Below are 115,343 nucleotides of genomic sequence, written 5' to 3'. Positions count from 1 at the left end.
ACCCACACCGAGGCCGGTTGAGGCGTTCCCCTGCGGGTCAAGATCGATCAGCAGGACGCGCCGCGTTTCAGCGAGAGCCGCTGCCAGATTGATGGCGGTTGTCGTTTTGCCCACACCGCCTTTTTGATTGGCGACGGCAATCACGTAAGCTTTGTCATCCATCTTTTATTCCGGCTCTTTGAATGTGAGAGACTTTAAGTATGACGCCCTCAGGGCGAGCGGGTTCATTAACAATCTCAACGCGCATATCCCATATTCGTCGCGCATTGTGCAATTCTTCATCGACGTTTTTTCCCTTCAGAAAAAGGGCAACGCCATCAGGCTGAAGAAGCGGAGCAGACCAGCCAATCAAGCGATCCAACGGAGCCAAAGCACGTGCGGTAATGATCGGCGCCGTTGGCAGGGAAATTTTCTCAATACGATCACAGATCACTTTTGCGTTGACCGCACAAGCGCGCGCCGCTTCACGAAGAAAAGCACATTTTCGCTGATCCGACTCAACCAACGTGATGTCGATGTCGCACGCGATGCCGAGGACAAGGCCAGGGAAACCCCCTCCCGATCCGAGGTCGATCACGCGACTCCCTGCGGGAATAAGAGGCATCAGGCGCAGGGAATCCGCGATATGCCGCGTCCATATATTTTGCACGTCGCGCGAACTGACCAGATTGATGCGCGCATTCCATTTTTGCAGCATCGACTCAAAATGCCGCAAGCGGGTCATTTGACCGTCATTCAGTCGCATCAGGCTGCATACCGGACGTGCGCCAAAAGCGCGATCAATGCCGCAGGCGTCACGCCGGGCACGCGCTGCGCCGCAGCGAAACTTGTCGGACGCGCGCGAGAAAGTCGCTCCTGCATTTCCAAACTGAGTCCCCCGATTTTGGCATAATCAAGGTCGTCCGCAAGGACGAGATCTGACTCGGCTTCCAATTGTTTGACCTCGCGCGCCTGTCTCCGCAAATAGCCGCCATAGCGCGCCTCCGTCTGCAAATGGTCGCGAACGCGGCGGGGCAATGCAGTATACCAGGGTGCGATGGCCTTCCAGTCACTCACTGTCTGCCCCAGAGCCAAAATATCCATGACGGACCGCTTGCGGCCATCCTGGGAGACGGTCAGCCCGGCCTGCTTGAGTTGCGCGGGATTCAAAGTGGCGGCAGATCCCTCTTTAATGGCCGCGTCGATGGCGTCACGATCCCGTATGAAGGCTTGAAGGCGCGCCGATCCGACACAGCCATATGTCGCGCCCAGCGCCGTCAGACGCAGATCGGCATTATCCGCCCGCAGCAGCAGGCGATATTCCGCGCGCGAGGTGAACATACGATAAGGTTCAGTCACCCCTTGCAGGGTGAGATCATCAAGCATCACGCCGATATAAGCCTGGTCTCGGCTCAAAATGAGAGGCGGCGCCCCTGAGACAAAGCGCGCCCCATTGAGCCCGGCAATAAGGCCCTGCGCCGCCGCTTCCTCATAACCTGTCGTGCCATTAATCTGTCCGGCGAAATAAAGCCCCTTAATGCCGCGCAGGTTGAGGTCAGGCTGGAGGGCGCGTGGGTCGACATGATCATATTCCACGGCGTAACCCGGCGCGGCGATCTGCGCATGTGACAGGCCAGGAATTGTCGCAATGATCCGCTTCTGAACCTCAAGCGGGAAGCTGGTGGAAATGCCGTTCGGGTAAATGAGATCGCCGCCGGGATGGCCGGGAAGCGCCTCCGGCTCCAGGAAAATCTGATGGCTTTCCCGCTCTCCGAACTTGACGATCTTATCTTCAATCGACGGGCAATAACGCGGGCCCCGCCCCGCAATCGCGCCGCCATAAAGCGCTGACGCGGCAAGATTATCGCGGATAATCTCATGTGTTTCTGACGTCGTATGGGTAATACGGCATGACAGAGTCTTGTTCGCGAGGTGCGACGTCATTCGGCTGAACGGTTCCGGCGTAGGGTCGCTCGGATCCTCCTGCAGGGCCTCCCAGTCGATGGTTGCCCGCAAAAGCCGCGGCGGCGTACCGGTTTTGAGCCGGGACATGGGCAGATCCATGCCCCGAAGACGCGCAGCGAGGCGGATCGCCGGGTTTTCCCCTAGCCTGCCCGCAGGCGTTTGCTCATGCCCGATATGGATAACGCCACCCAGGAAAGTGCCAGTCGTCAACACGACCGCACCCGCCCGATATTCCCTGCCATCCGCACAAATGACACCCGCCACACGACCCGACTCGACGATGAGATCGGCGACCTCCCCACCCACGATTTCAAGATGGGGTGTCTCCTTAAGAAGCCGCCCCACCGCTTTGGCGTAAAGATGACGGTCCGCTTGCGCACGAGGGCCATGGACTGCGGGGCCTTTAGAGCGGTTCAGCAGCTTGAAGTGAATGCCCGCCGCGTCCGCCGCGCGCCCCATCAGGCCATCAAGCGCGTCTATCTCCCGCACGAGATGGCCTTTCCCGATCCCGCCAATCGCCGGATTGCAGGACATGGCGCCAATCGTCTCAGGGCGTTGCGTCAGAAGGGCCGTGTGCGCGCCGAAACGCGCAGACGCGCTTGCAGCCTCACTCCCGGCATGGCCGCCGCCGATGATAATGACGTCAAATTGATACGACATGATGAAGATTATTTCCCGATGCAGAACTGGCCGAATATCACATCCAGCAAAGATTCGACATCTATTTGACCGGTAATCCTCCCTAAAGCGCGCATGGCGAGGCGCAGCGACTCCCCGCGCAGTTCCGGGAACGGCATTTGACGCGCCTCTGTAAGATAAGCACGCGCTTCCTCAATCCCGGCGCGATGGCGGGCCCGCGTCAAGGGCGTGGCCGTCACGTCCTTCAATTTTTTGATGCGCGTCGCCAGCAGATTCAGGAGAGGGTCGATGCCCTGCCCGGTCAACGTGCTGATGGCGAGATCAAAGGTCGGCTCTGCGTCACGATCACATTTGGTGCGGATCATCACGGCATCGCTTGAAATTTTTTCCGGCGGCGAACCTTCGTAGAGATGCAGGACGACGTCCGCGTGTTTCACGTGAAACAGTGCCCGCTTGATACCCTCCGCTTCAATCTCATCTTGCGTCTCCCGCAATCCGGCCGTGTCAAGAAGGCGCAGCTTCATGCCTTCAAAAAGCCATTCGACCGCAATGACGTCGCGTGTCGTCCCGGCACGCGACGTCACGATGGCCGCGTCATAACCTGCGAGTTTATTCAAGAGGCTTGACTTGCCGACATTCGGCGCGCCCGCGATGACGACGGTTAAGCCGCGCTGTATGATTTCACCACGGTGATTTTCGAGGTGCGTTCCCATTTCTTCAAGGAGCGCGCTCAATTGTAACTCGATATGCGCAGTTGACGCCGCCTCACCCACCTCGTCGGGGAAGTCGATGAGGGCCTCCTGCTGTGCCAAGAGGTGACTCAGTTTTTCCCGCCAGCCAACATAGAGGCGTGATAAGGCGCCTTCAGATTGCGCGAGGGCCTGTTGGCGCTGCATTTGGCTTTCCGCCGCCACAAGGTCCGCGATCGCTTCAGCCTGGATGAGGTCAAGGCGTTGATGGAGAACGGCGCGGCGTGTGAACTCTCCGGGCTCGGCCGGGCGGGCGCCATATGTGACGAGTGCCGCGGAAACCGCATCGATCACGGCCGGACCGGCATGGAGGTGCAGTTCAGCACCATCCTCCCCTGTGTAGGAATGCGGTCCAGGCAGCCATAAAATGACAGCCTCATCGAGAATATCGCTTCGGAAGCGAAGACGCCGCAGGCTGGCACGCCGTGGCGCTGGCAATGCGCCGTTGCATAAATTCTGAACGATGAAACGCGATCGGGGGCCGCTGATGCGCATCACGGCAATCGCGCCGCCCAGGCCTGACGCGAGGGCAAAAATCGTTGCATTCTCAGGGGGCGGGGTCGTAAAAACTGTCATTTCATTCTATACGGAGATACGTGTCATGCCTCAACTCTCCTTCCATGCGCCTTTCGGCGCGTTAACGCTCAGTGAGGAAGATGGCGCGCTCGTTTCTCTGGATTGGGGCTGGGGCCGGGATCAGGATGAGACCCCCCTTCTAGCACGGGCGCGAGACCTGCTAGAAGGGTATTTTGACGGCGAGGTCAAGGAATTTAGGCTTCCGATGCAGCCTTTCGGGACACCATATCGCCGTCGAGTCTGGGAGATGCTCCGTCATATCCCTTACGGTGAGACCGTCACTTATGGGCAAATCGCGGCGAAAATCGGTGGAAGTCCACGCGCCGTCGGCGGCGCTGTCGGGGCAAATCCCCTTCCGATCCTCATTCCCTGCCACCGCGTTGTCGGGCATCATGGTCTCGGCGGCTATTCCGGCGGAAATGGGGTGGAAGATAAGATTTTTCTACTTCAGTTGGAGGGTGCCTGGCCCTCCGCCGCGTCAAACCGGATCTTTGACGCCGTTTAAATGTGACGGCGGCAGTGCGCCCGGTAGAATAATGACGAAGCGCGCCCCGATAATGCCACCGTCCTCCCGGAGGCGGTTTTCAGCATAAATCTGGCCGTTTGAAGCCTCAATAATTTGCCGGCTGATCGATAAACCAAGCCCTGAATGCTGTCCAAAAGACTCGCTTTTCGGCCTTTCCGAGTAAAACCGGTCGAAAATCTCCTCCATTCTCAGCGGCGGAATGCCCGGCCCTTCGTCGCTGATCGTGATGCGGATCTTAACGCCCGCCTTTTCACCCTCCAGCGTGATTCTGCCATTCTTCGGTGAGAAAGACAGTGCGTTATTGATGATGTTGCGAAGCACCTGCACCAGCCTATCCTCAACGGCCCAGGCGTAAAGTGGGTGAATTCCGATTATCTGAACAATAATCGTCGGTTCATCAGGTCGCCGGGTCGTCTGATGCATGTCGCGCAACGTCGTCAGAATATGCGCGATATCGGTCGCCGAAGCGCGCATCCGGGAAAGCTCAGCATCAATCCGGCTGGCAATAGCGATATCCGTGATTAGACGGTCGAGCCGCCGCACATCGCTTTCGATAATGCCCAGCAGCCGCTTCTGCTGCGTGTCCGACGTGATGCGGGGCAGGGTTTCGATGGCCGAGCGGATAGAGGATAGCGGGTTTTTCAATTCATGACTGACATCGGCGGCGAAGCGCTCTGTCGCGTCCATTCGCGCCCACAGCCCCGTGATATTTCGTCGAAGCGCGCGTGCCAGGATGCCGATTTCGTCCCGTCTTGCCAGAAGATCCTCCGCAATATCGTCGATCCTTCCAGGCCCTTTCTCAAGATCATTTGAGGCGACAGCCAATCTTAATAAAGGGCGTGCGATCGTCAGGGAAAGGTACCATGACAGAAAAACCGTCACCCCCAAAGCAACCAGAAAAAGTGAAAGAATTGAAGATCGCACCGCCAGCACCGAGCGATCCACCTCCGGCGCGCCACGCGTCAATTGCAGAATGCCGATCGTCTGCCCCTCATGAATAACCGGTTCCGCAACAGTGATGATGAGCTTGTGACCCGCTGTCCTGCGAATGTAAGGCGGCGCATCATCCCCATATTTCCCGGGGACGCGGGCCGGGCGCGCGGGATGATCCGTATTCTCCAGCGTGACAATGCCATGACGCGAGGAAAGCGGAAGAAGCGAGAAAAACCACGAATAAAGCCGTGTCACGAAGTGCTGTGGCACGGGCGGTAAGTCGAGGTCACGGACCAAAGGTGACGCCGCATCGGAATCAGGGAGAAATTCGATATGGCAGCCCGTGTGATTCCCGCGACGCACACAGATAAAGGCGCCGCGACTGGTGGCGACAACACGCCCTGCCGGGCCGTAAAGTCGGGCTTCAACGAGGGGGCTTGGTTCTGTCAGACGAAGGAGGAGCGGCCGGGCCAGCGCCGCGTCCAATATATAGTCATTCGTCATAAAGTTCCGACCGGATCGGCGTGTGACGGCACTCTGGCCGAGAGCCGCGGCGTAGATATGCGCCTGCTCCCGCAAGGCATTTACCTCGGTTTCGAGAAGGGAATTCTGAAAATCCTTCAGAAAAAGAAGTGTCACCGCCAGGAGCGCGAGGGGCAGCGTATTGAGAAGAAGGATACGTCGCATGAGCGGCGATGAGAATTTTCTAAGATCAGGCCGCGCGCGATGCCCCCAGCTTCGGATTTTATCAGTGAAGATGCGCGTTTTTGATCGAGACATCTTCAAGCACCCATTAAACTAGATGGAGACATACCAGTCAGGCCCGCGGCGCAGCGACGTTCAACAGCGTCAGCGCTCCTTATAACGATAGCCAATTCCGTAAAGTGTTTCGATTTGGTTAAATTCTCCGTCCACCTGCCGGAATTTTTTACGCACGCGCTTAATATGGCTGTCGATTGTCCGGTCATCAACATAGACAGCATCGCCGTAAGCGGCGTCGATCAGTTGATCGCGGGATTTAACAATACCGGGCCGCGTGGCCAGCGCTTTAACGAGCAGGAATTCCGTCACTGTCAACAGGATATCCTGCCCGTTCCACAAACATTGATGGCGCATCTCATCCAGTGTCAGCGGCCCGCGCGTCAAAACGCATTGCGCCGCCGGTCCGCCCTCCGCCCGGCTTGCATCCTGTCGGCGCAGTAAGGCCCGTATCCTCTCCAATAGCAGGCGTTGGGAAAAGGGCTTTGTAATGTAGTCATCCGCGCCGAGGCGCAATCCCATGAGCTGATCCAGCTCCTCATCCTTCGAAGACAGGAAGATCACCGGAAGATTGGATCGCGCGCGCAGGCGTTGCAACAGCTCCATCCCATCCATGCGCGGCATTTTTATATCGAGAATGGCCAGGCTGATGGGGTGGGATAACAAGCGTTGAAGCGCGGCTTCACTGTCACTGAACGTTTCGACATCAAAACCTTCAGCCTCCAGCGTCATCTGGACCGAGGTCAGGATGTTGCGATCATCGTCCACGAGGGCGATCACGTGCTTTGCGGAAGTCATTAACTTGAGCCTGACAATAAAATTTAGTGCTGAACCAAGGGTTGGGGTTGGCTTTCAGCCGATGACTGCTACCTATAACGCATCGGCATGCTGTGCCCAAGTAAGGATAGTAAACCGATATGCCGCCTTGCAACGTGTCGTTGAAACGACTCGGGGCACCTTAAAAGTCTCGCGCTTTCAAGGTATGGGGGCAGATGTAAACGCGGCCCGAACCGGGCCAGGCAGTAAGGCTTGATGACGATGACAAAGGAAAACGCGAACCCCGATGAGTTGACCCCTGAGGGCGAAACCCCTCACGAAGGTGTATCATCGGAGAATATTGCGGCCGACACCGCCGAAACAGGTTCAGCCGATGACAATGAGGCGCGCATCCAGGAATTCAAGGATAAATGGATGCGGGCAGAGGCTGAACTTCAGAATTACCGGGCGCGCTCAAAACGCGATATTGACGATGCGCGCCAATATGCCATCCAGAAATTTGCCCGCGATGTCGTGGAAGCCGCTGAAAATCTGCAACGCGGCCTCGCTTCACTCCCGCCGCGGTCAGAAAATGATGACCCGCTCCTCTCGAAACTGCGTGAAGGGCTGGAGAGCACGGAGAGATCGTTCATCAGCATTCTTGAGCGTCATGGAATTGCCTGCGACCACCCGAAAGGCAAGAACTTCGACGCCAATCTGCATCAGGCCATGGCGGAAACTGAGTCGGCTGAGCACGCGCCCGGCACAGTGGTTGAGTCCTGGACACCGACATGGACATTGCATGGAAGGTTGCTGAAACCCGCCATGGTGGTTGTTTCCAAGGGCAAATCCGAGGGTGGTGAAAGCACTTAATTTCGGCGGCGGGGACTTGAAATTCCCCCTTACGGTTCTTAAAATTCGGTATCAGATACGCTCCGGAGCGTAACGTTATACCAAAGGGTCATGATCGGTGCCTTGCAGGGCTGGTGGTGACCGCTGAAAGGAAGCAGAAATGAGCAAAGTTATCGGTATCGACCTCGGCACGACCAATTCCTGCGTCGCGATCCGGGAGGGCGATGAGAGTAAAGTCATCGAGAACAGCGAAGGCGCGCGCACGACGCCATCCATGGTCGCATTTTCCGACAATGGGGAGCGCCTTGTCGGTCAGGCCGCGAAGCGTCAGGCTGTCACCAATCCTTCCAACACGCTTTATGCCGTTAAACGCCTGATCGGGCGCAGCTACAGCGATCCGACCGTTGAAAAAGACAAGGCGATGGTGCCTTACGAGATCGTCAAAGGTGAGAATGGCGATGCGTGGGTCGAGGCGCGCGGTGAGAAATACGCACCGTCACAGATTTCCGCCTTTGTCCTCGGCAAAATGAAGGAAACGGCGGAGGCCTATCTGGGAGAGAAAGTCGCCCAGGCTGTCATCACCGTCCCGGCGTACTTTAATGACGCGCAACGCCAGGCCACGCGCGATGCGGGTCGGATCGCCGGGCTTGAAGTCCTGCGCATCATTAATGAGCCAACAGCGGCCGCCCTGGCTTACGGCCTTGGCAAACGTGATTCCGGCACGGTCGCCGTCTATGACCTTGGCGGTGGCACGTTTGATATTTCGGTGCTCGAGATTTCCGATGGCGTGATTGAGGTCAAATCGACCAATGGCGATACGTTCCTCGGTGGTGAGGACTTTGATAACCGCATCATCGGTTTCCTCGCCGATGAATTCAAACGCGATCAGGGCATTGACCTGCGCGGCGACAAACTTGCGTTGCAGCGCCTGAAGGAAGCCGCTGAAAAAGCGAAGATTGAGCTTTCCTCCTCCAAGGAGACGGAAATCAACCTGCCCTTCATCACGGCAGATGCGTCCGGCCCGAAACATCTCGTCGTCAAATTGTCTCGCGCCAAGCTGGAAAGCCTGGTGGATGATCTGATTGAGCGCACGTTGGGCCCGTGTCGGGCTGCGTTGAAAGATGCCGCGATCAGCGCCAATGAGATTGATGAGGTCATTCTCGTCGGCGGTATGACGCGTATGCCGAAAGTCATCGACACGGTGAAGCAGTTCTTCGGGAAGGACCCGGCCCGTAACGTCAATCCGGATGAGGTTGTCGCGATTGGTGCCGCTATTCAGGGCGCTGTCCTGAAAGGTGACGTCAAGGATGTTCTGCTTCTGGATGTCACGCCGCTCTCACTCGGCATTGAGACGAAGGGCGGTATTTTCACCCGTCTGATCGACCGTAATACGACGATCCCGACAAAGAAGAGCCAGGTCTTCTCCACGGCTGAAGATAATCAGAGTGCTGTCACCATCAAGGTCTTCCAGGGTGAGCGTGAGATGGCCGCGGATAATAAACTGCTCGGCAATTTTGACCTGACCGGCATTACGCCCGCCCCGCGCGGTGTGCCGCAGATTGAAGTGACATTCGATATTGATGCGAATGGTATCGTCAATGTCTCCGCTAAGGATCAGGCAACCGGTAAGGAACAGCAGATCAAAATCCAGGCCTCGGGCGGGCTTTCGGACACAGATATTGACCGCATGGTGAAGGATGCTGAGGCGAATGCGGCGGCAGATAAAGCCAAGCGTGAAATGGTGGAATTGCGCAATAATGCGGAAGCGCTGATCCATCAGACGGAAAAGTCGATTTCCGAAACGGGTGATAAGCTTCCCGAAGCGGATAAAGCAGAAGCGGAAGCCGCGGTCACCGCCGTGCGTGAAGCCGTCGATGGCACAGACCCTGAAGCGTTGAAATCCGCGACAGAGCGCCTCACCCAGGCTGCGATGAAGATCGGTCAGGCAGCTTATGCGGCTTCCCAGTCAGAGGAAGGCGCTGCGGAAAACGCGTCATCAGGTGAGGCAAAGCCGGACGATAATGTTGTCGATGCTGACTTTGAGGATGTTGACGACAGCAAAAAAAGCTGAGCCATCGCGGGAGATCATCCGTGATTTGATTGAAGTGGCGTGCCCGTCTTTCCTGGGAAGGGCGGGCATGCCGCTTCAGGCAGCATTATTTTTACCGTCCCGGGTTGAACGCGACCTGATTGATATCATCCCGGGCTTTGAGACTTCCTGGCGAGACACGATGCCAAGACGCGCCTGACAGAGGATTCCATGGCCACCAAAGTGGATTATTATGAGGTGTTAGAGGTCACCCGCACCGCATCGCAGGCTGAGCTCAAAACAGCCTATCGCAAAATGGCGATGCGCTTTCACCCCGATCGTAATGCGGGGGATGCGGAGGCTGAACATAAATTCAAGCAGGTCAATGAGGCTTACGACGTCCTGAAGGATGAGCAGAAGCGGGCCGCCTATGACCGTTACGGACATGCGGCCTTCGATGGCAGCATGGGCGGTGGCGGCGGGTTTGGCGGTTTCGGCGCAGGCGGGTTTGAAGATATTTTCGATATGTTCGGCGATATGATGGGCGGCGGCCGGCGCCGCACGCGTCAGAGGTCGGGCAATGATGTCCAGACACAGATTCATATCTCTCTGACCGAAGCCTTTTCCGGCGTCAAGAAGACCGTCAAATACGCGACACGCGTCACATGTGAGTCTTGCTCGGGCCGAGGGTCCGCGGACCCGAATAAGGGCAGTGTGCAATGCCCGACATGTCATGGCGCGGGCGCGGTCAGGGCGCAGCAGGGTTTTTTCCTGGTGGAACGCCCCTGCCCGACATGTCACGGCACAGGCAACGTCATTTCCGACCCCTGCAAAAAATGTCAGGGTGCCGGCACGACGCCGACGCAGCGTGAGCTAGAAATTGATATCCCGGCAGGGATTGAAGACGGCACACGCATGCGCGTCACCGGTGAAGGCGAGGCCGGTGGCCGGGGCGGGCAGGCCGGGGATCTGTATCTGCATATTGCGGTCGCCAACCATGCGCTCTTCCATCGTGAGGGGGCGAATATTCATTGTCGACTTCCGCTGCGTATGGCGCAGGCCGCTCTGGGGGCGGAAATTGAGGTGCCCGTCATTGACGGCTCTCGCGCCAAGGTCAAAATCCCGGCAGGTAGTCAGGCGGGCGATCATTTCCGCCTTAAAGGCAAAGGGTTCTCCGTGCTGAGGTCATCGTCGCGCGGGGATATGTATCTTCAGCTTGCTGTTGAGACGCCGCGCCATCTGACGAAACGTCAGCGCGAGCTGCTGGAGGCTTTTGAGGAAGAAGCGGGCGAGAACCAGGCACAGGCCAATCCGGAAAGCACAGGTTTTTTCTCCAAAGTCAAAGAATTTTTCGACGGAAGGTAAAACCATGCGCATCGGTGTTGCAGGCATCACAGGCCGTCTGGGTCGACTTTGCGCAGAGGAAGTGCGGGCGCGAAGCCTGACCCTCTCGGGCGGGACGTCGCGAACGGAGAATGCAGCGGAAAATATCTTCTCCGAGCCTGGCCGCCTCGCCGCGTGTTCGGACGTCATCATCGATGTCAGTCACCATGCATTGATCCCGGATCACGCGCGTGACCTCATCCGCCATCAATGTGCCTGGGTTATCGGCACGACCGGGATGGATGCGGCTGAAGAAGCTGTGATTGCTGACGCTGCAAAACATATCCCCGTCCTACGAGCGGCGAACTTCTCCCCCGGCCTGAACCTGCTGCTCGACATTGCCCGTCAGCTTTCCGCTGCTCTGCCAGCGGATGATTACGATGTGGACGTGACGGACATTCATCACCGGCAGAAAATCGACGCGCCGTCCGGCACGGCGAAAGCGGTGGGCGCGGCTATTGCGTCGGGTCGCGGCGTCAAATTGGAGGATGTCGCCCGTTACGACCCTTCCGGCCCGCGTCAGACAGGCCAGATCGGTTTTGCGGAACTGCGCGCCGGACAAATAGTCGGTGAGCACAGCGTGATTTTTACTTCGGGTGATGAACAGATTACCATCAGCCACCGCGCTTTTGACCGACGGGTTTTTGCCCGCGGCGCCGTCAATGCAGCATTGTGGTTGCACAACCAGTCCGCTGGTCTGTTCAATATGACGGATATATACAAATAAAATAATTTGTCAGAATTACCCTTGACCCGTTCAAGCAATTCCGCCAAGCCAGTCTCTCCATTTTTCGTTGGAGAGATGGCTTTTTGCCGTTTCTCCGTCCATCACTCATTCCCTGCGAGGTCCCTGAGTGCGTAATTACGGCGATTTTCTCTTCACATCAGAATCCGTTTCTGAAGGCCATCCGGACAAGGTCGCGGACAGGATCAGCGATACTGTTCTGGACACTTTCCTCAGCGCTGACCCTGAAGCGCGCGTTGCGTGTGAAACCATGTGCACGACCAATCGCGTCGTCCTGGCGGGCGAGGTCCGTGGCCCGGCATCCGTGACATCTGACATGCTGGTTGAGCGCGCGCGCGACGCCATACGCGATATTGGTTATGATCAGGAGGGTTTCTCCTGGAAAACAGCCGACATCACGTCATTTCTCCACGCGCAATCTGTCGATATTGCCAAAGGCGTGGATAGTGAAGGCAATAAGGATGAGGGTGCTGGAGACCAGGGCATCATGTTCGGTTTCGCCACACGTGAGACGGAACGCCTCATGCCCGCGCCGCTTTTCTACGCGCAATCCATTCTCGAAAAGATCCGTGATTATCGTAAAAACGGCGATGCGCGGGGGGATGGGCTTCTGCCTGATGCCAAAAGCCAGGTGACCCTTCGCTATGTAGAGGGTAAGCCGGTTGCCGCGACATCCGTCGTTATCTCAACGCAACATGTTGAGGGCATGCGCCAGAACACCATTCGTGAAATGCTGCGCACTGTCGTGCGGGAAGTTCTCCCTGAAGGCTGGATGTGCAAGGAAGAGGAATTCTACGTTAACCCGACCGGCAATTTCGTCATTGGGGGCCCGGATGGTGATGCCGGGCTGACCGGTCGTAAAATCATCGTCGACACGTATGGCGGCGCGGCCCCGCATGGCGGCGGTGCCTTCTCCGGAAAAGACCCCACCAAGGTGGATCGCTCCGCCGCTTATGCGGCGCGCTATCTGGCAAAAAATGTCGTCGCAGCTGATCTGGCTGATCGCTGCACGATCCAGCTCAGTTACGCGATCGGCGTGTCCAAGCCACTCTCCGTCTATGTTGATCTGGACGGGACCGGCAAGGATGTCGATGAGGCGCGCCTCGGGGACGTGTTGTATCAGATGGTCAATCTGTCACCACGCGGCATTCGGGAGCATCTGCGCCTTAACCGGCCCATTTACGCGCCAACTTCGGCATACGGCCATTTCGGGCGTATCCCTGACCCGGCGCTGGATAATTTTACGTGGGAGCAGACGGATCTGGTCGATGACCTGCGGCGGGCTTTTAATCGTTGAGGCCCTGTGCTGATCAAATCTCTTTGCAAACCGCAACCTGACAAACTTTATGGTCGGCCGCGAATTTACTCCCTGCGGCCCCGTCAGCAGCGCCTTCTTGATGAGGCGCTGCCGCGTTTCCGCCTGACGGCAGATCAGGCGACAGCGCCGCGTGGCGCCTTCAATGCCGCGCCGACAAACAACATCTTTCTCGAAATCGGGTTTGGCGGTGGTGAGCACGCATTGGCGCAATCCGAAGCCCACCCGGATTGCCTCTATATCGCGTCCGAAGTTTTTGAAAACGGCCTGTGTTCTCTCCTCTCCCGCCTCGTGCCGGAGGGGCAGGAGGCGAAAGCGCCGCCACCTGATCACCTGCGCCTGTGGCCCGAGGATGCGCGCCTGCTTTTGCGCGCTCTGCCTGACGCCTGTCTCGACCGCGTCTACCTGATGTTTCCTGACCCATGGCCGAAGGCGCGTCACGCAAAAAGGCGCTTTGTCCACCCGGACAACATCGCGCTTCTGGCCCGCACCATGCGTCCGGGCGCTGAATGGCGCATCGCAAGCGACCATCCTGTTTATCAGGCATGGGTGCAAGAGGTGATGGCCTCACAAAAAGCCTTTAAGCGCGTCGCTTACGCTGAAGGTGAACGCCCGGACGGGTGGTCCGCAACACGATATGAAAGCAAGGCGTTGCGGGAGGGGCGTGTTCCGTTTTACTGGACTTATCAACGTTGTGAGACAACGTGAAAGGTTGCGCAACCGATGACGACATCTGAAATTGAGCGGGAGGAAATGTCATTTGACGTGCTGATCGTCGGCGCCGGTCCTGCCGGTCTATCCGCCGCGATCCGCCTGAAGCAGCTCAAACCCGAGGCTTCCGTCTGCGTGCTTGAAAAAGGGAGTGAGGTCGGGGCGCACATCGTCTCCGGCGCGGTAATTGAATCACGCAGCCTGGATGAGCTCCTCCCTGATTGGCGCGACCTCGACGCCCCTCTACAGACGCAGGTAAGTTCTGAAAAGTTTTTCTTCCTGACGGAGGAGCGCGCCTTCGCTCTGCCATTCTTCGAGCGACTCATGCCAGCCCTGTCAAATCATGGCAATTACGTCGTCAGTCTTGGCAGTTTCTGCCGCTTTCTGGCCGAACAGGCGGAAGCACTGGGCGTCGAAATCTATCCCGGCTTTGCCGCCGCCACCCCGCTTATTGAAGATGACCGTTTATGCGGCGTCATTGTCGGGATATGGGTGTTGGCCGCGACGGTCAGCCAGGGCCGCAATACGCGCCAGGTATGATCCTTCGCGCGCGACAGACGATCCTTGCGGAAGGCGCGCGCGGGTCGGTCACCAAAGCCATTATGGCGCGATATCATCTGCGAGAGAATGTCGACCCGCAGACGTACGGTCTTGGCGTCAAGGAAGTGTGGGAAGTGCCGCCTGAGCAGCACCGTCCCGGCTTTGTCCAGCATAGTTTCGGCTGGCCCCTTGATGATCAGACCTATGGTGGCGCCTTCCTCTATCATTTCGGCGAAAATCTGGTCTCGTTCGGCTTTGTTGTCGGACTCGATTATCAAAACCCCTATCTTTCCCCTTTTCAGGAAATGCAGCGCGTCAAGACCCATCCCGCTTTTGCCGAACATTTCAAAAATGGGCGTCGATTGATTTACGGTGCACGGGCTTTGTCTGAGGGCGGGTTTCAATCCATCCCACGCCTCTCTTTTCCCGGTGGTATGCTGACCGGCGACACGGCGGGGTTCCTCAACGTGCCTAAAATCAAGGGCACGCACACAGCCATGAAATCCGGCATGCTGGCAGCGGAAGAAGCCGCTTCGGTGCTTGACGCGCCGGGGGGGCGCGTCGCAACGTCTGATCTCAATGCACGTCTGGAAAAGAGCTGGCTCGCTGATGAGCTTTATAAGGCGCGGAATTTCAGGCCCGCTTTCGCGCGGTGGGGCACGCGGCTGGGCGCCATCTATGCCGGGCTTGATACGCTTCTATTCCGTGGACGCGCGCCCTGGACGCTGCATCATCGACATCCCGACAATATTTCACTTCAACCAGCAGCCACCAGCAAGGCCATCCCTTACCCCAAACCGGATGGCTCACTTACTTTTGACCTGACATCCTCCGTCTATCTATCCGGCACAAATCATGAGGAGGGTCAGCCCGTTCACCTCAAACTGCGCGATGAAGCGCTGTGGAAGGCGGTAAATCGCGACTTTTACGATTGTCCCGAAACCCGTTATTGCCCTGCCGGCGTTTATGAAACGATTGAAGTCCCGGAGGGACGCGCTCTTCAAATTAATGCGCAGAACTGTGTTCATTGTAAAAGCTGTGATATTAAAGATCCTGAACAAAACATTGATTGGCGTCCACCTGAAGGTGGTGGCGGCCCCAATTACCCTGCCGGGATGTGACCTCAGACACATTGTCGTCCGTCCTGCGCCGTTATTTATACGAGTGAGAGCGTGATGAAGATTATAGTCCCGGTCAAACGCGTGATCGATTACAACGTCAAGCCGCGGGTCAAGGCCGATCAATCGGGCGTTGACACGCAAGGCGTTAAAATGTCGATCAATCCGTTTGACGAAATTGCGGTTGAAGAAGCCATCCGACTGAAGGAAAAAGGTCAGGCATCCGAGGTGGTGGTGGTTTCCATCGGCCCGGCGGAAAGTCAACCTATTTTGCGCAATGCCATGGCTATGGGCGCGGACCGCGCTGTCCTTGTCCAGACGCAGGATGCGGTTGAGCCTTTGGGCGTCGCCAAGCTTTTGAAGGCGATCATCCTAAAGGAAGCCGCAAATCTGGTCATTATGGGCAAGCAGGCCATTGATGACGATATGAATGCCACAGGCCAGATTCTGGCAGCACAGTTGGACTGGCCGCAGGCGACTTTCGCAAGCCGGGTCGAAATGGCCGATGGCAAAATCGAGGTAGCGCGGGAGATTGATGCTGGCACGGAGCGGCTTCGCCTCTCCCTCCCCGCCATCGTCACGGCGGATCTCCGGCTGAATGAACCGCGATACGCCACCATGCCGAATATCATGAAGGCCAAGAGGAAGCCGCTTGAGACGATTGAAGCCGCATCGCTTGGCGTCGATTTCGCCCCGCGCCTTGATATTATCAAAGTCGTCGAACCGACGGAGCGCCAGGCCGGCATCATCGTATCCTCGGTTGAGGAACTGGTAGAGAAACTTCGCACCGAAGCAAAGGTCGTCTGAGTATGACAGCGCTTGTTATCATTGAAACCGAGGCCGGTAAGGTCAAACCCGCCAGTCGATCCGCGATTACGGCGGCGCGACAATTGGGCGACGTCCATGCAATCCTCTTCGGCGATGGCGATGTAACGCCCCTTCGCCAGTTAGAGGGTGTCTCAAAAATCCTGCACGCACCATCCATCGCTATGATTGCGGAGGATATGGCGGCGTTGATCGCAGAAAAAGCTGGTGATTACACGCATATCATCGGTGCAGCGACAGCGTTGTCAAAAAACGTCCTGCCGCGTCTGGCGGGGTTGTGCGATGTGCAGCCCATCACGGAAGTGATTGAAATTCTGGACGCGTCAAGTTTTGTGCGCCCGATCTACGCGGGCAATGCGCTCGCCACGGTCCGCTCTCGCGATAATCTGAAAATCCTGACGGTGCGCGCCGCGAATTTCGATCCAACGCCGGATCTTGATGCGGGGTCGGCCGACGTCGACGTATTGACCTCGGAGGTTGCCACAGACAAAGCCGAACTTCTGGGCGTTGAGCTGACGCAATCCGACCGTCCGGAGTTGGAGTCAGCGCGCGTCGTGATTTCCGGCGGACGTGGCCTCAAAGATGCGGAAAATTTCAAGCTTCTGGACGGCATCGCGACACAGCTCAACGCGGCCATCGGCGCATCTCGCGCTGCCGTCGACGCCGGGTTCGCCCCGAATGAGATGCAGGTCGGCCAAACGGGTAAAATCGTCGCGCCGGAGCTTTATATCGCTGTCGGCTTATCTGGCGCGATCCAGCATCTTGCGGGCATGAAGGATAGTCGCGTCATCGTCGCGATTAATATGGACCCGGAGGCACCCATCTTTAAAGTGGCGGATTATGGCCTTGTCGGCGATCTCTTTGAGGTGCTGCCGCAACTTGAGAAATCGCTCAACGCCTAGGCGCATTTTTTCGCAATCGGGAGAAGGGCTTATTACGAATATCGCACACCTGCATGAGTCCATCATAAAAACCTTTATCCTTCAGCAACGCCCGCCAACAAGGCGGGAATTATCGACACATTTGCGTTGCGACGACGTGCAGGTCAGGACCGGGCTCCACGCTCTCGCTGATGACCATGGCGTTGTCCTCCACCCTGGTTCCGATGAGATATGGATTGCGCATCCATTTTCCGCTGCGCCGACAACGTGTGTGGTGACATTGGGTGACCGCAAATGGTGGGGCAACTGTATCTGGTGCGCGCTTGGAGTCGTGCATCTCATCGGCGGAACAGGGACAATCGAGACCCGACTGAGCGCTATTGACGCGCCCGTGACCGTCAGGATCGAGAATGGCGTTTTGCTGGATGAAGATTTCGTCGTTCACTTTCCGATAAAGATGAAGCAGGCATGGGAGAATGTTGTCTACACATGCTCGGTGCAATTGCTTTTCCGTGACGCGGCACAAACGGATGAATGGTGCGCGGTCAGAAATATTCCGAGGGGCGACGTGCGTCCTATCAGACAGATCTGGGAATTTGCGAAAATCTGGTACGGGCGCCATGCTGACGCGGATTGGAAGAAATGGACCGTGAAGGAGGCCATCGAGATTTTCGCGCGCCACCATCTTGATGGCCCCACCTGGTCACTTTCTGAAGAGGCGGCACGTTTTTAGTCGGGTCGCGGCACATCAGCTGCGACGTCCCGACGGCGCAGAAGGGTTCTACGCCCGCCGCTATCCCGCGTGTAGATCTGCCACGCATCGCTGAGAGAACATGAATTTCTGACCGCTATTGTCCGGCCTCCCGATGCTGTATCTTCCAGACATGACCAGAGCGGAGTGCACAGGAAATATGCTGATCTCGTCATGGATGGAGGAAAGTGGCGTGGCCTTCGGCACAAGTGGTGCGCGAGGACTCGTCACTGCCATGACGGACCGGCTCTGCTTTGCCTATGTCACAGGATATTTGCAGTGGATGCGCGAGGTGGGCGCCTTTTCACCCGGGATGGAAGTCGCTTTGGCGGGGGATCTGCGTCCCAGCTCGCCTCGGATCCTGCGTGCCTGCCTGGAGGCCGTGCGTAAAGCCGGAGGGCGCCCTCTGTTTTGCGGGTTTGTCCCGACACCCTGCCTCAGTCTCGCCGCTTTCAGGAAAAAAATCCCCTCCCTCATGGTGACGGGTAGCCATATTCCGGCGGATCGAAACGGGATCAAATTCAATCGTGAAAGTCAGGAATTTTCCAAGGAAGATGAGGCAGGCATGCGTCGGCAGCATGTCACCCTCCCGGAAGGATTGTTCGATCATTCAGGCGATCTGATCACCGCGCCGGAACTGCCCGCGCCCATAGACGTGGTCACGGCTTTTCTTGCACGTTACCGTGATTTCTTCGGTGATAATGCCCTCAAGGATATGGTGGTCGGCGTCTATCAACATAGTTCGGTCGCGCGTGACCTGATGGTCGATCTCATCAATGCACTTGGCGGGCGCGCCGTGCCTTTCGGGCGAAAAGCGACGTTTCATCCCATCGATACGGAAGCGCTCACGCGGGAAGATACGGCGTTGCTGCGAGATTGGGCGGCGCGACACCAGGTTTCGGCCATAATCTCTTCAGATGGCGATGCGGACCGACCGCTCCTGACCGATCATCACGGCAATATGATCCGCGGCGATATTATGGGACTGGTCACGGCGCGTCTGTTGAAGGCAGCGTTTGTCGCGACGCCGGTGACAAGCAATACAGGCTTGGAATTAAGTCAGGTTGTGCCCCGCATCGCGCGCACAAAAATCGGTTCACCTTATGTGCTCGCTGCCATGTCCGACCCTGCGCCTGTGCCGGAGGGCGCGATTATCGGTTATGAAGCGAATGGCGGGTTGATTTTGGGACGACGCCTCTTCAACGGCCACCATATCCTGGACGCGTTGCCGACACGGGATTTTGCATTGCCGCTCATCGCCACGCTTATCTCAGCTCGGGATTATGGCGATGATCTGAACCGACTGATCGAGGCCCTTCCCAAGCGCGCAACCGCGTCAACTTGCCTTAAAGACACATCGCGGGATCAGGGCCTGGCGCTGGTCGCGCATTTCAGTGCCTGCGCGGAGACAGATGCATTCCGGGCGGCACTGGGGATCCCTGGCCATCTCGACCATATTGATGAGACGGATGGCACAAGGCTATTCTTTACGTCGGGGGACATCCTGCATATCCGCCCGTCCGGCAACGCGCCGGAATTGCGGCTTTATGTTGAGGCGAATACTCAGGCGGGAGCGGATCGCCTCCTCAAGGCGGCGGAGGCCTACATCCGCACGCTATAGAGATTGCCCCGCAGGCCGATGCAGAACCGCATCCCGGCGCTTCAGCGCCGCGCTTAACTATAGAATTTTGAGAAATGGTGGAGCCAATCGGGATCGAACCGACGACCTCCTGAATGCCATTCAGGCGCTCTACCAACTGAGCTATGGCCCCGCCTTCTGGCGGATATCTCACCGTGGAGCCCCGTATAACGGGCCGTTGAAAGGCTGGCAAGTCCTAACTTGCTGAAACACATCACGCCACCACGCCCAATTGTCGCAAGGCGGAGAAAAGGGGAAGCATGGGGAGGCCGAGAATCTCATCATAAGCGCCTTCGATTTTCTCAAAAAGCTGCACGCCCCGTCCTTCAAGCTGATAACCCCCGACTGAACTGAGAACCGCTTCCCCAGCCTGATGTAGATAATCATCAAGGAAAGCATCACTGAAATGGCGCATCTGAAGGTGTGGGCGCGCGAGATGCGTCCATAGGGGAGCGCCATGCTGGTAGATGACGCAGGCCGTCTGCAAAATATGCGTTCGCCCCCGCAGAAAAATCAGGATGTCACGCAGTGCGGGCAGGTCAGGCGCCTTATCGATCTGCCGGTCTTCACAGGTCAGGATCTGATCCGCGGCGATGACCAATGCGCCTTCTTCAGCATCTGGCCTCAAGCTGTAACAGCGCGCCTTGGCATGGGCGAGTGCAACCGCAATCTCTCCGCCTTCAGCGCCTCGCGCGCGCGCTTCATCTCTTATGATGGCTTCATCCACATCAACAGGACATGCCCGGACAGAAAGGCCCGCTCGGCTCAGAAGATCAAACCTTGTCCGGGAAGCGCTGGCGAGGATGAGCGGCGTGTGTCTCTGTTGAATCGTCATATGAAAATCTTCTCTCACGGAGTCGGGACTCGATGAACGTATTTTCACACAGGCGACGTCACTCTGTTAATCCGGATCGTGAGTACTGGGGTACATGGGGAAAAAACCGCCTCATCGGGAGGCCATGGTGGAGTACCGTGGATAGGGCCCTTCCGGGGGTTTGCAGGTGAATTGTACACAGCCCTTCTGTGGGTAAATCTGGATAGATTCATGCAGCCCTTGGTGACAGCCACGTCCAGAGTTGTACACAGTGTGGGAAACATGTGGTACATTTTTTGAAAGGCGGGTACCCCGTCTTCCACAGGGCTCTACAAAGACAATCACTTTCTTTTCTTTCTTCTTTTATGTTTATTGGCTCGTATGACGTGCAATTCCCCGCCGACTGAAACGATCACTCGCCCCGTCTCAGCTGAAAAACCGCTTTTACGCGCTTTAAGTGGGCATCCTGTCTGGCCGCCCCCTATGTGGCTGATGCGGCAAGCCGGGCGGTACCTGCCTGAATTCCGTGCCTATCGGGAAAAATCGCCGTTTCTGACGCGGTGCCTGACGCCGGATATCGCGACAGAACTGACATTACAACCCATCCGGCGTTTTGGCATGGATGGGGCCATCTTATTCTCCGACATTCTGATCCTCCCCCATGCGATGGGGCAGGCATTGGATTTTGTGGAAAATCTAGGGCCCGTCCTGACGCCGATCCGCGACGATGCGGCGCTTGAAGCGCTGCGACCGGAGGCCGTCACTTCATTCATCTCCCCAGTCCTGGAGACATTGCGCCATTTGCGCCGTGCCTTGCCGCCCACAACAAGTCTGCTGGGATTTGCCGGAAGTCCCTTTACTGTCAGTTGCTACATGGTTGAGGGTCGGAGTTCCCGCGATTACAGCATGACGCGGGAGGCGATGCTGAAAGCGCCCGCATTTTACGACCGGCTGATAACGCTGCTGACAGACGCCACGGCTGAAATGCTGATCGCGCAGATTGATGCCGGGGCGGAAGCGGTGATGTTGTTCGATAGTTGGGCGGGGCTTTTGCCGCCAGGCCTCTTTCAGCGTTATGTCATTGCGCCGACGCGGCAGATTGTCACGGCGATTCGCGCCCAATATCCGTACGTCAAAATCATTGGTTTTCCCCGGCTCGCGGGCGTCATGGCGCCGGTCTACGCGAGGGAGACCGGGATTGACGCCCTTGCCTGTGATACGGGGGCAAGTTTAGAAATCGTGGCGAAAAGCCTACCGGATTCGATGGCTCTGCAAGGAAATCTTGACCCATTGATCCTCAAGGCGGGGGGAGATGCGCTGACCCGGGAAGCACAGAATATTTGCCGTTCCATGTCGCATCGGCCGCATATCTTCAATCTCGGCCACGGTGTCATGCCGGAAACCCCGCCCGAACATGTCGCCATGCTGGTCGAGGCCATACGCACGCAGAAAAGACCCGATATTTCATGACGGAAAATTTTATTCCCGCCGCCCTCAAGCTCATCATTTTCGATTGTGATGGCGTTCTGATCGATAGTGAGGATGCTTCCTCACGCCTGATTGCGGAAGTCGCGTCGTCATGCGGTGTGGAAATGACGCCGGGTCAAGCTCTGGTCCGCTTCTCCGGCACGCAGTTTTCCGTCGTCAAAAAGGCGTTGGAGGCGGATCTGAAGAAATCCCTGCCGGACGATCTTGTGACGCAGATGCAGGCGCGCATGGTCGCGATGATGAAAGATGAAGCCCGGCCCGTTAAAGGCGTGGAAGCGCTCCTGAATGATGTGAAGGCGCTCGGTTACGCTTTTCGCGTGGCCTCAAATTCCTCGCGGGAAGAAATGGATGCCAAATTTGCGCGCGCGGGTTTGACGCCCTTTTTTCCCGATGACCGCATTCATTCAGCGTTCGACGTGCCCCGCGCCAAACCGGCGCCGGATGTCTACCTTGCCGCAGCTGCGGCGGAAAAACGATCCGCGCAGGAATGTCTCGTGGTAGAGGATAGTCTCCCGGGCGCAAAAGCGGCGGAGAAAGCGGGCATGGCCTGTGTTTTTCTTCATGAAGATGGTCAGCGCCCGGCGGATGCGCCCCCGAATCTTACCGTCATCCGGTCGCTTTCCGAGCTGGGACGGGCTTTGAGAAATGCGAGAGGAAGGACGTAATGGATATTTTTATCCCCTACCTGCTTTGGCTGAAAGCTTTTCATATGATTGCCGTCATCGCCTGGATGGCGGGAATGCTCTATTTGCCACGTCTCTATGTCTACCACACGCAGACATCAGTGGGCAGTGTGGAGAGTGCGCGGTTCATTTTGATGGAGCGCCGTCTTTCCCTGGCCATTATTGCGCCTGCCATGACTTTGACGACCCTGCTCGGCATCATCCTTGCTCTGATACCCGGCGTGATTGACTGGCATGCGGGCTGGTGGTGGGCGAAACTCATCGCAGTGGTGGGTCTCTTCGGGTTTCACGGCTGTTGTGCACGATGGCGCCGCCAGTTGCGACATGAGCAGCGCCTTCATTCTGAAACGTTTTTCCGCGTGGTTAATGAGGTTCCGACGCTTCTCATGATCATCATCGTCATTGCAATCGTCGTTCGGCCCTGGGGCTGAAAGAGAGAAGCGTTGATGGTTTTTTTCAGCTGTAAGTGAAGGGATATTGGGCGCCGGTGATCTCGACCGAGCATTGCCACAGGCGCTTCTGGTCGGATTCCTTACGCGCTGAAGCGGGAATGTGAGCCGGGCCGACAGGCCCGTTTCTTTCCCCGAATTTCTGCGGGCCGAAATAAGCGCCGCCCACATCGCCACCGAGCCAGACAGGCGCCAGAAGTGGCTGCACGCCATCGGCGACATCCTGCGCGAAATGATTGAAAATCGCAGCGCCGATCGGTTCAATAACGCGCTGATAGAGTCGCTGTTTAAGAGTTGGAATCGTCTCCTGATGCGGGATGCTGGCGATCATATTTGTGCGTGTCCATCCCGGATGCGCAGCACAAGATTGTACAGGCATGTCATGCTGACGCAGCAATCTGTCCAATGAAAGAGCGAACATCAGATTGGCCAGTTTGCTCTGACGATAAAACGTCATAGAATCATAATGTCGCGCGGCTTTCAGATCCTCAAAATGGATCCGTCCTTTCAAAGCGGCGCGCGAGGCCACGGTGATGACCCGCCCTCTGCCACGGATCAACGCGGGAAGGAGGCACGACGTCAGCAAAAAATGCGCAAGATGGTTGGTGCCGAATTGTAGCTCCTGACCGTATGAAGTCAGGACGCGTTCCTGCGGACCCATGACGCCAGCATTATTAATGAGAATATCGAGCCCTTCGACATCAAGGCTTTGCGCGAAGGGGCTGATCCCTTCAAGTGAGGATAGATCAAGCTGGGAGTAGCTTATATCAGCTTCAGGCATTTGTTTTTTGAGATCATTGACACGACTCTGCCCTCTCTGGGCGTTGCGTCCTGTCATGATGACGCGGACACCGCGCGCGGCGAGTTGACGCGTGGCCTCAAGCCCCAGACCATTGGTGCTGCCCGTTATGACGGCTGTTTTTCTGCCGCCTGTCTTCTGAGTTCTGCCCATTCTCCGTCCTTCGGCAAATGCGGATCATGTTGCGCCGCATTCATCGCGGCGAGCATAAACCTTTTTTCGTTTCTTTTCAGCAGGATGAAGATAATGAGGGCCACAATCAGAAAAACACCACCAATCGTAAGGGCAAAGGGCCCGGAGAGATTGAGAATGCCTTTACCGAGAAAATAAGTCGCCGCCGCATAACCTCCCGCCCATGCAACTCCGCCCAACGCGTTATAGACCAGAAAGAGCCGCCAGTTCATATGATTGGCACCGGCGAGTAAGGCGGAAAACAATCTCAGTATAACGACAAATCGTCCGAAGAAAACAACGATTCCACCATGGCGTTGAAACAAGTATCTTCCGAGTAACAGGCGTTTCGGCGTCAGTCCGATTTTACGGCCATGTTTGATCAATAAGGGAAAACCGACCGCACGTCCGATAAGATACCCGAAATTATCCCCCATGATCGCGCCGATGATTGCCGCCAGGGCAATCCAGTGGATGCCAAGATGATGGGTTGATGCGGCATAGAGAGAAGAGGCAATAATTAGGCTTTCGGCCGGTAAGGGCAGACCCATGCTTTCAAGCATGACGACGCAACCGACAATGCCGTAACCATATTCCCGGATGAGATGTTCAAGAAAGTCTAACAGGTTCGTCATCCTCCGGCGGCTTGATCAAAGGAAACAAAAATCGACATCATCACCCATCATGTCAAAGCCTTTCTGGAGCCGGACCGCATACCGTCATGACAAAAAGACAAACACCCTCACCCGTGAAGCAACATTCTCCCTGGGTCACCGCCGATTTCGTGGCCGGGCGCACCACCCAGCTTGCCGAAATACGCACCTCGGCCGACACGATTTACTGGCTTGAGACGCGCGCCGCTAATGGGGGGAAGACAACCCTCGTCGCGCAGAAAAACGCGTTCCCGCCCCGTGACGTGACAACGCCCGATGTCAATGTCAGATCTTCGGTCAATGAATATGGTGGCGGAGCCTATGCGGTCAGCGCGGAGGGCCGCGTCATCTTCACCAATGCCGTGGATGGCCGCATCTATCACATCCCAGACGGCGTGCAGAAGGTGATGGGCGGCACGGATAATTGTCGTTACGCCGATTTTTCCCCTCTATCAGCGGCGCAGGCGGCATTATGCCCCTCTGCGCCGGAAGCTGTATTCTGCATAAGGGAGGATCATCGCGCCGGCGGGCAGGCCGAGACGAGCATCGTCTGGGTCGCGGCAGGGATCGAGACGGTTCTGGTCAGGGGGCAGGATTTCTACGCGTCACCGCGCCTGTCGCCAAATGGGCAATATCTCGCTTTCGTCAGTTGGGACCACCCCAATATGCCCTGGAACGAAACCCAACTGAAATTGGTGCGACTGGATTGGGCAGCGGGACATCCTGCCATCGCGGGGATAAGAGTCCTGGTAGGGGAGGATGCAGCTTGCAGCGTCATGGAGCCGGTCTGGCAGGATCAGACGACGCTCTTCGCCCTTTCCGACGCGAACGGTACCTGGCAGCCGGTAAAATTTGAGAAGAAAGAAAATTGGGCGGGCGCGTTTCTGCCAGACTCGGGTTTTGAGATCGGCGCGCCACCCTGGGTATTCGGTCATCAATCCCTCATCTGCCTGCGCGATGGCGGGCTTCTGACGCATGGCGTTAAAAATGGGATGCCACACGTCGCGTCTTTTAATGAAGATGGCTGGCGGGACGCGCATTTCGGGTTTTCAGCCGCCGTGCCCCTGCCAATTGGTGATGCGTTCGCCTGGCTTCACACCCCAAGCGATGCCCCGCCTTCAATTCGCATCGGGCGCGATCTTGCCCAAAGCCGGGTTCTGCAAACGGCTTTCACATTCCCGGACGGGATCGGCCCGGATGATTGTGCCCATCCGCGTGCTCTGTCTTTTCCCACGCGCGACGGGGCGACGGCACATGGCTTCTTTTATGCGCCGGTCGATGACACTGCTCTCGCGGATGCGGCGGGGCGTCCGCCGCTTATCGTCACGGCGCATGGCGGCCCCACAGCGGCGGCCAATCCGGCTTTTTCATTCAAGGTGCAGTGGTGGACGACGCGGGGTTTTGCCTTACTGGATGTGAATTATCGCGGGTCCTCAGGGTGGGGGCGCGCTTACCGACAGGCTTTGGAGGGGGAATGGGGCGCGCGTGACGTGACAGACTGTATCGACGCCGTGCGCTACATCTGCGATCAGGGCCTGGCGGATCCGAAGCGATGCGTCATTCGCGGGGGCAGTTCCGGCGGGCTGACCGTGCTGCAATGTCTGGCGCTTTCAGATATATTCTGTGCCGGGACATCGCTTTATGGCGTTGCGGATCTCATGACGCTGGTCGCTGAAACTCACAAATTCGAGTCCCGCTATCTTGACCGCCTCATCGGGCCGCTTCCCGCGACGCGTCATCTCTACACCTCCCGTTCACCCGTTCATCATGCGGCGCAAATCAATGTGCCCGTTCTCTTCCTGCATGGAGATGCAGATCAGGTTGTGCCTCTGGCGCAGGCGGAGGAGATGTATCAGCGTCTGAAGGATCATGGCGTCACCACCGAGATTAAAATCTACCCGGGTGAAGGCCATGGTTTCCGCCAGGCAGAAACATTGCGGGATTCCTTTCAGCGGGAATATGACTTCTATCTGAGTGTTTTTCGCGGCGTGGCGTGATCGAGGTGATTAACAACCCAGAACGCGGTCAACACGGCGACACTGCCGAAGATGATCATCCCCACAGCCTGTCCGTAAAGAATGCCGAAAGGCCCCCAATGTGCGCCGATCCAGACAAGCGGGATGGTGCCAAGTGTGGCGCGCCCCCAATTGAACCCGGTTGAGAAAAGCGGGCGCGAGAGATTGTTGAAAATCGTGTTGGAAACGAAGAGAAGCCCGAGGAAGAAATAGCTCGCGACCAGATAGTCGCAAAACAGGTGCACAATGTCGAGCGCGACACCTTTCGGCGCAAAGATCGTCACGATCTCGTTCTGAAACACATAAAGCGTGATCCAGGTGATGATGACGCAGACCATCGTCATTTTCAGGGAGGCCACCAATGTTTCCCGCACACGATGATAATATTGCGCGCCGTAATTCTGCGAGACGATCGGCCCGACTGAGCCTGTCAAGGCAAAGACAAAGGCGAAGGCGACCGGGATGATCCTGTCAATGGTGGTTTGGCCGGATATGGCTTCCGCACCAAAACGCGCCATGGCATGTGTAACAAAAACCCCCCCGAAAGGCGTTGCGATATTTGTCGCGACGGCGGGCAGGGCGACGGCCCCGACTTCCTTGAGTGAGGCGCTGAAAAATTCCATTCGTGGCCAGGTCAGGATGCGATGGCGGCGCAGGCTGAGATAAGCGGCGGTCACCACCGCGAAGCGGGAAATGATGGTACTGATCGCGGCGCCGACAAGGGCGAGATTGAACCCGAAAATCAGAATGAGGTCGAGCAGGGCGGACACCACCGCCCCGATCAGCGACACCTGCATGGAGCGACGCGCATCGCCCGTCGTGCGGAGAAGGGCGGATTGCGCCATGCCCAGACAAACGAGGGGAAGGCCGAATGATGTGATTCGCAAATAGGTGGTGGCCTGGCGCAACACCTCACCTCGCGCCCCGAGCGCAGCGAGGAGATCATACGCGAAAATCAATGTGACGACGCCAAGCGCCGCGCTGATACAGAACATGAAAGCGATAAAACATGACGCGTAATAACGCGCGCGGACGAGGCGTCCCGCACCCAGGAGGCGGCCGATTGTCGCGCCCAACCCGATCGTCATGCCGATCGACAGGGCAATCTGGATGTAACTGATACTACCGGCAAAGCCGATGGCGGCGGTCAGGTTCGGGTCATGAAGATGGGAAATATAGTAGAAATTGAGGAGGTCAACCGCAAAGACGGCCATCAGGCCGATCGCACCGGTAGAGGCCATCACGAAAACATGGCGCCGAATGTCCCCATGCGTGAAACGCGCCGGGTTGGTTTCCTGGGGGTCAATGACAGGTGCCTGCTCAGATGAGACATCGGCGGCGTCAGCCTGGCGACCAAAACGTTTTTTCGGGGAGAAAATCATGGAAGTTAAAACTGCCACATTACGTCATGGGACGAAAGATTGTTTATGGATGCAAGATTTTACGCAACAGCGTACACACGGTTGTGCCACATATCGCGTGATGCGGCGGTGCCTCCCTTCGGTCCCGCGATCAGGGAAGATGGCACCGCCTTCAATTTGACAAAGTGGATGACGCAGAGAAGGTTCAAGCACCATGACGCAGCAATCCCGGATTTCCGACCGTGAGGCCCTTCACGTCGAGCGTCGCAAAAAATTGATGATCAGGCGGGCCGTGGCAGAGAGCCGTCTCAATATCCGGGATGTCTGCACCTTGATTGTCACGGCCACCATCATGCTGACAATCCTTTACTTCGCGGCGACAATCGTGCTGCCATTTGTCTTCGCGCTAATCATCAGCCTATTAATGATCACGCCCATGCGTTTTCTGCATCGGACTTTGCGCCTGCCGAAGCCTCTCGCGGCGTTGACGCTCATTCTCGTCATGTTTCTGGTGGTAGGGGGTATTGCGACGGCGGTTTCCGTCCCGGCGACATCCTGGCTTGAACATACGTCGCAGAATATCGCCCTGCTGCAGGAGAAACTGGTTTTTCTGAATGGGCCGATCGATTTCCTGCAGCGCGCTTATAACCGCATCATCTCATTTTTCATGACGTCCCAACAATTTGCGCCATCAGCAAACGTCTCCGGCCCTCATGAAGTTACCTCACCCGCTTTTTTCGGAAGTTGGGGGGTCACCGTCCTTTATGGGACGCGCACCATTCTGGTCGAATTTTTCACCACAATTCTTCTGCTGTTTTTCTTCCTGTCGTCCGGGGATGTTCTGCTGCGGCGCATTATCGAGGTCATGCCCCATCATGCAGGGCGCAAGCGCGTTCAGCAGATGATGGCCAAAATTGAACGTAACGTATCGATTTATCTTGCGACAATCACGGTCATGAACGGTCTCGTCGGATTGCTGAATTACCTTCAATGCTGGCTGCTGGACATGCCCAACCCGCTCCTCTGGGGCGTGCTGGCTTTTCTGCTGAATTATATTCCGATCATCGGCCCGCTGACCGGTGTCGTCATCTATCTTTTCGTCGCATTATCGAGCTTCCACGCGGTCATCTGGGCTTTCGCGCCGCCGCTCATCTACCTCCTCATCCACCTCATTGAAGGGGAGACGATCACCCCGCTTCTGCTGGCCAAACGCTTCACGCTCAACCCGGTGCTCGTCATATCCTCCCTCGTTTTCTGGGACTGGATGTGGGGCATTGGCGGGGCCTTCCTCTCCGTGCCCATGTTGGCCGTGCTGAAGATCGTCTGTGACCATATTGATCGCCTGACGCCGTTAGGGCACCTCCTTGGCAGTTCAGACCCTGTATCGATCCGGGGGCTGGAGGATGAGGAACGTCGGAAATGACGGCATCGCCGGAAAACCGGGAGGCCAAAGCTCGAATGGAAAACTTAATTTAATTCCATCTTGATAATGATAACGACTCGCATTAATCTGCGCTCTCAGAGGAATGTGACCTCTGGCGCCCGAGATTGAGTGTCAGGAGGCCGTCCCGTCTGAAGGATCAAAGATTATGGGCGTGAGTCTCTCTCCATGGCAGATGTTCCTGACGGCTGAACCGGTCGTAAAATTTGTCATGACCCTTCTGGCGCTCGGCTTTGTGACGGTGTGGGTCATCCTTATTTCCAAAACAATCGAATTATCACGCCTCAGGCGACGCCTCATGGCGGAGGACAAAATCCTTAATGCATCGCACAATATGGATGATGCTTTCCAACATCTTGAGGATGAAGATTATCTTGGTCACGGCATGATCCTCGCTGTGAAAGCAGAACAGGAACGCTCTCGCGATATCACGGCGGATCGGGACGGCGTCAAGGAACGTGTCATTCTGCATCTGGAACGGATCGAGGCGGCCGAGGCCCGCGCCCTGAATAAAGGGACGGGCATACTCGCGACAATCGGGGCAACGGCGCCGTTCATCGGTCTTTTCGGCACGGTCTGGGGGATTATGCGGTCCTTCACCGGCATTGCGGCCAGTCACGCGACCAGCCTCGCTGTGGTGGCGCCCGGTATTGCCGAGGCCCTGCTGGCGACGGCGATGGGATTAGTGGCCGCGATCCCGGCCGTCATTGTCTATAATCATCTTTCACGTGAAACAATGCAGTGCCGCGCCCATGTGGCCGACCTGACATCGGGCCTGATGCGGATCGTCTCGCGTGATCTTTCCCGCCAGGCCTTGAATGCCCCCGCGCCCGTCCTGCAGCTCCGCAGCGCAGCTGACGCTTAGGCAGGCGATGATGAGCCTCCGAATCCGACATGCTGACGAAACAAATCAGGAAGCCCATGAAATCAACGTCACGCCGTTTATCGATGTGATGCTGGTGCTGCTGATTATCTTCATGGTGACAGCCCCGCTTTCAACCGTCAGCGTGCCGGTGGATCTCCCAGCTTCCACCCAGCAGGCCAGACCTCGACCTGAAAAGCCCATTTATCTCACCGTGCAGGCGGATCGTTCGATTTCCCTGGGGGAAGAGAAGATACCCGCGACCGGGCTCATTGCGGCGATTGCTGCGGCGACAAAGGGCAATAAGGATGAACGCATCTTTCTGCGCGCCGATAAGGCGGTCGATTACGGAAGCCTGATGCAGGTGATGGATCAACTCGTCACCGCAGGTTACGCCAAAGTCGCCCTCGTCCTCCTGAAGAGGGAATGAGTTTTGCCGCGTTTCGATGAAACGTGTTTCTCAACTTGGCATATGCGCCATGTGGCGAATGCGCGGCGTCATGGGCAACGCCGGTGGCTCTCAAGCTTACTCATGACGGGCGCCGCCATCGCCCTCGCCTTGTTGTTGAGCCTGATTGTCGTGAGAGAGTTGGCCGAAACAAAAGGTGACGCCAGCGAGGCGCAGCAATCCATTCAGATCTCCCTCATTCACGCGCCTGCGCCCCCGCGCCTTCTCGACCCGGGGCCCCTCACGCAACCCAATCTGGCGGCATCTACACCCATCTCGCCGCCCCGTATTCCGGCCCCGGAGACATCGTTGCAAACGCCGCCTTTGGCTGTTCCTAAATTTCGGAAGTTGCGCAGAAATCTCCATCGCGACCTGGTGAGCAAATCGACGGCCCGGGAGCGTACGCCAGCACCCCCGGCTGAGAAAGCGACCGCACCGCCTGCGTCGGAAAATGCGATGGACCATCATGATCTGAAGCAGGCTGCCGCCTCAAATGGCGCGCAGGATAACTGGATGGGACGTGTTTATGCGCGTCTGAAGGCCTATCGACGCTACCCGAATGAAGCTAAAAGCGCCGGCATTGAGGGCAAGGTCGGCATCTGGTTCTCCTTTGACCGCTCGGGCCATGTCGTCGACAGCGGATTGGCGAAGTCCAGCGGGAATGAGGCGCTCGATGAAGCCGCTATCGCGCTCCCAAAAGATGCTGAACCCATTCCCCTTCCACCGGATCCCGATCGGCTGACATATCCTTATCGTCTGACGATACGCATCGGCTATAAGCTGCGCTGAAGCCAAATTTCCATGCCTCTCGTCAAGCTTGGAAGGACAAAACGCGACGGGGCGTCCCGCATGGTGATGCAAACGGAGCCGGATTTTCGCGTTCTCCTTTTCAAGTTACGCTTTTTGTTAATAATCTTGCGGTGGGCGCACCGTATCGGCTAACCGCCTTTCTGACCATATCACCAGGGTGGGAATCACAGGAATGCGCCAGATCACGGGTTCCCGACGCGTCATTGCCGTTTTCATTCTGATTTTTATCGTCCTGACGCTTTGGACGCTCCACAGTTATTTGCACCGGTCAAAAATGACGGACCATTCCACCCCTATCCGGGTGGAAAAAGGGGTTGTCATTCTTGATGACAGCGACACCGTGCGCGATCAGATCAAAACAGGCCCGGTCGAAGCCGCCTCCCGCCTTCATGAGCACGACGTCCCGGCTTTTATCCGGTCCGATGAGCGCACGACAGTTGAAGTTTTCCCGCCCGTCACAGGGCGTATTGTTGAGACAAGCCTGCTGGCGGGACAGCCTGTCAGTCGCGGCCAGGTTCTCGCCGTCATGGAATCCAGTGATTTCAATCAGGCCCTTGCGGATTACCGCTCCGCCATCGCGCAGGAAACTTATCAGGAACGCGTCGTGACACGCGCCCGCAACGTGCTCAAGGTCGGCGGGAATGCCGCGAAAGATCTTGATGGCGCCCTGAACGCCCTCGCGCAGGCCCAGGCGGAACGTCAAAGGGCGGAGCGCCGGCTCAAGGCATTGAATATCGGCCCGGACCAGGTGACGTCGGGACAGGTCAAAATCCTGTCACCGATCGACGGTAATGTGCAGCGCACCATCCTCGCCCAAGGCAAAAACATCACGGATGCGACAATCAGTCAGGCGACATTGGAGGATCTGTCGTTGGTCCAGATTGAGGCTTACGTGCCGGAGGATGCCGTGGCCACCATCAGAACGGGCCTGCCCATGCATGTCACTTTCGATGATCTGCCGGGGCGCGTCTGTGATGGGACGGTTGAGCGGATCGACCCTGAATTGCGCGATGAAATTCGTCGGATCATCGCGCGCATGACCTGCCCCAATCCTGACAGGGTCCTGCGCCCGAACATGTTTGCCCATGCCCGCATTGATATTCCGATGCCGCCCATGCTTTTGATTCCGAAATCATCCGTCGTGATGAATAATGATCAATTGATCGTTTTCGTCAAAGTGGCGGAAGGTCGCTATGCGCGCCGTTTTATTGAGGCCAGTTTTGATGAGACGGATCATGTCCGCGTCAGGAAAGGGCTGAAGCCCGATGATATCATCGTCACGCAGGGCGCTATTCTTTTGAATGACGCGGTGTGATGCACGACGCTTCTCCGCTCCCCGATCCTTTGAAGAGTGAAAGCCGGATCGGGCGGATCATGACGGTGTGCTTCCATGGTCGTTTTGTCTGCTTCGCCGCCGCGATTATCATGGCGCTCGCAGGACTTTTCGCGTGGGAGACAATCACCGTTACCGCGTATCCCGATTTGAGTCCGGTAACGGTGCAGGTCATCACGCAGGTGCCCGGTCTGGCGGCGGAGGAAATCGAGCAACAAGTGACCCGCCCGCTGGAACGCGCCCTCAGCGCCGTGCCACGCCGCGCTGCCATGCGGTCAAGCAGCACGTTCGGACTCTCCATCATCACACTTATTTTTGAGGAAAACACGGATATTTATCTGGCGCGGCAACTGGTCTCGCAGGATTTTGCGGAAGTCGCACTCCCTGGTGGGGCCGCGCCGCAATTGGGGCCGATTACAGGCCCTGCCGGTGAAATCTATCGTTACACGCTGGAATCGACGCAAAAGAACCTGATGCAATTGACGGATCTTCAGACATGGGTCGTCACCCCGAAACTGAGATCCGTCAAAGGTGTTGTCGATGTCGATAATTTCGGCGGCATCACGAAGGAATATCAACTCGTCCTCAACCCCGACGCCCTTTATCGCTATAATCTGGGCGTTGATGACGTGGTGGCGGCGATTCAGCGCAATACAGGCAATGCGGCGGGTGGCAGGGTGACACGCGGGGAGCAATCCTACGTGATACGCGGCGTCGGCATCATTCATAGTCTTGATGACATCCGGCTGATCGGCATTAAGCAGCAGGGCGGCACGGCCATCCGCGTCAAGGATCTCGGCCAGGTGCAATTCGGCCATCGGATCCGGGAGGGTATACTCGGTAAGGACGGCAATCCTGACGCGATTGGCGGGATCGTCACGATGCTGACCGGCACGAATCCCAGCGAGGTTTTGAAGGGCGTGCATCACTGCGTCGCTGAATTGCAGAAGCAGCTCGTACCCATGGGCGTTCGTCTTGTTCCCTATATAGACCGGAAAGATCTCGTCGATGCCACGACCCATAAGGTCGGGGAAACGATGACCGCGGGCATTCTGCTCGTCATATTGATCCTCTCGCTTTTCCTCGGCTCACCGCGCAGCGCGCTTGTCTCCGCCGTGACCATCCCCCTGGCGCTCGCGACCGTCTTCGTGCTGATGAAAATTGTGGGGCTGACGGCCAATCTCTTCTCCCTTGGTGCCGTGGATTTCGGCGTGGTGGTTGATGGCGCCATTGTCGTGACGGAGGCCGTCCTTCGCTTGCGGGAGCATCATCCCGACAGGCAGCTGACAGCGGATGAGGTCATCCAGGTCGCCCGCCAGTCCGGGCCCTCCATTTTCGCGTCGACCTTGATCATTATCGCCGCGTACAGCCCGCTTTTCGCCTTTCAGGGGGCGGAGGGCAAATTATTCCGCCCGATGGCTTTCACCGTCGGTTTCGCACTTCTCGGCGCGCTGATCTGCGCCTTATGTCTCGTCCCGGCCCTCGCTTATTATGCGCTGCGACAGCCGCGCCGCATCATCTCCGTCAGGCCAGTGATCTGGCTGACATCCGCCTACCGACATCTGCTTGAGCGCGCTCTCGACAAGTTCAATATGATCTTCATCGGGGCGGTCTGTGCGCTGGTCGCGGTATTGTTACTGGGGGCCAATATCGGCCGTGCCTTCCTGCCGCAACTCGATGAGGGGACGCTCTGGATACAGGTGCAGCTGCCCTCCGGCATTTCGCTGGAAAAAAGCTCGGAAATCGCGACCCAGCTGCGCCGTGCTGTCAGAACCTTGCCGGAAACGACCTATGCCATCACGCAATTGGGGCGGAATGACTCCGGCACGGACCCATGGACTTTCTCTCACATCGAAATGCCGGTCGGCCTTAAACCTTACGCGTCCTGGCCCGCGGGCGATACGAAGGCGGATTTCCTCAACCGTCTCCGACAAAAATTATCCGCCATACCGGGTATTGGTTTCGGGATCAGCCAGCCGATTCAGGATGGGCTCGATGATGTTGCCGGGGGCGCGCATAGTCCGCTCGTCCTGCGCGTTTACGGCCATGACTTTTCAAAATTGCGCGCGCTGACGGGGCGCATCGTCGCCGCTCTCAAGACGGTGCCGGGCACGCGGGATGCTTCCGTGTTTCAAGGGCCTAAAATCCCGCAGATTGTCATCCATGCCGATCGGCGGAAAATGGCGCGTTACGGTATCGATATGTCGGGCTTCATTGCTCTGGTCGGCAATGCCATGGGGCGCGGTGTCGTGACACAGGTTTATGTGGAAGATCGGGTCCATGATGTCACACTGAAATTGCCGGATACGGCGACGGCGACGATGGAAACGCTCAAATCCCTCCCGGTACGCGCCACAGGCGGCGCGCTGATCCCGCTTTCCCTTATTGCTGATATCTCGCTGGATATGGGCGAGGATAATATCACCCATGAGTTTGGCGAGCGGCAATTGACGATCCGCGTGGATAATGGTGACCGCGCACTCTCTAAATATCTTGCAGATGCCCAGGAGGCCATCGCGCGGGATGTCTCTTTCAATGCTGACCAGTTCCACCTCGAATGGGCCGGGAATTTTGAGCAGGCGGCACGCGCTCAGGCCCGCTTATCTGTCGCTCTTATCGCGATGCTTGGCTTGATGCTCCTCCTGCTGTTTCTGGAGTTCAGGGCCTTCCGGTTTGCCGCCCTCGTTCTGGGAATTGTCCCCCTTGCCACATTAGGGGGGCTCATCGCTGTCTTTATGCGGGGGGAGACGCTCAATATCGCGACTGCGGTCGGGTTCATCGCGCTTTTCGGTGTGGCGGTGCAGAATGGGATCATCATGGTGGCCGCGATCAGAAGGCGCCTCGCCGAGGGGGAGGCGATACGTGATGCTGTGCTGGATGGTGCGGTTGAGCGCTTCCGGCCGATCATCATGACGGCAACCGTCGCCACGGCGGGGATGCTGCCTGCGGCCTGCGCGACGGGCGTCGGGACCGATGTTCAACGTGGCCTGGCAACCGTTATTGTGGGCGGGCTCGGTATCGCGACGCTTCTGACGCTTTTTGTCCTGCCTGTTTTCCTGTGCCGAATGGAAGCCGCATGGTCCCGGCGGATCGCGCGCAGAGAGGTGCGCGGGACATGACACGTTACCGCGTTCTTCCCCTTATCATCTTACTGTCGATGGTGGATGGCTGTGCCGTCGGGCCGGATTATTCACGCCCTGAAATGGACAAAAACGCCGGCTATCGACCCGGCTCTATGTCAAAGACAATCCACGGCACGCCGGGTGCGGGACCGTCCGGGGCCGTGCAGACGCTACTGGAAGGGGAGGACGTCTCGGGTCAATGGTGGCGGGCTTTCGGGTCATCGAAGTTGGATGCCCTCATTGCGCGCGCCTGTGCCGGCAGCCCCAATCTCGCGGCGCTGAAGGCACGTCTCAGATCCGCCTATGAACAGACGGACGCGCAGGGGAGCAGCTTATTACCGACAATCGCGGCATCTTTTAACCCGACCAAAAACAAGACGTCACGCGCTTACTCGCCTGTGCCTGGCAATAATCGTTACCTTTATGGCTTGCAGACGGCGCAGTTGGCCATCACCTACCAGCCAGATATATGGGGCGGTAATCGGCGGGCCGTTGAGTCGCAGGCGGCCCAGGCCGAGGCGCAGCGCTTCGAGCTGATTGCCGCAACGAATACCCTCATCAATAACGTGCTCGTCGCCGTTATTACGCAGGCGCGCCTGCGGGCCCAGTTGATCGCGACCGGGCAGATCACAGCCGTGCAGCAGCGCGTCTATGATGTGATGGAAAAGCAATTTGCGTTGGGGGATGTGTCAAAGGCACAATTACTTGCGCAACGCGCGGCGCTCTCCCACGCGCAGTCGCTCATGCCGGATCTGAGGCTACAACTCGCCAAAACGCATGATCTCATCGCAGCCCTTATCGGGACCACGCCGAATGAGGATCTGCCGGCGTTTGATCTTGAGGACTTCCAGCTTCCCGCCAATTTACCTGTCACATTGCCCTCGGGCCTGCTGGATCAACGCCCCGATATAAGACAGGCCGAAGCCCGCTTGCACGCGGCGACGGCCGATCTGGGCGTTGCCACTGCCGATCGGCTGCCAAATGTGCAGCTCTCCGCTTTCCCGGGGCAGGCAGTGAATGCGATGAATCAGTTCTTTGCACCGGGAATGGGGAACTGGTCCATCGCCGCGATGGTAACGCAGCCTATTTTCCAGGGCGGTGCTCTGCTTCATACGCAGCGCGCCCGCCGTGCGGAGGTGACTGCCGCCGTCGCCACGTATCGGGACACGGTTCTCTCAGCCATTCAGGATGTTGCGGATTGTCTCCATGCCTTACAGCAGGATGCAGATGCCCTTAGCATCAGCGCCGCTAATGAGAAAGCCGCTGTCGAAAGCTTCAGTATTTCACGCAGTCAGGCTGATATCGGCGATATCAGCCCTGTCCTGCTTCAGGCCAGCGTCCAGATTGAGCTTGAAGCACGCCTTAATCTGATCAGCGCACGCGCTGACCGTTATCTCGATAGCGTGGCGTTGTTTCAAGCCGTAGGCGGCGGTTGGTGGCATCGACAGGATGCCGACATGCCCGACCCTGGAACAAGTTGGAAAGCGGCCTTCCAACAACGCGATTATTAACGCGTGCTTTTGCAACCTTGAGATGTATTGCGCCGCATTTAGACGGGTATTTGCGCCATATCAAGAGGTAAATCGTCATTTATCAATGCCCTATAAGCGCATCAACGGGCTATTTTTCTCTAAGAATCAATTAAATAGAATGGTTCGGTAAGAATTAGAAGTAATTATCACGAATTGATCAGATATCTGGACCGACCCTATGGCAATCCGTATAAAAAACGGAGTTAATATTCGGTTTCAAACAATAGAATCAGGCTGCGGGCAGGTCATTTGCTTATCGCCCCAGCGGAGTCGAAATAATGGCAATTCCTCAAGAGGGCACTTACAAGCTGAATGTCGCGCAACTCAGAAACCCACGCACTGATAATAACATGCCTGGGCGTTGGAAATTCACTATTGGCGAGAAACGGGGAGCCAAGTCGAACGACCTCGCGCCCGACATCGACGTGACTTTCAACGGCGATAAGATTTCCCTCACCATGCCGAATGGCAAGAGTTATGTCATTGATCCCGCAAGTATCGCCGTGAGCGATGAAGATCCTGGCACGATTTTTGTTCAGGATCTTGAAAGTGGCTCCTGGTGGGTCTTCTCGGTTTCGGATCTGCCAACGTTGGAATTGGGAATGACTTTTGACTACGCCCCGCCGGTCGGAACAACGGAGCCGATGAGAGGTGAGGCGACCATGGGTGAGTGGCGCCCCAACGGAAGTTACATTAATTACATCAACGGCAAGGACTCATCCCATGTGAATTTTGGTCCGCCGGAATGTTTCTTGCCCGGAACGTTGATTGAGACGGAGGAGGGGCTCAAGCCCGTTGAACAGATTCGCCTCGGGGATCGTGTCCTGACCCTATGGGGCCGATATCGTCAGTTTCTTCCCGTGATCTGGGTTGGTTCAAAGTCAGTGAGAGTGCATCCGGATTTATCACCTGATATGGCAGGGTATCCCGTCATTATCAAAGCCGGAGCAATTTCGGATCACGTCCCCCAGCGGGATCTTCGCGTGACGTCTGAACACTGCATCGCGCTGGAAAACCGCCTTATCCCCGTGCGCATGTTGGTCAATGGGGTTTCAATTTTCTACGATATGACCGTGACCTCCTATGAGGTTTATCATGTCGAGACAGCGCGCCACGCCATTATCCTGGCGGAGGGGCTGGGCGTGGAAACTTATCTCGATACGGGCAACCGAAATCGGTTCGAGAAACATGTGGGCATTACGCCTGTTCTCGATAGAACTCCTGAAACAATTTATATGCCGGTTTTGCCGATCGGGATGGCATTACAGGAAATGAAGCGTCTCTGGACACGCATCGCGCAGCGTGCCGCTACCCGATCTTCAAAGCCCCGACGCGCGGTTAAGCCCGGAAAGCGCCGGCCATCACCTCGACTCAAAATTCTGTCCGAAAGTGGGGCCGCTTACCGATTGACGCAAGTCGCGCCCAATATCTTCAAGGCGCGGCTCCCCGCTTCGGAGACAAAAATCGCCTTCGAGTCGCCGTCTTTTCGTTTCTGCGATTTAAACGGGCCTTATCACGATGATCGGCGTCGCCTCGGTGTGCTTGTTGAGGGGATCGACATCACCACCGACGCGAAAACGGACGGTAAAGCGCGGGATGTGGCTTTCAAACGCGGAGCAGGATGGATTGAGCCTCATGCGTCATGGCCTTGTTGGACGAATGGCCACGGAGAGCTTCATCTCGCACCACCGGAAAAGAGTGGTCAAATGCATATGGTCGTGCGGGTTAATGCGGACGTTTTGAAGCCCGTCTGACAGAAATTCCTGTCAGAAGCGGGGCGGGACGCGCGGTGGCTTATTGCGGAGGTTTCGCCCAGCGCCAGAAGCTTCTTCCCTGCCGTGCCAATTCCCGATGGGAAACAGTGACCGGCCCATCCTGACTTAAACCGGGATGGGTGTGATCGGCTAACTTCTCCGCGATATCCTCAATCATCGTGACTGAACGGTGCTGCCCACCAGAGCATCCGACAGCGATTGTTGCGTGACGTTTCCCTTCACTCACAAATCGCGGAAGAACCAGACCCAGCATATCGAGGATCTGATGGAGAAATCGATCATAATCCGGATCGGCGCGCACATAGGCCTGCACTTCCGGGTCCAGACCGGTTTTGGGTCGCAAAGTCTCATCATAATGCGGATTACGGAGGAACCGCGCATCGAAAACAACATCTGCCTCTCGCGGCAGACCGGCGGGAAAAGCAAAGGACATCAGTGACAATGTCAGCGCACCGCCATCCGCTCGCGATCCGAACCGAGCTTCAACCATCTGTCTAAATTCGGGGAGGGAAAGGCCTGACGTGTCGATAACAAGGTCAGCATACGCGCGGAGCGGCGCCATCACCTCAATTTCCCGCGCGATATTCTGCGCGAGGCTGAAGCCGGCATTCGGGTCATTATCATAAGGGTGTCGCCGCCGCGTGGCGGTGAAGCGTTTCAGCAGCGCATCCGTATCCGCCGTCGCAAAAATCAGCTCACTGCGTAATCCTGCCCGGGTCCTGAGTCTTGCAACGAGATCGGCAACGGCGTCAATGTTGAAACCGCGCGTGCGTTGATCAATACCAATGGCAAGATGATGGTCCGCGCGTGAAACGAGTTGTTCTACGAGGTTGAGCGGCGGATTATCGACGACTTCATAGCCGAGATCCTCCAATACGCGCAGCATTGAGGATTTGCCCGCACCTGAAACGCCCGTTACCAACAGGACACGTTGAGGATCATTCAGATTCAGAACTGACCTCCCGACTCCAAACCCATTTTCAGACCTCATCTTGCCAGGCCATGAGTCGATCATACCCTGCGAAGCGTCATCACGTGCAAATTTACCATGGCACGCGTACGTTAAGCAATGTAATGAACGTTATGTGTAAGATGTGGAGAAATCAGGCCATGACGATGCCATGAGGGTGGAGGCAGGCAAACGCACGTTATCCTTTGATTGTGGCATCGATAAGGCGGGAAGGATTTAAAATCAGAGCATGTCGGACTACAGCGAAATCAATGGTGCCGATGCTGATGGCGTCATACCCGAGTCCATCATCGCTGAATGTCGTAACGCCCTGACGACGATGAATAATCATCTCACCCGCGATGAGATCGGGCTGAACGACATTCGTCGCATTGTTTTTGCCGTGCGGGACGGGGACGCTCTGCTGGCATGTCAAACTGTTCTGGCAGGCTGGTTTGATGGAATCAGCCCCATTATGACACTACGCGTTCAACCCCGGTTTCGCCTGAAAGGCCAACGGCTCTCTCTATCCGTCACGCTTGAGGCGGCGGATGCGCCGATGTCGGTTTATGATGATGAGGAACTGTAAATAACGCGATATTGCCGGGTAGCGGCGGGAGGGGCCCGCCGCACCATGGTTTAGAAGCCGCGCCTTATGACGTGAGTGACATCAGCGCGACGTCACCCCCCAGGGCGGCGGTGTTATCCGTCACGACTTTTTCCCCCACCAGCCACTCCGGGCGTGCCGATTTAATATCAAAGATCGGTACAATCAGCCCCTCACGCGACGTGAGGGTTGAGGCGGCCTGTGCAGCCATAACGGAACCATCTTCCACCAGCGCTATATCACATTCCGGTAAAGCGCCCGGGTCAACCCGCAGGATTGATCCGGCGAGGAGGCGCGGCATATGGCGTGCCCATTCCATCGCGGAGTCCGGGGCAAGAACGAGGGCAAGATTGCCCGTGCTCAAAGCAAGTCCGATCGCGTAAATAATGTTTGGCCAGCTTTCCGCCACGCACAGAACACGCCCCCGCGGTGTCAGCATGTGAATATTCGTCTCGCCGACAGGGCTCGGCAGGTCCTTTGAGGCGCCACATAAAGTGGTCATGATCAAAGGGCGGATCCGCCGTGCGGAAGGCTGATCCCGGGATTCCAGATGTGTCAGGAAGGCGCGGGCGGCGGCGGGCGCGGCCCCACCAGGCCATGTGAGCGGCGTGTCACCGGACAGGCCGAGCCGTGGCACGAGGAGCGGCCCCCCCGCCTTCGGCCCCGTGCCGGAAAGGCCCTTCCCCCCGAAAGGCTGGGAGCCGACCGTGGCGCCGATAATATTGCGATTGACGTAGATATTGCCAGCATGACTGCGCGATGTTGCGTGCTGAATTGTCGATTTGACACGGCTTTGAATACCGAAAGTCAACGCGTATCCCGTCGCATTGACGGCGTCAATGACGCTCGATAATTCCTGACGCTCAAACCGACGCACATGGAGGACCGGTCCGAAGACCTCCTGACCGATATCCGCAACGCGACCAACTTCAATAATTGTGGGAGGGACAAACCAGCCCGCCTGCTGAACCAGCCCGTTTTTAGGCTGCCAGATGACACGTCCGGCGTCACGCATGGCGGCGATATGGTCTTCAATGCGTGACTTGGCCTCCTCCGATATGACGGGGCCAATGTCGGTGCTGAGCTGGCTCGGATCGCCGACCGAGATCTCATCCAGGGCGCCTTTCAGCATGTCGATCACGTGTTCTGCGCAATCATCCTGAACCAGCAGCACGCGAAGGGCGGAGCAACGTTGGCCGGCACTGTCGAAAGCCGAGGCGATGATGTCCGTGACAGCCTGCTCAGGTAATGAGGAGCTGTCGACCAGCATGGCATTCTGACCGCCTGTTTCAGCGATGAAGGAGACGGGCTGGCCCGTGCGCCCGCGCCGCCCCAGAAGGACACCACTGATCAGCTTTCCGACTTTTGTTGAGCCCGTGAACATTACGCCGTCAATGCGTTTATCGGCCACAAGTGCGGCGCCGACATCGCCATCTCCGGGCAGAAGCTGCAAAGCCGGGAGGGGAACGCCACTTTCGTGAAAGAGACGGACAGCCATGGCGGCGATAAGAGGTGTTTCCTCAGCGGGCTTGGCAATGACGGCATTACCGGCAGCCAATGAGGCCGCGATCTGCCCGGTAAAGATGGCGAGCGGGAAATTCCACGGGGAAATGCAGAGGATGATACCTAACGGGGTGATCGTCGCTTCTGAATCCTTCGTGGCGACCTGCGCACCGTAATAACGCAGGAAATCCACCGCTTCCCGGACTTCACCGACGGCATTGGCGTAAGTCTTGCCGGCTTCCCGCACCAGAAGGGCGATCAGTTCGATCATATGCGCTTCGAGGGCGTCGGCGCATTTATCAAGAATATCACGCCGTGCCGCTGGCGTCATTTTGCTCCAAGTAGCTTCCTGATCCGCATTCCCGAGCGCCTTCTCGATCGCGGCGTCTGAGGCATAAGTGACCTGCCCCACAATGTCGCGGTGATCAGCGGGGTTGATCACGGGGCGCGTTGCATCCCCTGACGCATCATAATGTGCGATGAGGGGGCGGCTGATATAAGTGTGATCCGTCTCGCGCAAAGATTTATCGAGTGTTTCCAGCATACACTCATCCGTCAGGTCCAGCCCTTGGGAATTCCGGCGCGACGGGCCGAAGATCTTTTCAGGGAGGCGGATGTCAGCATGCGGCGCGCCGAGCGGTGACACTTTCCGGGCGAGCGAAACAGGGTCACGGATCAGCTCATCGAGCGATATTTCGGGGTTGGCGGCCTGATTGACGAAGGACGAATTCGCGCCATTTTCAAGCAAGCGCCGTACGAGATAGCACAGGAGTGCGCGGTGCGCGCCGACAGGGGCATAGATGCGGCAGGGCGTCGCCAATCCAGCCGGGTCAATCACCGGGCCGTAAACAGCCTGGCCCATGCCATGCAGGCACTGAAACTCATATTTGCCGGGCTGATGCGGGCCTGCCATGGCGTGGATGGCCGCGATCGTGTGGGCATTATGCGTCGCAAATTGCGGATAAATTTCCTCTTTCGCCGCTAGAAGCCGCCGAGCACAGGCGAGGTAACTGACATCTGTGTGGCACTTCCGGGTGAAAACGGGGAAGTCATCGACGCCTTCCACCTGGGTGCGCTTGATTTCCGTATCCCAGTAAGCGCCTTTCACAAGGCGCACCATCAGGCGATGCTTTGTCTGCCGCGCGAGTTCGATCAAATAATCGACGACATGGCTGGCGCGTTTGCCGTAGGCCTGTACCACGAAGCCAATGCCGTTCCATCGCGCGAGTTCAGGCATGTGGCACAGGGCTTCGAGGAGGTCGAGAGACAAGTCGAGGCGGTCACTCTCCTCCGCATCAATATTCAGGCCGATATCGTGATGTCGCGCCTGTGCGGCGAGCGATTTAAGGCGTGGGAGCAGTTCCCCCATCACCCGGGCTTTCTGCGCGCGCGCATAACGGGGATGCAACGCGGAAAGTTTGATGGATATTCCCGGCCGGGCATAGAGTGAGGCGCCCTGGGCCTGATTGCCGATGGCGTCGATCGCGGCGCTGTAATCGTCAAAATAGCGCGCAGCATCCTCAGCTGTTAACGCCGCTTCACCCAACATGTCGTAGGAGTAAGTGTAGCCGCGCGTCTCTGGCTCACGACTGCTCTGCAGAGCCTGAGCAATGGTCTGGCCCAGCACGAACTGCCCGCCCATACGGCCGATCGCGCGCTCAATGCCCAGACGTATAAAAGGGGCGCTGCCCCGCGCGAGAAGGCCCGTCGGGTCTCGGTGCAGGCGTGCCGCGGCCGTCATCGCCAAAGCGGCGGCATTGACCGTTAATGGTTGCTCCCGCCCCACAAAGCTTTGCCAGTCATTATCGCCGACCTGGTCCCGGATCAGCGCATCTTTCGTGGCCGCATCCGGGATACGCAATATCGCCTCCGCAAGGCGCATCAGGGCCAGGCCTTCCGGGGATGAAAGGGAGAAACGCTGCATGATGGCTTCGACACCGCTACTGCCTGCACGTTTACGCTGCTGGCTCGCGAGGAAACGCGCCGTTTTTGTGGCCTGAGCGGAAAGCTCGGGGGCGAGAGTGGCCTCATCAATAAGAGCTGCAACGCAATCCGTTTCGGGGCGCCGCTTTGCCTCGGCAATAGCGCGCCGTAACGAGCTGAGTTCGATGTGCTCTTCCAGGAAGCTGCTGAATGGTGTCATAGGGTCTCATCACGATCAGAGGGGCGCCAAACAGACGGAACGGTGTCAGGTTCGCTTGAAACGCAGTATGGCATTGAACCCCGCCCTCCGCGAGACTGTAGAGCGCCTACAGATACGAAAAAGGTGCAGTATCGCCGTATAAAAAATTTTTGTGAAAATTCCGCTTGCCACTGACAAGACTGACTAATCTCTCGCCTTTGACCGCATTGGACCGAATTTCGCAACATTTTGAGAAAAGCAGACGCCCAAAAAAGTCTTTTTAAGAAACTTGTTACGAAGTCTTAGTACTTCGATAAGAAACATTGTCGGCCAACCAAGCCCACTTCGACAAGGTGAAGCTGCCGGTAAAAATTTGCGAGAAAAAGGTTTTTTAAGGCCAAAGCAAAACGGCCCGTCATAAAATATGACAGGCCGTCAGCGTCTCAACGGTTCGGCGTTAACCGGCGATTGAGCGCCCTTTGGAGCCGAGATCCTGGAAGCTTTCATTGAGGCGGGCGATGATCGCCTTTTCACCCTCTCTCAGCCATTTACGAGGGTCGTAAAACTTTTTGTAAGGCGCGTCCGTCTCAGGGTCGATCTGGTAGCGAAAAGCTTCATCATGAGAGAAAACAAAATCGCCGATACCATGCGCAAACGCGAATTGCACATCCGTATCGATGTTCATTTTAAAGACACCGTAGGAGACGGCCGCCGCGATCTTATCTTTCTCGGAGCCGGAACCCCCATGGAAGACGAGGCTGAGCGGCTTGTCGGGCAGGCCCTTTGCCTTCGCCACATATTGCTGGGAATGCAGCAGGATTTCAGGGCGCAATTGTACATTGCCCGGCTTATAAACGCCGTGCACATTGCCGAAAGAGGCCGCGATGGTGACGTGACCCAAGGGTGAAAGCATGTCCCAGGCTTTTAGGACATCCTCGGGCTGCGTATAAAGATGCGCGTTATCGGCGTGATCCTCAAGATCATGGCCAACGCCATCTTCCTCTCCGCCTGTCACTCCGAGCTCGAACTCCAGGCTGATGCCGAGGCGCGCCATATATGGCAAAAGCCGCGCGCATTCACGCAGATTATCTTCAAGCGGTTCAGCGGAGAGGTCAATCATATGGGATGAGAAGAGGGGCGGGCGTCCGGCAGCGACTTCCTGCTCACTGACATCCAGCAGGCCCTCCACCCATGGAATGAGCTTCCGGTTGGCGTGGTCCGTGTGCAAAATGACACAGATGCCATATTCTTTCGCGAGACTGTGGACATGGCGCGCCATGGAAGCCGCCCCCAGGATGCGGGCCTTCTCGGCATCCGCCAGTCCTTCCCCCGCGAAAAAACGCGCACCGCCATTGGAACATTGAATGATGATGTCGGAGCGATTGGCGGCGGCGGCTTCGAGAACGGCGTTGACACTATTCGTGCCGACAACATTGACGGCAGGCAGGGCGTAACCGCCCGCTTTGCACGCTTCAACGAGTGCGCGGTAATCTTCGCCCGTGACGACGCCCGGCTTTAACGTCCGGGACTGATGAGTTGTGGAAGGCGAGATATCGGAAACCATAGTTGAACTCTATAAATCTGTGATGAACTGGAATGGAATATAACAAAATTTATGATGATTTTGCTACCCCACGTGATGGTTTTACATTGTGACGCCGCGCGAAAGCCCATCACATTTGATGTGAGCGTTCGTCCTAAAACGCCATAACCATGCAGTTTCTTGGTTGGTAAAAGCTGAATACAGGGATGGGATAAATTTTTGTCGGACGCGCGTCGATATGCAGAAATATCGCGTCAAGCCGAGTCTTATTCTGGTCAGTCGCGGAGGGGGATGATGATCATCCGCGCGGGCCCAACTGGCGACGCGCAGCTGTTGCCGTGCGAAAATCGCATGTCGGACGCGTCAGAAAACGGGAAATTTTCAGGAGGAGATGGCTGTCAGAGCGGTGCCGTGCGCAGCGATCATTCTCTCTGCGCGTAATCTTCGGGCGGGGACGCGACCTCCCGATAGGTCAGCTGCTCGTAATACGAGTAGATTTCCTCGATCAGTCTTTCCGCCTCATTACGGTGACCCTCCTTCGCGAGGCGATTGGCCGATGCGATCAACGTTTTGATCTCTACTGTCATTGCGAAAAGGCTCCTTTGTCAGCCCGTCCGTTTACAAACCTGGCAAGCAAATCCGGTGGAATACCGCTTTAAACATTACACCCGGTGTGCGCCATTGGAAGATTGCTTTTGTCAAAAATTTGAAACGTGTAGCCACCTGAAGTCAATTTATACATTAAAAGCAATCAATAAACCTTAATAAACGGGCCGCGTCACGCAGATTTCTGCGTAAAAACCCTTCCCTCTCACGGATAAGCGCGTTTCAGGACCGAACGTCGTCCCTGAAACCAATCCAACCGTCAGAGCGCCGATATCATCATGCATCTGAGGATGAGGCCGCCAACAGTCAACACTGCCCGGACCAATCTCAAATTATTTGGGTTTTGAGAAGGCTGAAAAACTTAGCAAATATTGCATCGGAAAGAAACCCTCTCTCTCCATCTGCTCCCGACTGACGGGTCGAAACTCCCCGGCGCTCCGCCATGATGGGTGTCCGGTGACAAGGGGCCGCTGACAATCAGCGGGATAAAGTTTTAACGTACAGCGCGGATTTTCTATTATCCCCAGCGCGACAAAGATCGACGATGCGAAAACCCCTCACGAATTTTTGTCAAAAAGGATTCGTGAGGGGCGACGACATTCAGTGGCGAATATATCAGAGAGCAGGCTGCATAACCCTGTCCGCTTTCGCCAGACTTTCCAGGATAGATTCCGGCATGACATCCGCCGGATGCGGAGGAAGGCGATGCAATCCCGTTGACAAAATTTTGATCGCAAGCACGTTGTCGTGCGTGTCTGTCGCATCATCCAGGATGATTTCTGCGCGACCACTTGTCCAGCGGGATGGATGGTTTTCGATTGAGGACCAGCCTTGAAGACTCTCATTCGTCAAATGGTCCATCATCTCAATGTGCCCCGTCGGTTTTTCCAGAACAATCTCCCCAACCAGCACCCCGAGAAGGCGGCGATCATCAATGTAAGGACCCTGCGCATCACAGGGTCGCGTGACGCGTGACGTCAGGTAAAATCGTGAGTGCCCTGTCGGGAGGCTGAACGCGTAAAACCCATCCGAGACGCTCCGTAAAGGAAGGCGCGCGCCATCGACCGTCTCAAGATGTAGGTCCGCGTCCTCCGTGACGTCGAATCCCTCTTCCGCGGCGGACGCGCTGGAAGGATCAACCTGTTCGGCTCGGTCCCTGAGCGCCTGATAGATATTTCGGACAAAATCCGGCGTGACGCAAAGGGGGGCGGCACTATCAAGCCCCCATTGCTTCGCGCCGTCGGATGCCGTCACACCCTCTGCCCAGTTCTGCTCCAGAAACTGATCCCGCAAGCCGTTATTGAGATAAGTTTCCGATGCGGCACCATTGACGCGGACGATGCCATGCCGGGCTGTCTCGAAATGGAAATAATCATATTCTGCAATGCTGCGATCATAGGAGATGGTGCGACCATTGACCAACATGCGCGCAGGATTGAAATGCCCTTCGAGAAAGACAGCATGTTCCGATGTGATGAGGAGATCCTGATGCGGCACGTCATCCGCCAGCGCACCGGCCTTGATGCGGATGGGAAAGCCCGACCTGTCGTCGCTGAGAGTTGGATTTGCTTTGAGGCGTGATTTGCCGGTCCAGATGACAGGCTGCGTCGAAACGATGCCGGAGGCGTCACGCGTAACCACTTCATCACCGACCTGGAGATCCTGAACCGGTTTTTCACCGGTCACCGTCTCTACCATGGTGTCAGCGAGGTAGCACACGGGATCAAAACCGCCTGTGACGGGAAGCGTCGTGATATCAGGGTTGGGGGACGCACTGATGAAGAGATTTTTGCCGTCCGTCTTTTGGAAAAGATTACTGTTTTTGACGTCATCAGTATAATCGCCGGACAATAAAATCGACAAGCCATTGTCAAACGTGATCTTGGTGAAAAAGATGAGGGATTTCTCTACGTTCGTCACGGAGGTTGCGCCGTCGATCTCAATCACCGCATTCGGTTGATCGAAGCCTTCAATGGCGTTGAATTCGATTTTATCGGCACCATCCTGCCCGACTCCAAGTCGAAGTGTGCCGCCTCCGTCTCCGAACGACATTTTAGAGTTTTCGAGGGCGCTGACGATTGTCGACCCATGAATGGCGGTGATGTTGAGAGAGCCGCCATTCTCGACAACATATTTGGCTTGCGTAAATGCACCGATCGAGTTGCCATTCACATTTAGAGTGCCGCCATCAGCAATCAATGTGCTGCCGGCAACGACCGAGAGAGCACTGTTCTGCGGGTCACCCATTGTGACGGTCGCGCCGTTCTGGGCCGTAACTTTATAGGAGACAATCAGGTTCGCAGCCAATTTGGGCGTTGAAATGGTCGCCACCACGTTTGGCCCCGTAACAACCGCTTCTGCGGGACCCGATGCTGTCGGGCTGGGCGGGATGTAGACTGCAGGATAAAGAGTGTAAGTCCCGCTTTGAGTAATGACGTTTCCTTTACCTTGGAAACCATTTTTATCAAACCATACAGACATAATAATTTCGTGGCCGCCAAATCACTGACGACGTCCATCCAACATTCAAAAGAAACGGGTTATCAACCGCGTAAAAAACTCTCAAATCAGACGGGCTGCGGAAAGCGGTCCACGTCCCTTTCTTATCGTAAATACTAAATTAATTGTCGATGCGTGTATCGTTGATCCACCGAGACCCGCGCCGCGCTTTAATAGCTGTTTGACTAATTATAACAAAATATTTCAATTTCAATACGTCTTACGTGCTCAAGTTTGAGTGACCGGACTTTTACGCAGGCGCTGCTGTCATGTCGCGGGCTTGCGTGCGGGAAGACAGGCTGTATGCTCAGCGCGGCAAAAGGGAGTGATTGATGTCAGCGAAGGATCACCTTACGTCCGGAGAAAACCCACAGCTCGGCCCGGTCAAAGGCGTCATTTTCGACATGGACGGCCTGTTGCTGGACAGTGAAAACCTGGCGATGGAGGCGCTGGTCGCGTCGGCTCATGCGCTGGGCTACGACATGTCCATGGCGTTCTGCCGCCGGATGATCGGCGTGCCTGCCGATGGATGCCGCGCCCTGGTGCGGGAGGTGTTTGGGGAAAGCTTCCCGAGTGACGCGTTTTTCAACGGGCAGGAAATTGCCCTGCGGCAAATGGTCGATGCCGGAAAGCTGACATTGAAGGAGGGCGTCGTCCCTCTGCTCGATCTTCTCGACACGCTGCATTTACCGCGCGCGATTGCGACCTCCTCAAGCCATGTTCGCGCGGATCATCACCTGAAGCTCGTCGGGCTTTTCGACAGATTTGATGCGATCGTGACGCGTGACGATGTTCATCGCGGCAAACCTGACCCTGAACCTTATCTTAAAGCGGCGGAAGCCATCAAAGTCCCACCCTCTCTCTGCCTTGCGCTGGAGGATTCTCACACCGGCGCCCGCGCGGCCCATGCTGCCAGCATCCGCGTTATCGTGGTACCCGACCTGCTTCAACCTACAGATGACGTGCGTGCAAAAGCCTGGGCCGTCGTCGAAAGCCTTCACGACGTGGCGGCATTTATCCGCCGGAGTGCCTCGGAAGCCTGATGTCTGACAGGTGCCCGTCTGACGCGGGCGCGCTTTCAGGAGACGGCGACGCTTTCGCCCTTAAGCGTGGCCCGCAAAACATCGTGCATGTTCTGCTCGGTGATGCGCCTGAGCATCCCGGCAATATCGGCAACATATTTGTCATGATCGGGAAGGCTGGGGCCGAAAACCTCTTCCATCGCCAGAAAAGCCTCCGCCTGCGCCGCATGATGATCCCGGCATTCCGCGCAGATCCTCTTCAGCGCGGCCGCGCGCGGGTCTTCCAGTGAGATTTCCAGCGCTTCCTTTTCATGCAGGGCAAACCAGCGAATCCAACTGGCGATCAGAAGGACCGCGCCGGTCACATCGCGCCCCGCCGAGATATTCTCCCGCATGGGGCGAATGACGCGGGCCGCCATTTTGGCCGAACCATTGCGACCGATACGCTCGGCCTCATGTACGATGGCGGGGTTTTTCAGGCGGGACATCAGCTCATCCGTGTAATCATCGAGTTCCGTCTCCGGAAGATCGAGCCCGGCCGTTTGCTCGAAGCGCATAAAGCGCCGCGCCAGCGGTCCGAGCGTGGGATCGGACGCGGCCTCGGCGATCGTTTCCAACCCGGAGAGCTGCCCGACATAGGCCAGTAACATATGGCTGCCATTCAGCATCTGGAGTTTGGCGCGCTCAAACATGTCAACGTCATGGACGAAGCGCGTGCCGTGATGCGCCTCCCACAAGGGCCGCGGCCCGTCGAAATGCTGGATGATCCACTGAAACCAGGGTTCGGCCGAAACTGGGATCTCATCATCAATGCCGCCCAGTAAGCGTCTGGCGTCGGCAATGTCCCCTTCATGCGGCGTGGGCACGATACGATCCACCATCGTGTCCGGAAACTGAACATGTGCTGCGATCCATCGAGCGAGCGCGCCCTGCCCCTCCGCCTCAGCGAAAGCTGTGACGGCCGCGCGTAATGTCACGCCATTATGGCTGAGATTGTCACAGCATATGATAACGGGCGGGGTTGTGCCTCTTTGTCTGACCCTCTCAAGGCCCCGTGTCAGGAAGGCGACGGCCGATATGGGAGTGGGACTATTGAAATCGTTCCGTATAAGCGGATCCGTGACATCGAGCTGACCATCAGCGGAAAGATGATAGCCCGTGGCTGTGATCGTCAGGGTCACGATTTTCGTGGTGGGAGATGCGATGCGTTCAATCAGGCGGTCAGGCCGATCCGCGGCGCAGAACACCTTATGCAGGCTGCCAATGACGGAAGCGGTCGTGCCCGTGCGCTCCCGCGTGAGGAGGGTGTAGAGATGGTCCTGCTGCGCCAGCTGCGCCACGAGGCCCGGCCGGCGCATGGTCGCGGACGCAATGCCCCAATGCTGACCCTCTTCACCCATTTCATTGAGGGCGGCCTGGGTTGCGACGGCCTGATGTGCCCGATGGAAGTTGCCGCAACCAAGGTGAACGATGCCGGACCTGAGCAACTTCACGTCATAATGCGGGCGATAGACAGAATGCGGAAGCGTGCTCAATAGCTCGCGGGACAACCTCAATGCCGAACCTCCTTTTTAAAATAGACGCCGGACCACGAAAGCCGACGCGTTCAAATCCGCCATCATGCTTGGTGAGAGGTCGCAAATATCTCCAGGGAACGAACGAAAATTCTGCTTATCAGTAAAATTTGGAGTGCGACGGAAAATTATTTAAGCCCGGATCATACGGGTGATGAGAATAAATTGCAATTCATACTGAAAGCGCAAATTAGTGGCGTAAAAAACGGAAGGCGCAACCAGATATATGCGTAAATTCAAATATTTGAGCCGTAATCCGCCGCCATTTACTTGATTTGCGGATTTTTACGATGGCCGGGCACAAATCTGCAAGGCAATCAGCCCGATACTTAAAACGTGCATTCCATATCGCCTGCGGAGATCGGGACGGAGCCGGCAAAAAAAAACCCGGCGCCAGGGCCGGGTTTCGCGAAGCTTTATACGGAGTAATACATCTCAAACTCGATCGGATGGGGCGCATGTTCGAATTTGTGAACCTCGTTCCATTTCAGCGCGATATAGCTGTCGATCTGATCTCTCGAGAAGACATCACCTTGAAGGAGGAATTCATGGTCGCTTTCCAGTGACTCGAGAGCTTCTCGAAGAGAGCCGCAAACGGTCGGGATCTGCGCAAGTTCTTCCTTCGGAAGCTCGTAGAGATCTTTGTCATTGGCTTCACCCGGGTGAATCTTGTTACGGATGCCATCGAGCCCCGCCATCAACATGGCGGCGAAAGCCAGGTAGGGATTGGCCGTCGGATCAGGGAAACGCACTTCGACGCGCTTGGCTTTCGGCCCGACACTGTAAGGGATGCGGCAGGAGGCGGAACGATTGGCAGCGGAATAAGCCAGAAGCACCGGCGCCTCAAAACCCGGGATCAGACGCTTGTAAGAGTTGGTCGACGGATTGGTGAAAGCGTTGAGCGCTTTGGCATGTTTGATAATACCGCCAATGTAATAAAGCGCCTCCTTCGACAAATCCGCATATTCCTGCCCGGCGAAAAGCGGCTTCCCATCCTTCCAGACAGATTGATGGACATGCATCCCTGAGCCATTATCGCCCGCGATCGGCTTCGGCATGAAGGTCGCCGTTTTTCCGTAGGAATGGGCGACATTATGCACGCAATATTTATAGATCTGCATATAGTCCGCCGCCCGGACCAATGTCGCGAACTTCGTGCCGAGTTCATGTTGGGACTGGGCAACCTCGTGATGGTGCTTTTCAACCGACAGCCCCATCTCACTCATGGTGGAGAGCATCTCGGCACGCAGGTCGCACTCACTATCTACCGGGGCGACCGGGAAGTAGCCGCCTTTAACACCCGGGCGATGCCCCATATTCCCTTCCGGGAAGTCCTTCATCGATGCGTCCGGTCCCTCAATACTATCGAGGCGATAGGACGCGTAATTCGGGCCGGTGCCGAATTTGACATTGTCGAAGATGAAGAATTCAGCCTCCGGGCCGAAGCTAGCGGAGTCACCCAGACCGGATGACTTCAGATAAGCTTCCGCCGCCTTCGCGATGGAGCGTGGATCTCGATTGTAAAATTCCTTCGTGCCGGGATCGACAACGTCACAAATAAGGATCAATTGCGGCTTGGCGGAAAACGGGTCCAGGACCGCGGTCGTGGGGTCCGGCAACAAAACCATGTCGGATTTGTTGATGGTCTTCCATCCCGCGATGGATGAGCCATCAAACATGAAGCCATCGATAAAGGCGCTTTCATCGATCGTCGTGTGCCACTGCGTTGTGTGCTGCCACTTGCCTTTCGGGTCCGTGAAGCGCAGATCAACCAATTCAATCGAATGATCGCGTATCAAATCAAAAACGTGTTCGACGGCGGCTTTATCCGGGGAAGCGGGCTTGCGCCGCATCTGACTTGCGGAAGCAACCGTTTTGGATGCCGTCGAAGAAGCTTTCTTTGCCATGGATCGATACCTGTCCCTGCCTATAAATCCGAGCTTGCCAATAAAAATTTTGATTAGGCCCTTCATCCCCTGATGTCGAGGCTTCACAGGGTTTTAAGCATCAATAATTTGGGAAATCCGGGATAAGTCATTGTTATATAATATATTTTCCTTTCCGAGGCCAAAATGAACAATCGCGTTTTTCGGCGCCTCATTTCAATCACGGGGCGTTGGGCACCGGATTCATGCAGGGCGCGGCCTAACTTGGTTTCAGGATGAGACCCGCTTATATCGTGAGAACAGCATGACATGGCGCCCGGCCCATTAGATTGGAAACCGATTAAGTTACGATGAAGGTCGCACGGCGCGGCGGCGCAAAGGACAGGATGAAGATGACGGACGCTCTCTTAACAACGGACTCGCTGTTTTTCAGCAGTGGCGCGCATCTTGATACTGCGATGGCGGGACGCTGCGTGCGTGATCTTCTCAATCATTTCGATGATGGCGAGTTATTTCTCGAATACCGCGAGAGTGAATCCATCGTTCTGGATGATGGCGTTATCCGCGCTGCGGGCTTTGATGTGTCAAGCGGCTTCGGGCTGCGCGGCGTTATCGGCGCGGAAGTCGGGTTTGCCCATTCTGACGAGATCAGCCTCACGGCGCTTCGGGAAGCCTGCGAAGCGGTCAAAACAACGCAGCCTGATGTCGGGAAAGCGGGGAAGGGGGGCGTGAAGGTGTCAACGTCCGGTCGACCGCCTCACCCTCTTTACCAGGGCGACCGGCCCTTCCATGAAGCCGCATTTCCGGTGCGTGTTGCCGTCCTCCGTGCGATTGACGATTATGCGCGCGGGGCCGACCCGGCCATCAAGCAGGTCAGCGCGCATCTTTCAGCGGAGTGGCAGGCCGTGCAGATCATGCGTCACCAGGATGACCGTGTGGCCGATCTCCGTCCCCTTGTGCGGATGAATGTCACAGTCATCATGGAAAGAGACGGGAAGAGGGAAAGTGGTTCTGTCGGGGCGGGCGGGCGCTACGCCCTTGACCGGCTTCTGGATGAGTCTGTCTGGAAAAACGCCGTCGATGAAGCGATCCGCCGGGCGCGCGTCGCGCTCGGGTCCGTCGCGGCGCCATCAGGTGAAATGGACGTTATTATGGGGCCCGGTTGGCCGGGTATTCTGCTCCATGAGGCTGTCGGGCACGGTCTGGAAGCTGACTTCAACCGGAAAGAGACATCAAGTTTCACCGGTCGCATCGGCCAGAAAGTCGCTGCGGATGGGGTGACCGTTATAGACGATGGCACACTGCCTGATCGCCGCGGCTCAATCACGATTGATGATGAGGGGACGCCCGGACAGCGCACTGTGCTGATCGAAGATGGCGTCCTTCTTGCTTACATGAATGACCGCCTCAACGCTCGATTGATGGGCGATGCACCCACAGGTAATGGGCGGCGACAATCTTACGCACATCAGCCCATCCCGAGAATGACAAATACGGTCATGACCGGCGGCAGCGCCACGCTTGCAGATATGCTTTCCGGCACGCGAAGGGGCTTGTACGCTGTGGATTTTGGTGGCGGGCAGGTCGATATCACCTCGGGCGAGTTCGTTTTTTCCATGTCGGAGGCTTATCTGATTGAAAATGGTGAGATCACCCGCCCTGTCAAAGGCGCTACGCTGATTGGAAATGGGGCCGACGCCATGAAGAGAATTTCGATGCTGGGCCACGATGTCGCGCTTGATCCGGGGATCGGAACCTGCGGCAAAGCCGGCCAGGGCGTGCCGGTGGGGGTTGGGCAGCCCTCCTTGAAGCTGTCCGGCTTGACGATCGGGGGAACAGGCTGATGGGTCATAATTATGCCAAGCCCTTCCGCGCCGAGGGGCGCCTGGCGCAACTTATTTCCCGGTTGCCGGATGAATGGGGCGTCGAAATTGAGCGCCCGCCGAATGGCGGTTGGATGATCAGCGTGCAGAAATCGGATGGAGAAGTGATCTCCGGCCCGCCCGAGTCCTCGCTTCTTGCGGCATGGGAGGCTATGTGGCGCCTTCTCGGCCCGCCTGAAAAAAGGGCGCGTCACACGCTGTGACCGGCTGAAATAAGAGAATGACCTCGTGAGAGATGGAAATTTTATGAAACGCAAATGGGATAAAAAGTTAATAACGCGTTTAAAAAACTGACATCACGAAAATGTTACCTCAAATAATGTGAGCGCGATATTTTCGAGCTTCACAGAAAAAAAAGCAGGCGCCTTATAAAATGCAAATCATCACGCGTGAATTCGGAATAAAAATTCTTTTTTAAACTTCATGTGGAAATTTTTAAATCAGGTAAATAAATTTTTAAGACAATGAGGTCTTCAAATATTGTTTTCCGGACCAAAGTTTTACCGCCTTGATTGATGCGAAACGCGCTAAGTCCGGATGAGAATTCTCATTTGAGAGGCGTTATCAACATTTTTGCTTGGCCGACTGTAAAGCTCGCGCTTTCGCGTCTGTAAACCCCTGCAAAAAAAGGTATATCCCCCGGCGATCGCGACGTTATCCATTTTGGAGCGTTCGATCGGCGCTCGGATTTTGGTCAGGTAAGGTGTTGAATGTGATGAGAGCGAACCGCGTTGCAGCTTCCGGGCTGACGAGACGCTTCCTCCTGAAATGTGCTGCGGTGATCCCCGCCGTCTCTCTGGGACGTCGGGCCTTTGCGGCGCAACCTTCGACGGACATTTCCAGTCAGGATTTTCTGCGATTATCTGAATTTCTGGTGGGGCGCGCGCATCTTGATGAAATCGTCGCGGGTCGCGCCTTGAGCGGTCTCACGACGAATGACCCCGACTTTCCACAAAAAGCCTCCGCTTCATGGGCCGCGTTGCGCGCGGAAAACCTCGCCGACATGACGCGTTTTGATGAATTCTCCTCGCGACATCCGGAAATGCGGGCGACATCCATCGCCATCATCTCGGCCTGGTACCTCGGTTATTGCGGCAAATATGATGGGCATGCCGTTCCGGCTGTCGGTCACCCTGTTGATAATGCGCAATATGTCGCGTACGCGGCGGCCCTTATGTATGCCCCGACGATCGATGCCACGGTGATCCCGAGCTATTCCCGCGGTCGCACGAATTACTGGTTCTACCCGCCGAAGACCATTGCGCGTGATTAAGGTGTGGATGTGCAGCGAAAGACTTTGAAATGACGCAACATTATGATGCCGATGTCATTATTGTCGGCTCCGGCGCCTCGGGCTCAAACGCCGCTTTTGAATTGGCCAGGAAGGGCAAGTCCGTCATTATTCTCGAATCCGGCGTCTGGATTCCGCGCTGGAAAATCGTGGAAAATTTCCGCTCATCCCCGCGTAAGGGCAATCATAACGACCCTTACCCCAACCAGCCTTGGGCGCCTTCATCTTTCAGCCCGGGATACATCGAAAATACGGGAAGTTTCGAGTATCTGCCCGGCATGTTACGTCTCGTCGGCGGCACGACGTGGCATTGGGCGGCGGCGACGTGGCGTTATATTCCCAATGACATGAAGCTCAAGACGCTTTACGGCGTAGGGCGTGACTGGCCTGTTTCCTATGACACGCTTGAGCCTTATTACGGCCGGGCCGAATATAATCTCGGTGTTTGCGGCAGTGACTCCGAGGATCAATCGGGGCAGATGGGGGGGCTCTTCCCACCCAGATCCACGCCTTATCCCATCCCGCCGGAAGCCGAAACCTACTATTTTCAGCGCCTGAAAGCCCGCCTCTCGCCAGCAGGCTTCAATTTTCTGCACGAGCCCAATGCGCGCACTAATCAGCCGTGGGATGGCCGCCCCGGCTGCTCGGGTAATAATAACTGCATGCCCGTCTGTCCGATCGGGGCCATGTATTCCGGCGATGTCCATGCGCGCCACACGGAAAAAGCGGGTGGTAAGGTCATCACCGATGCCACGGTCTTTAAAATCGAAAAAGGTGAAGGCAATAAGATTGCCGCCGTCCATTATCGCACTTCCAAGCATGAAGAAGTCCGGTTAACGGCGCGCGCCTTTATCCTTGCGGCCAATGGTCTCGAAATTCCCAAACTCATGCTGATGTCTGATATTGGCAATTCGTCGGATCAGGTCGGCCGCAATCTGATGGATCATACGGGCATCGGATTGCAGTTTCTCGCCGATGAGCCGCTATGGCCCGGCCGCGGCCAGGTGCAGCAGGGCGGTATCTTCAATTGGCGGGACGGGGCGTTCCGCCGGGAACATGCCGCCATCAAGCATGCTTTGACCAATGTCGTCCCCAATCGTGCAATCACGGAGCGCCTGCTTTCCCAAGGGGTTGTCGGGCCGGAGCTTGACAGGCAGATCCGTCACATGGCTGCGCGCTGGGTCGATTTCTCAACCACGTTTGAGATGCTGCCGATCCCGACGAACCGCATCCAACCTTCAACGACGCGGCGCGATGCGCTGGGCATTCCGACGATGGTCGTGAATTACGACACGGATGACTATATCGCGAAAGGCGCTGCCGTCGCACGGACTCAATTTGCCGAGATCGTCAAAATCATGAACGGCACGGTCATTGAGGATAATACGGGCTGGCAGAATCGCGACCATATCATGGGAACGACGATTATGGGGGATGATCCCAAAGACTCCGTCGTCAACCATGAATGCCGAAGCTGGGATCATGACAATCTCTTCCTCGCGACGACAGGCGTCATCCCCGCAAGTGGTGTGGTCAACCCGACATTGACCGCAATCGCTTTCGCCATACGTATCGCGGATATTCTGGAAAAGGAGGTCTGATCATGGCGTCCTTCCTTAAACGCCTCGCGATGGGATATGCCGTCATTCTGGCATGTGCCCTGTCACCTGGCACGGCTCGCGCGGAGCATGATCAAAAACTTATCGATCGCGGCGCCTATCTGGCGCGATCAGGCGACTGCATGGCGTGCCACACAAATCCGGGCCATCCCAGTTACGGTGGTGGCTATAAAATCACGTCCCCTTTCGGCGATATCATTGTCCCCAATATTTCCTCTTCAAAAAGATTCGGCATCGGGAGTTGGACGGAGAAGCAGTTTGATCGCGCCTTACGCCAGGGCATAGCGCCACGCGGCTATCTCTATCCCGCCATGCCCTATACGCAATATGCTCATCTTTCCGACGCGGATACGCACGCCTTATATATTTATTTTTCTCAGGCTGTAGAGCCGGTTGAATATCCTCCGGTCGATAAAACGCACCTGCCTTTCCCCTTCAATATCCGCCAGTTGATGTTTGGCTGGAACCTCCTCTTCACCGGCAGGACGGTCATCCCCACCGGGGAAGATAAACCCGGCTCGGTTGAGCGCGGCCGCTATCTGGTGCGGGCGCTTGCTCACTGCTCCGCCTGCCATACGCCACGCAATATTTTCATGGCGGAGAAAACCAGCAAGCCTCTCGCGGGCGGCCGTGTTGGCGGCTGGATCGCGCCAAATATCACCTCGGACCCGGTCAGCGGCATTGGTGGCTGGACGGAGGAGGAGATCATCACCTACCTTCGTCAGGGTGCGGTTGAAGGCAAGGCGCAGGCGGCGGGCAGTATGGCGGAGGCCGTACAACATAGTTTCCGCTTCATGCAGAAAAGTGACCTGCGCGCCATCGCACGGTATCTCAAAACAGTGCCCCCGGTCCGAAACCCCGGGCAGAATAAACCGGATTATGCGTTCCGGAACCCGCGCCGCGTCGATATCGGCATACTGGACCGCGCGGAGAACCGGTCACCCGGCGCAATGGAAAATGGCAAAATCGTGATTGGTGAACGGCTTTACGTGGGTGCCTGCGCCGCCTGCCATCAATTACAAGGCCAGGGCACAGAAGACCAGTTTTATCCTTCTCTGACGTCCAATACGGCGACGGGCAGCCTGTATCCGAACAATCTTGTCCTCGCCATTCTCAAAGGTGTTCATCGTCGGACAAATACGGGCATGGTGTTCATGCCTGCTTTTGAGGACCAGTTGGATGATGCCCAGATTGCCGCTGTTGCGGATTACGTTCTGGCGCATTTCGGCAATCCGTCAGCGCGCGTGACGCCTGCCGATGTCAAACGCCTGCGCCACGCCGATGTCGGCTTCTGGACGGTGAGGCTGATCTCCAACATCATCCTCGGAACGGTCATCATTGTCGGGCTGGTTATTCTAGTACTTCTGATTTCCCTGTTCCTTCGGCGTCAGCGTCGCCAGCGGTAAAAATCCTTCCGGGCACGGGGGGCGGCAGCATCATCGGGCTGCCACCCCGCCGCTGCGGTCTCCACGCCTCAAACTCTGCATCTGAATTTCCGGCCCGTGCCAGCCCCTTGCTGCTTCTGCAAAAAAATAACATCCTGTCGCGATCATGATCCGACCTGACCCATTCCTGCTCGCGCTCATCGCCGCGATCCTTCTCGCCACATTTGTCCCCAGCGCGGGCCATGCGGCGGCGATCCTTAATGTGATCGTGACCATCATGATCGGCGTCATGTTCTTCCTGCAGGGGGCGCGACTGGAGCCTGCTTCCGTCATCGCGAATGTCAGGGACTGGCGGCTGCAGGGCACTATGTTGGCCTGCACCTTCATCCTCTTCCCGATTCTGGGACTGGGTGCATGGACCCTGATGCCGCATTTTTTCAGCGACGACTTATGGCGCGGCATGATGTTTCTCTGCTGCCTGCCATCAACCGTTCAGTCTTCCATCGCGCTCACATCCATCGCCCGCGGCAACGTGGCCGCCGCCATTTGCGGCGCGACCTTATCAAACATCGTAGGCATTTTTGTCACGCCGATCCTGGTTGGGCTACTTGTCCGAAAGGGGCAGATATTTTCCCTCCATGCCATGATCGGCGTGGCGACACAGCTTCTGCTCCCGTTTCTTATCGGGCAGTTACTGCATCATCGGATCGGCGGGTGGGCGTTGCGCCATAAGCGCCTTCTCTCCTTTACCGATCGCGGCTCCGTGATTCTTGTTGTTTATACCGCCTTCAGCCATGCGGTTGTTGAAGGCATATGGCACCGCATTTCCCTGGCCGATATGGTCGTGATCGCCATCGCGTGCTTCTTGTTACTGGTGCTAGTGCTGTTGCTGACATGGGGAGTGGGGCGCAAGATGCATCTGACATTTGAGAGCACCATCGCCCTCATGTTTTGCGGCTCCAAAAAGTCGCTGGCGTCCGGGGTGCCTATGGCCAATATTCTGTTTACACCGGCCCACGTGGGTATCGTTGTACTGCCCCTGATGCTCTTCCACCAGATCCAGCTTTTCACCTGCACGCTTTTGGCCCGCAAATTTGCCCGGCGCAGCCAGGCCGGTTAAATCTCAGCGACCATCAACACTGCTTTTTGCACCTTGATGCACGGCTTCGGAGATTGATTTCAATTGCTGGAGGATGGCGGGAAGTGTCCGCGCCGTCGCACGTCCATCCTGCAATGAATCTTCTAAAGTTGTGATGAGAGAGGACGCGACAACAGCCGCATCGCCTGTCTGCACAGCAATCGCCGCTTGGGCCGGTATGCGGATGCCGAACCCGATCGCGATCGGCAGGGGGCTCACAGCACGAATGCGCGGCAGGGCGGCCGCCAACTCTTCATGAGATGCTGTGCGTGTGCCCGTAACGCCTGTGATGCTGACATAATAGAGAAAGCCGGAGGCCTGCGCCGTCAGGAAATGCAGGCGCGAATCCGGCGTATTGGGCGCGATCAGGCGGATGATATCCAGCCCGTCACGCTGCGCATAGGGCATGATGAAATCTGCCTCTTCCGCCGGCAGATCGACGATGATGAGTCCATCGACCCCAGAGGCCGAAGCGTCACGACAGAAAGCTTCCGCGCCATAAGTGTCGATGGGGTTGAGATAACCCATGAGGATAATCGGCGTCTCATTATCTTCCTCCCGGAAGATCCGCACCATCTCAAGCACGCCGCGTAGGGTGGCACCCGCTTTCAGGCCGCGCAAAGCAGCTTTCTGAATGGTGGGTCCATCCGCGGATGGGTCAGAGAATGGGACCCCGATCTCAATCAGGTCCGCACCGTGAGACGGCATGGCTTTCAAAAGCGCCAGGGACGTCTCACGATCCGGGTCATAAGCCTCAAGGTAGGGGATCAGCGCGCCCCGCCCCGCGGCTTTAAGCTGCGCAAAGCGTTTTTCTATGCGGCTCACAATTTCGTCCCCAGATGATGTGCCACCGTGTCAATATCCTTATCGCCGCGCCCGGAAAGATTAAGCACGATAATATCCTTTTCCGACATTTTCGGCGCGATCTGCGCAACGTAAGCGAGGCCATGGGCACATTCGAGGGCCGGGATGATGCCCTCCGTGCGTGTCAGAAGCTGGAAGGCCTCAAGGGCCTGTGCATCCGTCACACTCACATATTCCGCGCGTCCCACCTCATGGAGCCAGGCATGTTCCGGCCCGATGCCCGGGTAGTCCAGCCCCGCACTGATGGAATGAGCTTCCAGAATCTGCCCGTCTTCATCCTGAAGCAGGTAGGTCCGATTGCCATGCAAAACGCCGGCGCGCCCGCGGGAGATGGAAGCCGCAGTCTCACCACTATCGAGGCCGCGCCCTGCCGCTTCGACACCGATGAGGCGCACATCCTTGTCATCCAGAAACGGATGGAAGATGCCCATGGCGTTTGACCCGCCGCCAATCGCCGCGACGATAACATCCGGCAGGCGATCTTCCGCCTCTAAAATCTGTTCCCTGGTTTCAACGCCGATAACGGCCTGGAAATCACGCACCATGGCGGGGTAGGGGTGCGGCCCTGCGACCGTCCCGACCAGAAAATACGTGTCCGCAACATGCGCGACCCAATCGCGCATGGCTTCATTCATCGCATCCTTCAGCGTGCCCGCCCCTGCCGTTACTGGCCGCACCTCCGCACCCAGGAGCTTCATGCGGAAGACATTGGGCTGCTGACGCGCCACATCCGTCGCGCCCATGTAAATCGTGCAGGACATGCCAAAGAGCGCACAGACGGTCGCCGTCGCCACACCATGTTGTCCCGCGCCCGTTTCCGCGACAATCCGCTTCTTGCCCATGCGCCGGGCCAATAAGATCTGCCCCATCACATTATTGAGCTTGTGGGAGCCCGTGTGATTCAGCTCCTCCCGCTTCAGATAAATTCTTGCGCCACCCAGCTCTTCTGAGAGACGTTTCGCGTGCCAGAGAGGGCTGGGGCGCCCGATATAATGTTTGAAATAATAATGCAGCTCTTCCCAGAATGTCGGATCATTTTTTGCGGCCTGATAGGTCGCGTCCAACGCCTGCACGAGGGGCATGAGGGTTTCAGCGACAAACTGCCCGCCAAACGTCCCGAACCGACCGCGATCATCGGGGCCGTTTTTCAAGCTGTTCATGGAGGCGGCAGGCGCTTGCATTGATCGGTCCTTAAAAAATCTTGCACCATGATGGGCAGCTTACCAAAGGCAAGCTGGGCCTTTATCGGCCCAACTTCACCACCCTGCAAGGCTCGTCTGGTAAGAAGTTGGAGAGGAGAACCCCTCCATTTTTTCAAATTGATGGTTTCAGGCGGAGGCCGAAACCAGCATCGTCGTCAATTTACGGATAAACGCCGAGGCATCCCCCAGAGGCTCCCCCTCATTGACGCGCGCCATATCAAGGAGGACGGCGGCGAAATCCTCAACAGACTCGTCGCGATCCGCACGCGCCGCGAGGTTGCGGATCAGGGCGTGATGGGGGTTGATCTCCAAAATCGGCAATGTGGCAGGCATGGGCTGGCCTGATTGCCGCATCAGGCGCTGCATCATCACATCCGGGCCGCCCTCACTGGTGATGACGACGGCACTATCAACCAGTCGGTTCGTGCTTTTGACGTCCTTCACCCGGCCTTCAAGCGCCGCCTTCAGCGCGGGAAGGAGTTTTTCCAGCGAAGCGGCCTCACCCTCCGGCGTCGGGGCCGCGAACTTATCGAGATCCCCATGGGTCTGGCTGATCGCGCGGAGGGTTTTTTCTTTATAACTGCCGAGACGCTCGGGCCAGAAACCATCCACCTGGTCAGAGAGGAGCAGGACCTCGATGCCGCGGGCGCGGAAACCCTCAAGCTGCGCTGAGTGGACAAGACTATCCACATTATCGCCCGTCAGAAAGTAAATATGCTCCTGCCCATCCTTCATCCGCGCGACATAATCATCCAATGTGGTTGCATCGTCTGAATATGTTGATCGGAACAGGGAGAGAGACGCGATCTCCTGACGATATTCGGCGTCTTCCCAGATTCCCTCTTTCAAAACCGGGCCAAAATTTTCCCAGAAATTCTTGAAGCCCTCTTTATCTTCCGGCTTGGTGGCACGATGCCGGATTTCATTCAGCACGCGTTTGGTTACGGCTTTACGGATGCGCGTCAGGACAGGTGTGGCCTGCAACATCTCGCGCGAGACATTGAGCGGGAGATCCTCCGTATCCACGACCCCTTTGACAAAGCGCAGCCAGGCTGGCAGGAGCCCCGCTTCATCCGTGATGAACATGCGTTTGACATGCAGGTTCACTTTGCTCTCACGCGATGATTCCATGAAATCGAAAGGCCGTGCGCCGGGGATGAAGAGAAGCGCGGTAAATTCTGTCGCCCCTTCTGCCGACCAGTGTAACGTCGCATAAGGCGCGTCAAACTGATGGGCGACGTGCCGGTAAAACTCGGTATATTGCTCTTCCGTGATGTCGGATTTCGACTTGCGCCAAAGGGCCGTTCCTTCATTCGCGTCGGAGGTTTCCTCCCCATCCTGAAGCTTGATCGGCCAGGTAATGTGGTCGGCCCATTTGCGAATGATGCTTTTCAAACGCCATGCATCGAGAAATTCCGCGGCGTCTTCCTTCATATGTAGCACGATATCCGTGCCTGCCGCCTCACGCGTGGCGGGGGAAATTTCGAAGCTGCCCTTCCCGTCCGAAGACCATTGAAAGGCGTCCGCCTCACCAGCTTTGCGGGAAATCACATCAACATGGTCCGCGACCATGAACGCAGCGTAGAAACCGACGCCGAACTGCCCGATCAGACTGGGCCGATCTTCCGGTTTCGCCGCGCTGAGTTTCTCACCGAAGGCGCGCGTGCCTGAACGTGCAATGGTGCCGAGATTTTGAGCGAGTTCATCATGACTCATCCCCGCACCGACGTCACTGATCGTCAGGAGACGCTTCTCCTTATCCGGGACGATGCGGATAGACGCGCCATCCGGCAGGGCTTCTGATGGCGTCGTCAGCGCTTCAAAGCGGCGTTTATCGAGGGCGTCCGCCGCATTCGCCACCAACTCCCGCAGGAATATCTCCCGTTCGGAATAAAGGGCGTGGACGACGAGGTCGAGAAGCCGGCCCACTTCAGCACTGAAAGCGTGCTTCTCAACTCCGGATTTTGTGTCTTGCGGCGTGTCGGTCATGATGTCCTCTTTTAATCGCGTGGCTATACACCAGCTTTCATGCGTTATTCTCGCGTCAGGTGGCGTGGCGCAAAGGTTTTTTCAAGGTCTGGACAGCGACGTAAACGCGGTTGAAGGGGTTTTTCCGCAGGATGACGACACTTTACCCATGATGCAGGACGCGCCAACCGTCCTGATCATTCCCGTCTATTGCAATGTCGCGATAATGCATCAGGATTTTATGGCAGGTCTGCATGGGTGTTTCGTGCGTGGCTCCGATAACGACAACATCTGCGCCACTGGCCTCCGCCGCCTGAATTCCCGCGGGCGCATCCTCGAAAATCAGGCAGTCGCTGATCCTGACGCCTAATTTCCCGGCACCGAGCAGGAAGCAATCCGGCGCCGGTTTGCCACGTTTGACGTCTTCCGCCGCTATCAGTATCTCGGGCAGGGGCAGGCCGGCGACTTCAATACGTCTGAGGGCGAGGCGACGCGGCGCCGAGGTGACCACGGCCCAGGCATGGCGCGGCAGGCTTTCGATGAATTTCCTGACCCCGGCAATGGCCTCAACACCCTCTGTGTCCTTCAATTCCTGCGCCGTAATCCAATCAGCTTCCTGCTGCGGGTCAATGCCGGGCAGGTTCAGTTCCCGGATGGTTTCACAGGTGCGTTTTCCGTGGATCGTGGGCAGAAATGCCGCCTCATCCAACCCGTGACGCGCCGCCCATTGTCCCCAGACGCGTTCGGCCGCGATAATTGACGTCAGGAGCGTGCCATCCATATCGAATAGAAATCCTCGATAAGGTTTCGGCCCATATAAATTCTCGGCGTTCATCTCTCTCTCCCCAAAGCCGGTGCGACGCGATCAGCGTTCGCCGCACCCGCCTGCCATGCGGCCATGTTTGCCGGATATTTATCCTTTCTTTTTGCTGAAGTTTCAAATCGACCTCGTGCACAACGTTAAAATTTCATTTTGATATTGCATCGAATCGCGGGAAATGCATTTTATGAAATTGCCGCGATGATCATCGGGCGCGGTTTCCCGGCCAGGTGAAGGACCAGTTTCTATGAAGTTTTCGGGCGGCCTTAAATATTGCGTTATCGTAACAATATCTCTTCTCAGTTCGTTCTCCTTAACACCGGCTTCCCATGCCGACATCCATGTTTTTGCGCATGCGCCTCGTGCTTGGCTACAGGATGTGACACTTCAGGGCCTAATGGAAGGGGGGATCATGGCCAACCCGGCGCGTCCCGCTAGCGGCATTAATTTTGGCGATTTCCTCGCGGATCACGCCAATCAGGGGCAATTGAACCAGGTCAGTCTCACCCTGTCCCGCGCATTGGATGACGCGGTGCAGAAATATCAGATCGGCTTTGTCATCCAGGGCCTTTATGGGTCGGATGCACGATACTACCATTTACTCGGCGTGTCGGATCACCTGACGTCGGACCGCTATCAGCTGATCCCGGCTCAGGCCCATTTGGATGTCCATCTTCCATGGGCGACGCCGCACGGGGTCGATCTCAAACTCGGCATTCTTCAGGCCCCGATGGGGGTCGAAGTTCTGGATCCTTCGGCGCGGCCTTTTTACACGCTCGCTTACACGTCGCAATATTCGGTGCCGTTTGAACATCTGGGGGCGATGGCGCATTGGCATGCCACCGCCGATCTCGATATTCACTTCGGAATTGATACGGGCAATCAGTCGACCTGGGGGCGCAATGCCAGCAACACCAGTATGGCGGGATATTTAGGGTTTACGCGCACAGGTCTCGCCCACGGTAAAATAACCGTCAACGCGTTGTCGCGCCTCGGGCCGGAGGACTCCGTCAATGCGCTAGGAATCCGGGCCGATAGTGCGCAGCGTTATTGGAACGACCTTTCCCTGCGTTATGACGTCAATGACCGCCTCTCCCTCACGGGGGAAGTAAATTTCCTGCACGATGTCGGTCTGCGGGCGGAGGCTTATAGCTTCGTTTCCTTCCTGAGTTACAGAATATCGCCGGATTTCACCTTCAATTACCGCGGTGAAATCTATCGCGATAATGGCGGGGCGTTTGTCGTGAGTTTCCTGAATAATCGCGCCTACATGAATGCTTTCCTTAATAAATATGCGCCTGCTGAAACGGCCCCGCCGACAACTTATGGTGCGATGACCCTCGGCCTGACTTACCGCCCCCCTGTCCTGAAAAATCTGCGCGTCTTCGCCCTGCGGCCGGAGATCAGGTTTGACCGCTCCCTGAACGGGACGACACCCTTTAATGCCGGGCGGAATGCCGGGATGTTCACGTTCGGCGGCGATGCCATGATCGGGTTTTGATATGACGGGATGGTGGCGCCGCGCATGGCAAGTTCGCCACAGTGCATTTCATTAAACGATATAGGTGAGTTGATCACGTTAAAGCACTTCTTCATAAGTTGGAAACTGATGATCCACTGAACAGAGTCGTGCAATGACCTTCACCGCTTTCCAACGCTCACAAATGCTCTGGCCCATCATCGTTGTTCTGGTTTGCGGTGATCTCGCCCATGCTGAGGGGCGGCCCGCTCCGCGGCACCGCCACCGGGATGTGCCGCACCGTCATCAGACCGAAGATAAAGCAGCGCCAGCCGCGCCGCCCTCCGGGAAAATATCGGCGCTGGAAGCCAGGGGGGAAGAGCGGGTGCAGGTCCGGGCGCGGGCATCGCTTGTCGATAATGGTGCGCTCGGTAACCGGCGCATTCTGGATCTGCCTTATTCCGTCACGGTCATTAATGAGGCCAGTCTACGGAACCGACAGGTCAAATCACTGGGGCGCGTTTTTGAAGATGATGGGTCGGTCGTCCGTCTGGGCGACACTTATTCCATGAACGCCTATTCCCTCAATGTGCGCGGCATCCCGCTTGACGATTATAATGGTTATAAAATCAATGGCACACCGTTTTTCATGACGACGGTTGAACTCCCTGTGGAAAGTTTTGAATCGATACAGCTCCTTAAAGGGGCTTCAGGGTTCATGTACGGGTTCAATGCACCTGGCGGGATCGCCAATTTTGTGATGAAGAAGCCGACGGAACGCCGCACCCTGTCCGTTGATATCGGCTATAGCGCCAACGCCGTCATGTTGCAGCATCTCGATATGGGAGGCCGTTTCCTCAAAAATAATATCGTGGGTTACCGTCTCAATCTCACCCATGAGGCGGGGCCGACCTATAACGGGTCCCGTCTAAAACGTTATTCCGGCTCTTTCTCCACCGATGTCAGGTTGACGCGGGACCTTATCTGGACAGCAGATGCGCTTTATCAGAGCCGCGTTATTGATCAGGGTGTCCAGAATTTTTATATCGCCGATCCGCCATCTTTCGGCAAAGGTCCGCTTCCCCCCGCGATCAGTGGACATAAGAATTTGACGGTCAATCCCGGAACGTTTTTCACGTCTCACACGATTTTCCTCGGCACGGGACTGAAATGGCATATTCGTAACAGTTGGAATCTGCGCGCCGATTACAGCCATAGTCGGGATTATCGCCGCTATAAAGGGGAATGGATGACGCTTCAGGACCGGAGCGGCGATTACAACGCGCTCCTGCGCACCAATCCCGGCAGTTGGGCCGCCTATAATCAGGCTCAGATGATTTTGACGGGGCAGGTCGCGACCGGCCTCTGGCGCCATCATGTAACCGCAGGGATTGCCTGGCAGGGGTTGGAGAAATTCCTGCCCTATGACTTTAAGACGATCAATCTTGGCATGCAGAATTTATATCGCCCCATCCGGCCCCAAAGCTGGCAAGGATCGTTCAACACGGCGACATACCGCACCTACCATTCGGATCAGACCGGGTTTTTCCTCAGTGACACATTGGATTTCAATACGCAATGGTCCCTGCTTGCCGGGTTGCGATACACGATTTTCAGCCAGAAAAGCTGGGATGCGCAGCAGATCCCAAGTTCCGAGCGCGCCCATCCGCTGACCCCAACTGTCGCCCTGCTCTATCATCCGTGGCAGAACACGACCTTTTATGTGAGTTACGTTCAGGCATTGGAGAGTGGTGGCACGGTCGCGACAAACTACGCCAACGCCTTCGCCAATCTGCCCCCGATCCGGTCGGATCAAGTGGAGCTCGGGGCGAAAATCGACCGGAAGACATGGTCAATGACGGCGGCCCTCTATCAGATCACGCGAGGGGCCCAATATGCCAATGTACAGAATGTCTTCGTATTCGACGGATCGACGACTTATCGCGGCGCGGAGTGGGCGGGCAAATGGCGCCTCCCCGCGGGTTTCGTGCTGTCAGACAGTATCGGGTTGGAATACGGGCGATACACAAAGGCCGATCCTGACATTATCGGAAACGCGATTGAAGGTGTCCCGTCCGTGCAGAATATGTTCACGCTCCATAAAGGGTTTGCACATCTCCCCGGATTTTCGATCGAGGCTGAGGTGCATCACACGGCGTCAATGTGGGGGGACAGCCGCAATCTTTACAAAGTGCCGCATTATACCCTTCTCAACCTTCGCGCACGCTATGACATGGATGTCGCGCGCCACCATGTGACGTTACAGGCGGAAATGGATAACGTGCAAAACCTGCAATATTGGGGGTTTCTCCAGACCGATTATCTTTTCGTCGGGATGCCACGCACGATCTTCCTGAATGCGCGCTTTTCATTGTAAGCTCGACCCTGCTGTCATCAACAAAAGAGGAAGGGATCAAGATGGGTATCCTCCACCCGCGCCACGTGGCCGGTGCATTCGCGGTTCTCGCGCTTATGGGGAGTAGTGCCCTGGCGCGCACGAATCCTCTTCTTCAGCCCAGCACTCTTCCCTATGAGGCACCGCGTTTTGACCTGATTACCGATGCGGATTTCGCGCCGGCTTTTGAGCAGGGGATGCTGGCGCAGAATAATGAGATCCACGCCATCACCGTCAACCCGGACCGCCCGGATTTTGTGAATACAATTGAAGCGCTGGAGCGGGCCGGGCGCACGCTGCACCGTGTCGATATGACGTTCGATAATCTCTACAGCGCCAACAGCAACCCGCGCCTCGACGCTATCAAGACGAAGTTCGCGCCGCTTCTCACGCAGCATGAGGACGAGATTTATCTCAATACGGCGCTTTTCAATCGCGTGGCGACTGTCTACCAGAAACGCAACAGCCTGGACCTGACGCAGGAGCAGATGCACGTCCTGACGGAGTGGTATCAGCGTTTCCTCCATGCGGGTGCCTCACTGTCATCGCGGGAAAAGACGCGCCTGAAGGATCTGAACAGTAAGCTCTCCGTCCTTGAATCATCATTCCAGCAGAAGCTGGTGGCCGCCACGAAAGCGGCGGGACTCGTCGTCGATGTTGAGAAAAAACTGAGCGGCCTGGATGCAAATGCGCTGAACACGGCCTTCGGGGCGGCAGAGGCGGCGGGGCAGAAGGGGCGGTGGCTCGTACCGCTTCAAAATACGACGCAGCAGCCTTCGCTGGCCGTCCTGAAAGATCGTGAGACGCGCCAGGCGTTATTTCAAAAAAGCTGGACGCGTGCGGAGCAGGGCGATGGCAATGACACGCGCGCGCTGATCGTGCGCATTGCCCATCTCAGGGCGGAGAAGGCGCGGCTGCTTGGTTTCAGGAATTATGCAGCCTATCAACTGGAAAACCAGATGGCCAAAACGCCGGAAGCGGCGAACGACTTTATGAACCAGCTTGTCGCGCCGACCCGCGCCGCGCAGGATGAGGAAGAGCAGGCCCTCACGCAGCTGATTCAGGCTGAAGGCAGCACGTTCAGCCTTGCGCCGTGGGACTGGGATTTTTATGCGGACAAATTACGCCGGAAAACGCTGGGCTATAGTGAGGATGATCTCAAGCCTTATTTTGAGCTGAAGACCGTGCTTGAGGACGGGGTTTTCTACGCCGCGACATCTCTATACGGCATCACCTTCAATCAACGTCATGACATTCCGGTCTATCAATCCGACGTGGTGGTTTATGAGGTGCGCGATAAAGATGATGCGCCTCTAGGGCTGATGTATTTCGATTATTTTGCGCGCGACAACAAATTCGGTGGCGCCTGGATGTCGAATTTCGTGGAGCAATCGAAGCTCCTGAACCAGAAACCCGTCATTTATAATGTCGGCAATTTCGTCAAGGCGGCGCCGGGCCAGCCGCAGTTAATCACGTTCGATGATGTCATCACGATGTTCCATGAGTTCGGGCACGCTTTGCACGGACTCTTTGCCGATCAGGTTTACCCTTCCGTCTCCGGCACAAACGTCGCGCGCGACTTCGTGGAATTTCCGTCGCAATTCAATGAAAACTGGGCGCTTTACCCGAAAGTCTTCGCCCACTACGCGCGCCATTATCAGACCGGCGCGACCATGCCCGAGACATTGCAGAAAAAACTATTCGACGCGCGTCATTTCAATGCCGGTTATCGCCTTGGTGAAGTTGTTTCCGCCGCCATGCTGGACATGAAATGGCACACCATGTCGCCTCTTCGAAAAATCAAGGATGTTGATCGTTTCGAAAGCACCACATTGGAGAAAAGCGGACTCGACACGGCCCACGTGCCACCGCGCTATCGCAGTTCCTACTTTCTGCATATCTGGGGCAATGGATATCAGGCTGGATACTACGCCTATCTCTGGACTCAGATGCTGGACCATGACGCTTTCGACTGGTTCAAAAAGCATGGCGGTTTGACGCGGGCAAATGGTCAGCGCTTCCGGGACCTCGTGCTGTCACGCGGTCATACGGAGGATTACGACGCGATGTTTGAAGCCTTTACGGGTCACGCGCCCGACATCAAGCCCATGCTTGATTTCTATGGGTTGAAAACGGATTGATCATCCAGATGCGATCTGCAAGGGGTGCGCTGCGCGGATGCGATGCAGATGACGTAGCGCCGCCGCTCTGCCCGCAATCCATCACGTGCATCCGGAGGGAAAGCCCGGGAAGAGGGTTTAAATTGCAGTTTACCTCCTTATTTATGACGAGAGAGTTCAAACAGGCGCGTCACGCCAAGGACGATGAGGTTCGGAAAGAAGGTTGAGTTTGAGGTGTCATACCCGGTCCGAAGCGGCCACGGCACGGCGTAAGCCGGGCCTCACGCAGAAGGAGGCGGCCGCGATGATCTTCTCATCCTGTCAGAACGGACAGAATGGGGAAAGCGGGATGCGGCGTACGCACCTCGCCTTCTGAATGTTGTTTCGTTTGAAAACCGGGCGAACCGCGCCGGACTCTCTCCAATCAGCATGCTTGCCGAGCCGGGATGCGGCGCGCGTGTCTCACGCGTCTGAACATTTCCGCGCCGACAGGCACGAGATTTCACATGACTTGTAAAAGACGACAAGGAGGCTTTTATGCCGAAACCTGATCCAACCATCCAGCGTGCAAATGCGCCGGATTTCACCCTCAAAATGCTTGACGGAAAAGCCATCCCGCAACTTGGCCTCGGTGTCTATAAAACGCCAGCGGATGAAACGGCGGAGATTGTCGATTTCGCAGCCGGGGTCGGGTATAAAATGGTCGATACCGCCGCATTCTACCATAATGAGGAAGGCGTTGGTCAGGCAGTCAAACGCCATCATGACCTTTTCGTCACGACCAAATTATGGAATACGGGCCACGGCTATGATGTGGCCCGCCGCGCCTTTGATGAGAGCATGAAGAAGCTCGGCCTTGACGTGCTGGACCTCTACCTCATCCACTGGCCTGCGCCGAAAAACAACCTTTATGTTGAGACCTGGAAGGCGCTCATCGAGCTGAAAAAGGAAGGTCGCATCAAGTCAATCGGCGTTTCAAACTTCAATGTCGATCACCTTGAGCGGATCATCCATGAAACGGGTGAAGTGCCGGTCATTAATCAGATAGAGCTGCACCCGGCTTTTCAGCAGCGTCACTTGCGCGCCTTTCATGACAAACATGGGATCATCACAGAATCGTGGAGTCCTTTAGGTCGAGGCGCCAATCTCGACAATGATGTTATTCAAAAGCTCGCGAAGAAGCATGGGAAGTCACCGGCGCAAATCGTGATTCGCTGGCATCTTGATCAGGGCCTCGTCGTCATCCCGAAATCATCAAACCACCAGCGTCTCCAGGAAAATATCGACGTGTTCGATTTCCATCTTGATGCGGCGGATCTCGCTGACATTGAAAAAATGGACCGTGCTGATGGGCGCGTCGGGCCTGACCCGATGACAGCGGATTTCTGAGCCGGCCCTTACGCCAACTGGCGGCACTCATTGTCCAAAAGGGTGCCGCTACACCTCGTGATGCGTGTCAAGATCAGCAAAGCGCGTGAACTCCCCTTCAAAATAGAGGGGGATGGTGCCGGTCGGCCCGTGACGCTGTTTTTCCAGGATCAGTTCGGCCTTATTATGGACAAGGTCCATTTTGCGGTGCCAGTCATCCAAAGCCGCCTGATATTTTTCCGCGCCCTCATAAGTCGTCTCTTTGGGCATACGCTGTTTAAGGTAATATTCCTCGCGATAGACGAACATGACGGCGTCGGCATCCTGCTCAATCGAGCCGGACTCGCGCAGGTCCGACAACATCGGCCTCTTATCCTCCCGCGATTCCACCTGACGGGAAAGCTGAGACAGCGCGATGACGGGGACGGATAACTCCTTCGCGATGGCTTTCAGCCCCTGCGTGATCAACGAGATTTCCAGCACCCGGCTTTCCGGCCTTGTCCCGACGGCGGGGCGCATCAGTTGCAGATAATCCACGACGACAAGGCTCAACCCTTTTGTACGGGCCAGGCGGCGGCAGCGCGTCCGCATCGCGGAAAGGCTGATGGCGGGCGTCTCATCAATGAAAAGTGGCAATTCCTGAAGCTCACGCGTCACACGGACGAAGCGGTCAAATTCCTTCTGACCAATATCCCCGCGACGAATACGCTCACTCGAAATTTCCGCCTGCTCAGACAGGATACGTGTCGCAAGCTGCTCCGATGACATCTCAAGCGAGAAAATCGCGACGGAGCCGCGTGGCTGCGTGTTACTGTCCGCGGCTTCCTGCATCAAGGCGCGCGCGGCGGAAAAAGCGATCTTCGTGGCCAGGGCGGTTTTGCCCATCGCGGGTCGCCCGGCGATAATCAACAAGTCCGAAGGGTGTAGTCCGCCGGTTTTCTTGTCGAAATCCCGCAAGCCGGATGTCAGGCCGCTAACGTCACCGGTGCGTAGAAATGCATGTTCCGCCACCTCCAACGCTGTTGCGAGCGCGCGATCAAACGCGACGAACCCGCCATCCTGGCCTTTGTCCGTCGCGAGTTTGAAAAGCGTTTCCTCCGCCGCCTCGATCTGCTCGGAGCCTGCGAGCTCCGTCATGGCACCATAGGCGTTATTGACGACATTCTCTCCAATATCGATGAGTTGCCGTCTGATCCAGGCATCATGAATGGCGCGGCCATACTCCCCCGCATTGACGATGCCGACCATGGAGGCGAGCAATTTCCCCAGATAGGCGGTGCCACCCACCGGCTCCAACATCCCGGAATGTTCGAAATCCGCGCGCATTGTAATCGGGTCTGCCAGCATCCCGCGATCAATCCGCCGGGCAATCGCACCGTAGATCTTGCCGTGCACCGCATTCGCGAAATGCTCCGCCGCCAGAAAGTCCGAGACGTGCTCATAGGCTTTGTTATTCGTCAGAAGGGCCCCCAGCAACGCCATCTCCGCCTCCAGATTGGCGGGCGGGGCGCGGCGGACAAGCTCTTCAAGCAGCGTGTCAGATGCGATATTTTCAGTCATGGGCAGCTTCATCTCGGCATGTCGCGGGGTCGTCCGGGAAGGGCATATGGTTCCCTTTCACCTGTCCATTCGTTATAACGTCGCGAGAGGCCAAGTGGGTAGCCCTTCGCATCGTTAAACAGAAAAACCAGGGAGGCGCGGCCCTTGATATCAATTTGGCCCGTCGGGCAGAATAGTGGTGATGGGTGGATGCAGGTGATGGAACTGATCCTTGCCTTCATCCTGTCCGCGATTATCGGGCTTGAGCGGGAATACCGCCAGAAGAGCGCGGGTTTCCGCACCTATACGCTTGTGGGTGTCGCGGCCGCACTCTTCATGATCGTCTCCAAATATGGTTTCACCGACGTGCTCCTCGCCGGTCGTGTCGTTTTGGACCCATCACGCGTTGCGGCGCAGATCGTATCAGGACTGGGCTTCATCGGCGGTGGTGTCATCTTTATGCGGCGCGATACGGTGCGCGGCCTGACGACAGCGGCTTCCGTCTGGTTGACGGCGGCGCTCGGTATGGCGGCGGGCGCCGGGATGATCGTCATCGCGATTTTCACCACAATCTGTTACCTCATCGTCATGCTTCTGACGCACAAATTTGTCAGCCGCATCATGCGTAAACGTGTCAATGATGGCGTCATCGTCGTCAGAGGGGATGATGAATCCAGTTTGAGTGGCCGCGTTCAGGACGTTATTCAACGCGCGGGTTATGAGGTCCTGCATGTGCGTCAGGACAGAAATAACAATAAGAATTATCTCGCTCTCTCGTTTCTGCTCCGTGGTCGGAGTGACTACGCTGTTCTGATCAATCATCTCATGCAGGTCAGCGGCGTCCGAACGGCCTGGAGCGAGGAGCCGAGCAAAAGATGGGTTTAAATGTTGCGCCGGGTATTGACCGGGGAGGGATAGGGTCATGACCGATGCAATCAGAAGGCGCGGTGTGTGTCTGGTTATCTCCGCGCCATCCGGGGCGGGTAAATCGACGATCGCCAATGCTTTGCGCGCGTCGGAATCGCGTCTCATGCATTCCGTCTCCTTGACGACCCGATTGCCACGCCCAGGCGAAAAAGAGGGCGTGCATTACCATTTCAGGGACCGGGAAGCCTACAATAGGATGATCGCGCAAGGCGAATTGCTGGAATGGGCGGAAGTGTTCGGCCACGGTTATGGCACGCCGCGCCTTCCGGTCGAGAAGGCGCTTGCGGACGGTTATGATATGGTTTTCGACATTGATTGGCAGGGACACCGGCTGATGCGGGCCGCCTTGCCCGAAGATGTCTTAAGCATCTTCATCCTCCCGCCTTCGATTGAGGAGCTGGAACGTCGCCTCCGCGGACGTCAATCCGATTCTGACGAGACGATTGAAAACCGCATGCGCGCCGCACAGAACGAGTTATCGCATTGGGCGGAATTTGATCACAATATTGTCAATGACGATCTCGACCATGCCATTCGTCAGACGAAAGCGGTGTTGAGGGCAGCGCGGTTGCGCACGGCACGGCAAATTGGTTTGCAGGCATTTACGAAGCGGTTTTTTCCGTCCTGACACATGCGGCTGTCGACGTCAGGAGTGGCGGCGCTTCAGCGCGATGTCACCATCGGCGAGTGCGGATAGAGCCTCAATATCCTGTATCAGAACGTTGCGCGTATGGGGGATGTGAATCAGCCCTTGACGCTGAAATGCCGAGAAGGTGCGGCTGACGGTTTCGATGGTCAGGCCAAGATAATCGGCGATATCCATCCGCGTCATCGGCAAGGCAAGGTGGCCGAGAGCCGACTTACTGAGGTGAAAGCGCTCTCTCAAGAAACTGGCGAGGCGTTCACTGGCGGTTTTGCGACCCAGCAAAAGCATTCGCTTCTGGGCACGGACAAGCTCGCGCGAGGCTTCCTCGAGCAGGCGTTTTTCAAGCGCCGGGAAATGGCGCCGAAGGAAACTCATTTCAGAGACGGAAAACTGGCAGGCTCGCAGGGGAGTCAGCGCCTCCGCACTGAACGCAAAATTTTTGCAGCTGACCAGGCCGATAAAATCACTTGCGGTTGCAAAACCGGTGATCTGCCGACGCCCGTCCGGCATGGAATTGAATAAGCGCACATGCCCTTGCGTCACCACGTAAAAGCGGTCTGCCGCGCGCCCCTCCTCGATAAACACTTTCCCTGCGGGGAATGCGACGCGCTGAAGATGTTTCTCAAGCTCGGGCAGCTGGGTTGGCTCAAAAATCGCACAGATACTGCGCTCCCGCGCGGGGCAGACGGTGCATTCCCCACTGTCATGGGGAAGTATCGGCGTTTCGGATTCGGGTTTTAGCTTACAAGGGGAAAAATTCATCATTCAGCGCCTGCGCCACGTATGTGGTATTACTGCAACGGTTTGAAATTAAGGATAGCCCATTGATCCTGATCAAGGAAGCCTTTTACTTTCTGTCAAATAACTGCGCCGTTGAAATTGCTTAATCAGGGTGCGATATGACCTTCTCCATCAAAAGCTGCCTGGCCGCCATGACAGGCTCTCTCCTCTCGGCGGCGACGTTTCAGGTCGCCCACGCGCAACAGGCAGCGTCATCGGCCAGTCAATCCTACGTCAATGCACCATTGACGACATCGCAGGTCATGGCGCCGAAGGCCGCGATGTCGGACCATGCCTGCGGGATCTTCAAAACCTGTTCCTCAACCAAGATCGGTTTTGGCAAAGGTGATTTCATCGTTCGCCTTTCCGCGTTGGGTGTCCTGCCGCAGGATATGGATAGTAAGGTCTGGCTCGCGAACAAACCGATCTCCGGCCATATTTCGACAACAAATCAGGTCATGCCGGAACTGACCTTCATGTATTTCCTGACGGATAATCTCTCGGTCGATCTGATCGCGGCCAGCACGCGTCATGAGGTGGCGGCGCAAGGGACACCGTTGGGGAAGATCGACGTGGGCAGCGCATGGGTCCTTCCGCCGACAATCACGTTCGCGTGGCATTTCCGTCCGCACAAGCGCTTCAACCCCTATATCGGCGTCGGCGGCACACTGGCCTGGTTTCATAATATGAGCCCTGCTGGCGGCGTTGTGCAGAAGCTCAATGTCGGCTTCACAGGTGGCCCATCCGTCAATGCCGGGTTCGATTATCAACTTGTCGGAAACTGGTTCTTCAATTTCGACGTCAAGCAGATCTTCATGCGTATGCATGCATGGGCGAATGATAATGGAAGTCCGACTTTCATCAAGGCGCATAACGCGCTCAACCCGACTCTCGTCGCTGCCGGTATCGAATATCGGTTCTGATCGTAAAATCGCCAAGCTTAACGCGATCGCATTTGGAATTTGAAAGAGCGGCCCGTTTTTTCCGGGCCGTTTTCACGCTGAACGAGTCACGCCGGCGCTGCATGGTGCAGCGTCATCCTTGCCTGACCCCTCGCGCTTATGGCATGAGCTGAAATCTGAAAAATAGGTGCGCGATAAATGGGTTGGCGTGCCCATGAAGCGCCATAATTTCGAGGAACCGAATTTTTTCGGTCAAACCTCATCAGATCAGATAGCGCATAAAGGAAGGATGGGGCGTGTCAACGCTTTTGACGTTACCGCGGGATACCCTCCCTGTTGGTGAACTTATTGCGCTCGCGATGGCGGGGTTTCTGGCCATTATCACCGAAACAATGCCCGCGGGCCTCATGCCGATGATCGCATCGGACCTCGACATTTCGAACGCCATGACGGGCCAGATGGTGACGATTTACGCATTCGGCTCGACAATCGCGGCTTTGCCCCTCACGGCCTTGACGCAGGGTTTCCGCCGTAAACCCTTACTCCTCCTCGGCATTATTGGCTTTCTGGCCATGAACACCATCACGGCTATAACGCACCATTTTGGCCTTATCCTCTCGGCGCGCTTTCTCGCCGGTTTGTGCGCCGGGCTGGTCTGGGGGCTTCAGGCAGGATATGCCAAGCGACTGGTGACATCGCGCCTACAGGGCAGGGCCCTGGCCATCGCGATGGCGGGCGCGCCGCTGGCTTTTTCCATCGGGACGCCGACCGGCGTCGCGGTGGGGAACCTGATTGGCTGGCGGGAGGCGTTTCTTTTCATCTCCGGTGTGGCCTTCCTGCTGGCTCTCTGGGTGGCACATCGCCTGCCCGACCTCGCCGGACAATGTGCCGACAAACGTTTGTCCCCCCTGCGCGTCCTAAAAATCCCCGGCATCATCACCGTTTTGTCCCTGACGATGGCCTGGGTCGGGGCGCATAATATTCTTTACACTTACGTCGCGCCTTTTACGGCAATGTCCGGCCTTCAGACGCATGTCAGCGCGTTACTGCTTTTATTCGGCGTGTCGTCTCTGGCAGGGGTTTGGCTCGCAGGTGTTTTGACGGAAAAACCTCTGAAAACCGTCATCCTGCTGGCACTCTCCACGTTTCTGCTGATGACGGTCGCGGTTTCACTCTTCACGCAGCACCCTTATGTCATCGTCGCGATGATGGTGCTTTGGGGCCTATCCTATGGCGGGGCCGGGACGCTCATCCAATTGGCGTCAGCTTCCGTCGCGGGGGAAGGGATTGACCTTGCCAGTGCGATGATCTCCACCGTTTGGAACAGCGCGATCACATTGGCAGGTTTACTCGGCGGGATGGCGCTGACGCATGGCGGCCCGAAAGCTATCAGCCTGTCGATGATCCCGATCATCTGCGCGGGAATCATGATTGTCCTGCGGGCAAGAACGGGGGCATTTGCGCCGCGTCGCGTTGAAGCGCGCTGACATGTTTACGGAAGAGGGCGTTAAGGGGCGGCGCCTCAAAATGAGGCAAATGGTGCCCAAGGGCGGGATCGAACCACCGACACTGCGATTTTCAGTCGCATGCTCTACCAACTGAGCTACTTGGGCACAGCGCCCTGATGACGCTGCGCACGGTTTAGTGGATGTGGGAAGGTTGATCAAGTGGCATATTGATCTTTTTCACCCTCACTTTCCTCGTGAGACGGGATTTCATCTTCCCGCGCCGAAGGAACGCGATAATTCCCGCGAAACCAGTTGCCGAGATCGAGATCGGCACAGCGTTTACTACAAAAGGGACGAAAGAGGGCGACACTGTCTTTACGACAGATCGGGCATTGCGACATCAGGAAAAACTCCAATGCGCGGGAGGGTAATCTGGAATGGCCATAAGGGGAAGTTCATATCCCAGGAGTCGTGACACATCCTCCAAAGCTGCGACATCCTTTTGCAAAGCGTCGATTATGGCGAAGGACGCTTTCAGACATAATTTCCGGTTGGCGGGCATGCCCGACAAGGTGCGCACCGCCTGCCGCAGGGCGGCGAGCCCGATCCCGTGTGGCGATGAAAGAAGCTCATGCAAAGGGAGCCGACGCCGGGGCCGAGTTAATTCCAACAAGCCGGACGGTGTCGCGCCGAAATCATGCGGTCTGAGCGGATCATCCCGGAAAGCATTTTGCAGAAAGGGGATCAATGCGGCGCGCTTGCGCGTGGGTACGCCCGCCGGGTCGATCAATATGACGCCATTGATATTGCGCAGGCGGATCTCTCGGGCAAGCGCCGGGAAGATCGCGACATTCCGGTCAAATTGCGTGCGTGGAGAGGCGGCGGCGGTGTCCGCGTCATCAAGATCAATCGCGCAAAGCGCCGCGCTGGGTGTCACGCGCGCGCTTATATTGTCGGGGAGTACAATGTCGCCGTGCGTGAGGGCGCTGCATTGGTCCTTTATATCCTCATCAAAGGCGCAGGCGACCCGTTCCAATCGAGGGCGCAGGTTCGGCGGTATGCGGGCCGCGAGGGATGGCGTATCGACGAGGATCCGGGCTTCAGGGTAGCGCGCTGCCATTTCCTCCAACGGGCTTGGCCCCTGTTGAAGGCAGGCCGGCGCGTCACATGTGGCGTCAGACTGGAGCGGCTGGAGGCGCGCGCCCTTGCCGCCCTGCGCGGCGCGGGTGACGCGGGCTGTCACCAAGGCACCTTCCGGAAAAACGCCGGTGACAAAAACATCCTCGCCTGACGCTATCCGGCCGAAAGCGCCCTTCATAATGGGGGCGGGGCGCATGATTCGCACGCAGTGAATATCGCCGAAACCATCCGGTTTACCAGGGCGCCACAATGAGAAATCAATGAGCATGTTATCAAGGAGGGCGGCGATGCGCGCCTCACCGGGGCTCCAATCCACCGCGATTTTCATCATGACCGCCATTCTTCCCATCGACACGCTGAGATTGTCAAACCGCTTTTCTCTTCCGGTTCTGTCAGGTGCGGTGAGATGTCGCAGACTCCGTCGCACCCGGTTGAAACCACGGGTGAGGCTGACCCTGCAAAAGCTGAGACGTTTCAAAGAGGGGCAGCCCGATCACGGCAGATGGACTCCCAGAAATAAAGCGTATAAAGCGCGCGGCCATTCCCTGCAAAGCGTAGCCACCTGCTTTCCCTTGCCAGTCTCCGGCCGTGATCAGCGCCTCAATATGGTGCGGCGTCAGGCAGGAGAAGGCGACTTTTGACGCCACGACACGCGAGGCGCAGCGTCCTTCCGCCAGGGCTTTCGAGGGGCGGATGGAAATGGCTGTATAAACTGTGTGACGTCGCCCGGAGAGCAAGGCCAAATATGCCCGAGCCTGTTGCGGGTTCTCAGCTTTCTGCAGAATGCGGCGCCCGACGGCCACAATCGTATCCGCTGCCAGGACCAGCGCGGGTCGGTCAAGCTGGTCCGCGATAACCCGAGCTTTCGCGTCGGCGAGCCGGATGGCGCAGGCACGTGGAAGCTCACCTTTTAACGGTGTCTCGTCAAGTTCCGCCGGAAGGATCTCTTCCGGCTCCAGGCCGATCTGCCGCAGCAATGCGACACGCCGCGGCGAGGCGGAGGCGAGAATCAGCGCAGGTTGGGGGAGGTCGCCACGCGTCACTTAAAGCGGAACGTAATCCGACCTTTGGAAAGATCATAAGGCGTCATTTCAACATTGACGCGGTCACCTGCCAGGACGCGGATGCGATTTTTGCGCATTTTGCCGCTTGTATGGGCCAGGATCGTGTGCTCATTGTCTAACGTGACGCGGAACATGGCATTCGGTAGAAGTTCAGTGACCGTCCCACTGAACTCGATCATATCTTCCTTCGACATTGTGTCCCTTGATACTCCATTCATATTCTGTTCGGATGTCGCTCATTGCGACAGGCTGCTCAAGCGTATGTGCGAGTCCGCACGGCGCCGTCAAGCAAAACGGCCCGTTCTTATAAATTTTGTCATGCCTCAAAGTTTGCCTGCGTCACTTTTGCAGGCGCAAGGCGATACTCTGTGCATGGGCGTCAAGCCCCTCTGCCTGCGCAAGGATTTCAGCAGCAGGGCCGATCTCCTTCAAACCGTCCTGCGCGGCGCCAATCGTGGTGGTGCGCTTCAGAAAATCATAGACGGAAAGCCCTGAAGCGAACCGCGCGGTGCGGTTCGTTGGCAGAACATGGTTGGGACCGCCGACATAATCGCCAATCGCTTCGGGACAGTGCCGCCCGATAAACATGGCCCCGGCATGACGCACTTTGCGGGAAAACCCGTCCGCATCCGCACACATGATTTCCAGATGCTCCGGCGCGATATCATTGACAAGATCCGCGGCCTCATCCCAATCCGAGACGGTGATGATCGCGCCGAAATCCGCCCATGAGGATCCCGCAATCTGACGCCGCGGTAGCGTCTTTAAGGCTTCTGCGACGGCGGCCTCGACACCCGCGGCAAATCGGGCGTCATTTGTGATGAGGATGGCCTGGGCGCGCTCATCATGTTCCGCCTGCGCCAGAAGGTCCATGGCGATGATCTCGGGACGGTTCTCTTTATCCGCGACAATGACGACTTCTGAAGGCCCGGCGATGGAGTCGATACCGACATGGCCGAATACCTGACGTTTGGCCTCCGCAACATAAGCATTACCCGGCCCGACAATGCGATCAACGGGGGGGATACGCTTTGTGCCGTAAGCGAGGGCGGCCACCGCCTGCGCCCCGCCAATGCCGTAAATTTCCTGCACGCCGCAAATATCGGCGGCGGCGAGGACGAGAGGGTTCAGATGGCCGTTCGGCATCGGGACACACATGGCAATGCGTTTCACCCCGGCGACCCAGGCGGGCAAGGCGTTCATGAGGACGGAAGACGGATAGGCCGCCTTGCCACCCGGGACATACAGCCCGACTGCGTCCAGGGGCGTCCAGCGCAGGCCCAGTTCCAGTCCGGCCTCATCCGTGTAAAGGATGTCCTGCGGCATCTGGCGCTTATGAAATGAAATGATCCGCTCTTTCGCCAAAACCAGGGCATCGCGCAAAGCGGCAGGCACTTGCGCGATGGCGTCGCGCCGCTGCTGATCCGTCAGGGCGATCGCGTCCGCACGCAGTTCATGGCCATCAAACTGCGCGGTATAGGCGATGACGGCCTCATCCCCGCGGGCGCGGACATTATTGATGATTTTGCGCACGGGCGCGGACACATCCTGCGCATCACTTTGCCGGACAGAAATCAACATATCGAATTGCGAGCGGAATTGCATATCCCGCGTGGAGAGTTTTTTCACTGGGTCTTATTCCGTAAAGCATCCCGGAAACGGTCAATAAGTGCGGTCACTTCTTGCGGGCGCGTTTTCATGGCGACGCGGTTGACGATAAGACGCGATGAGATGTGCGCGATCACCTCTGTCTCCTCAAGCCCATTCGCCCGCAATGTGGCACCCGTATCAACAAGGTCAACAATGGCGTGCGCCATGTTAAGGGACGGGGCAAGCTCCATCGCGCCATGGAGATGCACAATCTCGGCATTCATGCCGCGTTGCGCGAAATGCTGGCGGGCGATGGCAGGGTATTTCGTGGCGATGCGGATTTTGGAGCTGGGGGCTTCTGCCGCCGTCGCATGATTTGCGTGCCGCGCAACGCTGATGCGACATTGCCCGATCTCGAGATCAAGCGGCGCGTAGATCTCAGGATAATCAAACTCCATGAGAACATCGGAGCCGCAAATACCGATATCGGCCCCGCCATGCGCCACGAATGTCGCGACATCGAAGGAGCGGACGCGGACAATGTCAATCTGCTTCTCCGTCGTGGGGAAACGCAGGGCACGCGTGGCCTCATCCGTCGGACAGGGTGCTGCCAGCAGCCCTGAGTGATGGAGGAGCGGTCTAAGCGCCTTGAGGATGCGTCCTTTGGGCAAGGCGAGAATCATGCCCTTGCCATGCCGTCCCGATATAGCTGACGCCAGAATTCTGTGATCATTCACCATTGCCGGCGGACGTTAACATTTTTCGGCCGTCAGACAAACAGATGCATCCCTCAGATACATAAAAGATGTCTCTCGGAGATGCATAAAAATGCCGCTTGCGGGGGTGCGTTAATTCCCGTGCAACCATCGATGAGACGGAGCGCTTGAATCTCCGCCTGCTCGTCAGGACGTTCCATTCATCCAGAATAGTTCTTATCCAAAATGACTTCTACGTACGAACAGCTTCTTAAATCAGACCGTATTTCCGCGCGCACAAGGGACGTGCTGGAAGCCCGTGCGGCATTTATAGATCATCCCTACCAACCCCGACATCTCAGCGACCGCGCTTTCACCATTTTAGAGGCTTTAACGGCAGTTGTACTGCCGCAACAGCCTTTATTGGGACGCAAGGCACTTAATCTCGCCGCCCGAATCGATGCGCGACTCGGTGGGCCTGGCGATGGGTGGCGTTTCGCGCATCTGCCGCCGGACAGGCAAGCTTATGAATTGGCCCTTTGCGGCCTGGATGATGTTTGTCAGAAGAAACTCGGTGTGCGCCTGCAGGATGCGGATATAGAGACGATCCAGGTTCTTTTGAACGAAGTTGAAGCCGCCGCCATTGCCACGGAGGATCTCTCAGAGGATCATCTTCGACAATGGTTTTCCGATTTATGCGCGGATTGCGTGCAGATCTTTATTTCTCACCCGTCTGTTCAGGCGCAGCTTGGCATTGACGCCGTCTTTAACGGTGGTGACGGGCCGTTTCAGGGCTTTGAGGTCATGGGTGCAGTGGGGTCCGCCCCGTGGGAGCCCCCGATACTCAAGGCCCCGGAGACGGGCGTATGAGGCGTTACCCGACCACGGAAACGGTTGATGCGGTCATCATTGGAACTGGCGCCGGAGGCGCCCCGATGATGGCCGTCCTCGCCGAGGCCGGATTGTCCGTCGTCGCGCTTGAAGCGGGCAAATGGCACGCCCCCGCTACCCACACACCGGATGAGGAACAGGCCGGGGATATTTACTGGCTGGAAGAACGTCTTTCTGACGGCAAAAACCCGCAACCTTTCGGCGGAAATAACAGTGGCACCGGGGTGGGCGGCTCAACCCTGCATTTCGGTGCGTTTATGCCGCGCCTGGATGCCCGGGACATGACATTGCACACGGAGACAGGTCAGGGGCGGGACTGGCCGATCCGTTATGAGGCGCTGCTGCCTTATCTGATCAAGGTAGAAGAGGATATCGGCGTTTCCGGCCCCACCGCCTACCCATGGGACCCGACGCGGCGCTACGCCTTTCCGCCGCCGCAACGCAACGAAGCGGCCCTGGCCATGATGCGTGGATGTGAGGCGATCGGTTTAAAATCGGCAGATGGACCTGTTGCTCTCATCACGGCAAAACAAGGCGCGCGCGAGGCCTGTGTCGGGTGCGGCGCATGTCACCAGGGTTGTCGCAACCAGGCGAAATCCAGTGCGGATGTGACTTATATTCCGCGCGCTCTCGCGGCGGGCGCTGAAATTCGGGCGGAATGTCTTGCCCATGACTTTGAACGTGACTCGCAGGGGCGCATTACGGGCGTGATTTACCGACAGGGCGGCAAGGACGTCATGCAACGCTGTCAGCGCGTGATCCTCTGTGCCGGCGCGGTGGAGACGGCGCGCCTTCTTCTGCATACGGGCCTGGCGAATCGGAGTGATCAGGTGGGCCGCAACTACATGGCCCATGTCTCCACGCAGGTATGGGGCACGGTGGATCACGTGACACGGCCAAATAAGGGCTATCCCTCCCTCGCTATCTCAGAGGATATGATCCGCCCGAAAGACGCGGATTTTGTCGGGGGCTATCTGATTCAGTCGCTCGGCATGATGCCTATGACATGGGCGACGAACGTTGTGCGCGGGCGTGGTTATTGGGGGGAAAAACTGACGCGTTATTTGCGGGATTATAATTACGCCATCGGCCTGGGGGCGCATGGCGAGTGCCTGCCGTCACAGGAAAACCGCGTGATATTAAGTCACGAGACCGGTCGGGCAGGAATGCCCAAGCCACTGATCACCCTCTCGTATGGATGCAACGAGAAAGCGCTTCATCGTCATGCCGGCTTATGGATGACGCGCATTGCTGAAGCTGCGGGCGCGCGGGATATCTGGACGAGTGAGCGCTCGGCTCACATGATGGGCACCTGCCGCATGGGGACGGACCCTGATGATGCCGTCGTGGATGAATGGGGGCGCAGCTTTGATATTGAAAATCTCTGGATTTCAGATCACTCGATTTTTCCGAGCGCGACGTGCGCCAACCCGGCCGCACCGATCATGGCATTGAGCTTGCGGGCGGCGGATAAAATTCTGGGGCGCGCGCCTCTCACCTGACGCCAGCCTCAGCCCCGACGTGGCGGCGATGCGCCGCCGCTGCCGCCGTTACGGATCACCGGTGATCCTGGCGATATCCGCACCGATCGCGGCGAGTTTCTCATCGACTTTTTCATAACCGCGATCAAGATGATAGACGCGACTGACCGACGTTTCTCCCTCTGCCGCAAGACCCGCCAGAATGAGAGAGAAAGAAGCACGCAGATCCGTCGCCATGACGGGCGCCCCGGACAGGCGTGAGACGCCACGGATAATGGCGGAGGATTTGTGCACATTGATATGCGCACCCATCCGGTTGAGCTCAGGCACGTGCATAAAGCGATTTTCAAAAATCGTTTCGGTAATCAAGGACGCACCTTCAGCAATACTCAACATCGCCATGAATTGCGCCTGCATATCCGTCGGAAAGCCAGGGAAGGGCTCCGTCATGATATCGACGCCCCGCAAAGGCCGGTCACGGCGGACCCTGATGCCACCGGGCGCGGCGCTGACTTCAACGCCGCATTCTTCAAAGCTTTGGATGGCGGCGCCGAAATCCTGCAATTGCCCGCCCACCAGCAGCACGTCACCGCCCGTGATCCCTGCGGCGCAGGCATAGGTGCCACATTCAATGCGATCCGGCATGATCGCATGTTCCGCCCCCCGAAGTGCTTCGACACCGTCAATCATCAGAGTCCCCGTACCAAGGCCGGAAATCCGCGCGCCCATCCGGTTGAGGCAGGTGGCGAGGTCACTGATTTCCGGCTCACGCGCGGCATTGATGATTTCAGTCCGGCCTTTCGCGAGTGTGGCGGCCATGAGGAGATTTTCAGTTGCTCCAACGGATGCAAAGGGCAGAACAATTTTGTCGCCCTGCAGACCTTTCGGGGCTGATGCATGGATATAGCCATTTTCGAGCGAGATTTTTGCCCCCATCGCCTCAAGGCCACGCAAATGCATGTCGACAGGCCGCGTCCCTATGGCGCACCCGCCTGGAAGCGACACGCGGGCCTTGCGCATACGGGCCAGAAGCGGGCCGAGAACGAGAATCGAGGCCCGCATTTTGGACACAATGTCATAGGGCGCTTCGATAGATGTGACCTCACCCCCGATGGCGAGGACGCGCCCTGTACTATCCTGCGGTGTGACGTCAATGCCATGCTGTTTCAGCAATTGCGCCATCAGGCGGATGTCAGCGATTTGCGGGACGTTGGACAGTATCAGACGTTCCGTCGTCAATAAGCCGGCCGCCATCAATTTCAGCCCCGCATTTTTGGCGCCGCTGATATGAATCTCGCCGGACAGGCGTTGGCCGCCCCGAATGATAAACCGATCCAACGAACTTTCCCCCGCACTTAAAAACAAATGGCGATGCTGACCTGGTAGCACGCCCGGCGCAATGTTATTCAGGCGCGCGGGAGCGAAACATCACTTTCTGACGACCCGTCCTTGCGTTAAACCGGTCATTTCTGACGTGAGTATGACAGACCCAAAGATATTCCGGCCCTATAATTTTGGGGTTGTAACGCCTTTTTGCCCCATATATTTGCCAGCGCGATCCGCATAACTCGTTTCACAGGGCGATGCACCCTGGAAAAACAGGAACTGGCATATCCCCTCATTCGCATAGATGCGCGCGGGCAGTTTGGTGGTGTTGCTGATTTCAATTGTCACCTGCCCCTCCCATTCCGGCTCAAGCGGTGTGACATTGACGATAATGCCGCACCGCGCGTAGGTCGATTTGCCAAGGCAGACGACGAGCACGTCGCGCGGAATGCGGAAATGCTCAACTGTATGGGCAAGGGCGAAACTGTTGGGCGGGATGGTGATGTTGCCGCGTCGCGTGACGAAACTATTTTCCGTAAAGTTTTTCGGGTCGACCACGGCGTTATCAACATCCGTGAAAATCTTGAAATCCTCGCCGACACGCGCATCATAACCGTAAGATGACAGGCCGTAGGAAATCACCCCATCACGCTTTTGCGCCTCAACGAAAGGCGAAATCATGCCTTTCGTATTCGCCATTTCCCGAATCCAGCTATCAGGCATGATGGACATTGGGGCGATCCTTTCCAGAGGCAGACAGGGCCGGGCCCTCCATGCAGGGGTAAATGAAAACGTAAAATCATGATGGCCTATTTCGACCCGCGTCGCAATTCTTACGCTGTGACGACGCCTCGACTGTTCAAATCAAGGGGAACTGGCAAGAGCGGGCGGACACGAAATTCACGACTCCGCCCGATGCGGGTCTCGCATTGACGCGGGGCGGGGCACGTCGCCGCCCTCCTCATCCTCAGGCGCTTTGGTGGCGCGGGCCCTTACTTGTTGCTTGCGTTTGTGGAGGTTGGCGCGCAGGGCCGCGGCCTCTCGCGCAAGGCGGGCCTCACGGTCAGAAGAAGCTTTCTGTGACAGGTTAGGCGATGATTTTACCGGTCGGGTCATGGCGTCTAGGTCGCGGCAAGAGATGAAAGCGGCGCGGACGGTGCGCGGCGGGGCGGCCAGGTTTCTTCGGGCGTCATCAGAGACTGAAGCAACATGGGCGCGAGCTCGGTATGAAGCAGCTCATCATAAACCGCAAGCGTCTGCGACTGCATGAGAGTCATTGTGTAATGCTGCATCACGTTCTGCCGCGCCGTCGTCCGAATATAAGCGCGACTATCCGCATCAATTTCAAGAAGGACATCGATCGCCTGTGCAAGGGCGATTTTATCATTCGGCGGGATAACAAGCCCCGTCTGCTCATCCAGCACGGTTTCCATCGCGCCGCCCTGACCTGAGACAATAACCGGACAGCCCATGGCCTGCGCTTCCACAATGACGCGTCCAAAGGGTTCTGGCCGGAGAGACGGCACGACCACCACATCCGCCATGGCGTAAACGGCGGGCATATCGTCCTGCGTGCCGACGAACCGGATGTCCTCCTGAAGCCCGTGCGCATGGATACGGCTCTCAAGTTCCTTGACAAAAGGGCTGGTGGGTTCAGCAGGCCCGACAAAAACGCATTTCCATGGCAGGGCGGTCTTCAGCTTGGCGAGCGCTTCCACCAGCAGGAGCTGACCTTTCCACCGCGTGAGCCGACCCGGCATCAGGATGATTTTTGCGTCCGGTGGCAGATCGAACCGGATCGCGAGGTTCTGCACGCGCTGTCCGAGGAACTGATCCGGATCAAATCGCGCCACATCCACGCCGCGATAAATCGTCCGCAATTTGTCATCACCAATTTTGAATTCCTGCCGCATACGTCTTGCAATGTAATCACTAATGGCAATGACGCGGTCACCACGGGTCAGGACGGCGTTATAACGCTTCTTCCCCGGGAAACCGGCCTTGTGGACACCGTGCCAGGTGGTGACGAAGGGGATTTTGCATTTTCTCGCAGCGCCAAGCGCGGCCCAGCTCGGCGCGCGGGAGCGGGAATGGATGAGGTCCACCCCCTCCCTCCGTATGAGGGCTGTCAGGGCACGCCGGTTGCGCCAGATCGCAAGGGGAGATTTGCGGCTGAGCGGCAGGGTGACATGCGTGATGTTGAGGCGCTGCAATCGCGGGACGAGTCGCCCGCCTTCACTCGCGACGATCGGCCGCGCCCCGGCTTTCTGGATGGCGATGGCCATTTCGATCGCCCCACGTTCAACGCCGCCCGTATCGAGGGCAGGCAGAACCTGAAGGATGGTCGGCTGAACGGTCGTCATGATGACGAGGTTAAACCGCGAATGGATGAGGATCGCAAGATAGAGATGTGACAGGCTTCATGCGGGACGGTTGGCTCATTTGACTCTGACCTTGGCTAAGAGATTTCATGCGCGTTACCTGAAGAGACGGCGCGCATTGTCAGGATATCACCGCACCTGCCCGCCCGGAACTTGCAATGTCCATCAATTATTCTGTCATCTCCAGTTTTCTTTTTGACGTGTAGCGTTTCAAAGGGTTCCGCATTCAGGACAGGACGATGGCGCATCCTGCGTTGTCATCGCCTCTGCCCATCACTCTTCCGGGGCGCGTCCTCCCTAATTTGCCGGGATCGTGATAATCGCGCCCGTGCCATGGGAGGTGGCTGCCAACGCCGCGAGGATCTGGACGATCGTGAAGCTGAGCTTGCTTCGGAAATCATTTTCCTCAATCCAGAAATGCCGCCCACGATATTTCACGTCGTCATAAACATCCTCAGGCAGTTTCTCACCGGAGTGGATAACCACGTCAGGCCGCGTCTCAATGCCGACCGGGTTGATCGTTTCCAATGTCCGGCCCTTCTCGACATCGCTCTGAGGCACGTCCATCTCATAGGCAATCTGGGACAGGATCGCGAACATGGAGCGCGTGAGGATCGCAATCTGACCCGGATGTTTTGGATAGGGGCCGTAAACAATTTCGGCCTCTTCCGCGTTCGGGGCGAGATGCAGCAGGCGGCGCACTTCATTCTGGATCGTGATCAGATGAGGGTCGGACGTGCCGGTGAGAACAAGAAAAGCATGTTCGATCCGCTGTTTATCGCCTTTCGGCGGCGTCTGCGCGCCGACGGCGGTTTGATCTTTCTGCCCCTTCCCATCATCCGCCGCGATGCGGATCGTCATCGCGCCCGCAATCTGAAGCTGCCGCAGATCATGCAACAACAGATAGAACCGCACGGACCCCCCGCCGGTCGGCCCCGCACCCAGGGCGCGGATATTGGAGAGCCCATCGATTGACTGTGCCGTCAGGCGCAGCAACGTATCCACGGGAAGCCCGCCCAGACTAAGCGGCATGATCACGACAGGGGAGATCGGCCGAATGATGTTTTCAGCATATTGCTGCCCGGTGATCGGCTGATAGGTGAAGGTTGGGTTCTCCTGCAGGAAACCTGAGCCTGTCCCGAACAGATAACTGCCGACGGAAGAGGGATAGGCATGAAATCCGCCCGACAACGAGCGATTCATTTGATAGCCGGAGATGACCTGCGTCGTTTCGAGGAAGGTTGGCGGGTCGGCATATCGCAGACGCACGATATTCAGTAACATCGCGTGTTTTTCAGCTTCACCGAGGGCGCGCGCATAATTAAGATGATCGCGATTGAGAAAGCGCGGGCCGAATGAGACGCAAGCTGTGAGGCTCATTGAGAGCGCACAGCACGTGCCGAGGCGCGCTGCGATTATGAAATATTTTCTTGAAATCGCGGACACGCTTCCGAATTTCTGCCGGGGCAGAAATCGTTGGCGAATGCTTGTCCGGTTCATGCTGCTCAAAATCAGAGTCAATTTATCATCCCGACTTGCAGAAGCTGAACGCGTCGCCAACGCGTAAAATACCTGTCTTGAAACCCCTCAATCTCTCACTTCGGCGTAAATTGTCGCATTTATTGCAAAATCCTGTCAATCTTGCGTTGGACCTCTCCGGATTTTTTAACCTTGCGCAAGGCGCTGCCCTCTTGAAGGTGGGCGGGGCGCCACTCCAGTGTGATTTCCCGACGAAATCGGCACGGTGATCATAGGGTGCGCGGGTGAGGAAGTGCGTGCTCCCGACAGAGTACTAGGGACGCATCGCGTCAGGCTTATTTCCATGCACGGGGCGTGAGGAGAGGCGGAGACGCCCTGATAAGGTCGATAAGACCATCATCCAGCATGTAAGCGCCGAAACGGCGTTATCTTCGGAGCGCGGAGGTCGGGAAATAAACAGGGTCCAGCACGTCAGGTCGGCCTTCAGGCGTCGCGCCTGTGCGCCCATATATCCGCGAGACCCTCGCGATAACTGGGGAATTTCCACGCTCGATTGATCAACCGGCACGTCAATTCGCTTCTGACAATGCGCCGCTCTGACCAGAAGCTTCGCGCCATCGGGTTCATCTCCCGAAGGGCCTGGTCAAGTGGTGTTGGTGTGGGGAGGGGCCATTGTGCGATGCGCGCGGCCTCCTCAATGACGACATGTTGCGGTGATGGCGTGGTGTCCACGAAATTAAGCACCCTCTCGCCTGAAGCTGTCTCCATCGCCGCCATGGTGCCACCGGCAATATCATCTCGATGGATGCGGCTGAAAGCGTGGTCCGGCGCGATGACGAGGCGCGGATGGTCAGAAAGGAGCATTTCAAAGGGCGAGCGTCCGGGGCCGTAAATGCCGCCGATCCGGATGCGGTCAAAAGCGATGTTTTTTGTCGAAGCGATGCGCGCCCAACCATTTTCGGCAACGACCCGCGCCTGTGCCCGCGGCTGGGTGGGGTTGACCGGGGTCGTTTCATCGACGGCGCCGCCCTGGCGATCACCATAAACGCCGGTGGTGGAGTAGTAGCCAATCCATGAGAGCTTCGCGGCCGCGCCGATTACTTTCTCATAATCTCTGATCACCGGGTCAACGCCATTTTCCGGCGGCGCGCTGATCAGCAGATGCGTGGCGTTTTTAATGGCTTCCGCTGCGTCCGCATAGGCGATGACGTTGGGCTGACCATCCGGGACGCGCTTTGTACCCGTCACATCCCAGGACTGCGCAACCGCCTGCGCCGCGACGCGGGAGGCTGAGTAGCCTATGCCGATAATGACAAGATGCCGCCGCATGATGATCACCCTTTAACCGCAAAATCGTGACGTAGGCACCGCCACACGATGGAAAACCCTGACCTTGCCTTTGTCCCCGCATCGAAGCAAGCGGACGTTTACCGCAAGCGGCGCGCGCCTATCTGTAGCGATGACGCTGCACAACTGAAGGCAACTCGCGCAGAATGATAGGCGAGATCGCTCCAAATTTGTATAATCCTGCCATGAACCGTATCCTCATCATCAAACTCGGTGCGCTGGGCGATTTTATACAGGCCTTCCCCTGCTTCCAGGCCATTCGCACAGCCTTCCTGAAAGCGGAGATTTCGCTGCTCACCACTGCGCCCTTTGCGTCATTGGGGCAGGCGGCACCCTGGTTTGACAATGTCATGATCGATGCAAGACCGCGTTGGACCGATTTGCGCGGCCTCGCCCATCTGCGCACGCAACTTCGGGGTTTTGACCTCGTGATCGATTTGCAGACCTCCGGGCGCAGCACACGCTATCATGCGCTTGCGGGTTCGCCACGCTGGTCAGGGTTGGTGCGGGATGATCCTTTTTTCCATGCCAATCCATGGCGTGATGAGATGCATACTTTGGCCCGTCAGGCAGATCAGCTTCGTTATGCCGGTATCCCAGCCTGCGACTCGGCTGATATTTCCTGGCTCACGTCGACGCCTTTACAGGCGCGAGCTGCCAGCCCCTACATAATCATTGTGCCCGGCGCGGCGCGTCACAGGCCCGAGAAACGCTGGCCCATCGAAAAATACGCCGCTTTGGCGTGTGCCTTGAAGCAACAGGGTCTGCAGATTCTCATCATCGGCACGGCGACGGAGAAGCCTTTGGCGCGGGAAATTCTGCGTCATTGCCCCGCCGCCCGCGATATGACCGGTGAAACCCGTCTGACTGAGCTTGCAACTCTGATGAAGGGTGCCCGCCACGTTGTCGGCAATGATACGGGCCCGATGCACCTCGCCGCGATGGCCGGAACGCCGGCGACGGTGTTATTCTCGTCTGACAGTAATCCCGCTCTGACAGCGCCTGTCGGACGACGCTTCGGGCAGGTGACTGTGCTGCGCGCGGCGGATATTTCCGCCATTCCGGTCGAAACTATTCTGGCAAGCTGCGGCAAAACTCTCTAAGACAACCGGGATTTCCGCCTGACTCATGGCCCTTGCGCGTCACTTAAGGGAGCTCGCTTAACATGCCTTCGATTACTCTGCCTGATGGTTCCTCAAAGGAGTTTGATGGAGCTGTGACCGGCACGACGCTCGCTGCCGCGATCGGGCCAGGGCTGGAGCGGGCAGCCCTGTTTATGGTTGTGAACGGGCAGGATATGGATATGAGCGCGCCCATCACCGATGATGCGGACGTGCGTTTCGTGACGCGTAAGGATGATGCCGCGCTTGAATTGATCCGGCACGATGCAGCGCACGTCATGGCGCAGGCTGTGCAGGATCTCTACCCCGGCACGCAGGTGACAATCGGGCCCGCCGTTAAAGACGGATTCTATTATGATTTCTTCCGTGACAAACCCTTCACGCCGGAAGATTTCGAAGCCATTGAAAAGCGAATGCGCGAGATCGTCGCGGCCAACCTGCCGTTCGAGAGGGAAGTCTGGCCGCGTGAAAAGGCCATCGCTTTCTTTGAGGAAAAAGGCGAGGCATTTAAAGCGGAACTGATCCGTGACCTGCCGGAAGACGTGCCCATTTCCATCTATCGTCAGGGTGACTGGCTGGATCTTTGCCGCGGGCCCCATTTGCGCACGACCGGAGATGTCGGGACGGCTTTCAAGCTGATGAAAGTCGCGGGCGCTTACTGGCGCGGGGACCATCGCAACCCGATGCTGACCCGCATCTACGCCACCGCCTGGCGCAATCAGAAGGAACTGGATGCGCACCTCCTTCAGATTGAGGAGGCGGAAAAACGCGACCATCGGCGTATCGGGCGGGAGATGGATCTCTTCCACATCCAGGAGGAGGCTGTCGGCCAGATCTTCTGGCATATAAAAGGGTGGCGGCTTTATAATGTCCTTCAGGATTATATGCGCCGCATCCAGACGGCACACGGCTATGGCGAGGTGCGCACGCCGCAGCTTGTCGATCGCAGCCTCTGGGAGGCGTCAGGCCATTGGGATAAATATCGTGAGCATATGTTTATCGCGACGGTTGAGGATGAAGATAAAACCCTCGCTCTAAAGCCGATGAACTGCCCGTGCCACGTCCAGATTTTCCGCCATGGCATCCGATCCTACCGTGAACTGCCCCTTCGCATGGCGGAGTTCGGCGCGTGCCATCGTTACGAACCCTCCGGCGCTCTACATGGCATTATGCGCGTCCGCGGGTTTACGCAGGATGATGCGCATATTTTCTGCACGGAGGCGCAGATCGCGGCGGAGACGGCGCGCTTCATGTCCATGTTGTCCGAAGTTTATCGGGATCTGGGCTTCAGCGATTTTCGCGTCAAACTTTCGGACCGTCCTGAAGCCAGGGCGGGCGATGACGCGATTTGGGACCGATCAGAAGGCGCGCTGAAGGAAGCCTGCGCGCTCGCCGGAGTCGCATATGACCTCAACCCCGGCGAAGGCGCTTTTTACGGACCGAAACTGGAGTTCGTCCTGACAGATGCGATCGGGCGTGACTGGCAATGCGGCACGCTTCAGGTCGATTTCATCCTGCCGGAGCGCCTTGATGCCTCCTATATCGGCGAGGATGGGGCCCGCCATCGTCCCGTTATGTTGCATCGCGCGATTTTGGGTAGTTTCGAGCGATTTATCGGCATTTTGATCGAGCAATATGCGGGTAAATTCCCGCTCTGGCTCGCGCCGGTGCAGGTGGCGGTCGCCAGCATCGTATCGGATGCTGAGCCCTACGCCCAGAATGTTGCAGAGGCGCTGCGGAAGGCCGGTCTGCAGGTCGAACTTGATATTCGTAACGTCAAGATCAACGCGAAAGTGCGAGATCACTCCGTGGCGCGTGTCCCTGTCATTCTAGTGGTGGGCCGCCGTGAGGCGGAGCAGGGCCAGGTGGCAATCAGGCGGCTTGGCGCGACGGAACAGCAGACCCTGCCCCTCGCCGAAGCCGTTGCTTTGCTGGCTGACGAGGCGCGTCCGCCCGATTTAAGACATAATGCCACTTTATGACGGGGCTTGCGTTTTCCCCCGGCGTTAATTATCCCAAAGGCGCAGGACTCGCAGAAATTCCCGGGTAGATGCGGGTTTTAATAGTTTTTATCGGTAAACACAGTTTATTCTGTCGTAAACTTTTACAGGAGAGAGCCATATCTAGACCCCCTATGCCAAGTGCACCCACGCGCGACGGACCGCGCGTTAATGAGGAAATCCGCGTCCCTCAGGTGCGTTTGATCGATCTTGATGGTGAAATGGTTGGCGTGTTGCCAACGCGCGAGGCTTTAGGACGCGCCTATGCGGCAGGGTTGGACCTGCTGGAGATCAGCCCGACAGCTGACCCGCCAGTTGTCAAAATCCTCGATTACGGCAAGTTCAAATATGAGCAGCAGAAAAAGCGTAACGAGGCGCGCAAAAAGCAGAAAGTCATTGAGATCAAAGAGGTCAAGGTGCGACCGAGCACGAATGAAAATGATTATCAGGTCAAGCTTCGTGCCATGCAGTCTTTCCTGAAGGAAGGCGATAAGGTCAAGGTCTCTCTCCGCTTTAAGGGGCGTGAAATGGCGCATCAGGAGCTCGGCTTTAAAATGCTTGAGCGTATCCGGAGTGAGATGGAAGATAAGGCGAAGGTCGAGCAAATGCCCAAGCTTGAAAATCGTCAGATGATTATGGTTCTCGCACCGCGTTAAGCCAGCACCCTGACGACATTTCAAGGCGGCCCTCCCCGGTGGAGGGCCGTTTTTTTTCAGGGCGTCAGATAGATCTCCGCCGTGACCTGCACGGTGACTTCCTGCGCGTCATCGTCGCTGCGCTGCGGCATATTGGGTGCCGTCATGCGCATCATGGACACGCCGACATAAGGTGGCGTGAAGCGGCCACCGATATTGATGGTGTGAAAAGGGCCGACATGCATGCCGACCGTCTCGGCAATATGTTGAGCATCACTTTTGATGATGTTCAGCGCCTGGCTCTGCGCTTCCTGCTCCAGTCTGTGGCGTGTCGCCGGGTCGAGGGACCAGTTCAGGGCATCGAGCGGGAGGCCGTCATGCTGCAATTCACCGGTCAGGGTCAGAAGCGCCTCGCTATGTGACTCCTGTCCTGTCAGCACCAGCTTCTGGCGTGCGCCCCACTCCTTGTGCCCATCTTTCTTCTCTTGCTGCCAGGTGTCGTAATCCTGGAAGCTAAATGAGACATTCGCCGCGTTTTTGGCGAGTTTACTCACCCGCGCGGTGCGATCATTCAGTAAAGACTGCGCTTCGGCAGGCGATGCGCCCGTATCCTGCATTGCGAAAATCGCCGTCATGATGGTCGGCTTTGCCCGTGCATGGCCCGTGGCGGAGAGTGTCAGCATTGTTTTCTCCGGAGCGGCCTGGACGGTGAGCGGCGTTGCCAAAGCAGCCAGGGCACAGAAGCGTCTGAAAAACAACATGATGGATTTCCTTCAGGTCAGTCCGGCGCGCGTCGGATGTCGCGCCAGTGTCGTCGCCGGCCGCACCTTGCGGCGACATAGTTATCAGTCAGCTTCCGGCGTTGCCGGCTATTTGGCAAGGGAGGCGCAGCATGATTTTCAAACCCTTTTCCCGCGATGTCATCTCAAGCTCACCTTCATGAAGTTGCGCGACAGCATGGACCAGCGTAAGGCCGAGCCCCGTGCCCGGCGTATGCCGCGCCGCCTCTGCCCGATAGAAACGCTCAGCGGCGCGTTTCAAATCTTCCGGTGTCATGCCGACGCCCTGATCTTCAACGTAGATCACGAGGGCCTCTCCCTGAAATTCCGCACCGAGGGTGATCGTCGTGTCATTGGGGGAGAATTTTACGGCGTTATCCAGCAGATTGGCCACTGCCTGTTGGATGAGGAGCGCATCGCCGTAAAATGGAAGGGTCGCGGGGAGGGTCTCCAGCAGCGCGATCTGACGCGCTTCCGCCGAGGGGCGATACAGGTCCGCGATATCCTCCAGCAAAGGGCGCAAATCACGATTAGTGAAAGCCGATCTCTGCGCGCCCGACTCAATCTGGGCAATCCTGAGAAGCGCCTCAAACACAGCCGAGACGCCGTCAAGCTCCTTCACGGCAATTTCAACCGCCACTCTCAATGTTTCAACCGACGGCGCGTAATGGACGGCGTCTTCAAGCGTGTTGCGCGCGCGCGTAATCGGCGTGCGCAGATCATGCGCGATGGCGTTGGAGACCTGGCGAATGCCTTCCATCAGGCGGGTGATGCGGTCGAGCATCGTGTTGATGGTGCGGGAGACGCCGTCAATTTCATTCCCGCTTAAAGGCAGGCGCTGGGTGAGATCACCTCGCGCAATCGCAACCGTTGTTTCAGCAATGGTGTTGATGATGTTCCTGAACAGGCGCCGCACCACCAGAGCCCCGCCCACGGCAAGGGCGATCGACATCAGGGAGGCCCATAATAACCCCTCCGTCAGGACGCTGCGCAAAAGGGTGGTGCTGCGTATGTCCCGACCCACGAGAAGCCGCGACCCATCCGGAAAAGCGCGCCACGTCATTTCAATCGTGCGTGGATCGCAGGTTTCACTGCCCGTCAGCGTGTAAAACATATTGGGCTGCACCGCTTTTTCCGGCCAGCACGTGATATTGCCTTCAAGGCGATTTCGGTCACGATTGACGAGCAGGTAAACATTTTCCCGGTTCAAATCCTCAGCGATACGTTCTCGCAATTTGTCGCGAAGATTCTGTAAACCGCCTTTGAGCCACGCGCTGCGCAATTCGGCAGCGTCGGTGGAAATCGCGGCGATGTGGGATTTCTGCATGGATTCAATGGCGTGAAACCAGACGAAACTGAGAAAGATTGCGCCGGAGAGGATGAAGATGAGGGCGTAAGCGAGGGCAAAAGTCACGCCGGCAGAGCGGAGAAGGCGTGTCTTCCTCAGCGATATGAATAATTTCATCCGCCCCGTCATCCTTCGCGCTTATAACGTTATTCGCTTCTTAACACGTAACCCGCATTGCGCACGGTATGGATCAGGCTGGTTGCGAAAGGCTTATCAAGTTTCTGTCGCAGGCGTGACACATGCACATCAATCACATTTGTCTGCGGGTCAAAGTGATAATCCCACACACGTTCCAGCAACATGGTGCGGGTCACGATCTGCCCGACATGCCGCATGAGAAATTCCAGAAGGCGGAACTCCCGCGGTTGAAGATCAATCTTCTGGTCACCGCGCCGCACGCTTCGGCTGAGGAGGTCCATTTCAAGATCGCCGACAGAGAGGCGTGTCTGAATATTATCCTGCGCATAAGAACGTCGGATAAGGGCTTCAGCGCGGGCCATCAGTTCGGAGAAAGCGAAAGGCTTGGCCATATAGTCATCACTGCCGGCATTGAGCCCGACAACACGCTCATCCACCTCTGTCAGGGCAGAGAGGATCAGGACCGGGGTCGTGACATTCCGGGCGCGGATCTGCTCCAGCAATTGCACGCCATCGACGCCGCCCGGAAGCATACGGTCGAGAATGATCAGGTCGAACCCTGGCTTAAGGGCGAGTTCCAACCCGGTTTGCCCGTCCGCAGCGTCTGTCACGGTATGATCATGGTCGCGCATACCGCGGACGATAAAATCTCTGACTTTCAAATCATCTTCAACGAGAAGAATATGCATCTCTCTATCCCTTGCCCGGACGGGGCCTGGCAGTCCCTAACTCCCCGGATCACCTCCCACTTTATGCCCGTTACGGCTGTGATTCATCAAAAAATTTAGTCATTGATCCGTATCGGGAGGGCGTGGACCGGTCAGAACATCAAGATCGAGATGCTGACCACGACGCAATAATTGCAGATGCAGTATGGTGCCGGGCTTATTCGCCGCGACCAGCCGCAGGAAACTGCGCGCGCTCTCCATCTTCTCTCCATTGACGGAGAGGATGACGTCGCGCTTCCGCAATCCGCCTTTACCCGCCGGGCCGCGACGCACAAGGCTGACGATATCCAGCTGCCCATCCCCATCATCAATTGTGACGCCCAGCCAGCCATGCTCAACATGCCCGTCACGCAGGATCTCCGCCACAATCGGGCGGACAAGGTTGGATGGAATGCCGAACCCGATCCCGACTGAACCGCCCGCGGGTGAGACCATCGCGGCATTGACCGCAACCACCTCACCTTTGAGATTGAAAGAGGGCCCGCCGGAATTGCCCGGGTTGATCGGGGCGTCAATCTGGAAAAAATCATCCAATGAGCCCGCGCCGAGGTCACGCCCCCGCGCGGAGACAATGCCCGCCGTGAAGGAGGAGCCGAACCCGAAAGGATTGCCCGCGACGAGTATCCAGTCCCCGACATCCACTTTCTGGCTGTCGCCCCAGGTGACATAAGGGAGAGGCTTGTCGGAATTAACCTTGATGACCGCAATATCCGTCATCGGGTCCGCGCCGATCAGGCGGGCAGGGCGCTCCCTCCCATCTGAGAATGAGACGGTCACATCATCCGCATCGCCCACAACGTGGTCATTCGTGACGATGACGCCGGAAGCATCAATGACGAAGCCGGACCCGGCTCCGAGGATTTCCTCCTGCTTGGCACGAAGTTTCTCCCTGTAACGCTTCTCAAGCGGCGTCCCCCGAATTTGCGGGGGGATTTTCGTCAAACCGCTCTCACTATCCTGCGTGATGGCGATATTCACGACAGCCGGAAGTACTTTTTTGATGATGGGTGAGAAGGAAAGGGGGCCCATGCGCACGAGGGGGGCCTCCTGAAGTCTCTTCTCTGTCGGGCCCTGCATCGAGAGGACGCCGTGCCCCCCTTTTGGCGCAACGCCCGGCACGATACGGGGCGCTGTCGGCTTTGTCGGGGGGCGGGAGTGGAGCGCCCATCCCAACGCGACACCGACAGCACCACAGATGAGCAGAGAAAAAACCGCTAAAGAACGTTTTGTCACTGCTTTTTCGCTCTCACTTGCCATTTCATCCTGACAGAATAGCGCATGTTAAGCGGAAAAGAAGCATATTTGTCACGGACGGTGTTGTACTGAGTCCCGGCTCTGGACAGTGTCATGCGCTATAATGACCCGTTACGTCCGGTTTTTACTTGTTATTCCGTCGCGTTACCGTCTTGAGCGCGGGGTCGGAGGGGTCTTCCGGCCAATCATGTTTCGGGTAGCGTCCCCGCATGTCCCGTCTCATCTCCGCCCAACCTGTCTTCCAGAAACGGGCGAGGTCCGCTGTGATGGCCTGCACACGCCCTGCGGGGGAAAGCAGGGCAAATTGTAGCTTGATCGACCCCGCAGCAATGCGAGGTGTCTCCGCGCATCCATAAAATAAGGACGCCCGTGCCGAGATTGTCGGGTTCGGGGCCGTGTAATCAATCTCCACCATCCCCCGTGGAAGGCGTAGGCGTTGTGGCAGATTTGCATCGAGCCAATTTTGCTGCTCCCAACTCAGGCGGGTTTTCAGAATGTTGATGAGGTCGAGCGCTGCAAGATGGGTGCGGGATCGGCAATCGGTGATCCACGGCGAGAGCCAGTCTTCCAATGTTTCCGATAGATGCGCATCATCCATTCGTGGCAGATCGGACCGCAACTGGCGACCGAGCCTGACCCGCGCCTGAAATTGATCGCACGCGTCCGTCCAGTTCAACGCGCTGCGCATATGGTGGCGCACATCGTCCAGCAGCAAGGCTGCGAGATCCGCGCCCGAAACATCCACGTCTCTTTCCGAGAGCAGTAATCGACCCAGGCGGCGCTTCTCCCGGCTGATGACGCGACCCGTTACAGGATCAAGCGCCGTCTCTCGCGTCACTTTGATGGTGCCGGCAATGGCAGAGGGCAGATTTTCAATCGCAATCGGTGCTGCGAGAGCGATCCGGGCCGCGCGCATCTGTTGAAGGCGCGGCACGACCAGAAATTTATGTTTTGCCAACGGGTCCGTCGCCGGAAGATGCGCGCTGCCCCCGCCCGCCAGCCGATACCGCCCGGTTCCATCCATATCCATAGCTAGACGGTCGGGGAAACCGGCGGCGAGCAGGGGGCCAACATAATCGAGATCAATTTCCGTTCTGGTGCTGACGCGCGCGGCGGCGCGATATCGCGCCGCGACATTTCTGATCCGCCGGAGAATATGGCGGTCGCCTCCCTGTGTCGGACCACCATGAAGCGCATCAAGGCGCCAGGCAACGTCAGAGGATGCGACCTCCAATTTCCTGCCTCCTTCGGCGGAAGGGCGGCGCAGCGGGTCTCTCTCCTCTAGCAGAGCGCCGAGATCACTGGCCGTGGCGCGGGCGGCAGGGGTTTCCGCGCTGGCAAGCATGGCGGCGAGGCGGGGATGCGCCCCGTAGCGTGCCATGGATCGCCCGAAATCCGTCAGGCCGGACGCCTCCATTGCGCCGAGAGCTTCCAAAAGGCGGGTGGCGGCTTCAACACCGCCCTGAGGAAGTGCCTGCAAAAGGAATGCGGTGGCGTCATCCAATCCTGTCACGTCACGCCAGAGCACGACATGCATCATGAGGGGGCTGAGATCAGCCGTGAGAATTTCCGGCGGGTCAAAAGCGGTCAAACCGCGATGCATCGCTTCTGTCCACAGCCGCACCGCTGTGCCGGGACCCTCCCGCCCCGCGCGCCCGGCCCGCTGCTGCGCCGCTGCACGGGAAATACGCACGGTCTCAAGCCGTGTCAGGCCCGTGGCCGCGTCAAAGCGTGGCGCCCGTCGAAACCCGCCATCAATCACCACGCGCGTATCAGGCAAAGTCAGGGACGTTTCCGCAATGGATGTGGCGAGGACGACCTGCCGCTTCTCCGTCGGGGTGAAAATAAGGTCTTGCGTCTCAATCGGCAGATCACCATGCAAGGCCAGAACCCGCGCGTCGATATTTTCAAGGAGGGATTGCGTCTCCCGAATTTCCCGCATCCCCGGCAGGAAAACAAGGATATTGCCGCCCGGGCTTTCGGACAGCGCCCGCCGCACCTGAAGGGAAGCCGCTTTCGGCAGGTCACCTGGTGACTGTATGTCGCGCGCAACATGTTGAAGGGTCAGCGGAAATTCCCGCCTCCCGCAGGTGATCTGCGCAGCTTGCATCAACTGGCTGAAAGCATCACTCTCAAGCGTGGCGGACATCGCGATGATCCGCAGGGTCTCACGGAGGTTTCGCTGCGCAGAGAGGGCCAGAGCGAGGCCCGTATCAAGCTCTAAACTGCGCTCATGGACTTCATCGAAGATGACGGTGGAAACGCCCTCAAGAAACGGGTCGGTCAGCACACGGCGGAGGAAGAGCCCCTCCGTCATGACTTCAATTTCTGTCTGCGGCGAGATGACGCGTTCAAGGCGCGTCGTAAAGCCGATTTTGCCGCCGACAGCCTCGCCGCAAAGCGCGGCCATTCGTTGCGCGGCCCCGCGTACGGCAACCCGACGCGGCGCAATCAACCAGATTTTTCCTTCCCGCCAGGACGCGTTAAGCAGGCTCAGCGGCACAAGGGAGGTCTTGCCGGAACCGGGCGGTGCCGACACGACGAGATTCAGCTGTCGAACCAGTACCGCGTTAATCTCGGGCAGGACATCCCGGATGGGAAGAGATGCGGTTGCGGTCAGATTGGCGAAATCGGGAAATATGTACATAATATCGACGTTGTTTTACGGTGCTGGGTCCGGAGCGGAAAGATGGTCAAGTCCATAAAAATATTCAAATGCTGGCTTCCGCTTATCGTGCTGGGCCTGATTTTGACAGGTCAATTACAAATCCAGCCTGCGTGTGCGGCGGTCAGTAGGCCCCTCCAATCGGCACACGACACCGCGACGTTGATCACGGATCATGATGCACTTGGCCCGGATCAAACGCTCAACGCCGCCATTCGGCTTCAGCTTCAGCCCGGTTGGCACACTTATTGGAAAAACCCGGGTGATGCGGGCGAAGCGACAACGCTTTCCGTGTCCCTGAGCGGTGATCGTGAGGGCCGGTCGGACCAGATTGCGTGGCCGACCCCATCAAAGATACCTGAGAGTGGCCTCATGGCCTATGGCTATGAGGGCGATGTCGTCCTGCCCGTAACATTGCGCGCGTCGGGCGTCGGCCCGGCGACAGTTCAAGCCCATGCGGAATGGCTGGTCTGCGCCAATACATGTGTCCCGGAGAAAGGTGATTTCACCCTGACATTGCCCGCGGCGACATCGGAGACGCCGGAGGGCCAGGAGGCACCGCTCTTCCATCACGCTGCCGCGCAGATGCCGCGCCCCTCCCCCTTCGAAGCAGGGTTTGACAAGAGTGGCAGACTGATGCTTCGGGGTAAGGGGCTCGATGCCTTACATGTGGCTTCAGCCTGGTTCATGCCGGATCGCCCAGGCGTCATTGACCAACTGGTCGATCAACCCGTCAAGACGTCCGAAGACAGTCTCACCATCCATCTCAAATGGGCGAAGCCCGATGCCCTTCCTGCAAATTTGGGCGGCGTGATTGTCCTAAAGGGACAGGATGGACGGCAACGCGCATTTGCGCTTGAACATCTGCACCTCTCCACCAGTCTGTCGGAAGGTGCGCCCGCCGCTGCTGGTGATGCGACGCCCTGGTTGCGGGCCATGATTTTTGCCTTCATCGCGGGGCTGATCCTCAATCTCATGCCCTGCGTTTTTCCTGTGCTCGCAATGAAGGCCCTCTCTCTCGTTAAGATGGCGGGGGCCGCGCGTCATGCGCAACGTCGATCCGCATTATATTATGCGGTTGGGGTGGTCGGGGCTTTTCTCGCTCTGGCGGCTTTGACGCTTATCCTGCGGGCGGGTGGCACGCAGGTCGGGTGGGGTTTTCAATTTCAATCGCCGCTTTTCGTCATCATGACGATGTGGCTTCTCTTCCTCCTCGCGCTCAATCTTTTCAGCGTGTTTGAGATTACCCCCGGCGCAATTGATGTCGGCGCGATGACGCGTCTCGGCGCTTCCGGTGATATTATCACCGGCGTGCTCGCTGTTATCCTCGCGACACCCTGCACTGCACCCTTTATGGGGACGGCGCTGGCGGTGGCGCTGACAGCGCCCTTTATGATTTCCGTCGTGATTTTTGTCGCGATGGGGGTTGGTCTTGCCTGCCCCTATGTCTCAATCGCTTGTTTCCCCGTTCTGGGGCGGTTTTTGCCACGCCCGGGGCCATGGATGGCCATCCTCAAGCAGTTACTGGCTTTTCCGCTTCTGGCTTCCTGCGTCTGGCTGCTTTGGGTCGCGACCGTGCAGGGGGGCGCTTTTATGACGTTGCTGGCGGCTTCCGGCGTTGTCTCGCTCGGTCTCGCGGCCTGGCTCTACGGGATATCCCAACGACAGAAGATTCGGGGTGCGCGGGGCCGCCGGCGCGCCAACCTGTTCTGCGCCCTCACACTTGTGCTCGCCTCGATCCTGAGCGCTATTTGGATCATTCCATCACAAAATCAGGCTTCAGATGCGCATGACGTCATGGCAAACCAACAATCGGACGATGCGGATTTTGCGCGTCAGAAATGGTCGCCGGAAGTGCTGGCGGAGAAACGCGCGGCGCAAAAGCCGGTCTTTGTCGATATGACAGCTTCCTGGTGCATTACCTGCCTTGTAAATGATCGTGTGGCGCTGTCCACTTCTTCCGTGCGGAAGGCCTTCGCGGCGCGTGGTGTCACGATGCTGGTTGGGGATTGGACAAACAAGGATGACCGCATCACAGCCTATCTGCGTCAATTCGGGCGCGATGGGGTGCCGCTCTATGTTTATTACAAGCCGGGTGGAGAGGGGGTTGTGCTGCCGCAAATTCTGACGCCGGGTATCGTCATCAAAGCCCTCTCGGATGCGCAGCACCCCTGAAACGTGCTGGGTTTAAGCGGCAACCTCGTAACGGTCCATCTCCCGCCCCTCGATAAAGAGGGAGATGTCGTCGCCCTCCGCAAGGGGACCGACGCCGGACGGCGTCCCTGTATAAATCAGGTCACCCGCACGCAGGGCGCAATATTGGCTGATGAGAGAGATCAGGTATGGGATCGCGTAAATCATGTCGAGCAAATGGCCAGTTTGACGGACTTCACCATTGACCGTCATCGCGAAGGAAATATCCTCCGGTAAGTTTGCGCGTTTGATGAAATCTGAGCAGGTGGCCGCGCCTTTAAAGCCCTTCGATAACAGCCAGGGAAACTTCCTCTCCTTAAGTTCCGTCTGCAGGTCACGCGCCGTTAAATCCAACCCGATGGCGATCTCGTCGAAGCAGGAGAGAGCCTTTGCTTCGCTGACTTGATAAGCGTCTTTTTTGAGTCGGATGATCAGCTCCGTCTCATAATGAAGTGACGTCGTGAATGGCGGGATGACAATCCGGCCATCGGTCACAAGGGATGAGCAGGGCTTCATGAAAATGGCGGGTTGATCATAAGGCCTGTTGCCCAATTCTTTGATATGGTCCGCGTAATTCCGCCCGACGCAATAAATTGCAAAACTCATGGGATCCTCTTTTGAGGTGGGAAAGGCGAGGCATTGGGATGTGACGTCACTCACCCTCGACCCATCATGACCGATTATTTTTCGTTGCCCCTGGCGCGTCTGACCCGCTTCGGCTTTGCCGACGGGGCAACTTTGCCCGCGGAAGCCTTTCCCGTCCGTGTCTTGAGAAGTGGCTTCAGGAATTGCCCGGTATAACTCACGGGTGTTGCGGCGATGTCCTCCGGCGTGCCTTCCGCAACAATGTCACCGCCACCTTCTCCGCCTTCCGGGCCGATATCGATGACCCAGTCCGCGGTTTTGATGAGGTCGAGATTATGCTCAATCACAATCACCGTGTTACCCTGCGCGACGAGCCGGTGCAGGACTTCGAGCAGCTTCCGCACATCCTCCGTATGTAGACCCGTTGTGGGTTCATCAAGGATATAGATGGTTTTGCCCGTAGCGCGTTTGGCGAGTTCCTTCGATAATTTGACGCGCTGCGCCTCACCGCCGGAGAGGGTGGTGGCCTGCTGGCCGAGGGCGACATAGCCAAGCCCGACCTCCTGCAGGATGGCGAGGCGGTCCCTGATTCGCGGCACGGCGCTGAAAAAGGGCAGGGCCTCATCGACCGTCATATCCAGCACATCCGCGATGGATTTCCCACGAAATTTCACTTCCAGCGTCTCGCGATTATAGCGTTTGCCCTTACAAACGTCGCATGTGACAAACACATCGGAGAGGAAGTGCATTTCAATTTTGAGGACGCCATCCCCCTGACATGCCTCACAGCGCCCGCCTTTGACGTTGAAGGAAAACCGTCCCGGCTTATATCCCCGCGCCTTCGACTCCGGAAGTTCCGTGAACCAATCGCGGATCGGCGCGAATAGATCCGTATAAGTGGCCGGGTTGGAGCGCGGTGTGCGCCCGATCGGGGACTGGTCGATTTCAATGATTTTATCGAGCTGATCCAACCCTTCAATGTCGCGAAAAGGAAGCGGCATTTCATGCGCGCCGGAAAGGTCGCGCGCCAGAGCTTTATAAAGTGTTTCGATGATGAGGGATGATTTGCCACCCCCCGACACACCCGTCACAGCAATGAAACACCCAAGCGGAAAATGCGCTGAGACATCCTTAAGATTATTGCCGGTCGCGCCCTCGAGGGTGAGCATACGTTTTTTATCGATGGTGCGACGCGCCGGAATGGGAATGCTGCGCCGACCGGAGAGATAGTCCCCCGTGATCGAATGCGGGTTCGCCGCCACCTCCGTCGGCGTGCCCTCCGCCACGACATTGCCGCCGAGGCGGCCCGCGCCGGGGCCCATATCGACAAGCCAGTCCGCCGTGCGGATTGCATCCTCATCATGTTCCACGACGATGACGGTATTGCCGAGGGATTTGAGGCGGGTCAGCGTCTTCAGCAGACGCTCATTATCGCGTTGATGCAGCCCGATCGAGGGTTCATCCAGCACGTAAAGCACCCCGCTCAACCCGGAGCCGATCTGGCTGGCCAGGCGGATACGTTGACTTTCCCCCCCTGAGAGCGTGCCCGACATACGCGACAAAGTGAGGTAATCGAGCCCGACATCCATCAGAAAGTGCAGGCGGCTCGTAATCTCCCGCAAGATACGGCGCGCGATCTCCGCTTTTTGCGGCGTCAATGTGGGCTCGACGGATGAAAACCAGTCGAGCGCGCGATGAATCGTCATCTCCGCCGCATCCGCGATGGTGGCCTTGTTGATTTTGACGCTCAATGCTTCCGGACGTAGCCGGGCGCCTCGGCAGGCTTGGCATGGCGCATCCGATTGATAGCGGGCAATTTCCTCCCGCACCCAGACACTTTCCGACTCATTAAGGCGACGCGTAAGGTTTTTGATGACGCCATCAAAGGGTTTGACCAGGTTATAGTCGCGTCGATCATCCTTGTAGGTGAAGGTGACGTTGTCATCCGTGCCGTAAAGCAGCGCATGGCGGGTCTCTTCTTTCAACCGGGACCAAGGCGTGGTCATCTTCTCACGGAAATGCGCGGCGACGGCCTCCAGTGTCTGCTGATACCAGGGGGCCTTAGCGTCGCGCCACGGTGCAATCGCCCCTTTTAGAAGGGAGCGTGACTCATCCGGCACGATCAGACGCGTGTCAAAATGGCGCTCAATCCCGATCCCTGCGCAGACGGGACATGCGCCCGTGGGGGCGTTGAAGGAGAAGAGGCGCGGCTCAATTTCCTCAATCGTGAAGCCGCTGACCGGGCAGGCGAAACGCGCGGAGAATGTGATGCGCTCCGGCTTTTTGCCCACATCCTCCTTGGGCACGGGCAGGGCGTAGGCAATCCCGTCCGCGAGGGACAGAGCTGTTTCCAGACTATCGGCGAGGCGTGTTTCAATGCCAGGTTTGACGATAATGCGGTCGATGACGACTTCAATCGTGTGGCGTAATTTGCGATTGAGCTGCGGCGCCGCGGCAATCTCGTGAAGGTCACCATTGACCATGACACGGGTAAAGCCCTTGCGCTGAAGTTCGGCCAGTTCCTTCCGATATTCCCCCTTTCGCTCACGGATGACGGGCGCCAGCAGCATGAAGCGCGTGCCCTCCGGCAGCTCCATGATCCGGTCAACCATCTGGCTGACCGTCTGTGCTTCAATCGGCAGACCGGTCACGGGGGAATAGGGCACGCCGACACGCGCCCATAAAAGGCGCATATAATCGTAGATTTCGGTGATGGTGCCGACGGTTGAGCGCGGATTTTTGGACGTGGTCTTCTGCTCGATCGAGATAGCGGGGGACAGGCCTTCAATCGAGTCCACATCCGGTTTGCCCACGAGTTCAAGAAATTGCCGCGCATAGGCTGAGAGGCTTTCAACATAGCGGCGCTGTCCCTCCGCATAAATCGTGTCGAAAGCCAGTGACGATTTGCCCGAGCCTGACAGGCCCGTAATGACCGTCAGGCGGTCGCGCGGAATGTCAATATTGACCGCACGCAAATTATGTACACGGGCCCCGCGAACGCGAATGGCCTGAAGCGGTTTAATGTCAGTCATCGAATGCGGTATTCCACCCGGAGAAGCTCTGTATGAAACATTAAAAACGCCCATTTCCTCAGGAGGATCAATAAATCTCTTATGCCCGCAATGTCGCGGCGGAGACGCGTGACTGTAACGGCGATGTGCGGTAAGCTGCGCCAGAATTTTTCAGACAAGGATCACGGTTCATGGCAGGAAGCGTCAATAAGGTTATTCTCATCGGCAATTTGGGGCGTGATCCGGAAATACGCAACTCTCAATCCGGCACCAAGATCGTCAATCTGACTGTCGCCACCTCTGAGAGTTGGAATGATCGCGCATCCGGTGAGCGGCGTGAGCGTACGGAATGGCATCGGGTCGTGATTTTCAATGAGCGCCTTGCGGATGTTGCGGAGAGATTCCTCCGCAAGGGGCGTAAGGTCTATCTGGAAGGCCAGCTACAGACGCGGAAATGGACGGACCAATCCAATATGGAGCGTTACACGACGGAGATCGTGCTTGACCGCTTCCGGGGGGAGCTTGTCCTGCTCGATGGCCGAAATGACGGGGGCGGCGCCGCGCCATCCTATGACGATAACGAAATTGGCGGTGTGCCGCCGCGCCCGTCTCCTGCGCCCGTCGCGCGCCCTCAGGAGAGTCAGGGCGGGTGGGACAGCCAGTCCGGCAATCTGGATGATGAAATCCCGTTTTAATGCGTCGATGATCATGCTGGCCTCCCCCGGCGGGCCGCATGGACAGAATTTAAAGACACTTTGCGCCTTGGCCGCTAATCAAATGGATCTCACTTGACTGACACGTTGACGCCCCCCGCCCCACTCAATCAGATGCCGGTGACGATTGAGGAGGAGATGCGCACCTCCTACCTCGCTTACGCAATGTCGGTCATTGTTGCGCGCGCCCTGCCGGATGTGCGTGACGGCCTCAAGCCTGTGCACCGCCGTATCCTTTACGGGATGCGTGAGAGTGGCTTCACCGCGGACAAACCCTACCGAAAATCGGCACGCCCGGTCGGCGACGTCATGGGTAAATATCACCCGCATGGTGACAGCTCGATTTACGATGCTATGGTGCGGATGGCGCAGCCCTGGTCCATGCGTGTGCCCCTTATTGACGGGCAGGGCAATTTCGGCTCGATCGATGGCGACAGCCCCGCGGCCATGCGTTACACCGAAGCGCGACTGGCGCGCTCCGCCTCGTTTTTCCTCGATGATATTGATCGTGACACGGTGGATTTCCAGCCGAATTACGATGAGAGTGAGGTGGAGCCCAAGGTCCTCCCGGCGACCTTCCCCAATCTGCTGGTCAATGGTGCATCCGGCATCGCCGTGGGTATGGCGACAAATATCCCGACCCATAATCCCGGCGAGGTGATCGATGCCACGTTGGCCATGGTGGAAGACCCGGAAGTCACGCTGGACACGTTGATGGAGCTGATTCCGGGGCCGGATTTCCCCACAGGGGGGATCATCATGGGGCGGCGCGGCATCCGTCAGGCTTTTGAAACGGGCCGTGGTTCCATCCCCGTCCGCGCCCGCGCGGAAATTGAGGAGATCCGCAAGGACCGCAAAGCCATTGTGGTGTCGGAAATCCCTTATCAGGTTAATAAAGCCAGCTTGCAGGAAAAAATCGCTGATCTCACCCGCGCGAAGGAAATAGAGGGCGTCGCGGACATAAGGGATGAGAGTGATCGTTCCGGGATGCGCATCGTCATTGAACTGAAACGCGATGCAACGCCCGAAGTCGTCCTGAACCAACTTTATCGCTTCACGCAATTACAAACGTCTTTCAGTGTCAATTGCCTCGCGCTCGATGGCGGCAAGCCACGCACGATGGGTTTGATTGACGTTCTGAAAGCTTTCATCTCCTTTCGGGAAGATGTCATCCTTCGCCGGGCGCGGTTTGATCTGAATAAAACGCGTGATCGCGGGCATTTGCTGGTCGGGCTTGTCATTGCCGTGGCCAATATTGATGCTGTCATCGCCCTGATCCGCGCAGCGCCGGATGCGGCGACAGCGCGGGAACGCCTCATGTCGCAATCATGGGATGCTGCCGACGTCGCCGAATTGATCGCGCTGATCCATGATGAAGGCAATGTCGTCCGCGATGGTAAAGTCAACCTGACCGAGGCGCAGGCGCGTGGCATTCTTGATTTGCGACTACAGCGCCTCACCGGTCTGGAAAGTGAAAAGATCCACGCCGAGCTTGCCGATGTCGCTGAAAAAATCGGTGAGTTGCTCGAAATCATCGGCAGTCACATCCGCCGTATGGAAGTCATGCGGGAAGAACTCCACGCCGCGCGCGCTGCGATCGTCTCGCCCCGTATGACGGAGATTTCCGACGCGTTAGGCGACCAGTCTGATGAAAGTCTGGTTGAGCCTGGCCAGATGGTGGTGACCATCACACGGGATGGCTTTATCAAGCGCACGCCGCTGGAGATTTTCCGCGCGCAGAATCGTGGTGGCCGTGGGCGCACGGCGGCGGGCCGACGTGGGGATGATGTCATTATCCGCAGTTTCAATGCGCATACGCATCAGTGGGTCATGTTCTTCTCCTCCGGCGGAAAGGCTTATCGGGAGAAAGTCTGGCGCCTGCCGGAGGCGAGCCCGACGGCGAAAGGGCGTGCGCTCGTCAATCTTCTGCCCGATCTGGGAAGTGACAGCATCACGGCGGTCCTCCCCCTCCCGCAGGAGGAGGAACTCTGGACGGACCTGCACCTCGTTTTCGCGACCGCCAGTGGTGGCGTGCGGCGTAACCGCCTCAGTGATTTCAAGAACATCCGCGCATCGGGCCTGATCGCCATGAAGCTGGATGAAGGTGACTCGCTGATCGGGGTGGCGACCTGTCATGAGGGTCAGGATGTCTTCCTCGCCACGAAAAAAGCGCGTTGCATTCGCTTCCAGATCACTGACGAGATTTTGCGCGTCTTTGCCGGGCGCGGCAGTTCCGGCGTGCGGGGCATCCGCCTGGCACCTGGGGATGAGGTCAACTCCCTTTGTATCCTCGACCATGTGGATGCGTCTGTGGAAGAGCGCGCCATCTATCTACGTATGGCGAATGCGAAACGTCGTCTGGAAGCGCAGGTGGCGGAGGGGCCGGGTGAGGAGGATACCGCGCCCGAAACCGATATCGGCGCGGATGAAGACGACGATATCAGTGTCAGCCCGACGCATGACCTCTCCGCAGAACGATTTGATGAACTTGAAGCGCAGGAGCAGATCCTGTTGACCGTCAGCGATGCCGGTTTCGGGCGGCGTTCCTCCGCTTATGATTATCGTGTGTCCGGACGTGGCGGGCAGGGCATCGCGAATATGACGTTCAACAGCAGCCGACGCGGGCGGGAAGTGGTTGCGACCCTCCCGATATTGCCGGGTATGGATGTCATGCTTGTAACGGATCTCGGCCGCCTCATCCGCCTGCCTGTTAAACAGGTGCGCATTATGGCGCGCCAGGCAGGCGGCGTGACGCTCTTCCGCATCGGGAAGGATGAGCAGGTGATGAGTGTCTTCCCCGTTATGGATGACGGTGATGACGGTCACGACCCTGATGAGGAGGCGGAAGGTGACGCATTGCACCCCGTTGAGGCTGCATCGTCAGCAGAGCCGCCTGAAAATGGCGCGTCCGGCGAGGAAAATCCGGGCAAGGATGATGATGTCAATGGGTAACCGCATCGGATTTTACCCCGGCACGTTTGACCCGATCACGCTCGGGCATCTCGACATTATTCATCGTGCCCTGACCTTTCTGGATAAGGTCATTATTGGTGTGGCGCCCAATTCGGGCAAAAACCCGCTTTTACCGTTGCAGATGCGCCTCGACCTCGCATCTCAGGCCATCGCGGCTGCGGAGATCGATGCGGGGCGTGTGGAGATCGTCACATTTGACGGGCTGCTCGTTGATGCCGTTGCGCGACATGGCGCTGGCACAATCCTGCGGGGATTGCGATCCAACGCGGATTTCGATTATGAAGCGCAACTGGCTGAGGCAAATCGGAAATTGCTGCCGACAGTGGAGACAGTTTTCATCTTATCCGCTCCGGAAACACGCCTGACCGCGTCGCGCATCGTGCGGGAGATTGCGCGGCTCAAGGGGATATCCACCCTTTCGTCCCTAATATTGTGGCGGACGCGGTGGCGGAATTTCTGAAGGCGTAGAGCCGCCAAAGCGGTCACGCCGGTCTGAAACACCCATTAAAAGGAAGAATTATGTCTGAACACGACAACATGCTTGAAATGTCGCTGAAATCGGGAAAGGTGATGATCCGGCTGCGGCCTGATCTGGCCCCGCTCGCGGCCGCGCGGCTGAAGGAGTTGGCGAGCCAGGGATTTTATGACGGTGTCAAATTTCACCGCGTCATTGAGGGTTTTATGGCGCAGGGGGGCGACCCGACAGGCACCGGCTCGGGCGGGAGCGATCTGCCGGACCTGAAGGCGGAATTTACGCAGGAAGCAAAATTTGAACGCGGCACGATCGGCATGGCGCGCACCATGAACCCGAATTCCGCCAATAGCCAGTTCTTCATTATGTTCGAACCATCACCCTCGCTTGACGGGCAATATACCATTGTGGGTGAAGTCACGTCTGGCATGGAGCATGTTGACCAGATCAAACGAGGCGGCGGCGCGTCCGGGATGGTGACCGATCCCGACATCATCGTCTCAATGCGACCTGTTTCCTCAAGCACTTAAATGATGCCCAAGCCCGCTACAGCAGCTTGACGCGAAGGCGCGAGTGCTGTAGCGAGGCACCACCAAAGCGAACCGGTAGCTCAGTCGGTAGAGCATTCGACTTTTAATCGAATGGTCGTGGGTTCGAATCCCACCCGGTTCACCAATTTTCCTGAAATCGTCAGAAGATCATCACCTTAACTGGAAGGTTAGACACTTTTCCAACAGGGTTAGACATTTCTGATGCGCGTGACGATTTTTTTCCCGAGCTTTCTGACTCATGGCGCAAGTTGACGCTGCACGTTGGCGAAGCACGTATGGTCGGTGTCGAGTGGCGCCATGACGGCCCGCCGTTGCTCGTGCTTAGAAGCTCTCCAAGATAGCACGGTGTGGCGACGATTTGGTGAGCGTTGATCATGGCACGGTTTAGTGAATTTTGATGATGTGCTATTATTCAAGGCGCTTGCTTCGACAAAAAATGAAAAAAGTTGCAACCGGTTTCACGAATATCTAGTTTGAAAGTCGTAGCAGTTTGAGAAATCTCATGCATGCTTCGGTGCGAACTGAAGGAGCACGATAATGCCTATGAAACCCCTCACAGCAGCGAGACTGGTTTGTGAACGGAGCGGCTGGACAATAACCAACTTGAAACTGCAAAAAATTCTGTACCTTGCTCACATGTTTTACACTGGGAAACATGATGGTCAGGCTCTGATAGATGGCTCGTTTGAAGCATGGGATTACGGTCCCGTATCTCCCGACGTATACAAAGCTATTGCACATTTTGGCCGTGATCCTATTCAAAACGTTTTCGCAGACCATGATTCTGTTGACGAATATGCAAGGACTTATTTAAACTTGTTCAACGACCAATTGATGAAGTTCAGTGCTGCAGAGCTTGTCGGAATTACCCATTGGAAAGGTGGAGCTTGGTACAAAAATTACACCCCAGGTGAAAAGAACGTTTTGATTCCGCCTGAAGACATCCGAACGGAGTATGAAGCTCGTGTGGCCCAGTCAAAAAAAGGAAAAGGCCCCTCAGACACCCCAAGAGCTCGTCTCATCTAGTGTAGAGCTCATTGAAGCTGTATTGGAAAAGCTTCGGAAAGAAAAAACCGACTTTCTTATAAGTCAGTTGGAAGATCGGAACGTTGGTTTAACGGAAGAAAATAACGTTCTAAGCAAGGATATTGGAAGACTTGCGAAAAGAGTTAAAGAGTTAGAGGATAAAAATCAAAACTTAAGCGAATTTCATCGTAAAATTCATTTCGCTTCTGGCTTCGCGCCAGTCACTTTCTTACTTTATGAGATTTCTCGACTTTCAGGATACGTC

At 57.1% G+C, this 115,343-nt stretch carries 94 protein-coding genes, 3 tRNA genes and 1 pseudogene (2 of these 98 only partly in view); 54 read left to right on the top strand and 44 right to left on the bottom strand.

All coding sequences use genetic code 11. The features are described 5' to 3' along the window. The 4 genes in view from CGLAMM_RS05135 to mnmE are tightly spaced (at most 8 nt apart) and all read right to left on the bottom strand, a layout consistent with a single transcriptional unit that may run on beyond the window. Positions 1 to 162, bottom strand: the start of a protein-coding gene (locus CGLAMM_RS05135) for a ParA family protein (protein WP_394818969.1). The gene continues 633 nt to the left of window position 1, outside the view; only the first 162 of its 795 coding nucleotides appear in the window; it begins with the start codon at positions 160 to 162; the stop codon falls past the left edge of the window. Further along, positions 155 to 745, bottom strand: a complete 591-nt coding sequence (gene rsmG / locus CGLAMM_RS05130) for a 16S rRNA (guanine(527)-N(7))-methyltransferase RsmG (RefSeq protein WP_394818968.1) — start codon at positions 743 to 745, stop codon at positions 155 to 157. Before rsmG ends, CGLAMM_RS05135 begins: the two co-directional genes overlap by 8 nt. Further along, positions 745 to 2,604, bottom strand: coding sequence for a tRNA uridine-5-carboxymethylaminomethyl(34) synthesis enzyme MnmG (mnmG, locus tag CGLAMM_RS05125; protein WP_394818967.1), 1,860 nt, complete (start codon positions 2,602 to 2,604; stop codon positions 745 to 747). Before mnmG ends, rsmG begins: the two co-directional genes overlap by 1 nt. Positions 2,605 to 2,612: 8 nt before the next feature. Beyond that, a complete protein-coding gene (gene mnmE / locus CGLAMM_RS05120; RefSeq protein ID WP_394818966.1) occupies positions 2,613 to 3,908 on the bottom strand; it encodes a tRNA uridine-5-carboxymethylaminomethyl(34) synthesis GTPase MnmE in 1,296 nt (431 codons plus the stop codon). Between the two features lie 25 nt (positions 3,909 to 3,933). On the opposite strand from mnmE, the gene CGLAMM_RS05115 reads away from it, so the two are divergent. After that, positions 3,934 to 4,413: a methylated-DNA--[protein]-cysteine S-methyltransferase gene (locus CGLAMM_RS05115; RefSeq protein WP_394818965.1), complete on the top strand. Its 480-nt coding sequence runs from the start codon at positions 3,934 to 3,936 to the stop codon at positions 4,411 to 4,413. Here CGLAMM_RS05115 and CGLAMM_RS05110 read toward each other — a convergent pair. Further along, the gene (locus CGLAMM_RS05110) at positions 4,387 to 6,147 is read right to left on the bottom strand and encodes a sensor histidine kinase (protein ID WP_394818964.1); all 1,761 of its coding nucleotides are present in this window, start codon (positions 6,145 to 6,147) and stop codon (positions 4,387 to 4,389) included. The two genes, CGLAMM_RS05115 and CGLAMM_RS05110, sit on opposite strands and share 27 nt — an antisense overlap. A 69-nt stretch (positions 6,148 to 6,216) precedes the next feature. Beyond that, complete coding sequence (locus CGLAMM_RS05105; protein ID WP_394818963.1) at positions 6,217 to 6,924, bottom strand: response regulator transcription factor; 708 nt, start codon at positions 6,922 to 6,924, stop codon at positions 6,217 to 6,219. Between the two features lie 240 nt (positions 6,925 to 7,164). Here CGLAMM_RS05105 and CGLAMM_RS05100 point away from each other — a divergent pair, with 240 nt between their 5' ends. The 11 genes and pseudogenes from CGLAMM_RS05100 (at position 7,165) to CGLAMM_RS05050 (ending at position 19,653) form a co-directional block, all read left to right on the top strand. Further along, the gene (locus CGLAMM_RS05100; RefSeq protein ID WP_394819089.1) at positions 7,165 to 7,755 is read left to right on the top strand and encodes a nucleotide exchange factor GrpE; all 591 of its coding nucleotides are present in this window, start codon (positions 7,165 to 7,167) and stop codon (positions 7,753 to 7,755) included. 139 nt (positions 7,756 to 7,894) lie between these two features. Next, entirely contained in the window at positions 7,895 to 9,805 is a 1,911-nt protein-coding gene (dnaK, locus tag CGLAMM_RS05095; protein ID WP_394818962.1) for a molecular chaperone DnaK, read from the top strand. A 189-nt stretch (positions 9,806 to 9,994) separates the two neighbouring features. Further along, complete coding sequence (gene dnaJ, locus CGLAMM_RS05090) at positions 9,995 to 11,128, top strand: molecular chaperone DnaJ (protein WP_394818961.1); 1,134 nt, start codon at positions 9,995 to 9,997, stop codon at positions 11,126 to 11,128. Positions 11,129 to 11,132: 4 nt separating this feature from the next. Then, positions 11,133 to 11,873, top strand: coding sequence for a 4-hydroxy-tetrahydrodipicolinate reductase (dapB, locus tag CGLAMM_RS05085; RefSeq protein ID WP_394818960.1), 741 nt, complete (start codon positions 11,133 to 11,135; stop codon positions 11,871 to 11,873). Positions 11,874 to 12,000: 127 nt separating this feature from the next. Continuing rightward, a complete protein-coding gene (gene metK, locus CGLAMM_RS05080) occupies positions 12,001 to 13,188 on the top strand; it encodes a methionine adenosyltransferase (RefSeq protein WP_394818959.1) in 1,188 nt (395 codons plus the stop codon). 6 nt (positions 13,189 to 13,194) lie between these two features. Beyond that, on the top strand, positions 13,195 to 13,914 hold the full coding sequence (trmB, locus tag CGLAMM_RS05075) for a tRNA (guanine(46)-N(7))-methyltransferase TrmB (RefSeq protein ID WP_394818958.1): 720 nt from the start codon (positions 13,195 to 13,197) through the stop codon (positions 13,912 to 13,914). A gap of 45 nt (positions 13,915 to 13,959) precedes the next feature. Next, a pseudogene (locus CGLAMM_RS05070) lies at positions 13,960 to 15,578 on the top strand (electron transfer flavoprotein-ubiquinone oxidoreductase). A gap of 54 nt (positions 15,579 to 15,632) precedes the next feature. Next, positions 15,633 to 16,382 carry an electron transfer flavoprotein subunit beta/FixA family protein gene (locus tag CGLAMM_RS05065; protein WP_394818957.1) on the top strand — a complete coding sequence of 250 codons (750 nt, stop codon included), beginning with the start codon at positions 15,633 to 15,635 and terminating at the stop codon, positions 16,380 to 16,382. 2 nt (positions 16,383 to 16,384) lie between these two features. Continuing rightward, on the top strand, positions 16,385 to 17,302 hold the full coding sequence (locus CGLAMM_RS05060) for an FAD-binding protein (RefSeq protein WP_394818956.1): 918 nt from the start codon (positions 16,385 to 16,387) through the stop codon (positions 17,300 to 17,302). A gap of 121 nt (positions 17,303 to 17,423) precedes the next feature. Further along, positions 17,424 to 18,014: an alkylmercury lyase family protein gene (locus tag CGLAMM_RS05055; RefSeq protein WP_394818955.1), complete on the top strand. Its 591-nt coding sequence runs from the start codon at positions 17,424 to 17,426 to the stop codon at positions 18,012 to 18,014. A gap of 178 nt (positions 18,015 to 18,192) precedes the next feature. Next, positions 18,193 to 19,653 (top strand): phosphohexomutase domain-containing protein, encoded by a 1,461-nt coding sequence (locus CGLAMM_RS05050; RefSeq protein WP_394818954.1) that lies wholly within the window; start codon positions 18,193 to 18,195, stop codon positions 19,651 to 19,653. 75 nt (positions 19,654 to 19,728) lie between these two features. On the opposite strand, the gene CGLAMM_RS05045 is transcribed toward CGLAMM_RS05050, so the two are convergent. Both CGLAMM_RS05045 and CGLAMM_RS05040 read right to left on the bottom strand, forming a co-directional pair. Beyond that, positions 19,729 to 19,804, bottom strand: a tRNA-Ala gene (locus CGLAMM_RS05045). An 81-nt stretch (positions 19,805 to 19,885) separates the two neighbouring features. Beyond that, entirely contained in the window at positions 19,886 to 20,506 is a 621-nt protein-coding gene (locus CGLAMM_RS05040; protein WP_394818953.1) for a Maf family protein, read from the bottom strand. Positions 20,507 to 20,866: 360 nt separating this feature from the next. On the opposite strand from CGLAMM_RS05040, the gene hemE reads away from it, so the two are divergent. From hemE to hemJ, 3 genes are read left to right on the top strand one after another with little or no spacing between them, the layout of a single operon-like run. Next, positions 20,867 to 21,955, top strand: a complete 1,089-nt coding sequence (hemE, locus tag CGLAMM_RS05035; protein WP_418115448.1) for a uroporphyrinogen decarboxylase — start codon at positions 20,867 to 20,869, stop codon at positions 21,953 to 21,955. Further along, positions 21,952 to 22,638 (top strand): HAD family hydrolase, encoded by a 687-nt coding sequence (locus CGLAMM_RS05030; RefSeq protein ID WP_394818952.1) that lies wholly within the window; start codon positions 21,952 to 21,954, stop codon positions 22,636 to 22,638. Before hemE ends, CGLAMM_RS05030 begins: the two co-directional genes overlap by 4 nt. Beyond that, positions 22,638 to 23,087, top strand: coding sequence for a protoporphyrinogen oxidase HemJ (gene hemJ / locus CGLAMM_RS05025; protein WP_394818951.1), 450 nt, complete (start codon positions 22,638 to 22,640; stop codon positions 23,085 to 23,087). Before CGLAMM_RS05030 ends, hemJ begins: the two co-directional genes overlap by 1 nt. Before the next feature lie 25 nt (positions 23,088 to 23,112). On the opposite strand, the gene CGLAMM_RS05020 is transcribed toward hemJ, so the two are convergent. Next, positions 23,113 to 24,057 (bottom strand): SDR family NAD(P)-dependent oxidoreductase, encoded by a 945-nt coding sequence (locus CGLAMM_RS05020; RefSeq protein WP_394818950.1) that lies wholly within the window; start codon positions 24,055 to 24,057, stop codon positions 23,113 to 23,115. Further along, on the bottom strand, positions 24,012 to 24,710 hold the full coding sequence (locus CGLAMM_RS05015; protein WP_394818949.1) for a DedA family protein: 699 nt from the start codon (positions 24,708 to 24,710) through the stop codon (positions 24,012 to 24,014). Before CGLAMM_RS05015 ends, CGLAMM_RS05020 begins: the two co-directional genes overlap by 46 nt. 113 nt (positions 24,711 to 24,823) lie before the next feature. Between CGLAMM_RS05015 and CGLAMM_RS05010 the strand changes: the two genes are divergently transcribed. Further along, positions 24,824 to 26,725, top strand: a complete 1,902-nt coding sequence (locus tag CGLAMM_RS05010; RefSeq protein ID WP_418115447.1) for an alpha/beta hydrolase family protein — start codon at positions 24,824 to 24,826, stop codon at positions 26,723 to 26,725. Here CGLAMM_RS05010 and CGLAMM_RS05005 read toward each other — a convergent pair. Continuing rightward, the gene (locus CGLAMM_RS05005; protein ID WP_418115446.1) at positions 26,695 to 28,143 is read right to left on the bottom strand and encodes an MATE family efflux transporter; all 1,449 of its coding nucleotides are present in this window, start codon (positions 28,141 to 28,143) and stop codon (positions 26,695 to 26,697) included. The genes CGLAMM_RS05010 and CGLAMM_RS05005 overlap by 31 nt on opposite strands. Before the next feature lie 175 nt (positions 28,144 to 28,318). On the opposite strand from CGLAMM_RS05005, the gene CGLAMM_RS05000 reads away from it, so the two are divergent. The 8 genes from CGLAMM_RS05000 (at position 28,319) to CGLAMM_RS04965 (ending at position 39,406) form a co-directional block, all read left to right on the top strand. After that, a complete protein-coding gene (locus CGLAMM_RS05000) occupies positions 28,319 to 29,527 on the top strand; it encodes an AI-2E family transporter (RefSeq protein ID WP_394818943.1) in 1,209 nt (402 codons plus the stop codon). 166 nt (positions 29,528 to 29,693) lie between these two features. After that, positions 29,694 to 30,410, top strand: a complete 717-nt coding sequence (gene exbB, locus CGLAMM_RS04995; RefSeq protein ID WP_394818942.1) for a tonB-system energizer ExbB — start codon at positions 29,694 to 29,696, stop codon at positions 30,408 to 30,410. A 10-nt stretch (positions 30,411 to 30,420) separates the two neighbouring features. Further along, the gene (gene exbD, locus CGLAMM_RS04990; protein WP_394818941.1) at positions 30,421 to 30,837 is read left to right on the top strand and encodes a TonB system transport protein ExbD; all 417 of its coding nucleotides are present in this window, start codon (positions 30,421 to 30,423) and stop codon (positions 30,835 to 30,837) included. 3 nt (positions 30,838 to 30,840) lie between these two features. Beyond that, complete coding sequence (locus CGLAMM_RS04985) at positions 30,841 to 31,644, top strand: energy transducer TonB (RefSeq protein WP_394818940.1); 804 nt, start codon at positions 30,841 to 30,843, stop codon at positions 31,642 to 31,644. Positions 31,645 to 31,837: 193 nt separating this feature from the next. Further along, complete coding sequence (locus CGLAMM_RS04980; protein ID WP_394818939.1) at positions 31,838 to 32,980, top strand: efflux RND transporter periplasmic adaptor subunit; 1,143 nt, start codon at positions 31,838 to 31,840, stop codon at positions 32,978 to 32,980. After that, positions 32,980 to 36,117: an efflux RND transporter permease subunit gene (locus CGLAMM_RS04975; protein ID WP_394818938.1), complete on the top strand. Its 3,138-nt coding sequence runs from the start codon at positions 32,980 to 32,982 to the stop codon at positions 36,115 to 36,117. The genes CGLAMM_RS04980 and CGLAMM_RS04975 overlap by 1 nt, the downstream gene beginning before the upstream one ends. Beyond that, positions 36,114 to 37,631 (top strand): efflux transporter outer membrane subunit, encoded by a 1,518-nt coding sequence (locus CGLAMM_RS04970; RefSeq protein ID WP_394818937.1) that lies wholly within the window; start codon positions 36,114 to 36,116, stop codon positions 37,629 to 37,631. The genes CGLAMM_RS04975 and CGLAMM_RS04970 overlap by 4 nt, the downstream gene beginning before the upstream one ends. Before the next feature lie 299 nt (positions 37,632 to 37,930). Continuing rightward, positions 37,931 to 39,406 carry a Hint domain-containing protein gene (locus tag CGLAMM_RS04965; protein ID WP_394818936.1) on the top strand — a complete coding sequence of 492 codons (1,476 nt, stop codon included), beginning with the start codon at positions 37,931 to 37,933 and terminating at the stop codon, positions 39,404 to 39,406. 40 nt (positions 39,407 to 39,446) lie between these two features. Here the strand turns inward: CGLAMM_RS04965 and rapZ are convergent, their stop codons facing one another. After that, a complete protein-coding gene (gene rapZ / locus CGLAMM_RS04960) occupies positions 39,447 to 40,418 on the bottom strand; it encodes an RNase adapter RapZ (RefSeq protein ID WP_394818935.1) in 972 nt (323 codons plus the stop codon). Between the two features lie 208 nt (positions 40,419 to 40,626). On the opposite strand from rapZ, the gene CGLAMM_RS04955 reads away from it, so the two are divergent. Beyond that, entirely contained in the window at positions 40,627 to 40,965 is a 339-nt protein-coding gene (locus tag CGLAMM_RS04955) for a hypothetical protein (RefSeq protein WP_394818934.1), read from the top strand. Positions 40,966 to 41,029: 64 nt separating this feature from the next. Here the strand turns inward: CGLAMM_RS04955 and putA are convergent, their stop codons facing one another. From putA to CGLAMM_RS04935, 4 genes are all read right to left on the bottom strand, one after another. Continuing rightward, on the bottom strand, positions 41,030 to 44,629 hold the full coding sequence (putA, locus tag CGLAMM_RS04950; protein ID WP_418115445.1) for a bifunctional proline dehydrogenase/L-glutamate gamma-semialdehyde dehydrogenase PutA: 3,600 nt from the start codon (positions 44,627 to 44,629) through the stop codon (positions 41,030 to 41,032). 436 nt (positions 44,630 to 45,065) lie between these two features. After that, positions 45,066 to 46,172, bottom strand: a complete 1,107-nt coding sequence (gene fbaA, locus CGLAMM_RS04945; RefSeq protein ID WP_418115444.1) for a class II fructose-bisphosphate aldolase — start codon at positions 46,170 to 46,172, stop codon at positions 45,066 to 45,068. Positions 46,173 to 46,573: 401 nt separating this feature from the next. Next, the gene (locus CGLAMM_RS04940) at positions 46,574 to 46,738 is read right to left on the bottom strand and encodes a hypothetical protein (RefSeq protein ID WP_394818931.1); all 165 of its coding nucleotides are present in this window, start codon (positions 46,736 to 46,738) and stop codon (positions 46,574 to 46,576) included. A gap of 634 nt (positions 46,739 to 47,372) precedes the next feature. Continuing rightward, entirely contained in the window at positions 47,373 to 49,238 is a 1,866-nt protein-coding gene (locus CGLAMM_RS04935) for a Hint domain-containing protein (protein WP_394818930.1), read from the bottom strand. A gap of 350 nt (positions 49,239 to 49,588) precedes the next feature. Between CGLAMM_RS04935 and CGLAMM_RS04930 the strand changes: the two genes are divergently transcribed. After that, positions 49,589 to 50,299 (top strand): HAD family hydrolase, encoded by a 711-nt coding sequence (locus CGLAMM_RS04930; RefSeq protein WP_394818929.1) that lies wholly within the window; start codon positions 49,589 to 49,591, stop codon positions 50,297 to 50,299. Between the two features lie 35 nt (positions 50,300 to 50,334). Here CGLAMM_RS04930 and CGLAMM_RS04925 read toward each other — a convergent pair whose 3' ends face one another. After that, positions 50,335 to 51,834, bottom strand: coding sequence for a mannitol dehydrogenase family protein (locus CGLAMM_RS04925; protein WP_418115443.1), 1,500 nt, complete (start codon positions 51,832 to 51,834; stop codon positions 50,335 to 50,337). 434 nt (positions 51,835 to 52,268) lie between these two features. After that, positions 52,269 to 53,705: a type I glutamate--ammonia ligase gene (gene glnA / locus CGLAMM_RS04920; RefSeq protein WP_394819088.1), complete on the bottom strand. Its 1,437-nt coding sequence runs from the start codon at positions 53,703 to 53,705 to the stop codon at positions 52,269 to 52,271. Positions 53,706 to 54,130: 425 nt separating this feature from the next. On the opposite strand from glnA, the gene tldD reads away from it, so the two are divergent. The 6 genes from tldD to CGLAMM_RS04890 all read left to right on the top strand — a co-directional run bounded on the left by tldD (position 54,131) and on the right by CGLAMM_RS04890 (position 61,036). Beyond that, a complete protein-coding gene (gene tldD, locus CGLAMM_RS04915) occupies positions 54,131 to 55,582 on the top strand; it encodes a metalloprotease TldD (RefSeq protein ID WP_418115442.1) in 1,452 nt (483 codons plus the stop codon). Continuing rightward, positions 55,582 to 55,824, top strand: a complete 243-nt coding sequence (locus CGLAMM_RS04910) for a hypothetical protein (RefSeq protein WP_394818926.1) — start codon at positions 55,582 to 55,584, stop codon at positions 55,822 to 55,824. Before tldD ends, CGLAMM_RS04910 begins: the two co-directional genes overlap by 1 nt. 512 nt (positions 55,825 to 56,336) lie before the next feature. Then, positions 56,337 to 56,894 carry a sugar dehydrogenase complex small subunit gene (locus CGLAMM_RS04905; protein ID WP_394818925.1) on the top strand — a complete coding sequence of 186 codons (558 nt, stop codon included), beginning with the start codon at positions 56,337 to 56,339 and terminating at the stop codon, positions 56,892 to 56,894. A 29-nt stretch (positions 56,895 to 56,923) separates the two neighbouring features. Then, positions 56,924 to 58,513, top strand: coding sequence for a GMC family oxidoreductase (locus CGLAMM_RS04900; RefSeq protein WP_394818924.1), 1,590 nt, complete (start codon positions 56,924 to 56,926; stop codon positions 58,511 to 58,513). Positions 58,514 to 58,515: 2 nt separating this feature from the next. Beyond that, positions 58,516 to 59,937 carry a cytochrome c gene (locus tag CGLAMM_RS04895; RefSeq protein ID WP_394818923.1) on the top strand — a complete coding sequence of 474 codons (1,422 nt, stop codon included), beginning with the start codon at positions 58,516 to 58,518 and terminating at the stop codon, positions 59,935 to 59,937. Positions 59,938 to 60,082: 145 nt separating this feature from the next. Then, positions 60,083 to 61,036 (top strand): bile acid:sodium symporter family protein, encoded by a 954-nt coding sequence (locus CGLAMM_RS04890; RefSeq protein WP_394818922.1) that lies wholly within the window; start codon positions 60,083 to 60,085, stop codon positions 61,034 to 61,036. A 3-nt stretch (positions 61,037 to 61,039) separates the two neighbouring features. Here CGLAMM_RS04890 and trpA read toward each other — a convergent pair whose 3' ends face one another. From trpA to CGLAMM_RS04870, 4 genes are all read right to left on the bottom strand, one after another. Then, positions 61,040 to 61,879: a tryptophan synthase subunit alpha gene (gene trpA / locus CGLAMM_RS04885; RefSeq protein WP_394818921.1), complete on the bottom strand. Its 840-nt coding sequence runs from the start codon at positions 61,877 to 61,879 to the stop codon at positions 61,040 to 61,042. Further along, positions 61,876 to 63,099: a tryptophan synthase subunit beta gene (gene trpB / locus CGLAMM_RS04880; RefSeq protein WP_394818920.1), complete on the bottom strand. Its 1,224-nt coding sequence runs from the start codon at positions 63,097 to 63,099 to the stop codon at positions 61,876 to 61,878. The genes trpA and trpB overlap by 4 nt, the downstream gene beginning before the upstream one ends. Positions 63,100 to 63,246: 147 nt before the next feature. Continuing rightward, the gene (gene htpG / locus CGLAMM_RS04875) at positions 63,247 to 65,109 is read right to left on the bottom strand and encodes a molecular chaperone HtpG (protein ID WP_394818919.1); all 1,863 of its coding nucleotides are present in this window, start codon (positions 65,107 to 65,109) and stop codon (positions 63,247 to 63,249) included. Positions 65,110 to 65,251: 142 nt separating this feature from the next. Further along, entirely contained in the window at positions 65,252 to 65,923 is a 672-nt protein-coding gene (locus CGLAMM_RS04870) for an HAD family hydrolase (protein WP_394818918.1), read from the bottom strand. A gap of 232 nt (positions 65,924 to 66,155) precedes the next feature. Between CGLAMM_RS04870 and CGLAMM_RS04865 the strand changes: the two genes are divergently transcribed. From CGLAMM_RS04865 to CGLAMM_RS04845, 5 genes are all read left to right on the top strand, one after another. Continuing rightward, entirely contained in the window at positions 66,156 to 67,409 is a 1,254-nt protein-coding gene (locus tag CGLAMM_RS04865; RefSeq protein ID WP_394818917.1) for an outer membrane beta-barrel protein, read from the top strand. A 133-nt stretch (positions 67,410 to 67,542) separates the two neighbouring features. Next, positions 67,543 to 69,744, top strand: coding sequence for a TonB-dependent receptor (locus tag CGLAMM_RS04860; protein ID WP_394818916.1), 2,202 nt, complete (start codon positions 67,543 to 67,545; stop codon positions 69,742 to 69,744). A gap of 41 nt (positions 69,745 to 69,785) precedes the next feature. After that, on the top strand, positions 69,786 to 71,903 hold the full coding sequence (locus tag CGLAMM_RS04855) for a M3 family metallopeptidase (protein WP_394818915.1): 2,118 nt from the start codon (positions 69,786 to 69,788) through the stop codon (positions 71,901 to 71,903). 202 nt (positions 71,904 to 72,105) lie between these two features. Further along, entirely contained in the window at positions 72,106 to 72,258 is a 153-nt protein-coding gene (locus tag CGLAMM_RS04850) for a hypothetical protein (protein ID WP_418115441.1), read from the top strand. Between the two features lie 161 nt (positions 72,259 to 72,419). Beyond that, entirely contained in the window at positions 72,420 to 73,271 is an 852-nt protein-coding gene (locus CGLAMM_RS04845) for an aldo/keto reductase (protein WP_394818913.1), read from the top strand. A 48-nt stretch (positions 73,272 to 73,319) separates the two neighbouring features. Here the strand turns inward: CGLAMM_RS04845 and CGLAMM_RS04840 are convergent, their stop codons facing one another. Further along, positions 73,320 to 74,810 (bottom strand): replicative DNA helicase, encoded by a 1,491-nt coding sequence (locus CGLAMM_RS04840; protein ID WP_394818912.1) that lies wholly within the window; start codon positions 74,808 to 74,810, stop codon positions 73,320 to 73,322. Between the two features lie 189 nt (positions 74,811 to 74,999). On the opposite strand from CGLAMM_RS04840, the gene CGLAMM_RS04835 reads away from it, so the two are divergent. Beyond that, a complete protein-coding gene (locus CGLAMM_RS04835) occupies positions 75,000 to 75,674 on the top strand; it encodes an MgtC/SapB family protein (RefSeq protein WP_394819087.1) in 675 nt (224 codons plus the stop codon). A 37-nt stretch (positions 75,675 to 75,711) separates the two neighbouring features. Further along, positions 75,712 to 76,344, top strand: coding sequence for a guanylate kinase (gene gmk, locus CGLAMM_RS04830; RefSeq protein ID WP_394818911.1), 633 nt, complete (start codon positions 75,712 to 75,714; stop codon positions 76,342 to 76,344). A gap of 18 nt (positions 76,345 to 76,362) precedes the next feature. On the opposite strand, the gene CGLAMM_RS04825 is transcribed toward gmk, so the two are convergent. Next, a complete protein-coding gene (locus CGLAMM_RS04825; RefSeq protein WP_394818910.1) occupies positions 76,363 to 77,127 on the bottom strand; it encodes a Crp/Fnr family transcriptional regulator in 765 nt (254 codons plus the stop codon). A 134-nt stretch (positions 77,128 to 77,261) separates the two neighbouring features. On the opposite strand from CGLAMM_RS04825, the gene CGLAMM_RS04820 reads away from it, so the two are divergent. Together CGLAMM_RS04820 and CGLAMM_RS04815 are read left to right on the top strand one after the other, a co-directional pair. Continuing rightward, positions 77,262 to 78,065 carry an OmpW/AlkL family protein gene (locus CGLAMM_RS04820; protein WP_394818909.1) on the top strand — a complete coding sequence of 268 codons (804 nt, stop codon included), beginning with the start codon at positions 77,262 to 77,264 and terminating at the stop codon, positions 78,063 to 78,065. 275 nt (positions 78,066 to 78,340) lie between these two features. Next, positions 78,341 to 79,531, top strand: coding sequence for an MFS transporter (locus CGLAMM_RS04815; RefSeq protein ID WP_394818908.1), 1,191 nt, complete (start codon positions 78,341 to 78,343; stop codon positions 79,529 to 79,531). A gap of 50 nt (positions 79,532 to 79,581) precedes the next feature. Here CGLAMM_RS04815 and CGLAMM_RS04810 read toward each other — a convergent pair. The 7 genes from CGLAMM_RS04810 to hisG all read right to left on the bottom strand — a co-directional run bounded on the left by CGLAMM_RS04810 (position 79,582) and on the right by hisG (position 84,026). Then, positions 79,582 to 79,657 (bottom strand) — tRNA-Phe (locus CGLAMM_RS04810). Between the two features lie 50 nt (positions 79,658 to 79,707). After that, positions 79,708 to 79,893: a DNA gyrase inhibitor YacG gene (locus CGLAMM_RS04805; protein ID WP_394818907.1), complete on the bottom strand. Its 186-nt coding sequence runs from the start codon at positions 79,891 to 79,893 to the stop codon at positions 79,708 to 79,710. Continuing rightward, positions 79,893 to 80,963 (bottom strand): ribonuclease E/G, encoded by a 1,071-nt coding sequence (locus CGLAMM_RS04800; protein ID WP_394818906.1) that lies wholly within the window; start codon positions 80,961 to 80,963, stop codon positions 79,893 to 79,895. The genes CGLAMM_RS04805 and CGLAMM_RS04800 overlap by 1 nt, the downstream gene beginning before the upstream one ends. Before the next feature lie 61 nt (positions 80,964 to 81,024). Further along, positions 81,025 to 81,675 carry a Maf family protein gene (locus tag CGLAMM_RS04795; RefSeq protein ID WP_418115440.1) on the bottom strand — a complete coding sequence of 217 codons (651 nt, stop codon included), beginning with the start codon at positions 81,673 to 81,675 and terminating at the stop codon, positions 81,025 to 81,027. Further along, complete coding sequence (infA, locus tag CGLAMM_RS04790) at positions 81,672 to 81,890, bottom strand: translation initiation factor IF-1 (protein WP_023979930.1); 219 nt, start codon at positions 81,888 to 81,890, stop codon at positions 81,672 to 81,674. The genes CGLAMM_RS04795 and infA overlap by 4 nt, the downstream gene beginning before the upstream one ends. A 145-nt stretch (positions 81,891 to 82,035) precedes the next feature. After that, on the bottom strand, positions 82,036 to 83,325 hold the full coding sequence (hisD, locus tag CGLAMM_RS04785) for a histidinol dehydrogenase (RefSeq protein WP_394818904.1): 1,290 nt from the start codon (positions 83,323 to 83,325) through the stop codon (positions 82,036 to 82,038). After that, positions 83,322 to 84,026 carry an ATP phosphoribosyltransferase gene (gene hisG / locus CGLAMM_RS04780; protein ID WP_394818903.1) on the bottom strand — a complete coding sequence of 235 codons (705 nt, stop codon included), beginning with the start codon at positions 84,024 to 84,026 and terminating at the stop codon, positions 83,322 to 83,324. Before hisG ends, hisD begins: the two co-directional genes overlap by 4 nt. A gap of 201 nt (positions 84,027 to 84,227) precedes the next feature. On the opposite strand from hisG, the gene CGLAMM_RS04775 reads away from it, so the two are divergent. After that, complete coding sequence (locus CGLAMM_RS04775; protein ID WP_418115439.1) at positions 84,228 to 84,851, top strand: gluconate 2-dehydrogenase subunit 3 family protein; 624 nt, start codon at positions 84,228 to 84,230, stop codon at positions 84,849 to 84,851. After that, positions 84,848 to 86,374, top strand: coding sequence for a GMC family oxidoreductase (locus CGLAMM_RS04770; RefSeq protein WP_394818901.1), 1,527 nt, complete (start codon positions 84,848 to 84,850; stop codon positions 86,372 to 86,374). The genes CGLAMM_RS04775 and CGLAMM_RS04770 overlap by 4 nt, the downstream gene beginning before the upstream one ends. 48 nt (positions 86,375 to 86,422) lie before the next feature. On the opposite strand, the gene murA is transcribed toward CGLAMM_RS04770, so the two are convergent. The 6 genes from murA to CGLAMM_RS04740 form a co-directional block, all read right to left on the bottom strand. Continuing rightward, positions 86,423 to 87,691, bottom strand: a complete 1,269-nt coding sequence (murA, locus tag CGLAMM_RS04765; protein WP_394818900.1) for a UDP-N-acetylglucosamine 1-carboxyvinyltransferase — start codon at positions 87,689 to 87,691, stop codon at positions 86,423 to 86,425. A gap of 168 nt (positions 87,692 to 87,859) precedes the next feature. After that, positions 87,860 to 88,411, bottom strand: coding sequence for a dCTP deaminase (gene dcd, locus CGLAMM_RS04760; protein ID WP_394818899.1), 552 nt, complete (start codon positions 88,409 to 88,411; stop codon positions 87,860 to 87,862). Positions 88,412 to 88,579: 168 nt separating this feature from the next. Then, on the bottom strand, positions 88,580 to 88,795 hold the full coding sequence (locus tag CGLAMM_RS04755) for a hypothetical protein (RefSeq protein ID WP_394818898.1): 216 nt from the start codon (positions 88,793 to 88,795) through the stop codon (positions 88,580 to 88,582). Positions 88,796 to 88,800: 5 nt separating this feature from the next. Further along, positions 88,801 to 90,042, bottom strand: a complete 1,242-nt coding sequence (locus tag CGLAMM_RS04750; protein ID WP_394818897.1) for a glycosyltransferase family 4 protein — start codon at positions 90,040 to 90,042, stop codon at positions 88,801 to 88,803. A gap of 315 nt (positions 90,043 to 90,357) precedes the next feature. Further along, positions 90,358 to 91,440 (bottom strand): hypothetical protein, encoded by a 1,083-nt coding sequence (locus tag CGLAMM_RS04745; RefSeq protein ID WP_418115438.1) that lies wholly within the window; start codon positions 91,438 to 91,440, stop codon positions 90,358 to 90,360. A 582-nt stretch (positions 91,441 to 92,022) separates the two neighbouring features. Next, positions 92,023 to 92,868 (bottom strand): Rossmann-fold NAD(P)-binding domain-containing protein, encoded by an 846-nt coding sequence (locus CGLAMM_RS04740; protein WP_394818896.1) that lies wholly within the window; start codon positions 92,866 to 92,868, stop codon positions 92,023 to 92,025. A gap of 203 nt (positions 92,869 to 93,071) precedes the next feature. Here CGLAMM_RS04740 and CGLAMM_RS04735 point away from each other — a divergent pair, with 203 nt between their 5' ends. The 3 genes from CGLAMM_RS04735 to infC all read left to right on the top strand — a co-directional run bounded on the left by CGLAMM_RS04735 (position 93,072) and on the right by infC (position 96,663). Next, positions 93,072 to 93,989, top strand: coding sequence for a glycosyltransferase family 9 protein (locus CGLAMM_RS04735; RefSeq protein ID WP_394818895.1), 918 nt, complete (start codon positions 93,072 to 93,074; stop codon positions 93,987 to 93,989). A gap of 62 nt (positions 93,990 to 94,051) precedes the next feature. Then, entirely contained in the window at positions 94,052 to 95,989 is a 1,938-nt protein-coding gene (gene thrS, locus CGLAMM_RS04730) for a threonine--tRNA ligase (RefSeq protein ID WP_394818894.1), read from the top strand. Positions 95,990 to 96,141: 152 nt separating this feature from the next. After that, positions 96,142 to 96,663, top strand: a complete 522-nt coding sequence (gene infC / locus CGLAMM_RS04725; protein ID WP_319806703.1) for a translation initiation factor IF-3 — start codon at positions 96,142 to 96,144, stop codon at positions 96,661 to 96,663. Between the two features lie 56 nt (positions 96,664 to 96,719). Here infC and CGLAMM_RS04720 read toward each other — a convergent pair whose 3' ends face one another. The 5 genes from CGLAMM_RS04720 to hrpB form a co-directional block, all read right to left on the bottom strand. Next, the gene (locus CGLAMM_RS04720; RefSeq protein WP_394818893.1) at positions 96,720 to 97,403 is read right to left on the bottom strand and encodes an SIMPL domain-containing protein; all 684 of its coding nucleotides are present in this window, start codon (positions 97,401 to 97,403) and stop codon (positions 96,720 to 96,722) included. A gap of 88 nt (positions 97,404 to 97,491) precedes the next feature. Beyond that, positions 97,492 to 98,886 carry a sensor histidine kinase gene (locus CGLAMM_RS04715; RefSeq protein WP_394818892.1) on the bottom strand — a complete coding sequence of 465 codons (1,395 nt, stop codon included), beginning with the start codon at positions 98,884 to 98,886 and terminating at the stop codon, positions 97,492 to 97,494. Positions 98,887 to 98,915: 29 nt separating this feature from the next. Beyond that, positions 98,916 to 99,596, bottom strand: a complete 681-nt coding sequence (locus CGLAMM_RS04710; protein WP_394818891.1) for a response regulator transcription factor — start codon at positions 99,594 to 99,596, stop codon at positions 98,916 to 98,918. 99 nt (positions 99,597 to 99,695) lie between these two features. Then, positions 99,696 to 100,868, bottom strand: coding sequence for a S1C family serine protease (locus CGLAMM_RS04705; RefSeq protein ID WP_394818890.1), 1,173 nt, complete (start codon positions 100,866 to 100,868; stop codon positions 99,696 to 99,698). A gap of 145 nt (positions 100,869 to 101,013) precedes the next feature. Continuing rightward, positions 101,014 to 103,536 carry an ATP-dependent helicase HrpB gene (gene hrpB / locus CGLAMM_RS04700; protein ID WP_394818889.1) on the bottom strand — a complete coding sequence of 841 codons (2,523 nt, stop codon included), beginning with the start codon at positions 103,534 to 103,536 and terminating at the stop codon, positions 101,014 to 101,016. Between the two features lie 42 nt (positions 103,537 to 103,578). Between hrpB and CGLAMM_RS04695 the strand changes: the two genes are divergently transcribed. Then, positions 103,579 to 105,729, top strand: a complete 2,151-nt coding sequence (locus CGLAMM_RS04695) for a protein-disulfide reductase DsbD family protein (protein ID WP_394818888.1) — start codon at positions 103,579 to 103,581, stop codon at positions 105,727 to 105,729. Between the two features lie 12 nt (positions 105,730 to 105,741). Here CGLAMM_RS04695 and CGLAMM_RS04690 read toward each other — a convergent pair whose 3' ends face one another. Further along, the gene (locus tag CGLAMM_RS04690; RefSeq protein WP_394818887.1) at positions 105,742 to 106,353 is read right to left on the bottom strand and encodes a fumarylacetoacetate hydrolase family protein; all 612 of its coding nucleotides are present in this window, start codon (positions 106,351 to 106,353) and stop codon (positions 105,742 to 105,744) included. Between the two features lie 74 nt (positions 106,354 to 106,427). Further along, a complete protein-coding gene (gene uvrA, locus CGLAMM_RS04685; protein WP_418115437.1) occupies positions 106,428 to 109,364 on the bottom strand; it encodes an excinuclease ABC subunit UvrA in 2,937 nt (978 codons plus the stop codon). 170 nt (positions 109,365 to 109,534) lie between these two features. Here uvrA and ssb point away from each other — a divergent pair, with 170 nt between their 5' ends. The 7 genes from ssb to CGLAMM_RS04650 all read left to right on the top strand — a co-directional run. After that, on the top strand, positions 109,535 to 110,038 hold the full coding sequence (ssb, locus tag CGLAMM_RS04680) for a single-stranded DNA-binding protein (protein ID WP_394818886.1): 504 nt from the start codon (positions 109,535 to 109,537) through the stop codon (positions 110,036 to 110,038). Between the two features lie 132 nt (positions 110,039 to 110,170). Beyond that, positions 110,171 to 113,008 carry a DNA gyrase subunit A gene (gene gyrA, locus CGLAMM_RS04675; protein WP_418115471.1) on the top strand — a complete coding sequence of 946 codons (2,838 nt, stop codon included), beginning with the start codon at positions 110,171 to 110,173 and terminating at the stop codon, positions 113,006 to 113,008. Further along, positions 113,001 to 113,489 (top strand): pantetheine-phosphate adenylyltransferase, encoded by a 489-nt coding sequence (coaD, locus tag CGLAMM_RS04670; RefSeq protein WP_418115436.1) that lies wholly within the window; start codon positions 113,001 to 113,003, stop codon positions 113,487 to 113,489. The genes gyrA and coaD overlap by 8 nt, the downstream gene beginning before the upstream one ends. A 59-nt stretch (positions 113,490 to 113,548) precedes the next feature. Continuing rightward, entirely contained in the window at positions 113,549 to 114,031 is a 483-nt protein-coding gene (locus tag CGLAMM_RS04665) for a peptidylprolyl isomerase (RefSeq protein WP_394818884.1), read from the top strand. 69 nt (positions 114,032 to 114,100) lie between these two features. Next, positions 114,101 to 114,176, top strand: a tRNA-Lys gene (locus CGLAMM_RS04660). Between the two features lie 413 nt (positions 114,177 to 114,589). Next, a complete protein-coding gene (locus CGLAMM_RS04655; RefSeq protein ID WP_394818883.1) occupies positions 114,590 to 115,078 on the top strand; it encodes a Panacea domain-containing protein in 489 nt (162 codons plus the stop codon). A gap of 22 nt (positions 115,079 to 115,100) precedes the next feature. Further along, on the top strand, positions 115,101 to 115,343 hold the 5' portion of the coding sequence (locus tag CGLAMM_RS04650; RefSeq protein ID WP_394818882.1) for a hypothetical protein. The gene runs 120 nt beyond the window's last position; only the first 243 of its 363 coding nucleotides appear in the window; the start codon lies at positions 115,101 to 115,103; its stop codon lies off the right edge, out of view.

Source organism: Sorlinia euscelidii (assembly GCF_036452135.1).
Lineage (GTDB): Bacteria > Pseudomonadota > Alphaproteobacteria > Acetobacterales > Acetobacteraceae > Sorlinia > Sorlinia euscelidii.
This window is presented reverse-complemented; position numbering and strand designations above follow the sequence as displayed.

Excerpts from the sequence above, each read along its gene's own strand:
- rsmG (WP_394818968.1), bottom strand. The coding sequence starts at position 745 with ATGCGACTGAATGACGGTCAAATGACCCGCTTGCGGCATTTTGAGTCG.
- mnmG (WP_394818967.1), bottom strand. The coding sequence starts at position 2,604 with ATGTCGTATCAATTTGACGTCATTATCATCGGCGGCGGCCATGCCGGG.
- mnmE (WP_394818966.1), bottom strand. The coding sequence starts at position 3,908 with ATGACAGTTTTTACGACCCCGCCCCCTGAGAATGCAACGATTTTTGCC.
- CGLAMM_RS05115 (WP_394818965.1), top strand. The coding sequence starts at position 3,934 with ATGCCTCAACTCTCCTTCCATGCGCCTTTCGGCGCGTTAACGCTCAGT.
- CGLAMM_RS05110 (WP_394818964.1), bottom strand. The coding sequence starts at position 6,147 with ATGTCTCGATCAAAAACGCGCATCTTCACTGATAAAATCCGAAGCTGG.
- CGLAMM_RS05105 (WP_394818963.1), bottom strand. The coding sequence starts at position 6,924 with ATGACTTCCGCAAAGCACGTGATCGCCCTCGTGGACGATGATCGCAAC.
- CGLAMM_RS05100 (WP_394819089.1), top strand. The coding sequence starts at position 7,165 with ATGACAAAGGAAAACGCGAACCCCGATGAGTTGACCCCTGAGGGCGAA.
- dnaK (WP_394818962.1), top strand. The coding sequence starts at position 7,895 with ATGAGCAAAGTTATCGGTATCGACCTCGGCACGACCAATTCCTGCGTC.
- dnaJ (WP_394818961.1), top strand. The coding sequence starts at position 9,995 with ATGGCCACCAAAGTGGATTATTATGAGGTGTTAGAGGTCACCCGCACC.
- dapB (WP_394818960.1), top strand. The coding sequence starts at position 11,133 with ATGCGCATCGGTGTTGCAGGCATCACAGGCCGTCTGGGTCGACTTTGC.
- CGLAMM_RS05065 (WP_394818957.1), top strand. The coding sequence starts at position 15,633 with ATGAAGATTATAGTCCCGGTCAAACGCGTGATCGATTACAACGTCAAG.
- CGLAMM_RS05060 (WP_394818956.1), top strand. The coding sequence starts at position 16,385 with ATGACAGCGCTTGTTATCATTGAAACCGAGGCCGGTAAGGTCAAACCC.
- CGLAMM_RS05050 (WP_394818954.1), top strand. The coding sequence starts at position 18,193 with ATGCTGATCTCGTCATGGATGGAGGAAAGTGGCGTGGCCTTCGGCACA.
- CGLAMM_RS05040 (WP_394818953.1), bottom strand. The coding sequence starts at position 20,506 with ATGACGATTCAACAGAGACACACGCCGCTCATCCTCGCCAGCGCTTCC.
- hemE (WP_418115448.1), top strand. The coding sequence starts at position 20,867 with ATGACGTGCAATTCCCCGCCGACTGAAACGATCACTCGCCCCGTCTCA.
- CGLAMM_RS05030 (WP_394818952.1), top strand. The coding sequence starts at position 21,952 with ATGACGGAAAATTTTATTCCCGCCGCCCTCAAGCTCATCATTTTCGAT.
- hemJ (WP_394818951.1), top strand. The coding sequence starts at position 22,638 with ATGGATATTTTTATCCCCTACCTGCTTTGGCTGAAAGCTTTTCATATG.
- CGLAMM_RS05020 (WP_394818950.1), bottom strand. The coding sequence starts at position 24,057 with ATGGGCAGAACTCAGAAGACAGGCGGCAGAAAAACAGCCGTCATAACG.
- CGLAMM_RS05015 (WP_394818949.1), bottom strand. The coding sequence starts at position 24,710 with ATGACGAACCTGTTAGACTTTCTTGAACATCTCATCCGGGAATATGGT.
- CGLAMM_RS05000 (WP_394818943.1), top strand. The coding sequence starts at position 28,319 with ATGACGCAGCAATCCCGGATTTCCGACCGTGAGGCCCTTCACGTCGAG.
- exbB (WP_394818942.1), top strand. The coding sequence starts at position 29,694 with ATGGGCGTGAGTCTCTCTCCATGGCAGATGTTCCTGACGGCTGAACCG.
- exbD (WP_394818941.1), top strand. The coding sequence starts at position 30,421 with ATGAGCCTCCGAATCCGACATGCTGACGAAACAAATCAGGAAGCCCAT.
- CGLAMM_RS04980 (WP_394818939.1), top strand. The coding sequence starts at position 31,838 with ATGCGCCAGATCACGGGTTCCCGACGCGTCATTGCCGTTTTCATTCTG.
- CGLAMM_RS04975 (WP_394818938.1), top strand. The coding sequence starts at position 32,980 with ATGCACGACGCTTCTCCGCTCCCCGATCCTTTGAAGAGTGAAAGCCGG.
- CGLAMM_RS04970 (WP_394818937.1), top strand. The coding sequence starts at position 36,114 with ATGACACGTTACCGCGTTCTTCCCCTTATCATCTTACTGTCGATGGTG.
- CGLAMM_RS04965 (WP_394818936.1), top strand. The coding sequence starts at position 37,931 with ATGGCAATTCCTCAAGAGGGCACTTACAAGCTGAATGTCGCGCAACTC.
- rapZ (WP_394818935.1), bottom strand. The coding sequence starts at position 40,418 with ATGAGGTCTGAAAATGGGTTTGGAGTCGGGAGGTCAGTTCTGAATCTG.
- CGLAMM_RS04955 (WP_394818934.1), top strand. The coding sequence starts at position 40,627 with ATGTCGGACTACAGCGAAATCAATGGTGCCGATGCTGATGGCGTCATA.
- putA (WP_418115445.1), bottom strand. The coding sequence starts at position 44,629 with ATGACACCATTCAGCAGCTTCCTGGAAGAGCACATCGAACTCAGCTCG.
- fbaA (WP_418115444.1), bottom strand. The coding sequence starts at position 46,172 with ATGGTTTCCGATATCTCGCCTTCCACAACTCATCAGTCCCGGACGTTA.
- CGLAMM_RS04940 (WP_394818931.1), bottom strand. The coding sequence starts at position 46,738 with ATGACAGTAGAGATCAAAACGTTGATCGCATCGGCCAATCGCCTCGCG.
- CGLAMM_RS04935 (WP_394818930.1), bottom strand. The coding sequence starts at position 49,238 with ATGTCTGTATGGTTTGATAAAAATGGTTTCCAAGGTAAAGGAAACGTC.
- CGLAMM_RS04930 (WP_394818929.1), top strand. The coding sequence starts at position 49,589 with ATGTCAGCGAAGGATCACCTTACGTCCGGAGAAAACCCACAGCTCGGC.
- glnA (WP_394819088.1), bottom strand. The coding sequence starts at position 53,705 with ATGCGGCGCAAGCCCGCTTCCCCGGATAAAGCCGCCGTCGAACACGTT.
- tldD (WP_418115442.1), top strand. The coding sequence starts at position 54,131 with ATGACGGACGCTCTCTTAACAACGGACTCGCTGTTTTTCAGCAGTGGC.
- CGLAMM_RS04910 (WP_394818926.1), top strand. The coding sequence starts at position 55,582 with ATGGGTCATAATTATGCCAAGCCCTTCCGCGCCGAGGGGCGCCTGGCG.
- CGLAMM_RS04905 (WP_394818925.1), top strand. The coding sequence starts at position 56,337 with ATGAGAGCGAACCGCGTTGCAGCTTCCGGGCTGACGAGACGCTTCCTC.
- CGLAMM_RS04900 (WP_394818924.1), top strand. The coding sequence starts at position 56,924 with ATGACGCAACATTATGATGCCGATGTCATTATTGTCGGCTCCGGCGCC.
- CGLAMM_RS04895 (WP_394818923.1), top strand. The coding sequence starts at position 58,516 with ATGGCGTCCTTCCTTAAACGCCTCGCGATGGGATATGCCGTCATTCTG.
- CGLAMM_RS04890 (WP_394818922.1), top strand. The coding sequence starts at position 60,083 with ATGATCCGACCTGACCCATTCCTGCTCGCGCTCATCGCCGCGATCCTT.
- trpB (WP_394818920.1), bottom strand. The coding sequence starts at position 63,099 with ATGCAAGCGCCTGCCGCCTCCATGAACAGCTTGAAAAACGGCCCCGAT.
- htpG (WP_394818919.1), bottom strand. The coding sequence starts at position 65,109 with ATGACCGACACGCCGCAAGACACAAAATCCGGAGTTGAGAAGCACGCT.
- CGLAMM_RS04870 (WP_394818918.1), bottom strand. The coding sequence starts at position 65,923 with ATGAACGCCGAGAATTTATATGGGCCGAAACCTTATCGAGGATTTCTA.
- CGLAMM_RS04865 (WP_394818917.1), top strand. The coding sequence starts at position 66,156 with ATGAAGTTTTCGGGCGGCCTTAAATATTGCGTTATCGTAACAATATCT.
- CGLAMM_RS04860 (WP_394818916.1), top strand. The coding sequence starts at position 67,543 with ATGACCTTCACCGCTTTCCAACGCTCACAAATGCTCTGGCCCATCATC.
- CGLAMM_RS04855 (WP_394818915.1), top strand. The coding sequence starts at position 69,786 with ATGGGTATCCTCCACCCGCGCCACGTGGCCGGTGCATTCGCGGTTCTC.
- CGLAMM_RS04845 (WP_394818913.1), top strand. The coding sequence starts at position 72,420 with ATGCCGAAACCTGATCCAACCATCCAGCGTGCAAATGCGCCGGATTTC.
- CGLAMM_RS04840 (WP_394818912.1), bottom strand. The coding sequence starts at position 74,810 with ATGACTGAAAATATCGCATCTGACACGCTGCTTGAAGAGCTTGTCCGC.
- CGLAMM_RS04835 (WP_394819087.1), top strand. The coding sequence starts at position 75,000 with ATGCAGGTGATGGAACTGATCCTTGCCTTCATCCTGTCCGCGATTATC.
- gmk (WP_394818911.1), top strand. The coding sequence starts at position 75,712 with ATGACCGATGCAATCAGAAGGCGCGGTGTGTGTCTGGTTATCTCCGCG.
- CGLAMM_RS04825 (WP_394818910.1), bottom strand. The coding sequence starts at position 77,127 with ATGATGAATTTTTCCCCTTGTAAGCTAAAACCCGAATCCGAAACGCCG.
- CGLAMM_RS04820 (WP_394818909.1), top strand. The coding sequence starts at position 77,262 with ATGACCTTCTCCATCAAAAGCTGCCTGGCCGCCATGACAGGCTCTCTC.
- CGLAMM_RS04805 (WP_394818907.1), bottom strand. The coding sequence starts at position 79,893 with ATGTCGCAATGCCCGATCTGTCGTAAAGACAGTGTCGCCCTCTTTCGT.
- CGLAMM_RS04800 (WP_394818906.1), bottom strand. The coding sequence starts at position 80,963 with ATGATGAAAATCGCGGTGGATTGGAGCCCCGGTGAGGCGCGCATCGCC.
- infA (WP_023979930.1), bottom strand. The coding sequence starts at position 81,890 with ATGTCGAAGGAAGATATGATCGAGTTCAGTGGGACGGTCACTGAACTT.
- hisG (WP_394818903.1), bottom strand. The coding sequence starts at position 84,026 with ATGGTGAATGATCACAGAATTCTGGCGTCAGCTATATCGGGACGGCAT.
- CGLAMM_RS04775 (WP_418115439.1), top strand. The coding sequence starts at position 84,228 with ATGACTTCTACGTACGAACAGCTTCTTAAATCAGACCGTATTTCCGCG.
- CGLAMM_RS04770 (WP_394818901.1), top strand. The coding sequence starts at position 84,848 with ATGAGGCGTTACCCGACCACGGAAACGGTTGATGCGGTCATCATTGGA.
- dcd (WP_394818899.1), bottom strand. The coding sequence starts at position 88,411 with ATGTCCATCATGCCTGATAGCTGGATTCGGGAAATGGCGAATACGAAA.
- CGLAMM_RS04755 (WP_394818898.1), bottom strand. The coding sequence starts at position 88,795 with ATGACCCGACCGGTAAAATCATCGCCTAACCTGTCACAGAAAGCTTCT.
- CGLAMM_RS04750 (WP_394818897.1), bottom strand. The coding sequence starts at position 90,042 with ATGACGACCGTTCAGCCGACCATCCTTCAGGTTCTGCCTGCCCTCGAT.
- CGLAMM_RS04745 (WP_418115438.1), bottom strand. The coding sequence starts at position 91,440 with ATGAGCCTCACAGCTTGCGTCTCATTCGGCCCGCGCTTTCTCAATCGC.
- CGLAMM_RS04740 (WP_394818896.1), bottom strand. The coding sequence starts at position 92,868 with ATGCGGCGGCATCTTGTCATTATCGGCATAGGCTACTCAGCCTCCCGC.
- CGLAMM_RS04735 (WP_394818895.1), top strand. The coding sequence starts at position 93,072 with ATGAACCGTATCCTCATCATCAAACTCGGTGCGCTGGGCGATTTTATA.
- thrS (WP_394818894.1), top strand. The coding sequence starts at position 94,052 with ATGCCTTCGATTACTCTGCCTGATGGTTCCTCAAAGGAGTTTGATGGA.
- infC (WP_319806703.1), top strand. The coding sequence starts at position 96,142 with ATGCCAAGTGCACCCACGCGCGACGGACCGCGCGTTAATGAGGAAATC.
- CGLAMM_RS04720 (WP_394818893.1), bottom strand. The coding sequence starts at position 97,403 with ATGTTGTTTTTCAGACGCTTCTGTGCCCTGGCTGCTTTGGCAACGCCG.
- CGLAMM_RS04715 (WP_394818892.1), bottom strand. The coding sequence starts at position 98,886 with ATGAAATTATTCATATCGCTGAGGAAGACACGCCTTCTCCGCTCTGCC.
- CGLAMM_RS04710 (WP_394818891.1), bottom strand. The coding sequence starts at position 99,596 with ATGCATATTCTTCTCGTTGAAGATGATTTGAAAGTCAGAGATTTTATC.
- hrpB (WP_394818889.1), bottom strand. The coding sequence starts at position 103,536 with ATGTACATATTTCCCGATTTCGCCAATCTGACCGCAACCGCATCTCTT.
- CGLAMM_RS04695 (WP_394818888.1), top strand. The coding sequence starts at position 103,579 with ATGGTCAAGTCCATAAAAATATTCAAATGCTGGCTTCCGCTTATCGTG.
- CGLAMM_RS04690 (WP_394818887.1), bottom strand. The coding sequence starts at position 106,353 with ATGAGTTTTGCAATTTATTGCGTCGGGCGGAATTACGCGGACCATATC.
- uvrA (WP_418115437.1), bottom strand. The coding sequence starts at position 109,364 with ATGACTGACATTAAACCGCTTCAGGCCATTCGCGTTCGCGGGGCCCGT.
- ssb (WP_394818886.1), top strand. The coding sequence starts at position 109,535 with ATGGCAGGAAGCGTCAATAAGGTTATTCTCATCGGCAATTTGGGGCGT.
- gyrA (WP_418115471.1), top strand. The coding sequence starts at position 110,171 with ATGCCGGTGACGATTGAGGAGGAGATGCGCACCTCCTACCTCGCTTAC.
- coaD (WP_418115436.1), top strand. The coding sequence starts at position 113,001 with ATGGGTAACCGCATCGGATTTTACCCCGGCACGTTTGACCCGATCACG.
- CGLAMM_RS04665 (WP_394818884.1), top strand. The coding sequence starts at position 113,549 with ATGTCTGAACACGACAACATGCTTGAAATGTCGCTGAAATCGGGAAAG.
- CGLAMM_RS04655 (WP_394818883.1), top strand. The coding sequence starts at position 114,590 with ATGCCTATGAAACCCCTCACAGCAGCGAGACTGGTTTGTGAACGGAGC.